Consider the following 115343-nt stretch of genomic DNA (forward strand, 5'->3'; position numbering starts at 1 on the left):
AGCTAATTATGAAAAAGATGGTTCAAGATTTAGCGATATGCATGTTGGCAATGAATACATTACAGTAGCCATTTGTCTAAATGTCAAATTAGGTATTACTAAACAAAATAAAAATTACGTTATATTGAGTTTTCAAGACTCAACGCAAACTGCAATTGCCTTTTTATGAAATACTACTAATGAAAAATATAATGAGCTAAAAAATCTAAAAGATCATTTAGTAGAAATTAAAGTCATAAAAGATAAAGGCGACAAAATAATTTTAAGAGATTGGAAAATTAGAAATGAATAATCAAAAACTATTAATTATTGACGGAACATATTTAGCTTACCGCTCATATTATGCAACAGCATATGGTCCAAATCCTAATATTTTAAAAACTGCGTCCGGAATACAAACCAATGCTATTGTTGGTTTTTTCAACACGGTTAATTTGCTAATAAAAAATTACTCACCAACTCATATTTATTTTGCTTTTGATTCAAAAATTAAAACTTTTCGTCACAACATTTATGAAGATTATAAAGCTGGTAGACAAAAAGCACCAATTGAATTTTACAATCAATTAGATACAATTCAAGAGATCCTGTCGGCAATAAACGTTCAAAATCAGTACTATGATGGTTATGAAGCTGATGATATTATTGCAAAAGCAGTTAATCATTTTAAAGGAGCAAGTATTCTAATTTTTTCTGGTGATCAAGACCTTAATCAATTAATTGATGAAAATGTCGCAATATTGAAAAAAATTAAAGGTGAAATGATTATTTTAAATCGCCACAATTTTAAAGAATATTATAATTTTTTACCAAACCAAGTAATTGATTATAAAGCCATGGTAGGCGATGCTAGCGATAATTTTAAAGGAATTTTAGGAATTGGAAATAAATCAGCAATAAATCTTTTAAATGAATATCAAAGTTTAGAGAATATCTATCACAACATTGACAGAATTAAACCATCTGTAGCAAAAAAACTTATTGATAACAAAGAAGCAGCCATGCGCGATAAATTTATGGCAACATTATGCACAGATTTTGATCTAAATTTACCAAACATTGATGATTTAGCTATTACGAAAATTCAATTAACCGATAACGCGTTGAAGCTTTTTGATGAATTAGAGCTAAATTCACTAAAAAGAAAATTCAGAGCTTTATCTGAATTTAACTAATTACTAATTTTTACTATTATCTAACTTTGTTTTATCATTATTTTCCATAGGGGTAGGATTTTTATCTAGAGCGTTTTTTGCTTTGTTAGTTGTTGCATAATTTACTGCAACTCCCATGCCAACCAAGGTGGGGACTGCTATCATTCCAAAAACAATGATTGATATTTTTATCCCTTTTTTTCTTTTATTTTCTATCATAATTACATTCCAATTTGTTATAAATTATAATGCTAATTATCGCTTTCGTTTTCGATCCGTTCAAAAAAATTGATTACATTATTCTCTCTTTGCTCTCTTTTTGAAGAAAAATAACTTTCAATTGCTTTCTTGCCATTTTCAAAATAAGTGGATTTTTCTAGTTTTTGCTCATAAGCTTTTCTTATGTAAGGATAAAAGCCAAAATTATTTTCATATTTTGACAAGGCATTATTTAATGAATCAGTATTTTTATCTAAATTCTTAAAATAATTAATTAAAATTTTTATCACATCATTGTCAATAACATCTGAACCTTTGAAAAATGTTGTATCCGCGCCAGAAATTGCGTATAAATATATGGCATTGGATTTAGGTAAATTTGAATTTCATACTGGTCGAGATGATAATTTTTTCGTATCATGCCCAGAGTGATTTTGTGAAAATTTAATTTCAATTGGAATGATATATTTTTTTGTAAAAACTAAAAAATCTGGAAAATTTTGTGAACCATAAGGTTGATAAATAAAATAGTCATTAAATTGTTTAAATGGATTTTGCACTAATTCAGTTGATGTTTTTGCCAAAATTTTATTTTTTATGTTTTTGAGAATATTTTGAAAATAAACTTCATCTTGAAAGATGGGGTTTTTTTCACATTTTTTGATTTCCTTTTTAGCTTCTTCAAAATTTTTACCTGCGTTAATGCGACTAAAACCACCATTGCGAAGTGATATTATAAACTTATTTTCAAAATCTTCTCCAGAACTTGAGGTTGCATAATAGCGTGCTGAATTTTTAATTTCTTTAAAAATAGCTGATAATCGCATTAAAATTTTTCTCCTTTAAGTCTTTTATACTCCTCAACAAAATCAGTTGTTGAAAAACCATAAACCTGAGTGTTTGATTTAGATAATTTTTTAAAATCAATTTTATTAATTATATCTCATGCTTGATCGTTAATTACTTTAACAAAGAAATATTGTCGATTCTTTATTAGCTTTTTAGGATTAGTTATTTTGAGATTATAATCATAATAGCCTTGTCGATGAACAGCAAAATCTCACTTATATTTAGATTTATCAAAATACTTTAAAGTGTTCTCTGTATTATTGTGAATAAAAGTCTTAAAATCCTGATGACGAATGGCAGGCGCTTCTTTTATGCGCATATCACTGTCAGAAGTATTTTCTATGGTTCAAATTTGAAAAACACATTTAACATCATATTTTCTATCATTTACGATAAATGAATCATCACCTAAAGTTTCAACATAAATTAGTTTAGCATTTTTATTTACTTGTTTTTGAATTGAATATCTTTGAAAAATATTAGGTAAAATCATAGCAACATAATTTGCCTCACTTAGCGCTTTATTTAAAAACTCTAAAGCAAGCTTGCCACGATAACCAAATGGGGGATTGCCTATAACAAAACGTTTATCACTAAAAATAATATTCTCTTTTAAATAGTCTTTTTTTTCAATATTATCGGCCTTTGGTTCAATATCATAAGCAATTATATGTCTTCTTTTAACTTTAGCGATGTCTATTAGCGCATCGATAAAATTTCCTGTGCCGGCTGATGGTTCTAAGATTTCATGATCTAGTTGATTAGGTATCAATTTTTTTACAACTTCCACAAGATGATTGCAAATTAAAGGGTTGGTATAAAATTGGTCAAGTTTATTGTTATTTTTTTTCATGAAATTCTCCATATATTGCTGCAATATTAATTTAGTTAATTAAAAAGTTAGATAATAAATAATACATTTATTTTATATTATTTAATTAATAAAGAATAGAAAATTATGAATTTCATACAATAAATTAAAATTAATAAAAACACAGCAATTTTGCTGTGCATAAACATTATTTTTTTAAGATAACATAAAAATTTATTGATTTTAATTCATTAATTGTTTTTGGTTATAAAAAGATTTTTGATAGTTTTTGCCACACCGCCATGTTTATATGAATAAGCAATCATATCGCCATGTTTTTTAATGTTGCGTGGAGCATTTTTCATAACAACAAATGCTCCAACATGAGATTTCACGGAAATATCATTACCTGAATCACCAAAATGAACCGCTTTTTTTGGATCAATATTTAGCAATTGACAAATATATGAGTTGGCAATTCCTTTAGTGGCATTCATGTCATTTATTTCAATACTTCAGCCTTTTGACACAACGTGAAATTTCAAATTAAAGAAATATGATTCTAGCCGATTTTTCAATTTCTTAATAGCAATAGTTGAAAGTTTACCAAAAGTTAAAATTTTAGTAACATCTGATATTTGTGGAATTTCATCATACTTCTTTATTTCCATTTTTTTCGTTCATGGCTTAGCCATAAAAACTTTTGTTGAGGCTCCGTAAATAACTGGAAGGCTATTAATCATGAAAAACATTTTTTCTTTTTTCAAAATTTCAATTACTTTCAGAGCAGTATCTCTTTTAATTTCACTTTTCTTTAAAATATTATTATGTTTATCGACAATCAAACCACCATTTTGACAAATAATGTATGGGGAGTTGATTTTATTTGCCAAATTAAGTACAAATTCTGAATTGCGACGGCCAGTTGAAATAATGACTGGAATTCCCTGGTCATTTAATTGTCTAGCGGTATTAATATTGTCTTCACTAACTTTGTTTTCAGTTTTAGGTAAATCTAAAAAGGTTCCATCTAAATCTAAAAAATATGCGCGTGGTTTTAAATCTAACATTGTAACTCGAAAATTAGAATGAATTTCTATTATTTAAATTTTTTAACAAGTTCGTCAGCAGGAATGTAACCAACTGTTCTATCAACAAGTTTACCATCTTGGTAGAAAAATAGTGAAGGAATCGATGAAACACCCATTTCATGAGCGAATTCTTGGTTTTGGTCTACATCTAGATCAAAAACATTAATATCAGCGTGATCTTTTGCTAACATTTCAAGTTCTGGTCCTAACATTTGGCATGGAGGACATCATGTAGCTCTAAATCCTACGATTGCTTTGCCTTCTAGGTGTTGGTCACCCAATTCTGCGTGAGTTAATTTTTTTAACATATATTTTCTCCTTTTTTATTATTTAATATGCTTTAGCAAATATAACACATTTTTTTGTTTTTTTATTACTAAAGAAACATTTATCATCTTTTAATTTAATTGGAAGCTTAAACGGCATACAACGTGTTGAAGCTCCCGTTAATTCCTTGATTTTTACTTCATCTTCGCCATTACCAGCGAAATTTGCAATAACCCAATGACCTTTTGAAATAGCTGTTTTGAAATCTTCAAAATTATTAACTTCAACAAGGTTTTTTATTAATCTTTCCTCTGCTTGTTTATATAAATTGTTCTGAATTTCTTCAAGCATTTCTTTGACTGTTTCTTTAATGTCATCAACTGAGACATGAAATTTCTCGAGTGTATCACGTCTCACTAATAAAATGCGATTTTCTGCTAAATCTCTGGGTCCAATTTCTATTCTAATTGGTGTCCCATGAATTTCAGAGTTTGATGCTTTAAATCCCGCACCCTTATCTGAATCATCAATTTTAGTAGTTATACCTATTTTATTTAAGGTTTTTTCTATTGAAACTGCTAAATTATGAACTTTAGGTTCTTTATTAACAAATAATTCAAGAATGTCAACTTGTATAGGAGCAATTTTTGGTGGAATTATAATTCCGCGATCATCTCCATGAGTCATGATTAGTGCGCCAATTAGTCGAGTTGAAACACCTCAACTTGTTCCGTAAGCGTATTCAAGTTTATTATCCTTGTTTTTGAAAGTAATATCAAAAGGCATACTAAAATTTTGTCCAAGGTAATGACTTGTACCAGCTTGAAGTGCTTTGCCATCTTTCATCATTGCCTCAATTGTGTAGGTAAAATCTGCCCCTGAAAATTTCTCATGTTCGGTTTTTTCGCCGTCAATCACTGGAATTGCTAAATAGTCATTAACAAATTTTTTATAGATTTTTAGCATTTTTAGTGTTAATGTTTTTGCTTCTTTGGGATCGGAGTGCATTGTATGGCCTTCCTGCCATAGAAATTCTCGAGTTCTTAAAAATGGATTAGTAGTTTTTTCTCATCTCAAAACATTAACTCATTGATTGTAAATTAATGGTAAATCATTATAAGAGTTGATTTCATTTTTAAAAAAATCTCCAAATAAAGTTTCACTAGTAGGACGAATGTAATATTTTTCGCTCAATTTTTTACCGCCAACTTCAGTAACGGTTGCGAGTTCAGGATTAAAACCTTCTAAGTGTTCTTTTTCCTTTGCTAATAAACTTTCCGGAATTAATAGCGGCAAATTAACATTTTGAACTCCCGCTTTTTTAAATTCTCTATCTAAAATTAGTCTAATATTATCTCAAATACCAAAAGATAATGGCTTAAAGATTATGGAACCCTTTGAAGCTCCATAGGCCATTAAATCACCATTCTTGATAACATCTGTATATCACCTAGCAAAATCTTCATTTTGCGGAGTTATTTTTTCTAGCTTTTTCATACTTATTATATTTTATATGTTTTTAATTTTTGCAAACGAAATTATCGATAAATTAAATAAAAAAAAATTTATAAAAATATTGCTAAATTTTAAGTATTCAATATTTTGAAATGTTTAATATTAAAATGTCAGAATGAATTTCCATTAAAATTTTGCATAATTTATAAATTTAGCAATATAAATTAAAAACATTAAGCCAACTTGCCGTTATGCTTAATGTTAGTATAGATAATTAGTGAAATATTAACTAAACTAAATCATCGAAAATATCTTCACCAGTCGAAACGGTTGGAACTTCAAAGTTTCTTGCCACAATATTTCCGGCAGTTCCTAATCCATTTACAACTCCAAGAATTTTTGGATTTTTAAATGATTTTGAAAAAATGGTTAGTGGAAGAGCTTCACGAGTATGATCAGATCCTTTAGTTGGATCATTTCCATGATCAGATGTAATTATTAATAAATCATCTGATTTCATAGCATTAATTAGCTTAGTTAACTTAATGTCAAATCTTGAAACATTTTCACTATAACCAATTGGATCTTCACGGTGACCATAGTGACTATCAAATTGAACCAAGTTAACAAAAACTAATTGGTTTGTTGAATCTGATGAAGCAATATCAATAGCGATATCCATATTTTCATCATCTGAAGCAGGTCCATAAACTTTGTCAATTCCGACATGAGTAAAAATATCGTTAATTTTTCCTATTGCAACAACTTCAATGCCTTTATTTTGTAAATCTTCTAAAATAATGTGTCCAGTTGGTTTATTAGCAAAGTCATGACGGTTGAATGTTCTTGTGAATTTCCCATTTTCAAAAACAAATGGCCGTGAAATAACTCTTGCTACATTTCATTCAGGTTTTGATGAACATATTGCCCGTGCACGTTTGGCATATTCTGTAAGTTTTTCTACACCAAGTGTTTTTTCATCTCCAATAATTTGAAGAGTTGAATCTGGCGATGTGTAAATAATCATATCGCCATTTTGAATGTGTTGATGTCCTAATTCTTGTAAAATAACTGTTCCTGACGCATTACGATTACCGATAATTTTACGGTTATCAAAAGCTTTTGAAAGTTCGGCTACTAAATCATCAGGGAATCCTTTTTCAGTAAATTGTGGATTAGGAACTTTTGTGTAAATTCCCATCATTTCTCAATGTCCAGTTAAGGTATCCTTACCATTTGACATCTCATGAACTCTTGCCATATAAGCTAGTGGATTTTTGTTTTTAGCATTGTGTCCAGCAATTTTTGCAATTTCAGTAATTCCTAATTTTTTTCATGTTGGAATTTCTAAGGGTAGAACTTCAGAAGCATGAAACAAACTATCTGCTCCAACATCATTGAATTCTTTTTGTCTTGGTTCAGAACCGACTCCAAGTCCATCAGTTACAATAAAAAATACTCTTTTAAATTTTGCCATAATTAAATATATGTTACCTCTCTATTTTATAACAATAATTTATTAAGTTTTTTGCTGTGTAAATTTATAAATTAATCATAAATATGAGTAAAAAAAATAATACTTTATATTAATTATTTTACTACAAAATAAAGCATTACATATTATCCGTGAATTTAATGATAAAATTAAGAAGTAAATAATATATTAAGGTTGGTAAAACAATGAATTTTAATGAACAAAAGACCAAAATTGTTGCAACAATTGGTCCAGCTTCTGAAAACTATGAAGTTATGAAAAAAATAATTGAGGCAGGAGTTAGCACAATCAGAGTTAACTTTTCACATGGAAGTCCCGAAACACATAAAAATAAATTTGAAACTGCAAGAGCAATTTCAAAAGAATTAGACATTCCTATCTCTTTGATGCTTGACACAAAAGGCCCAGAAATTAGAATTGGAAAAATGAAAAACGATTTATGCTATATTGCCCCTAAATCAATTCTTTCAATTAAAACTGATGAAGAATCATACAAGAATTTAATCGGTGATGAAAAAGCTATTTCAATCTCTTACCGAATGGATAAAGATGTGAAAGCGGGAAATCAAGTCTTATTAGATGATGGAAAATTAGTAACCGTTGTTAAAGAAGTTAAACCAATGGAAGTAATTGTGGAAACAGTTAATGGACATAATCTAAAAACTAATAAAAGAGTTAATATCCCAGGTGTTGATTTCTCTATTCCATTTTTAAGTGATAAAGATAAAGAAGATATTAAATGAGGAGCACACTATAAAGTTGACTATATTGCTGCATCATTTGTTAATTCAGCTAAAAATGTTATGGAAATCCGTAAAATTTTAGATGAGAACAATGGAAAACATATTCAAATCATTTCTAAAATTGAATCACAAAGAGCAATTAATAATATTGATGAAATCATTCAAGCTAGTGATGGAATTATGATTGCCAGAGGTGATTTAGGTTTAGAAATTCCTTATTATGATGTTCCTTATTATGAAAAAAGAATTATTCGCAAATGTCGTTTAGCAGGAAAAGAAGTAATTGTTGCTACACAAATGCTTGATTCAATGGAAAACGTTCCCCTACCTACAAGAGCGGAAGTAACTGATGTTTATTTTGCCGTTGAAATTGGAGCAGATGCAACAATGCTATCAGGCGAAACTGCTAGTGGAAAATATCCTTATGAAGCTGTTAGCACAATGTCAAAAATTGCTAAAAGAGCTGAAAAAGAATACTACACCGATCCATTTTATGCACACCAAATTGAAATAGTTGCTAATAATCCAAGCTCAAGAATGCTAATAGCATATGAAGTAGCAAAAATTTTAGAAAAAGGCGAATATAAATTTACCATTGTATTAAGCCACAGTGGAAAATTACTAAAAGAAATCTCTAAATATCGTCCTAACTCATATATCATTGGTGTTGTTAGTGATGACAAACTAGTATGAAGTTTTGGAGTTACTTCAAGTGTCTTCTGTGAAAGACATTCTGAAGCAGTAAGAGCACTTATTAAATATAATCACGATGCTGCTAATACCATTTTAGAAAAATATGGTGCGAAAAAAGGTGATAAATTTATTGTTGTGGATAGTTTAAATATTACAACACATGAATACTAAAAGTAGAAATTATTAGTTTACTTTAAAATTACTCACAGATATGCTGTGAGTTTTTTATTTCAATTTATTGCGTGAAAAATCTTCTTGATCTACAAATTGAAGCAATTTTGATTATATTCTTATAATTCATCAATCTCTATTGTTATCAAAATTTAGATTTACTTTCATTTTTATAATTTGAGTAATGGTAAGAGTAAAAATTGTATAAATAAAAAATGCTTCAATAGCAATTCACATACTGAAGCAAATAAGTAGTAATTAAAACACCATGGCGCTAATTTAGCAGAATATCTAAACTCATTAATTATTCATTTTAACAGTTTTAATATTTTTATCTTTAAGTAGCTTAATAAAATCTTTTTTAATATCTCCCGAAAATTGATCAGGTTTATATTTATTTGGAGATTTAAATAAAACTAGTGCATTTCCTTTTGAGTTAGGATTGTCAAGTTCTTCGACATTTAGAAAATTAATCCCTATTACATTAAATCTTGAATTGATAACCATAGAACCACTTGAACCTGAATCTAAAGCAAAATCATTTTTCATATACATTACTGGTAATTGATTCAATACACGCAATCTCATGCCGTGTTCTATACTTTTCACAAATGGTTTTTCATAATTTTTTCAATCTTCATTTAAAGGATTAAACTTTTTGTTTTTGTTTTTATCATATCTCACTCATAAATCAAGAAATTCCGAATCATCAACAATTCTTGGTTGAGTAACAATTGTTCCACCAGTTGATTTAGTTACTTTAAAACTAATTCGATCATCATTGCTCCTATTAATAGGATAACCACCAGCAAAATGGGTTTGTATTACTGATTCTAATTCTTTTGAATCCGAATCTTCATTTCCTAGTCCTATGTATCAATCCTTTTCTTCTTCTGTTTCAAGAAGTGGGAAAAGAGTTGGGAAAAGTTCTTTAATTTCATTCCGAGTTAGACGTCACTTCGTTAGGACAATATCACCGCCGCCATATGGAGTTGTGCCAATTCTTTTATTTTTATCATATCCAGGTTTAAAAAACAAATTAGCATTATCTTTTCTAGTTCTTATTGACTCTGAATCAAATTGCGGTGTGTATAGAATCATATCAAGATAAGAGCGTCAAATATTGGCATGTGCCAATCTTTGATTCACATCAACAAATTCATTTTTACTAAAATCGTAATCGGGAGAAAATAAATTTTTTGAATGTACCGGTCTAGAAAGATATTCATAATGAGTTTTGGGTAAATTTGTAATTCTTTCATAGGTTTTATTAAACTTACCACTTTGTTTTATTTCTTTATTAGAAGGTGAATATTCTTCAAAAGAAAATCCCCCAAATCAATCTTCTCTTTCTTGATCACTTTTGAAATAGTGATTAGATCTACTTCTATCAAAGGCACTTGCTCAATTTAAAACATGGGCATTTGTGGCAATAACAAATTCATAAGAACCTCTGGGCACATTCGGATTTTCTATTCTATCTAGCACTCAAGCTGTACCTGAAGATCCTTCTTCTCTTATTCTGCTAGATCCCCCAAATTGATCTTGTTTTGTTACCAAATACTGAAAACCTAAGCTAAATGTTCTTTCATGGATATATTTATAAAAGTCATTATCATTTTTTAATTCTGAATTTTCACGATTAAATTCATATTTATATTTATTATTAGGTGTAATAATTAGTAGATTAATTGAACCTACTTTATCATCATAATTAGCTTTGATATCCTGAATTTTTTCTGGAAAATCTAATAAGCCTTTAATTGTGTCTAATTGAATATAATAGAAAAATTGGCTTAAATTTGAAGGGAGAAAACCAAAGGGATTATCCTTAATTATTCCCTTAATTTTTTCAAATGTGCTGCCGTTAGTCATTGTAATAGAATTGCCTTCATCAATTTTTTCAAATCTATCAAGATATTTAGCTTCAGTCATTAAACTACGCCTATTGTATTCAGTATAATAATTAATTTTTTCTTCTGGAGTGCTGCCATAGTTACCATATGTGCCGATATTTTTGATTTTTTCTAAAAACTTTTTTGAATTAGTAAGAGTATTAGCGTCAAAATTGCTACCTTGTTCTTTTAAAAACTCGTCTAATTCAATTAGACTTTTCTTGTATAAATTAGTAGAAGTAAAAATCTTTTCAGGTGAGTAGTATTTCTTTTTTTCTGAATTATAAATTTGGCTTAAATCTAAACTAAACTTTTCAGATAAGTTTGTTTTTTTATTTATACTACTATCGTTTTTTTTCTCTTGCTCTTTGTTTTTAGATTCATCTGGTTGCTTAATCTCAGGCTTTTTGTCAATTTTATTACTATCCTTAAGTTGCTCTTTTTTACAACTAGCAACAATAAAAATAGGTGCTACCGTTAAAGCTCCAACTGATAACAATAATGAAAGTTTTTTATTGAATTTCATTTTGACTCCTTTTTATTTTTGTTCACTATCAAAACTATCACTTAACATAGTAATAAAAAATAATATACTTATAGATAACAAAACTTTAATTTATTCTAAAATTATATATTAATTTATAAATCACTTAAAAATAGCATAAATTAAGCCTACATAATATAAAAAAATAATCATTTAACTTGTATTTTATATTTATTTTCACTTTAATATTTTTTTATGTGTCATTCCATTTTGATTAAAACTAATTTAATAATTCTAAATTTTGAATAAAAAAATTGCCTAATTTTTGTTTCCAAAAGAGCAATTTTTAAAGATATATTTAACAAATTTAGATATTTAGTTCTCCATTTTATAAGTATAAGGTTTAGTAAAATTCAAATTCTTATAAACTAAATTTATGAATTATTCATTTTAACAGTTATGATTTTTTTCTCTTTAAGCGTTTTAATAAAATCTTTTTTAATATCTCCTGAAAATTGTTCGGGATTGTATTCATTTGAAGATTTAAATAAAACTAAAGCATTTCCTTTTGAATTAGCATCATCAAGTTCCTGAACATTTAGAAAATTAATCCCTATTACATTAAATCTTGAATTGATAACCATAGAACCACTTGAACCTGAATCTAAAGCAAAATCATTTTTCATATACATTCTTGGCAATTGATTTAATACACGCAATCTCATACCGTGTTCAACGTTTTCTAGAAATTGTTCCTCATAATTTTTTCAATCTTCATTTAAAGGATTAAACTTTTTGTTTTTGTCTTGGTCATATCTTACTCATAAATCAAGAAATTCTGAATCATCAACAATTCTTGGTTGAGTAACAATTGTTCCACCAGTTGATTTGGTTACTTTAAAACTAATATTATTATCAGTGCTACTATTAACGGGATAACCACCAGCAAAATGTGTTTGTATTACTGATTCTAATTCTTTTGAATCTGAATCTTCATTTCCTAATCCAATGTATCAATCCTTTTCTTTTTCTGTTTCAAGAAGTGGGAAAAGAGTTGGAAAAAGTTCTTCAACTTCGCTAGCAGTTAAACGTCATTTTGTCAGAACAATATCACCTCCACCATATGGGGTTTCGCCAATTCTTGTTCTTTGATCATATCCTGGTTTAAAGAATAAATTAGCATTATCTTTTCTTGTTTTTATTGACTTTGAATCAAATTGTGGTGTGTATAGAATCATGTCAAGATAAGCACGTCAAATATTTGTTTGTCCTTCTTTATCTTTCAAATCTACATCTAGAAATTCGTTTTTGCTAAAATCATAATTTGTAGGAGCCGAATTTTTTGAATAAAGTGGCCCGAAATAATATTTATAACGGTTAGCAGGTAAGTTCGTAATTTTATCATAGGTTTTATTATTTTTGCCATGCTTTTTCTCTGTTTCAAGGCGTCAATATCTATCAAAATAAAATCCTCCAAATCAAGCGTCTTCTTCTTCTTTACTTCTAAAATAGTGCTTAGATTTACTTTTATCAAATGCATCTGCCCAATTTAAAACATGAATATTTGTGGCAATAACAAATTCGTAAAAACCTTTTGGAGCATCTGAATTTTTTATTCTATCAAGCACTCAAGCTGTACCTGTAGAACCTTCTTGAATTATTTCGCTAGATCCACCAAATGGATTTTGTTTTGTCACCAAATATTTAAAGCCTAAGCTAAATGTTCTATCATGAATATATTTGTAAAAGTCATTATCATTTTTTAATTCTGAATTTTCACGATTAAATTCATATTTATATTTATTATTAGGTGTAATAATTAGCAGACTAATTGAACCTACTTTATCATCATAATTAGCTTTGATATCTTGAATTTTTTCTGGGAAATCTAGTAGATATTTAATCGTGTCTAATTGAATATAGTAGAAAAATTGACTTAAATTTGAAGGGAGAAAACCAAAAGGATTATCTTTAATTATTTTCTCAATTTTCTTAGATACATTATCATTAGTCATTGCGATAAACCTATTTTCGTCAATTGCATCAAATCTATCAAGATATTTAGCCTCGGTCATTAAATTACGTTTGTAATATTCAGTATAATAATTAATTTTTTCTTCTGGAGTACTGCCATAATTGCCATATGTACCGATATTTCTAATTTTTTCTAAAAACTTCTCTGAATTAGCAGAAGTATTAGCATCAAAATTACTGCCTTGCTCTTTTAAAAATTGTTTTAATTCCATTACACTACGTTTATATAAATTAGTAGAAGTAAAAATCTTTTCAGGTGAGTAGTATTTCTTATTTTCTGAATCATAAATTTGATTTAGATTTAAACTAAATTTTTCTAATAAATTTGTTTCTTTATATATATCACTATTATTTTTTTCTTCTTGCTTTTCGTTTTTAGATTGATCTGGCTGTTTAGCATCAGATTCTTTGTTAATTGAATCATTATCACTGGCGTTGTTCTTATCATTATTAGGATCTAGTATATTACTATCATCATTTTGCTTATCATTAGAAATTTCATTTTTATTTTTATCAGGTTTGCTATTTTCATTTTTCTTGGAATTGCTATTATCGCTGGCGTTGTTCTTATCATTATTAGGATCTAGTATATTACTATCATCATTTTGCTTATCATTAGAAATTTCATTTTTATTTTTATCAGGTTTGCTACTTTCATTTTTATTGGAATTGCTATTATCTCTGGAATCGCTTTTATCAACATTACCTTTTTCAATTTTAGAATTTTTTTCTTTGTCATCAATTTTGGGCTGTTCTATTTTACAGCTTGCAACAATAAAAATAGGAGAGATTGATAATGCTCCAACTGATAACAATAATGAAAGTTTTTTATTAAATTTCATTTTTACTCCTTTTTTGACTTTTTTTACTATCACAAGCGTAACCTAGCATAGTAATAAAAGTAATATACTTGTAGATAACAAAAATTCAATTTATTCTAAAATTATATATGAATTTTCTCATCATTTAAAAACGGACTAAATAAAACCTATAAAACATAATAAAAACAACTATTTAAATCAAATAATATTTAATTTAATCATTTCTATAACAATTTTAGAGTTTAATTTTTACAGAATTATGCGTGATAATGTTGAAAAATAATGTAAATTTCATCAACTAGCTTTTTAAAGATTATTAAAGTCATTTAAAAAATCCTTAAATTTTGAATAAAATAAAATTAACTAATTTTAGTGCTAAAAAAGAAAAATTTAAAAGAAATATTTGCCAAGTTTATGGCTAATTTTTTTTATATTAATAACATAAAAGGTTACATAATAGATATTTTTTAATTAGCTAAAATTATTTAAATTTTTTATTTTGTATGAAAAAAATCAAATTACACATATATTTTTTATTGTCTAATTTGAATTTTCATTAATTATTTCTCATTTATCGATAAATATTATTAGTAGTATTTAGATGGATCTGCATTTTTTCAAGGATTTAGAATTTCTTTTACCTTAGCGCCCTCTTCATTTTTAAATTCAAAGTCAGAAAAAAGCTCTTTATTTTCATATGATTGAATTGTGTAATCATGAACATAATATAATTTCTTCTTTGTCTCTGTTAAGAACTTTCAAAAATGTCAACGAATTTTAGGATCGTCTTTAATTGTCTTAAATTTAAACATTCCCTCATAAAGGATATAACGTGGATATTCTCTTAAATCTTTATCACTTCTTGGATATCAAATTGAATAAACCTCATCATCTTCATAACTTTTTAGAGTAATTGAATGACTATCAGCATTAAAGCCATTATCTTTCATTCCCGGCATTAATTTAGGTTTAAGATAAAGTTCATAAAAATTTGAACTATGAAAAGCATCAAAATCAGAAAGCCATTCTCATGATGATGGATTAAAGTCATTTTTATTCTTGTCATAAGATTGTTTTCAAAAATCAGAACTAAAAGTCAGCTTAGATCAATATCCGCGAGGATTTACTATATGTAAATGCCCATCTTGGATTATTTTAGCTTCAACAAAAGATTTTCTTGCCTTATCAAAATCCAACATATCAAGACCAGAAACGGCAATATTAGTGTTTAAATTTGGCAAATTAAGAATTTTAACCAACATGTCTATAAATCTATCTTTATTAATAACTCATTTTGCGACATCCTTATGTTCAAAAAGCGAATAGTTTCAATCGCCATCTTTAAAATCATGCGGATTTAAATTAATTTTTACTTCTTTAGTATAATGTACCTTCAACCTTTTAATTTCTTCTGGTCCATATTTTTTTATAACATCTCTGAAAATTTTAAATTTATAAGAAAAATCATCATATCACCTATTAAAATCATTATAAATATTTACAAAATTATCATCTGCGACATTGGTTTTTGGATATAAAACGTGAGCTTTATTAACGGTGAAATCTTCAAAATCATCAAAAACATAATTTTTGGCATTTATATATCTTCTTTTATATTCATTAAACTTCTTCTCTTCAGGAGTTAGTTCTTTAAAACATGAAACAGCAGCAATTGGCAGTGTGGCCGCTGCCGCTCCAATTCCTAAAATTAATTTTATTTTTAAGTTTTTCCTTTTCATTATTTTATTTCCTTTTTAAAAATATTGATGTATTTATAGACAAATTTGTTCAAATCTTCGAGAGTAGCAAAATGATATTTGCGCTTATTTATTTCAATTTCTCATAAATCAAAAAAGTTTAAATCAAGAAGATTTTTTTTATCCCCATCAACATAATATGCTTTTTGACGAGATGGAAGTATTAGACTATTTAGAAGTAAGCGATAATTTTGTAAAATGATTTCAGGATCATTAAATGATAATAAATAATCATTAACGTTTAGTCCATTTGATTTTAAGTAATTTTGAAGTTTTTCTATTTTAAACTTAACACGTGGAGTAACGCCAGTTTTTTCAAGTTGTTCTTTAAAATTTTTAAATTCTTTATCATTAAAAGTTAATTCTTCATTATATGGACTATTAAATATAAATTTGTCTTCATCTTTTGCGATAAATGTTTTTTTCATTATTAAACTAAGATTAATATCATCTTCAATATTTAAAAAAGCATGATTTTTTAAAGTGTCTAATAATGTGTTTCGCCGACTTTACTGCTAATTAGTTTTTTCTCATTTATTGATAAATAAAGAGCAAAAAACTAATATTTAGATGGGTCTACATTTTTTCACGGATTTAGAATTTCTTTTATTTTAGTGCCTTCTTTATTTTTAAATTCGAAGTCAGAGAAAAGCTCTTTATTTTCATATGATTGAATTTTATAATCATAAAAATAATATAAATCTTCGTTTAATCCGAATGAAGATAAATCTCAACGAATTTCAGGATCGTCATTAACTCTAATAAAGAAAAACATTCCCTCGTAAAGAATATGACGCGGATACTCCCTTAATCTTTTATCTCTTCTCGGATATCAAACTGAATCAACACCATCATATTCATAGCTTTTCAGAGTAACTGAATGACTACTATCATTAAAACCATTATCCTTCATTCCCGGCATTAATTTAGGTTTAACGTAAATACTAGACGGTTTTAAAGTGTTAAAGGCGTTAAAATTAGGATAAGCTCCATATCATGATGATGCCTTAAATTCATTTTTATCCCTATCATAAGATTGCCTTCAAAAATCAGAACTAAAAGTCAGCTTAGATCAATATCCAGGGGGATTTTCTTTAAATGAAGGAGCATCAGGATTTAATCTATACTCAACGAAAGATTTTCTTACTTTGAGATATTCATACATATCAAGACCAGAAACGGCAATATTGGTGTTTAAGTTTGGCAAATTAAGAATTTTAACCAACATCTCCACAAATCTATCTTTATTAATAAGCCATTTTGTAACATTTTTATTTTCAAAAAGCGAGTAGTTTCAATCGCCATCTTTAAAATCATGCGGATTTAAATTAATTTTTACTTCTTTAGTATAATGTACCTTCAACCTTTTAATTTCTTCTGGTCCATATTTTTTCATGACATCTCTGAAAATTTTATATTTGTAAGAAAAATCATCATATCACCTATTAAAATCGTTATAAATATTTACAAAATTATCATCTGCGACATTGGTTTTTGGATATAAAACGTGATCTTTGTTAACGGTGAAATCTTCAAAATCATCAAAAACATAATTTTTGGCGTTTATATATCTTCTTTTATATTCATTAAACTTCTTCTCTTCAGGAGTTAGTTCTTTAAAACAAGAAACAGCAGCAATTGGCACTGTGGCCGCTGCTACTCCAATTCCTAAAATTAAGTTTATTTTTAAGTTTTTTCTTTTCATTATTTTAGTTCCTTATTTCCTTTTTAAAATTATTAATATATTTATAAACAAAATTGTTCAAATCTTCGAGAGTAGCAAAATGATATTTGCGCTTATTTATTTCAATTTCTCATAAATCAAAAAAGTTTAAATCAAGAAGATTTTTTTTATCCCCATCAACATAATATGCTTTTTGACGAGATGGAAGTATTAGACTATTAAGAAGTAAGCGATAATTTTGTAAAATGATTTCCGGATCATTAAATGATAATAAATAATCATTAACGTTTAGTCCGTTTGATTTTAAGTAATTTTGAAGTTTTTCTATTTTAAACTTAACACGTGGAGTAACGCCAGTTTTTTCAAGTTGTTCTTTAAAGTTTTTAAATTCTTTATCATTAAAAGTTAATTCTTCATTATATGGACTATTAAATATAAATTTGTCTTCATCTTTTGCAATAAATGTTTTTTTCATTATTAAACTAAGATTAATATCATCTTCAATATTTAAAAAAGCATGATTTTTTAAAGTGTCTAGTAACTGTGTTTCACCGACTTTACTGCTAATTAGTTTTTTCTCATTTCTCGATAAATATTAAATAAGAAAATTAGTAGTATTTAGATGGGTCTGCATTTTTTCACGGATTTAGAATTTCTTTTAATTTAGTGCCTTCTTTATTTTTAAATTCGAAGTCAGAGAAAAGCTCTTTATTTTCATATGATTGAATTTTATAATCATAAAAATAATATAAATCTTTGTTTAATCCGAATGAAGATAAATCTCAACGAATTTCAGGCTCATCATTAACTCTAATAAAGAAAAACATTCCTTCGTAAAGAATATAGCGGGGATACTCCATTAATTTTTTATCTCTTCTTGGATATCAAACTGAATCAACACCATCATATTCATAGCTTTTCAGAGTAACTGAATGACTACTATCATTAAAACCATTATCCTTCATTCCGGGCATTAATTTAGGTTTGACATAAATACTAAAAGGGTCTAAAGTGTTAAAAGCTTCGAAATTAGTATAAGCTCCATATCATGATGATGCCTTAAATTCATTTTTATCCCTATCATAAGATTGCCTTCAAAAATCAGAACTAAAAGTCAGCTTAGATCAATATCCAGGAGGATTTTCTTTAAATGAAGGAGCATCAGGGTTTAATCTATACTCAACGAGAGATTTTCTTACTTTGAGATATTCATACATATCAAGACCAGAAACGGCAATATTGGTGTTTAAGTTTGGTAAATTAAGAATTTTAACCAACATCTCCACAAATCTATCTTTATTAATAAGCCATTTTGTAACATTTTTATTTTCAAAAAGCGAGTAGTTTCAATCGCCGTCTTTAAAATCATGCGGATTTAAATTAATTTTTACTTCTTTAGTATAATGTACCTTCAACCTTTTAATTTCTTCTGGCCCATATTTTTTTATAACATCTCTGAAAATTTTATATTTGTAAGAAAAATCATCATATCACCTATTAAAATCATTATAAATATTTACAAAATTATCATCTGCAACATTGGTTTTTGGATATAAAACGTGATCTTTTTTAACGGTGAAATCTTCAAAATCATCAAAAACATAATTTTTGGCATTTATATATCTTCTTTTATATTCATTAAACTTCTTCTCTTCAGGAGTTAGTTCTTTAAAACAAGAAACAGCAGCAATTGGCAGCGTGGCCGCTGCTGCTCCAATTCCTAAAATTAATTTTATTTTTAAGTTTTTCCTTTTCATTATTTTAGTTCCTTATTTCCTTTTTAAAATTATTAATATATTTATAAACAAAATTGTTCAAATCTTCGAGAGTAGCAAAATGATATTTGCACTTATTTATTTCAATTTCTCATAAATCAAAAAAGTTTAAATCAAGAAGATTTTTTTTATCCCCATCAACATAATATGCTTTTTGACGAGATGGAAGTATTAGACTATTTAGAAGTAAGCGATAATTTTGTAAAATGATTTCCGGATCATTAAATGATAATAAATAATCATTAACGTTTAGTCCATTTGATTTTAAGTAATTTTGAAGTTTTTCTATTTTAAACTTAACACGTGGAGTAACACCAGTTTTTTCAAGTTGTTCTTTAAAATTTTTAAATTCTTTATCATTAAAAGTTAATTCTTCATTATATGGACTATTAAATATAAATTTGTCTTCATCTTTTGCAATAAATGTTTTTTTCATTATTAAACTAAGATTAATATCATCTTCAATATTTAAAAAAGCATGATTTTTTAAAGTGTCTAATAATTGTGTTTCACCAACTTTACTGCTAATTAGTTTTTTCTCATTTATCGATAAATAAAGAGCAAAAAACTAATATTTAGATGGATCTACATTTTTTCACGGATTTAGAATTTCTTTTATTTTAGTGCCTTCTTTATTTTTAAATTCGAAGTCAGAAAAAAGCTCTTTATTTTCATATGATTGAATTTTATAATCATAAAAATAATATAAATCTTCGTTTAATCCAAATGAATATAAATCTCAACGAATTTCAGGATCGTCATTAACTCTAATAAAGAAAAACATTCCTCTGTAAAGAATATAACGTGGATACTCCCTTAATCTTTTATCTCTTCTTGGATATCAAACTGAATCAACACCATCATATTCATAGCTTTTCAGAGTAACTGAATGACTACTATCATTAAAACCATTATCTTTCATTCCCGGCATTAATTTAGGTTTGACGTAAATACTAGACGGTTTTAAAGTGTTGAAAGCATTAAAATTAGAATCATCTCCATATCATAATGATGTCTTAAATTCATTTTTATCCCTATCATAAGATTGCGTTCAAAAATCAGAACTAAAAGTCAGATTAGATCAATATCCGGGGGGATTTTCTTTAAATGAAGGAGCATCAGAGTTTAATCTATACTCAACGAGAGATTTTCTTACTTTGAGATATTCGGACATATCAAAACCAGAAACGGCAATATTAGTGTTTAAATTTGGCAAATTAAGAATTTTAACCAACATCTCTACAAATCTATCTTTATTAATAAGCCATTTTGTAACATTTTTATTTTCAAAAAGCGAGTAGTTTCAATCGCCATCTTTAAAATCATGCGGATTCAAATTAATTTTTACTTCTTTAGTATAATGTACCTTCAACCTTTTAATTTCTTCTGGCCCATATTTTTTCATAACATCTCTGAAAATTTTAAATTTATAAGAAAAATCATCATATCACCTATTAAAATCGTTATAAATATTTACAAAATTATCATCTGCAACATTGGTTTTCGGATATAAAACGTGATTTTTATTAACTGTGAAATCTTCAAAATCATCAAAAACATAATTCTTGGCGTTTATATATCTTCTTTTATATTCATTGAACTTCTTCTCTTCAGGAGTTAGTTCTTTAAAACAAGAAACAGCAGCAATTGGCAGCGTGGCCGCTGCTGCTCCAATTCCTAAAATTAATTTTATTTTTAAGTTTTTTCTTTTCATTATTTTATTTCCTTATTTTCTTTTTAAAATTATTAATATATTTATAAACAAAATTGTTTAAATCTTCGAGAGTAGCAAAATGATATTTGCGCTTATTTATTTCAATTTCTCATAAATCAAAAAAGTTTAAATCAAGAAGATTTTTTTTATCCCTATCAATATAATATGCTTTTTGACGAGATGGAAGTATTAGACTATTAAGAAGTAAGCGATAATTTTGTAAAATGATTTCAGGATCATTAAATGATAATAAATAATCATTAACGTTTAGTCCATTTGATTTTAAGTAATTTTGAAGTTTTTCTATTTTAAACTTAACACGTGGAGTAACACCAGTTTTTTCAAGTTGTTCTTTAAAATTTTTAAATTCTTTATCATTAAAAGTTAATTCTTCATTATATGGACTATTAAATATAAATTTGTCTTCATCTTTTGCGATAAATGTTTTTTTCATTATTAAACTAAGATTAATATCATCTTCAATATTTAAAAAAGCATGATTTTTTAAAGTGTCTAATAATGTGTTTCGCCGACTTTACTGCTAATTAGTTTTTTCTCATTTATCGATAAATAAAGAGCAAAAAACTAATATTTAGATGGATCTACATTTTTTCACGGATTTAGAATTTCTTTTATTTTAGTGCCCTTTTTATTTTTAAATTCGAAGTCAGAGAAAAGCTCTTTATTTTCATATGATTGAATTTTATAATCATAAAAATAATATAAATCTTCGTTTAATCCGAATGAAGATAAATCTCAACGAATTCCAGGATCGTCATTAACTCTAATAAAGAAAAAGATTCCTCTGTAAAGAATATGACGCGGATACTCTCTTAATTCTTTATCTCTTCTCGGATATCAAACTGAATCAACACCATCATATTCATAGCTTTTCAGAGTAACTGAATGACTACTATCATTAAAACCATTATCTTTCATTCCCGGCATTAATTTAGGTTTAACGTAAATACTAGACGGTTTTAAAGTGTTAAAGGCATTAAAATTAGTATAAGCTCCATATCATGATGATGCCTTAAATTCATTTTTATCCCTATCATAAGATTGTCTTCAAAAATCAGAACTAAAAGTCAGCTTAGATCAATATCCAGGAGGATTTTCTTTAAATGAAGGAGCATCAGGATTTAATCTATACTCAACGAGAGATTTTCTTACTTTGAGATATTCGGACATATCAAGACCAGAAACGGCAATATTGGTGTTTAAGTTTGGCAAATTAAGAATTTTAACCAACATCTCCACAAATCTATCTTTATTAATAAGCCATTTTGCAACATTTTTATTTTCAAAAAGTGAATAGTTTCAATCGCCATCTTTAAAATCATGCGGATTTAAATTAATTTTTACTTCTTTAGTATAAGTTACATCTATATTTTTAATTTCTTCTGGTCCATATTTTTTTATGACATCTCTGAAAATTTTATATTTGTAAGAAAAATCATCATATCACCTATTAAAATCGTTATAAATATTTACAAAATTATCATCTGCGACATTGGTTTTTGGATATAAAACGTGATCTTTTTTAACGGTGAAATCTTCAAAATCATCAAAAACATAATTTTTGGCGTTTATATATCTTCTTTTATATTCATTAAACTTCTTCTCTTCAGGAGTTAGTTCTTTAAAACAAGAAACAGCAGCAATTGGCAGCGCGGCCGCTGCTACTCCAATTCCCAAAATTAATTTTATTTTTAAGTTTTTTCTTTTCATTATTTTAGTTCCTTATTTCCTTTTTAAAATTATTAATATATTTATAAACAAAATTGTTCAAATCTTCGAGAGTAGCAAAATGATATTTGCGCTTATTTATTTCAATTTCTCATAAATCAAAAAAGTTTAAATCAAGAAGATTTTTTTTATCCCCATCAACATAATATGCTTTTTGACGAGATGGAAGTATTAGACTATTAAGAAGTAAGCGATAATTTTGTAAAATGATTTCAGGATCATTAAATGATAATAAATAATCATTAACGTTTAGTCCGTTTGATTTTAAGTAATTTTGAAGTTTTTCTATTTTAAACTTAACACGTGGAGTAACACCAGTTTTTTCAAGTTGTTCTTTAAAATTTTTAAATTCTTTATTATTAAAAGTTAATTCTTCATTATATGGACTATTAAATATAAATTTGTCTTCATCTTTTGCAATAAATGTTTTTTTCATTATTAGACTAAGATTAATATCATCTTCAATATTTAAAAAAGCATGATTTTTTAAAGTGTCTAATAATTGTGTTTCGCCGACTTTACTGCTAATATCGTCAGATAATAATATTTTTTTTGCTTTTGACAATTTAACTCAGTGATTTAGAATATATTCAATTTTTTCATCAAAACTATTAAGATTATTAAAATTTTCATTATATGAAATATCTTCTTTTCTTAAATTACTTTGAATAATATCAAAATAATTATTTTTATATTGATCTAATAAAACCATTAATAAATTATCGTTATTTTTAACAATTTTATAATTGGATATATTATCACCATTGTTTCAAATTGGGTTTTTGTTTAAATGAATAATTTCATTTTTAAATTTTTGCAGATAATTTTGCGAATACAAAGAAAAGTCATCTTTATTCAATCAATCATTAGCAAAAAGATTATCAAATATATTTTCTTTACTATTATTTACATAATTATCAGAACCTTTTTTACTAAAATAATTAATTTTTGAATATCCAAAATCCACTTGTGAACTCACTACTACATGGTCATCTACCGAATTTTTGAAATAATTTAAATGCGCATTGTAGAAAAAATTACTTAATTTTTTTAGCTCATTTTTAAATTCGATTTCTTTAAATGTCGTTTGATTTAAGGTTTCGTTAAATATAGATTGAAATTCAAGTTTGTCGATATTAAAAACTTCATTTCATAATTTTTCCTTATCAATATCGATAGAAATATTAAAACCAAAAATATCCTCAATTTTTAACGACTTAAAAAATTCTCCAAATTTTTTAAAGTTGTATCATTCAATAGAAGTATCAGCAAATCTCTTATATTTTAATTCGGGCATGAAAGCGTTAAAATTTAAATTCTCGAAATCTAAAAAACTATTCTTTTTGAATTTTCTCGTGAAAACAATATTATAAAAATCATCATCTATTTCTTTTTTAAGCGGATATAAATATGAAATCATACTTTTGAATATTTTGTGGTTTTCTGCATATTGTTGCTCTGATAAATATTTTTTTATTCACTTTTTACTTACATATTTTTCCAAACGATTATAGTTAAGATTTCCTTCATTATGTTTTTCATTTCATCCATTTTTTTTGCCGTTTATCAAAAATTTAAAATCTCATTTAGGAACTAATTTTGGATCACCATAATATTCTTCATTGATTGATGGAAATAATACTATCTTATAAATATTTGTTTCTTCTATTTTCCTTTTAAGGATAGAAACATATTTTCTAAAAATATCTAAAAATATCTCATTAAAAAATTTATTTTCGTAATCTACAAGTAAATTGTAATTCTCGTTATCGTCCTGAATTTTGTAACCATTAATAATATTTTTGTTATCAGTTCTTAATAAATTGAAAAACCTTCGTTGATCAAATTTTGAAAAAGGATTAAAATAGTGTGTTTTTTTATCAGGGGATTGATATTGATATAGCAAATTTTCTATAATATTTTTATTGTAACTATCAGATATGCTTTGAACAGCCTCATTGTAATATCTAAATTCATTACCAGAAATATCTAGATACCTTTTAATAATTTCTGCTTCATTCAAATACGAAGTTATTGAAAATTTTTGATCATCTGTATAGTTTTCATAAATAGTTTTATAAGCGGGTTTAATTTTTTTAGGGTCATATTCATTAATAATGGTTTCATCTAAATTAACAACCCTATCATCATTTTTAAGGGTTTTAGATCCGAGATATCTTTTAGTTTTAATTTTTCCATTTTCTTTGATAAACTTGAAGGCTTCATTATTTGAATTAAATTTTTTATTTTTTCCATCGATTTCTAAAGTAAATGTATTTCTAATTGCATTATCATTATTACCATTGCTAATGATACTGGTATTAATATTTTTGTTTTGTTTTAAATAACTACTAGAAGAAGTTGAAAGTGGAATAACACTAGAAAATGTTGCAATTGAAACAATTAATGGTGCTAAAATAATTTTTTTACGCATGTTGTGTTTTCCTTTCCATTAATTTTATTTTTTTATTACTTAAATCTTCACAATATGAAATTATTTCATCAATAGAATTAAATTTTTTATCTCCAAATAAATATATTTTTCCAACAACAGTTTCGATATTTTCATCATAAATGTCTAAAAATGAATCTTTTCTTAAAAAATTAATAGCATCATCGAATGAAATAAATGATTTAACATTACCACTATTGCTTGTTATTTCGTAAATATCATATTTATAGGGTTTTTTTAAATTTTTGAATTTTATTTTTTTCCAAAATTGTTCAGAAGATGAATTTTTTCAATTTACATTAAATTTGTTTCTAAATATTTCTAATTTTTTTTCTAAATCTAGTGAAGACGTTAAATAATAAAAATCTTCAGGAGTTTTTTGAAGGTTACCGTCAAATATTAATAAATCTTCTTCGATATTATTATCAGAATTTAATTTTTCCACTATTTTTTTATATTCATCAAACACATCAATACCAATATCGCTTTTTAATATATATTCTTGATCAATTGGAATATTATTTTTATCCAGTTTTGGTATTTGCATTACTAATGTAGGTCTCAATGTATTTCGAATAAAATCAATGCTATTGTCTTTTAAACCGCTATAGTTTTGAACTCAAGTAGGACTTTCTTCATCAAAATAAAGATATCCGCCACTAGTTCAATAGTTTTTAATATTTTTATTGTCTACTAAATCTCCAACCAAATCATTAACACTGTCAAAATATAAATTCTCATTAAGTTTGTTAGCAGAATTTTCAAATGAATATTGATATTTATATTCACTATATTCATCGCCAACATTAGATAAGATAACTTCTAACAAATCATTATTAAGTTCTTTATCATCTATTGACAAATATTCTTTGTTATCAAAATAATATAAATCTGAGGCAAATTCTGGAATTATTTCAATTGGTTTTAGTGGTTTAAAGTCCTTTTCAATTGATTGAACATCACTTTTTTTAAGGCCTCAAAACTGACTTTTAGAAATTCCTCCATCCCATATATATCTATCACTTTCATTTCCAGTATCAGCAAAAACATAGTCCTTAGGTTCTTTGACTCCAATTATTTGAATTGCTAATTCCATCACGATATTCAAAACAGCTCCAACAACTAAAGAAACAGGGTTGGGGGGTATAAATGATAAAATTCCATTAACAACATCCCTTACAGAGTGAGCAATTTTAGATTCATAATTCAAATCACCCTTATTTATAATATTGTTAAGCAATGAAAAGGATGAAGCGAAAAGACTTATAGCTTTTTGTGCAGTTTCAATACCGTTTTTAATGGATTCAGCTTTACTTTTTATGCTTTTTTCCGAAATAATAATTGTCTTGCTTTCTTTTAAAATTATTCTCTGTCTAGCACTAAATTTTGCTTTGTATTGGCTTTTATTTTTGTGCGATTTGTATTCTCGTACAATACTCTTAGCTCTATTCTTTTCATTATCACTTGTAACTTTATAAAATTTTTTTTCTAATTGTTTATCGGTTAATTTGCTACTAAAGGATAAATTTTGTTTTTCGATATTTTCTCATTCAGTTTTATTCTCAATAAATATTTCTTTAATTTTTTTATTATCATTTTTTTCTATATACTTTTCTAGTGATTTTACTAATCTTTCAACAAAAGATGTGGTTGATTGATTTATTGAATTAGCTCCTTGCGCTATAGTATTCATTAGTGATAATTTATGTTCATCATTTGTTGAATAATTGAAATTTTTTATATATTCGCCAGTTGAATCATCATATATAAATAATGAGTTTTCTTTTGATATTAATGAATATTGATTAAATAATTTTTGATATTCCAAAATTTCTTTATCATCAATATTGTTTTTATCAAATATAAAATCTTTATTAAATTTAATTAGTGAATTAGTTGAAGCAACATTATTCATAGCTAAAGATATTATTGACATGGCATTTAATACCTTACGACTATTAGATAAAATGCCAATAAAGAAATTTAAATCAACATTAAAATCGAAATTCGTATCAAGTGCACGATAATGTTTTACCAAATCTATTTCTTGATTACTATTATTTTTATATAAATCAGGTCCAATAACTTGTTTTAGTGAATCATTGATTTCATTAAAAATTTTTATAAAATAATTTTTAAATAACCTTACTGCCTTGGCTGAAGCATGATATTTAGCCATATAGGCAAGTCCAGATATATATGAAACACTAACATTATTAAAGAAATCACCATACTTACCATTTTTTATAAAATCGGCTATAGCTTCTAGTTTATCTAATAACGTTTGATTATCTTCAATTTTAATTTTTTTTAATTCTTCTTGTAAATGTTTGGATTCATTTCTAAATTTAAAATAATTTAATATAGAAAAATTATCGACATATTTTTTAATAATGTTTTTCTTTTCATCTTCTGTTAGAGAAGAATTTTTATTAAAGTAATCATTAATAACATTAGAATTTGTTGATCTTAATAGATTTGATGAAAACGCATTAACAATGTTTCTTGCCGATGAACTATGTTTCATATTATCTTTTGATGGTATTTGATCAACTTTTTGTCATTGGCTAAGATCGGTAAATCTTAAAATTTCATTTCCTGCGCTTTCATGCACGTAATTTCCATATAAATTTGCCGGATCATCCTTATGAATATCAACTAAAAATTTTTTTCTGCCTTTATTTGATGTAATTTTAATTATAGGCATACGCAATTTTTCAGATTTTTGCATAATATTTTTAATAAAATCTTCTTCAGCAAAAATATCGCCATTTTTTTTATTTTTTATATAGCGCTTGTAATTATTTCTAATAAAATTTTCTAATTTTTGTTTTTCATTAACTGAAGCATTATTGATTGGTTGTTTTAGATGCAAAATCTTCTTGTTGGGTGCTTTAAAAACGTTATTTGGTTTTTCAATGTTTAAATATTTAATTAGAGCATCAAGTCTATAGTTTTCGTCTTGACTAAGAGTTTCAATTTCAAGTGTTTTTTTCGCAATTTCTTGAATAATTTTTTCCTTAGAATCGTAATACTTATCTTTAAATTTATAAAATAAATTAATATTTGAGTATGAATTTTTTGCTTCAATTTCACTTTCATAAGCAAGACCATCTTTGCCCATATATACTTTAGTTTCAAAATCACCATTACTCAAATTAATTTTAGATAATTGATGTGATGATAAGGAGCTATCAATATTTTTGTTATCATTATTTTTAAAATATTCTATATCATCGTAAAAAATACCTTCTTTTTTTACAATATTTTTCGCAATATATCTTTTTAGATCCTCTAAAGTGTTAAATGATTTATTATGATTTTTTGAATAATAAATTTTTTTAGATTCAATAATATTTTGCTCATTTGTAAGTTTTACAATTTGGTCTTCTCATTCTTTTCTTGAGTTAAACGGTACATCGAATAAATAGTATTTAGGAGTTGACGCTTCAGGTTTTTTTAAAACGCTACTAAATTGGACAACTGGAACACCAATCGCAACAGCCGATAAAGCGATTAATGGTGCCGAACTTAATAAAATATTTTTTGTTTTCTTTTTCATAATTTATATCTCCTTTTGTTTACTTCTGATTGTCAAATATAATAGTAGTGAAATAGATAAAACAAATAATGACATTAGTAAAATTAAATTGTTTTTATCAATTGTTTTAATCCTAAATCTTAATGTATATTTGTAGGTATTGATTATTTGATCATTTGGAGATAATTTAAATCTAAATACTTGATTATCTGCCAAACTTAATGAATTTAGCTCTGCTATTAACCGTAGTGTATCAACAAGTTTATTTGATGATATTAGCACATAATTAGCTCATTCTTTTTGATTTGAGATATTTGCAAAAACGTTATTAAAGTTATCTAAACTAATTTCAAATCGCTTAAAATTTTCATTAAGAATAGCAACTTTATTATTTGATAGAAATACTACCATGTAGTTTATTAAAAAGTCTTTATCCTTATCTTCGATTTTCTTATCAATATTGTTAATCTTGTTTTTTGGAATTAAATCTTTGATATAAAAAGGTGAAGTTTGCGACTGAATATTTTGACTAATAACTAGTGGATTAACTCGGTACATAAAATCAATAAGTTCGTAAAAATTTTCTTCAAATTCTTTTAAAATAATATTTTTAAGCTCATTATTATCTTTAATTAACTTATCAAAATCACGTCTTAAATATTGAATGTTTTTATCATTAACACCTAATAAAGTTTTAATATCATTAACTTCATTGTTAGAAAACTCATTTAATATTCATATAGGATTTTTTATTTTTTCTAAAATACCTTTAATTAAATCTACATGAATTTTTTTATAGATATTTTCATTGATAAAATTAATTATTTCTTGGTTATTAAAATTAATAATTTTAGGACTATTAATTTCATAAATAAAGTACTCATTTTTTAAATTTCATGATGTTTCTTCTAAGCTAGATATAAAGTCAAGGTTATTGTATTTGCTTTTATAGCTATTTTTAATATAATCACCAAATAATAAATTTTTATCGAAGTTATTATTTAAAGTTAGAATTGGAAAAAGATAAGAACTATTTATTAAATCGGCATAATGATTATTAATATCTTGATTTGAAAATGTCGGATCAAGGTTTGATGATAAGCTATCAGTACTTAAAATATAATGCTCATTGACAATTTTGTTGTTACTTCTTTCAATTATTTTTTGGTAATTTTTAGAATTAACATTATCATGAATTTTATAAACAAATGTCCTTAATAATAATGGTGTTGAAACCATAGCCATTGTGCTTAAAAGATAAATAGTATTTTTCGCTGATACCTTTTTAAAAAAAGATATTATAAAAACTAGAAAAATAAAACTAAAAAATAATACTAGAAAATTTGATGTTAAAAATCCAAAGAAGAATAAAAACATTTGAGTAATATTAGCAAGTTTTTTAGCATATAAAATTGTTATTGCTACAGTTCAAATAAAATTAATTAAAATGAATCACAAAATTACAAACAATAATTTAGAAACGAAAATTTTCCTTTTATTTGAAAACACTGAATTTGAAATAATATCATATTGATTATTTTTGGAATTTATGAAAAACATCTGCAAAAATAAAGAACAGTAAAATAAATTAACACAAAAAACAATGAAAAATATTAATCAATTATAGTTATTAAAAAGATTTGGGATATTGACAATTGGTACAATTGCACCAAATGATAAAAACGACAATATTAATACAATAAAATAAAATTTATTTTTTATAAAATAAATAAAATGATTTCTTAGTAAAAACTGCATTATTTGTATTCCTTATCGTATAAAAGGTGTTGATTGTATATATAGGTTAAATCGTCTCTATTTACAATAGGACCGGTTCAAATAATCTTGCCTCTTTTTATAAATGTTGCATCATCAACATAATGTCTTATCTCGTCAATTAAATGTGAAGAAATAAAAATTGTAATTCCTGCTTTTGTAAATTCTCGTAATTTTAGATACAACATTTTTCGAGCAGTTGGATCTAGGTTAGAATCGGGCTCATCTAAAAATAGTAGTTGTGGTTTTGCTATTTCGGAAAATAACAAAATTAATTTCTTTTTTTCCCCACTTGAAAAAGTATTGGGATTATTTTTCATTTTTAATTCTAATCCATACTCTTTAAACTTCTTAATAACCAAATTCTTATTAATTTTTCGTCCGGTAAATAGTCTACAATACTCTCTAATGTAGTTAATTGCGGATAAATAATAAGGAAATTTTATATGGGTGTTAAAGAATAAAAATGATTTTGGTTTTTCGATACTATCGAGATTTTGTCCATCAAAGAAAAGCGTTCCTTCGAAATCTAAATCGCCTCCAGTACAAATTTTCATAAGGGTAGATTTGCCGGCTCCATTCTCTCCGACAAGGATGTGAATTCTGTTTTCTAAAATCGAAAAATTTGCGTTATCAATTAAAAAATGACCCTTGACACTTTTATAAATATTTTTCGCTTGAAATATAACTTTTTTATTAATCATCTAATTCAATTATATATACTTTAATAAAAAAAATCCTTAAATTTTGAATAAAATAAACTTGCTAATTTTTTTATAAACAAAAAAGAGTAATAATTTTTAAGGAAATATTAACCAAATTTAGACACTAAAATTTTTCCTTATATTATAAATATAAGATATGGCAAAATTTACCTTTTTTCTGACAAAAAATTAAAAGAAAATTGTTTACTTGTAAATTAAAAAAAATAACTAAAATTCACAATAAATTTGATTTTTTTATTTTTATAAGTCAAAAAACAAAATAAAAATTCATATCACTAATTTGGATATGAATTGTAATTAATTTGAAGTAATGTGACTAATTAAATTATTTAATAGTGGTTTTTCCCATATAAGGAACTAAAACCTTAGGAACGTCAATGCTACCGTCTGGATTTTGATAATTTTCTAGAATTGCGGCTACTACACGATCAATAGCTACACCAGAACCATTAATAGTATAAGCATATTTAGTTTTATTATCACTGCCACGATATCTAATTTTGGCACGTTTCGATTGAAAGTCATTATATATTGAAATTGAGCTAGTTTCACGATATCTTTGCTCTGATGGAATTCAAATTTCTAGATCAATTGTTTTAGCTGAACCAAAACCTAAATCACCAGTTGAAAGTAAGACCTCACGATATGGTATCTCAAGCAATTCTAAAATACTTTTAGCATCATTAACGGTTAGCTCTCATTGTTTAATACCATCTTCTTGAGCAACAAGTTTAACAAGCTCCACTTTATGAAATTCATGTTGTCTAATTAAACCTTTAGTATCCTTACCGCCACTTCCGGCTTCTGAGCGGAAGCATTTAGTATAAGCTACATATTTAATTGGTGAGCTAAGGTCAACAATTTCATCGTAGTGATAATTAGTTACTGGCACCTCAGCTGTTGGTATTAATCATAAATCATTTGCTTCGATTTTAAATAAGTCATTTGCAAACTTTGGCAATTGTCCAGTTCCATATAACATTGATGAGTTTACAAGATGTGCTGGTAGCATTTCTTTATAACCATTTTTAATATGCGTATCAAGCATAAAATTAGCAAGTGCTCTTACTAATTTCGCACCATCATTTTTATATAATACAAATCTAGTTTTAGCTAATTTAACAGCCCTTGAAAAATCTAGCATGTCATGTTTAAGAGCAATATCATAATGGGCTTCAACATTTTTAACTAATCCTCTTCCTAATTTAGCATGCTCTCTAATAACAACATTATCATCTTCACTTCTTCCCACAGGAACATCATCATATGGTAAGTTAGGAACTTGAAGCATTAAATCATGAACTTTTCTAATAAGATCATCTGCTTCTTTATCTTTTAAATCAATTTCTTCTTTAATTTTATTTACTTCTTTTAGTAAATCATCTGTTTTTTGATGATTTCTCATTTTTATTCCGATTTGTTGACTTAGCTCATTTCTTTTTGCTTGCAAAGTTTCAAGCTCGTGAATAAATTCATTTCTTTTATTACCTATTTTTATTATTTCTTCAATAATTGAAAGATCAAAATTTCTTGTTGAAAGTTTCTTGATCACCTCACTTTTATTGCTCAAAATATATTTTAAATCTAACATATTAATACCTCACTAAATAACATGACTATAACCATGTATATTTTAAACTTTTTTTTAGAAAAATACTAAAATTGCTACTTAAAGGCTACATGTAAAATTTAGTTATCATTATGTTAAAATTATATTAATATGATGCAAGAGTATTCGACAATACAAGGCTATTTTACAAAAATACTATGAATATCTGAAAAAGGTGATGTAGTAATTTGTAGTTTTAAAATCCAAAAAAATGATGTTCTTAACCATGTTATGACAAATAAATTTAATTCCATATCGGTTATTTTTAAAAATAATTTATTTAATTTACAAGAAATAATTTTAGATGAAAAAATTTATCAAATTCAAGTTCTAGCTAATAAATTTTCAAAATATCCAAATAGCTATACCGCCAAAAGTATCTCACATGTTAAAGAAAACGATAATTACAAAGTTAACTACATTGTAAAATTTCTTAAGAGCGCAAATTTTCGGGGTATTGGTGAAGAAAAATCATGGGCTATTGTTAATGACCTTGGAGTAGATGCTATATCAAAGATTATTAATGATGATTCAATTGATTATAAAAAATATAACATTTCTGAGGAGAACTGAAAACAGGCTAAAGAATTTTTAATTGAAAATCCACAATTAGTTGAAGATCAGCTGCTATTTCTTAAATTAAATTTAAGTCCTTCACTTTATGAAATAATTTTAAAACAGTTTTTAACTTTGAATATTTTCATTGAAAAATATAAAGAAAACTTCTATAAGTTTTTTTTGGAAAATAAAAAAGTTAAATTAGATGATATCGATAAACTAAGTACTCATTTTAATTATCCAAATCATCCTTTTAAAAAAGCAACACATGTTTATAAGGCGATTTCAGATTATTTTTTTAGTTCAGGAAATACAAGAATTAAAAAAAATGAAGTCCATGAAACACTTGCAAAAAATATTAGTTATGACCCTAATTGACCACGTGATAAAAAAGAATTTTCTGATTCAATTAATTTGCTAATTGAAGATTTCTATTTAATAGAATTAAATTATGATGGTGAAATATTCTTAACTACTAAAGAAATATATGAAATGGAAAAATATATTATTGAAAGGTTAGTTGCAATTAATCACAAAAGTAAATTAATTCCTATTCCATTTAAGGATAGTAGAAAATATCATGACCTACAATTAAAGGCAATCACATCAGCATTATCAGAAAAACTAGTTTTAATTACAGGAAGTCCCGGCACTGGTAAGACCTTAATAACTAATGAAATTATTAACCAACTACTAACAAAATACCATGAAAAAGATATTGCTGTTGTTACTCCAACCGGAAGAGCTACAATTAACATAAATAATCAACAGAGAAAACTAAAAGCATCTACAATTCACAGTTTTCTTGAATGAGATCCGGAAAATGACCGATTTAATGTAAATGAAAATTATCCAAAGAACATCGAATGTTTAATAATAGATGAATTTTCTATGGTAAGTGTTGATATATTTTTTTCACTTTTAAAAGGTCTTAATAAAAGATATTTAAAAAAAATTATTTTAGTAGGTGATAAAGATCAACTGCCAGCAATTGGACCAGGATATCTAATTAATGATTTCATTGAAAATAAGATTTTTAACACCATTTTTCTAAGTAAAATTTACCGCCAATCAGAAAATTACGAAATTATTAAAGACGCTATTAGTATTAATAGTGGCAAATGGCCTAAATTTGACGGTAAAAGTTCACAATTTATTGAAACCAAAAGAGAGAAATTAAAAGAAAAAATAAAGGAATATATTGAAAAATTGCTAGAAACGGGGTATACTAAGCGCGATATCGCAATTTTAAGTCCAATTTATAATTATGATACAGGAATAGATGAAATTAATGATTGTATTAGTGACTTTTATCGCAATTTAGAAAAACAAGAAATCATAAAATACCGTGAAAAAAATTATGCGATAGATGACAAAATTATTAATTTAACTAACGACCCAAAAGCAAAAATTTTTAACGGAGAAATTGGGTATATTTCTAAGTTTACTTTAGAGAATAAAAAAAATAGTTCTGAAAAATTACTAACTCATATCTCTGTAGATTTTGAAGATAGTGAAAAAACAGTTACTTTTAGTAGATCAGATTTCTTAGCAAACACTTATCCAGCTTACTGTACTAGTGTCCATAAATATCAAGGCAGTGAATGTAAAGCTGTTATTATTGTACTATTTTCTGAAGCAAAACGCTTACTAAGTAAAAAGTTAATTTATACTGCAATAACCCGGGCAAAAAATTATAGTGTTATATTGGGAGAAAAAGAAGCATTAATAGAAGGAATACAAAATGATGGTGATTCAAAAAGAATTACAAATATTTCAAAATTATGAAATGAGGTTAAATAATGAAACTTATTGTTGGACTAGGTAATCCTGGTAGCGAATATGCAAAAACTAGACATAATGTCGGATTTTTAACAATTGATAAAATTGCTGAAAAATTACAAATTCAACTTTCGGAAAAAAAATTTAATGGGATATTTTTTAAAGATAAGGAAGTTATAATTGCTAAACCACTAACCTTTATGAATAAAAGTGGAGAATTTGTTAAATCAATAATAGAATATTATGATATTGCTCTAAGTGATGTGTTAATTGTTTATGATGATTTAGATCTACCTCTAGGTCAAGCAGCTATTAAACAAAGCGGTTCATCTGGCGGCCATCGAGGAATGAAAGATATTATTGAAAAATTAAATACTCAAGATATCAAAAGAATTAAAATTGGAATTGGAAGAGGAGAAAACGTTATTGATTATGTGCTAGGCAAATTTAGTTTTGAAGATTATAACATCATTTCAAAATTAATTGACAAAGCGGCCGATGCCATTATCTCATTCATTTCTAATGATATTCGTTTTGTAATGAACAAATTTACAGGCAAATTATATGAATAAAAATTTCACTAATGTTGCACGAAATAAATTAATAGAAGAATTTAATAAATATAACATTGACATTTCAAAAAAAATATTAATTGGTGTTAGTGGCGGTCCTGATTCAATGTGGTTACTTAATTTAATTAAGGATTTTAATATTGTAGTTGCTCACGTAAATTACAATAAACGTTATGATTCACATTATGATCAAAAATTAGTAGAGTCATTTTGCCAAGAAAATGACATCAATTTAGAAGTTCTATCAATTAACCATAATAATAATCTTGGTAATTTTCAAGATGAAGCTCGCAAGGAAAGATATCAATTTTACAAAAAAATATACGAACAATATCAATGTTCTTATTTATTACTTGCACATCAAAAGGATGATTTTCTAGAAACCGCCATAATGCAAAAGCAAGCTAATCGCCATCCGCTGTATTTTGGCATTAAAATACAAAATCAACTGTATAACATGCAAATTTTTCGTCCTATGATTAATTTATGATGAAAAGACGAAATTAAAGAATTCTGCCAACAAAATAGTATTTTGTTTGCAACTGATTACACAAATGATCTACCGATTTATTCTCGCAATAAAATTCGTTTATCACTAAAATCACATGACAAACAAAGCAAAGAAAATTTATTTCATGAGTATTTAGATAAAAATCTGAAACTAACTAAAATTGCAAATCAGGTTCAAATAATTTATCAAAATTGAGAGCAAACCGGATTTTGTTGTGATTTTTTGAGAAATTTAGATTTTTCACTTAATTATTTAATTTATTATCTAATCCATAGAAAATATAAAAATATAAAATTAACTACAAATAAGATTAATTTAATTAATCAATTCTTACTTTCCGAAAATCGAAGCAAAGTTTTTAAATTGAATGAAAAAAATTATTTAATTAAGAAAAAAAATCATTTATTATTCAATTAGCGTTTCATCGTATAACTTTTTTTTATTATTTATTTTATAATTTATTAATTAAAAACAAAAAGAAAGGAAAAAAATGAACCCTAATACACCAAAAAAATCTCGTAAACCGCTTGGTTTTATGACGATATTTTTGATAATTGCTGCTATTGTTGCAGTTATCGTAATTGGTTTGATAATTAGTGATTTTGTTAGAAGTTCGTTAACTAACTATAAAGACATTAATTTTCTGAAGAAAGTTATCACTGAAACTTCAAAAAGTCAAATAGACAATACCTATATATCTTCATGGGTAGAGAATGCTTATAGCGGTACATTAACAATTACACTACAGTCCACGGATAGCGGCTTTTTAAGAGAGATTACCGGAAATCCCAACTTTAGAGGACAACAGTATGTATTTACTTATGCATTCGGAGATTTTTCTGGAATCACTGAATTACATAGATCAGTAGTGGTATGAGCGGGTGGAAGTCCCGACGTATTATCATATAATGATGCTGTTGCAAAATGTGTTGAGTTTGCCGGAAATAATGCTGGAAGAGTTCAATTTGCTCTACCTCCACAACAAGGAATCTTCCAAAGATATATCCTACCCGCGATCACAATCTTATTCTTAATAGCAATTATTTTGAATATTTTTTCATGACAAAGATCTATGCAAGGGAGGGACGGCATTGCCGGAACTTTCAATTCAAGATCAGTTGCCCAAAGAGTTTATACTAACAAAAAATTCTCTGATATTGCTGGAAATGAAGAAGTAAAAGAAGAAGTTGTTGAATTAGTAGATTATTTAAAAAACCCTAAAAAATATGATGCCGCCGGAGCAAGAATTCCAAAAGGAATTTTACTAGGTGGCCCCCCAGGAACAGGAAAAACTTTACTTGCAAAAGCAACCGCCGGAGAAGCAAATGTACCTTTCTATTTCATTTCTGCATCAAACTTTGTAGAAATGTTTGTGGGACTAGGAGCTAAGAGAGTCCGTGATATGTTTAAAGAAGCACGTGAAAATGCTCCAGCAATTATTTTTATTGATGAATTAGACGCCGTTGGACGTTCAAGAGGAGCTGGAATCGGTGGTGGTAATGATGAAAGAGAACAAACTCTAAATCAATTACTAGTTGAAATGGATGGTATTAAAGAAAATAGTGGAATTCTAATCATGGCAGCTACCAATAGAACCGATGTTTTAGACCCTGCCTTACTAAGACCTGGACGTTTCGATAGAACTATTACTGTTTCACTTCCTGACATCAAAGAAAGAGAAGCAATTCTTAAATTACACGCTCGTGGTAAAAGAATTGACTCATCAGTAAACTTTGCTCAAGTTGCAAGAAGAACACCAGGATTTTCAGGTGCACAACTTGAAAATGTTATTAACGAGGCATCACTTCTAAGTGTTAGAGAAAGAACCAATGTGATTACCATTGCTCAAATTGATGAGGCAATTGACCGGGTAATGGCAGGTCCTGCTAAAAAATCAAGAACAATTTCTGAAAAAGAAAATATTTCTGTGGCTTACCACGAAGCCGGACATGCTGTTGTTGGTTTAAAAATTAAAGGCGGAAATAAAGTTCAAAAAATTACCATTATTCCACGGGGAAGAGCTGGTGGATATAACCTTATGATGCCAGAAGAAGAAAAATACAATCATTCTAAATCTGAATTAATTTCAATTATTACTTCATTTATGGGTGGTAGAGTAGCGGAAGCTATTATCTATGGAGCCGATAATGTTTCAACCGGAGCTAGTGACGATATTGCTAAGGCAACTGGAATTGCTAGAAAAATGGTAACTGAATGAGGACTTTCTGATTTAGGCCCAATTCAATATGAAGAAGATAATTCAAATCCATTTTTAGGTCGTGATTATATGAAAAATGCTTCATTCTCAAATAAAGTTGGTCAAGAAATTGATGAAGAAATCAGAAAAATTATTCTAACTGCTGAGAAAAAAGCACATGAAATTATTTCGCAAAACCGTGAACTTTTAGAACTTATTAAAGACGCTTTAATTATTAATGAAACTATTGTTGCTGAAGAAATTGAATATATTGAAAAACATATGAAACTTCCACCAGCAATGACTAAATCAAAAGAAAGCTTACAAAAAGAATATTCTGAAAGTGATTTTAATGAACTTTTCAACGAAGTGGCTGGTAAGAAAAAAATTACCGATGACAAATATGAAAATAAGTTAAATCAAGAATTAGAAAAACATAACATTGCTGATGTAGCAGATGATGACACTAGAAAAGAAGATGAAAATTAAAACCTAAATTAGGTCACATAATTAGAGACACTCCAAGATAAGGAGTGTTTTTATGTTAAAACAATTTTTATTTAATAAAAAACTAAATTATTGCGAACTCACATATTACATATCAGCTTGGAGATGTCATGATTAAAATAGGTAAAAATTTTAAACACATTTTTAGATGATAATATTGCTTTTGCAAATCATTTGAAAATGCAGTTATATCATTATAAAATCATTCAATTTGATATAGATCTTATTACTTTTAAAATCTTTTTAGCGCGCATTTGTATTCCTAATAAACTACTTTACCAAGGGTTATATAAATTTGAAACTCTACTGTTTACCATTACTTTGAATAATTAACACTACAAAAAAATTATTCCTATAAATTTAACTACCAATTTTAACTTAATCAAACCATTAATAAATACAATCTTAGCATTAATAAATATGCAACAAAAATCAAATAGAAATTACCGCTAGTTAGTGAATGTATGGCAAATTGTTATACCACTTGATAATATAATTAATATTAATGACCTTATCAAAGACCAAAAAACTAATTTTGAATTAGAAAAAATTGATAAAAATGTTAATCGAGGAAATCTTAAATTTGATGCTAAATTAATAAAGATAATAAAAAAGTTTTAGTTAATTTTAGCTTTTCTAAAAAGTTTTGTCGCCAACTAATTCTAAATATAAAACAAATAAATTTATTTGATAAGTATTTAAAAATAATAAAATGGTACCTTTTAATTATTGAAATAACAGTATTTTGATTAATTATTATTCCATTTTTTTATCATAATAAGGAAAAAAATCTTAATAACAAACTATCAAATAAATAAATTGGCATAATAAAACAAATACTAAAAAAATCCTATAAATAAATATTTAAAAATATCTTCTATTCTTTTTAATTTTTGAATAAAAGATATTTTTTTCTCAATGAAAATTTAATTTATGATCTTAAATAAAATTGAATAAAAAGTTTTAAAATTAAAACAAATTAGGAAATAAAATATAACCAATTGGTTAGGTTAATAATTTACTTTAAAAAATACGATTAAATTTGCTAATAAATAAATGTTATGGTTTTTTATAGTTGTTATTTTGTATAAATAATGTTGATAAATTAAATTACTTTATTAATAATTATTAATAAAATTACTAAAATTGACAATTAAATGTTCAAAAAAGGATAAAAAATGATAAAAATTTCACTATATTTTCTCTTTTTTAATAATATTGATGTGGCTTATAATATAATTTCCTTCATAAATTGAAAGGAAAATACAATGACAAAGAAAAATTTTAAGTGATGAATTGCTTTACCAACAGTGGTAACAGTCATTCCTTTAATTGCAGCTGCATGTGACAAAAATAATAATAAAATGATTGATGATGGAAAAATATCTAGCCCAGATAGTGGTAGTCAAGATATAAATAAAATTCCTGATAATATGCCTAAAGGCAACGACCAAAATGATGGTAATAAAAACATGCAAAATGACCCTAAAAAACCAGATGGTATGAATGAAAATAATAATGGGCAATCAAATGGTAATGAAAAGATGGAAAATGATCCTAAGAAGCCAGATGTTATGGGTGATAATAAAAACATGCAAAATGATTCGATAAAACCAGATGGTATGAATGAAAATAATAATGGGCAATCAAATGGTAATGAAAAGATGGAAAATGATCCTAATAAGCCAGATGTTATGGGTGACAATAACGGGGAAAATAATGAGACCCTCACTCCTCCTAATAAAAACGGTATGAAAGACCAAGGCAAAAATGATGAAAGTATGAATGAACCCGATGAAAATCAAATAAAAGAGTATGAAAAAGAGAGTTTATATCTAAATTTATTCTTTCTAGATTATTATTTGCTTTCGGGGGAACAATTAAAAAAAGTTCTAATTAATGACTATTTTGATGAAATAGGAACTATTATAAAAAAATTAATTCAGTTGGATAATGATTCAAATATTTTGTTTGATTTCGGATTAAAATTTAATATGGAATTAAGAGAAATTGTTGACAAATTGAATAATGAAATTTCAGATAGCGAAACCAATAGATTGGTGAGCATTACAAATGAAAACGGAAAATATAAGAAATTTTTGGCACATATTAAAATGAAGAATTCTATGTTTTTAGAAAAATTTCAGAAACATGGAGGTCAAGAATACATAAAGGCCTTTACGGAATATTGAAAAAAATTAAAATATTTTTCAAAGAAAATTGAAAATTCTTATTTATTGTTATTTTATCCAGAATATTTAATTGCAAATTATCTTCTTACTGAAAAAGACAATAAATTTAAAGACTATGCTAGAGAAATTTCAAATATTTTTGGAAAATTAACAAACAAAAAAACAGAACTAACTGATAATGAAATAAAAAATATAGATTCATTTCTTGATAAAATTAAAAGATAATTTCTAATATTAATTTAACTTAGACAATAAGCTATATTGCATAATTTAGACACTCCGAGATAAGGAGTGTTTTTATGTTAAAACAATTTTTATTTAATAAAAAATAAAATAAATTAATTGCAAAAATTAAATTAGAAATTGCTTTAATGGTTTTAATTATTGATAATAAATATCGCTATGAAAAATAGAAGTATAATCTCACTAATATGTAAAATCAAATCTAAAAGTAAAAAACTTTCTATAAAAAACCAGCCAACAATTAATGTCAATTAGTGGATAATCATTAGAAAATAGCGACTCAAAATATTTACTTGTGAATCTGCGGCAGAAAATATTAATTTCATAAAATACAACAATTTAGAAATAATACAAAAAAATAGATTATAAAAATCCACACTGTGTTTTTACACAATGTGGAAGGCATTTAAATTATTTCACCTTGGTTAGTAAAATAAAAACCCTTTTATTTATATTTTTAAATATCGCCAGATTCAATTAACATTCTCGTAATATTATCAATTAGCTTCTTTGAAAAAATTCCGCTTTTAGCATAGTGTTGTTCCTGAAGAAAATCAAGTTCGTCATATATTCGATATATTAGTTTAAGTGGATATTTATACTCGGTAATGGATTTCTTAAAATCCTGTCAATCCACAACATTAAAATCTTTATCTACATAACTTTTAATATCAATATCAAAATCGATGTACTTAACAATTCCATCTTCAATATAAAAAGGACTTGCTAGATTAATATATATATAATTATCTTTTTTCTTATTTAAGGTGACAACGGCATTATAAAAGCGATTTTTAGCAAAGAAAAATAAAATCGGATCAGAAACAACTCAACTAATATTATCTTCTGCCACTTTGCTTTTAATTAACAAAATAACCACGAAGTCATCTAAATTAGCAACAATTTTTGCACCCTCATATTGACGGTATAATGTCCCGTCGTACTTAAATGCCTTTATCGAAGTAATTTGCCCCATTTCAAACAATTGACGTTTGCAAAATTCATTTTCTTTCTTTGATTGGGGCAAGTCTTTTAAAAGGTCATTAAAGCTAGTAATTTCATTTTCTTCCATAAAACTCCATCTTTATCCATAAATTCATTAACATTAGTAAAACATTAGTAATTAAATTATCAAAAAAATAACTTAACTATGATAAATAATATCAAAGAAAGCAATAAAAAATATATTATTATATATATGAGACTTAGATTTAATAAAAATGCTGAAGAAATTATTAAAAACAGCAAATTTTCAATACAAGAATTACCTTATACTATAAGCAATGAAACAGTTCTTGAAATTGGAATGGGAAAAGGCAGTATGCTATCAGAGCTTGCCAAAAATCATCCTAATATAACATATATTGGTTTAGAAAAATACTCAACTCCAGCTATGAGCGCAATAAAAAAAATTAATGAATTGCAACTAAATAATATGTACATTTTGGTAGCTGATGCTATCGAATTAGAGAAATATTTTAATGGTAAATTTAAAACAATATGATTAACATTTTCTGATCCTTGACCAAAGAAAAGACACTTTAAAAGAAGACTTGTATATCGTGATTTTTTAAAACAATATGAAAAACTTTTGGCAGAAGATGGTGTAATTTATTTCAAAAGTGATAACGAAGGATTATACAATTATGCTCTAGAAGAATTAGCTGAGTATCAAGCTAAAATTATCTACAAATCTGAAGATTTTCATAATTGTGATTTTAATATTGAAAATTGTTTTACTGATTATGAAAGAAAATTTTATAATGAAGGTAAGGCAATTAAATTTATTGCATTTAGTTTTCAAAAATAGAAATTTAGAGAAAACATTATCACTTAAAAGCAAAGTGTCAAAATGTTGGTTAAAAATAATGAATAATATTTTTGATATAATAGTAATTAAATAATGCTATTAACCAAAAAATGAAAGGCAACCTATGATTAACTCAAATGATGAAGAAGAAATGAAAAAAAATAATAATGGCGATGAGGATGATATTTATAGAGAATATTACAGTGATGACAATGAAGATAAAGTAAAAAAAGTGTTTCACGATAACATTGAAGAAGAGGATGATGAAGAAGAAGACATCCCACAAAATAAAGAAGGATACACCGTTAGTTCACAAATTTTAGATAATGAAAAAGATGGACTAAAGCCAGCAAATTTAGTTAAAGTTATGAAAAATTCATTCATCGAATATGCGATGAGTGTTATTGTTGCGCGAGCACTTCCTGATGCTCGTGATGGACTAAAACCAGTTCACCGTAGAATATTATATGGAATGAGTGAGCTTGGTATGTTTCATACAGCGCCACATAAAAAATCAGCGAGAATTGTCGGGGATGTTTTAGGTAAGTATCACCCACATGGTGATTCTTCAGTTTATGAAGCAATGGTTAGAATGGCACAAGAATTTTCACTTCGCTATCCACTAATTGATGGTCATGGTAACTTTGGATCAATTGATGGTGATGAAGCAGCTGCCATGCGTTATACTGAAGCTCGGATGAGTAAAATAGCTAGCGCAATGGTTGATGGACTTAAAAAAAATACTGTTGATTTCATTGATAACTATGATGGAACAGAAAAAGAGCCAACAGTACTACCGGCTAAATTTCCTAATCTGCTGATATCCGGAACAAGCGGAATTGCCGTGGGTATGGCAACAAATATTCCTCCACATAATTTAGGTGAAGTAATTGACGCAGTTTGTGCTTTGGCTAAAAATTCAGAAATAACTGTAGATGAATTAATGGAATATGTGCTTGCACCAGATTTTCCAACGGGTGGCTTAATTTTTAATCGACAAGGACTAATCGAAGCATATAAAACCGGCCGTGGCTCAATTACTATGAGAGCTAAAGCACATATTCAAGAACAAAATAATGGCAAAAGCAAAATTATTGTTAATGAAATTCCATATGAAGTTAAGAAAACTGAAATCATGGAAAAAATTGCTGAACTTGTTAAAGAGAAAAAAATTGAAGGTATTGGCGAATTTAGAGATGAATCTAACCGTGATGGAATTAGAATGGTAATTGAAGTTAAAAAAGGATTTGTTCCTGAGGTTATTTTAAACAAATTATTTAAACTAACTAGATTACAAACTAATTTTTCATTTAATATGATTGCCTTAGTTAGAAATGAACCTAAACTTCTTAATTTAAAAGAATGTTTAGAAATTTATTTACAACACCAAATAGAAGTAACTACTAGAAGATTAAACTTTGATTTAGAAAAAGATTTAGCAAGAGCTCACATTCTAGAAGGGTTAAAAATTTGTGTCGAAAATATTGATCGTGTTATTAAAATTATTAGATCTTCAAAAACAGATGCTGAAGCTCAAGCAACTCTTGGCAAAGAACTTAACCTAACTGAAATCCAAACAAAAGCAATTGTTGAAATGAGATTAGGTAGACTAACTGGATTAGCAATTGATAAAATGAATGAAGAATTAGCACAAGTTCAACAAAGAATTTTAGAATATCAAAGAATTTTAGCTAACTATGATTTATTAATCGAGTTAATAATAAAAGAATTACAAGATGTTAAAAATGCTTATGGAGATAAACGTAAGAGCGAAATTAATTGAAGTGAAATGAGTAATATTAATAACGAGGATTTAATTCCACAAAAAAATATTATTATTACCATATCAACTAATAACTATATTAAGAGATTAGATATTGATGAATATCGTGAACAAAAACGTGGTGGAATTGGCGTAACTACTGGTAAAACTTACCAAGATGATGATATCCGCGATATTATTTCAGCTAACACTCACGCCGATTTATTAATATTTACAAATAAAGCCAAAGTTTATAAAATTAGGGGTCATGAAATCCCGAGTGGATCAAAACAATCTAAGGGAACTCCAATTGTTAATATAATTCCTGCTATTCAAAAAGAAGAGCAAATTGTTAAAATTATTTCCATTAAAGAATACTTAGACAATGAATTTCTTGTTACTATTTCTAAACAAGGAACAATTAAAAAAACCAGTATTTTTGAATATAGAAATATCAACCGTAATGGAAAAATAGCTTTAAGAATTAATGAAGATGATGAACTAGTTGATACCATTATCGTTAATAGTGAAGAAGAAATATTTATCGCCGCTAATAATTCTCGGGTAAATCGTTTCAATTCTGAAGAGATAAGAAATATGGGAAGAACCGCTCATGGAGTTGGCGGAATTAAATTAGGAGACAACGAACGAGTTGTATCAATTTCAAGCTCTCTTGAAGGTAAATATGTTTTCAGTATGGGAGAAAATGGTTTTGGAAAATTAACCCTAGCTTCAAACTTTAGAAAAACTAGACGTAACTCACATGGGGTAATCGCCTTAAATGGAAACAAAGCTGGCAATTTAGTTTATGCAGCTTGTGTACACGGAAATGAAGATCTCATTATTATTACAAATGATGGAATATCAATACGCTTTTCACTAAAAGATGTTGCAATAGTTGGTAGAAATTCAAAAGGTGTAAAACTTGTAAATCTTAAAGGTAGAAATACAAGAATTGTCGGCATAGCGAAAATCTTTGATGAAGATGATATGACAGAAGACCGTGAATTAACTAATACTGAATTTTTAGAAATGACAAAAGAAATTAGTTTAGATGAAAATCTTAAATCAGAAGATAACAACATAGAATAATTTTAATTATACTAAGTTGATAAAACTAAATATAATGACGTTAAAATACAAGTAAAATCATGACTTGTATTTTTTAATAAACTTAATTAAATTTAATATTTATATTTTAAAACATCAATATTTAAAAAACTATTTTGAATAAATTTATCAATATATTTATTTAAATTTAATAATTAAAAGACAAATAATTTTAAAATGATTCTAATAAAAAATAAAAGTAAATGGTTTTGCATAATATAAAAAATTTTAATATCTTTCTTTAGATTACTTTTACTAATAAATATTAATCTCAAAGTACAAAAAAATCTCATAAAAAATCGTGTCACACTCCAAAATTTTATTTATAGTCATTAAAAAATAGTATAATTTTGATGTCTAATTATTTTAAAATAGGTCTTTTAGTACTATACTTTTTTTGAGCAAAGTAAAAAAATATGATAGGGAAGTTATCTATCATATTTTTAGTTTATTTTATTTTTTAAATTCACTACATACTGAAAAAATTATATATATTTGATCTTGGCAATTTCTCAAATTCCTAAAAAAATTTCTAAATTCTAAGTTAACTATTAAGTAAATCAATAAATTTTTCAATGAAACCATAGATTTTAAAAAACACCAAGTTTATTTATTAGCTTGATGTTTTTTAATTTTTAATTTAAGTAATTTAGATTTCTGTGGAAGTGGATTTTTTGTCTAATCATAACAATAATTGGATATATAGCAAAAATTATTAATGCATAAATTGGTATTTCAATAAAACTTTTTATAATAATTGGAATCATAATTAATAAATAATAATCCTCGTATTTCCAATTCCCATTTCTGAAACGATTATAGTAATTAATAAAGGCGAAAGGACCTCATAGTCAACGCGACATAATTAAAACAAAGGTAACAATTAATAAAATTGCAAATAATAAAGTAGTGTTTAATTTAGTTTTAAAATTTCTTGTTCTAGCATTCTTAACACCTAATAATATTGAGCCTATTAAAATAAATAAGAGGCCGCCACTACCGATCCCCAAGACAGTCTTAATTGGTCATAATCTTGTTATTCGTTTATCTGATTCATCTATTATAATATTTTGATAAAATGAAAAGATAGTAATAAATAAAATGATTGCCAGTGATATAAAAATAAAGCCAGATCATCAGGTATATTTATTATTCAAAAAAAACATTCGAGTAAATCATCCACTAATAAATGCGATTAATGGTGGAATAATTGCATATTCAATCATTCAAGTACCAATTCCATTAATGGATGCAGTTATTGTATTACATAAAATTCCAAGAAATGCCCCTCTTCATGGACCTAATGATAATCCAAATACAATAAAAATAGGATAAGTAACACTAATCCGAAATTTACCAATAAAAACGTATTGTTCAAGTAAAGTTCCCATAATAAATAACGCAAGCATTAAACCAAATAGTGCTACTTCGTAGATTGAAAATCGATATGATTTAGTCTTAAATTTTCTTATAATATTTTGAAATAATACGACCATCTTCATCCCCTTTCTACTATTAATATTTTTTACATAACAAATTTAAATTATATAATAAATATAATTAAAAAAATAAATTCAATCTATTGTAGTAAATTGAATTTATCTTAAATTATTTAAATTGCCAATTCGATTAAGGTTTTTACCATGGCAAACATTGGTTTTTCATCAATATCATTTGTGCCGGCAACATCTAAATGAATATACTCTAAATCTTTAGTAAATTCTTTCAAAAACATCGCAGCCGAACATGATCCAGCATTGCCTGAATAGTCAGTATTTTTTAAATCCGCAACAATTGAACCTTTCATGAATTGTTCATAGTCATCATCAAATGGCATTCTTCAAATTAATTCATGTTGCTTTTTAGCGGCAGCATCAATTTTTTCTCATGCCGAGTCAGATGTTGCCCAAACCCCAGTATAAGTTTCTCCCAATGCTGAAACCATTGCACCAGTTAATGTTGCTACATCAAGCAATTTAGTAGCATTAAGGTTATTAGCGGCATAGTATAAACCATCTGCCATAACTAAACGCCCCTCAGCGTCAGTGTTGTTAATTTCAACAGTTTTTCCACTCATTGAAGTTCAAACTGAATCAGGTAATGAAGCATCACCATTAACACGGTTATCAGTAATACACATTACGGCTGAAACATTAGTTTTAGGACCTAATTGTGCGATTGCTTTAAGTGCGCCAGCAACAATTGCAGAACCTGACATATCATATTTCATTCCTAACATATTACGTCCAGTTTTGATATTATATCCACCAGAGTCAAATGTGATTCCTTTACCAACATAAACAGTTTTTTCTTTACTTGAAGGATCACCGTTGTATTCAATTACGACCACTCTTGGTTCAAACATTGATCCGCGATTAACTGATAAAAGTAATCCCATACCCAATTTTTCAATTTCTTTTTTATTTAAAACTTTAATTGATAAGTTTTTATATTTTTTAAAATCATTAACAACAATTTCAGCTAGTTGTTCTGAATTTAGTTCATTTGGTGGAGTAACACCTAAGTTTCTTGCTCAATTTTGAGCATCAATTATAATAGCAGCTTTATTAAATGCTAAAAGCGCTGCATTGGTTGGTTGTTCAACAAATAAACTTATTTGATTATCATTAGGTTTTTTTGTAAATGTTTTTTTGTTATATAGCTTAGCGGCAGAAAAATTAATACCTTTTGTAAAAGCATCAATTATTGAAGTTAAATCCAGTTTGCCTTCAACAACAAATGAAGCCAAATCAATTTGATAACTTCTTGGAGTATCTAAACCTAACATCACTGCTAAATCATAAATTTTTTCATAATCAACATTTTCAGCGTCACCTAAATAAATATATGCGATTTTTTTTGAAATGAATTCAGTAATTTTATTTTCTTTTTCAACTAAATTTTCAATAATACTATTGCCCTTGTAAGCAGCTCTTAGTAAAAAGGCATCATTTCTTTTAGTTTCTAATTTTTTTATTAATTCCATACTATACTCCTATTTTTGACCTTCTGCTAATTCCACTAGAGTTGAGATTAAAACTCCCATTCCCATACCGTTACTATCAGCTGTTCCAGCAACATCACAATGAATAAAATCAACTTTATTAGTAAATTCTTTTAAAAACATTGCAGCAGTATTACAGTCTGATTTTTCAGCACTATTATAATTATTCAAATCTGCGACAAGCGATTTTTTATTTGGTTTATGAAAATCTTCATGTAATGGCATTCTTCATACTTTCTCATGAGCTTCATTTGCCGCTGAAAGAAATTGACTTCATCTTTTATCACATGTTGCATAAATTCCTGAAAAAGTTTTTCCCAGCGCTCTTAGCATAGTTCCAGTTAATGTTGCGACATCTACAAGAAGTGATGCACCTAATTTTTTAGCACCATAGTATAAACCATCAGCTAGCACTAATCTACCTTCAGCATCAGTATCAATAATTTCAACAGTTTTTCCACTCATTGATTTAACAACAGATTCTGGCATAGTTGGATGTGTGTCAATAGCATTATCTGTTAACATCATTACTGCTGCTACATTAGCTTTAATTTTAAGTTCAGCTGCTGCTTTAACTGCATAAGCACAAATTACTGATCCTGACATGTCAAATTTCATATTTTCCATGTGATATCCTTTGGTATTATATCCACCTGTATCAAAAGTAATTCCCTTACCAACATAAACAAATTTTTCTTTGCTTGATGGATTTCCGTTGTACTCAATTACGACCACTCTTGGTTGATGTGAACTACCGGCATTTACTGCAAGCATTAAGCCCATTCCTAATTTTTCAATTTCAGGTTTTCCTAATACTTTAATGCTAATTGAATCAACATTAGCAAAGTCTTTTTTGATAAACTGAGCAATGTATTGACTATTGGCAATATTTGGTGGTGTAATTTGTAGATCTCTCGCTTTATTTACAGCGGCAGCAATGACAGCTAAACGCTTAACAAATTTTGCGTGCGATTTATCTTCAAAATATAAAGAAATTTGTTCTTTTGCTTCTTTTTTCTTACTTGACTCTTTAGCAGAATAAAGTTCAGCTTCATTGAAAGAAATTCTCGATACAAAAGCTCGAAAAATTTCTTCAACACTCAAAAATCCTTCACGGTTAAATGATGCAATATCAATTTGATAATTTCTTCTTTTGGCCATTGAAATTGCGTCCACAACTTTTAAAAAGTCATAGTAATTTTTTACATCTTTTGAAATAAAAATATATGCAATATTTTCATCAAAATTTTCAGTAATATAATTTGCTTTTTTAGCAACGTAATCAGGCAATTTCATACCTTCATATGCTGCCTTTAGCAACATTGATTTATTACGTTTTGTTTCGTAATCTAAAATCATAAAATCCTTTCTTATGTATTCTATTTTTAGTTAATAAATAAACAATACATTAATTATAAACTTATAAATAATTTTAAAATATCAATTATCAAGATAATGCAAATGAAAAGTTTAATATTATATTAAACGCAGCCTAAAATCATTATATAATAATTTAATGAAACTTGAAATTCCCGAAAAAAATAAATTGTTGCCGTTTGTAAAATGAGCAGGCGGAAAAAAACAGTTACTAAATGAAATTAAAAAATATATGCCTGAAAAATTTAATAATTATTATGAACCATTTGTTGGTGGTGGCGCAGTTTTATTTAGCATCCAACCACATAAAGCTTATATAAATGATAATAATAAGGAATTAATTTACTTATATCAAGTAATTAGAAAAAAAGTTTACTAAATAAATTATTAGTTAAGGTGAAAGAACATCAAGAAAACCATAATTCAGATTATTATTATAAAGTTAGAAATATGGATAGAGATCCTAAATTTGATAATTTATCAATAGTCGAGCGAGCAGCAAGAATTTTGTATTTAAATAAAGCATGTTTTAATGGACTTTATCGAGTTAATTCAAGTGGTTATTTTAATGTTCCGGAAAACAAAAATCAAACTATTAGAATTATAGATTTAGACAATATTACAAATGTCCATAAATTTTTGAAAAAAAATAAAATTAGTATAACAAATAATGATTTTCAAAAAGCTGTTAGCAGAGTTAAAAAGGGAGATTTTGTGTATTTTGATCCACCATATGACTCATTTGAAAACCAAAAAAATTTTACTTCGTATTCACAAAATAATTTTGACCGACAAGAGCAAGAAAGATTATTTAAGACATATAAAAGGCTATCTAACAAAGGAGCTTATGTTATGCTAAGTAATCATAATACTAAATTCATAAGAGAATTATATAAAGATTTTAATATTTATGTTGTTAATGTAAAAAGATTAATAAGTTCAAATTCTAAAAATAGAGGAGAAGTAGAAGAGGTTATAATAACAAATTATTAAACCTAAAATATTATGAAAAGTGAAAAAAGAGATTTTAATAAGTGAATTTCAACATTTATGAACAATTTAACACCAATTTCAGAATTTTCTGATTTTAGAAAATCATTTGAAAACGTTAATAAATTTAAAGAAGAAATTTTAATTTTAAACAAACTAATTGGTGATAAAGATATTGAAAATTCTTTCAGAAAATTAATTAGTTATAACCCCAAAATTTTAAAAGTAATTCCTTTTCTTTTAGCAACAAGAATGAATCAAATTCAAAGCTATGAAAATAGTGAAAATATAGTATATGATTTTGATTCATTAACTAACAGTATTGATGAATATGTAAGATTTATGAAAATTTCCGGTTTATTTGATTTAATTCAAAATAAACTATTCAATAGCATATTTGACTATCTTTTAGGCGTCGAAGTTGGCCTTGACTCTAATGCTAGAAAAAATCGTAATGGAAAAATTGCAGAAGATTTTGTTGAGTCTTATTTGAATTCAATTGATTTAATTGAAAATGTAGATTATTTTAAACAGATGACAACTTCAGAAATTTAGGATAAATTTAAAATAAATCTAAGTCAAATATCAAATAACAATATTGCTAACAAAAAATTTGATTTTGTAGTTAAAAGAAACAACAACATTTTTGCCATTGAAGTGAATTTTTTTAGAGCGGGTGGCTCTAAATTAAACGAAATTGCACGAAGTTATAAACAATTAGCAATTGAAACTCAAAACATTCCTAATTTCAAATTTATTTGAATAACCGATGGTATGGGCTGAAAAACCGCTAGAAATAATTTAAGAGAAACTTATGACAGTTTAAATGATTTGGTTAATTTTATAGATCTTAAAAACGGGATATTTGATAAATATTTTAAAAAATAAAAATACTAAAATACTATTTAGAAATATAATTTACAATTACTTAATAAAAATCTATTAGCACAAATCTCATAATATATTCTTTTAATTCTTATATGCCATTAATTTAAAAAAATAGTATCAAAATACTATAAGTCTATTATTATAAAATTTAAGGTTAATTATTTTATATTTGTAAATTCCTTGAAAAATTCAAAGAATTTATTGAAATTTACATAAATTTATTTTACTAACTAGATTATATTTTTAATAAAAAAGTAACTTTTTTAATGCGAAGTTATTTTTTTTATTAAAATAAGGGGATTTTGATCCAAAAATATAAAATATTTTAAATTATTTATTATAATTTTTATTCGTAAAAATTATAATTCGAATTTACTCTTAAAATAAGAACAATATCAATTTTATTCCAATAAAATACTATTTAAATAATACAAATGAAAATTAAATTTACTTAATTTTTGAATAAAAATCATAATAAAAATAAGGAATAAATATGAAAATCAAAAGAAATAAATGACTAGCTATGTTGCCTTTAGCTACTTTTGCACTACCTTTAATAGCTGCATCATGTACTGATAATAAAGCAAAATCGACGGAATCTGCTCCTGAAACAAGACAAATTTTAGAAAATCCTGAATATTTTAACAAAAATAAGGAGTTAGTAAAATTAGCTCTAAATAACTTTATCAAGCCGCTAAAGGGTGAAAATGAAGAAAAATACAATGAATTTGTTGAATTAATTAAAAATATGAATGAAAATTCAGATGTTAAAAAGATTTTAAATTATTATTCTTCTGAATATGAAAATTTAATTTCAAGTCTTAACAAAAGTAATTTATCAAAAAAATTAAAAAGCGAAACAGAAGCTGTCACATCATTCGGAGATATGTACAAAATTAAGAAAGAAATTAAAGCATTTGATGACAAAATTGAAGAACTTAAGAAATACTTAGCAGATAATTATTCATTAAAGGACTATGAAAGTCAATTAAAAGAAGCTGATAATCAAGAAAAAATAAATAAAATTAAAGAAGATGCCAAAGAATCTATTACACTACAAAATATAAAAGTCAACGATAAAAAATTTATATTTAATTTTAAAAATAGGGAATTAATTGAAGGTGATGAAATACAAATTATTCTTTATATAGTTAACCAAAAGGAAAATAAAAGACTTATTAGTATTGGAAAAAAGGTAAAAATTACTGAAAATATGAAAACCTACACAGCTCCATTTCGTAAACTTGGAACAAACAAAGAATTAAAAATTCATTTTTTAGGAGCAAAAGTAACTAGTGCTAACGGAAAAAAATATTATTGAGTTCCGGGTTTTGATTTAGAAAAATATGTTTCCTATGCTAAGAATAAAGAAAACTTTAAAATAAACGAAGGCGATGAAAGTTTAAAATATCAGATAGATTTATAAATAAATAAAAATCATTCACACAACTTAAATGGTGAATTGATTTTTTTAATATTTAATTTTGCATAAATAACTTACTGAGTTGACCAATCGATTGGAATTTTATTAAGTTCTTGTAATTTTTTATTAATTTTCTCAAAAATTTTTGAACCACTGAAACCGGCATGTACACCAAGTGGTGAAGGATGAGAAGTGGAAAAAATAATTTGATTATTGAGATCAAGATTTTTAATAAAATTTTTAGCATAGTTTCCTAATACCAAATAAATTATTTGACTGTAGGTTTGATTAAGTTCTGATAGTAGATTTAAAGTAAATATCTCCCAACCAATATTTTTATGGGCTAATGTTTTACCGATTTCATTTGTTAAAATACTATTAAGTAATAATACTCCTTGATCTTTTCAATAATATAGATTATTAGATTTAAAACTACATTTTGGGTATGAATTTTTAATTTCCTTAAAAATATTCATCAAAGACGCAGGAGTTTTTTGTTCATTAGAAGAAAAGCAAAGTCCATCAGCAACATCTTTACCAGGATAAGGATCTTGACCAATAATAATTACCTTCAAATTATCAAAATCAAAATTCTTCATCGCAAAAAAAATATGCTTTTTTGCTGGGGTAATATTCTTGCTATTTGTTAAATGTTTAATTATTTTTTTAAAATAATCTTGGGTTTTTTGACGATTAAAAAAATCAACAAAGTTAAACTTCATGTGTGACTTTCTTTTTGCCTTCAAACTGATATTCTAATAAATATAATTTGCCATCTTGAAAGTCAATGGCAAGAGGTGTTTTAATTTTTTCTTTTGAAGCACGATAAATTTTTAGACGCTTGTTATTATACATAATGAAAGCACCAGGTTGATCATTAAATGCTCTAATTTTATTTAAAGCCTCTTGACGACTGTTATGGTTAAATAGTTCGGCGTCCTCGTTTTGAATTTTAGGAGCAAGTGTAACTTTTGTTTCATCTTGAATTTCTCTTGTAAAATTGCCATTAAAAATTTCAATTAATCACTGATCAATATTAGCAACAGTAATATCTGCTAATTTATCAAATAATTCTAAGGCAGTGTCAGTTTCTTTAATTTCAATCGATGCTTTTTTTAGCATATCACCAGCATCCATTTTAGACACCATTTCAATCAATGTTATTCCAGTAATTTTATCATCATTTAATAGTGCATATTGAATTGGTGATGCGCCACGATATTTTTCTAAAAGACTCCCATGAACATTTAGCGGCAAACATTTTGGTAAGCTTAAAATACTATCGGGAATAAATTGACCAAAAGCTGCGGTTATAAAGAAATCAAATTCCACTTGTTTAAGGTTGTCGAGAATTTCACCGATTTTATTAGGTTGATATAGAGTAATATTAAATTCTTGAGCTAATTTTGCAACTTCTGTAATAATTGGTTTTTTATTTCTATCTGTTTTTTTATTAGGTTGACTAATTAGACAAATTATTTCAAAGTTCTTATTATTAATTAAACTTCTAAAAACTTTGGTAGAAAACTTGCCCGTACCTGCTAAAACTAATCTTATTTTATTCATCATATTAAAATTATAACTTAAGTTTATTTTCTTTATGGTTGAATAATCTAATGTAATTAGGAATATGTTTAATTACAATAGCGATTGAAGCAATAATTAAAATTATCGTGTGGATTGGATAAATTGTATTTTCTTGCAAAAAAGATAGGGTCGAATTTGAATATATTGAAGGAACAAAACCTAAAAATGGAACAGTTGCTGATGTTATTGTAGATGCTAAAGAAACGTATTTTGAGACTAAAACAATAAAAACAAATACCATGGCATAGATTGTAAAAATCATAAAATCAAAGGCAAAAATCATGCCAATAAAACACGATACTCCCTTACCACCCTTAAGATTATGAAAAATTGGAAAAATATGACCAATAACTGCTCCAAGGCCAGCAATCATTGGAATAATATAAATATTTTTAGTCAATGCTTTGAGAGTAAATGCAAGCATAATTACAAGATAACTTTTTAAAAAATCTAAGATAAAAACTAAAGCCCCAAATTTTAATCCCATTACTCGCATAGCGTTTGTTGCACCCGCGTTATTTGATCCTTCTTTTCTTAAATCTTTCCCCTTTAATTTTGAAATTATAATTCCAAAACTAATCGATCCAACTAAATATCCAATTAATAAAAATGTCAGGTTTATTGAAATATAATTTATTTTAAACATAGAAAAAATCATATATTAAAAAATTGCTTTTTTCAAGAAAAGCAATTATTATTTTTATAAAATTCAAGGGTTTTGTCTATTTAATTAGCATTTCTGCTTGATTTTCAGCAAGAATTTCGCCGTTAGATAAAATATCATAAGAGAAACTAATTAAATTCGAAGAAATCTGAACATCCTTTAAATAAAAATCTAAATCCACTCCTTCATTTTCATTAAGCATGAGTTTATTTGGAATTCTTCGATGTTTTCTTAAATAAAGTTTTTGTGCTGCATATGCCAAGTGAATATTTGAATGAGAAATTTTAGCTTCACAACTAAAATTTTTTTCATCGGTAAAATTAATAACAATAAATTCGTCTTCAGTTTTTTCAGTATAGTCAACATATTCAGTTTCAAAAACATTTTCAATTTCATCATCGCCATTAAGAGATTTAGTCATTAATCTATATTTTAATTGCATCTTTTAATCTCTTCATTACTAATTCTTCACCAAATAAATATATTGCTTTAGCAAGTTCAGGGCCATGCTCTTCGAAAGTTGTTGCCTTTCGAATTGGCATAAACAAATCTTTACCTTTAACATTACAAATATCTTTTGTTTTATTAATAGCCATTTGGATGTTATCAATAGTAAATGATAATGAACTTAGTAAATTGTAAAAAACTTTTATAACTTCAAGCGACTGAATATTAATTTCATATGAATTTTTAGGTTCTAAATAAATTTTTAAATTATTTTTTAATTCTAAAAGTGTTGCCGCAGATTGTTTATATGTTTCTACAAAAATTTCATTTCAAGCTTTATCTTTTGGTGACTTAATAAGTGAAATTAGTTCCTCATTTGTCACATTTTTCATATATTGTTTTGAGAACCATTCCATTTTTACAATATCAAATTTTGAAGGACTTTTACTCAATCTAGTTGGATCAAATTTTTCAATAGCCTCAGTTTTATTCATTACTTCAGTTTTGTCAGCTGCTGTTCAACCAAGCAACATTAAAAAATTAAAGATAGCATCTGGACGATATCCTTCATTTTTATAATCTTCAATGAATTGTTTAACGCTATTGTCACGTTTTGATAATTTTTTACCTTCCATATTAGTAATAATTGTTAAGTGTCCAAATTGAGGCATCTCTCAATTAAAGGCCTGATAGATGGCGATTTGTTTTGGAGTATTAGTTATGTGCTCTTCGCCTCTTAAAACGTGTGAAATTTCCATTTGATGATCATCAATTACAACAGCGAAATTATAAGTGGGATAACCATCACTTTTAATAATAACAAAATCACCAATATCATCACTATTAACAGCAATTTCATCGCGAACTAAATCATTTCATTTATAAATAGTGTTTTTAGGAAGTCTTAAACGAATTGAGTATTCTTTATTAGCATCTCTTCGCACTTTTTCTTCATTAGAAATTTTTAATCAATTGGGATCGTAACGAAATGAAGCAATTTTAGCATCTTCTGATTCCTGACGTTGTTGTTGAAGCTCTTCAGCACTATCATAGGCTTTATAAGCGAGATTATTTTCAATTAATTGGTTGGCCATATTATGATAAATTGCTAGCTTTTCACTTTGACGATATGCTCCATATTTTGGATTTGGCTGAAGAGGGCTTTCATCTGGAATAATGCCGAGTCATGCTAAATTATTAAGTTGACTAGCCTCGCCACCTTCAACATTTCTAGAAACATCAGTATCTTCTAATCTAAAGACAAAATCACCACCAAAGTGTTTGGCAAATAAATAATTAAATAGTGCTGTTCTAGCACCACCTATATGTAAATATCCAGTTGGACTAGGTGCATATCTTGTTCTTATTCTATTATTTTTTTTCATAGGTACCTCATTTTATTAACTATCTTCAAAAATTACAACAATTGGATCAGTGGCATCTTTTCAAAAATAATTACTACGCCCAGAAATGATTCCGGGAAAATATGGCAATGGAGCTTCTTCGGGTGGATAATTAGAAGGATAACCACGACCATTTGATTGACGAATTAATCCTAAAGTTGACGGATCAGTTATTTCCTTTCTTGCATTTGGAGCAGCTTCATTAGTTTTTAAAATTCAATATAAAACTAAGAAAAGTGCCTTGGGATTATTGCTATGTTTACTGTAGCTGCGGTAAGAAGAAGCATATGGAAAAAAATGCTCGAATTCTGCTCACGTGAATGAAAATATACGATAATCATATCTTGTTGACAAATTATCTAATTCTAAAAAATTAAAGTTATCTTTGAGTTTATATTTGTGACCTTCTTCAAAACTATTATTAACATCAAAATCATGAATTGGTTTTCCCAATTTTTCATCTTCAGTTGGTATTGGAAGTCCTTTATTTGATAATTTGTATATAAAGCTACCATCAACTTCACGAATTGGTTCACTTTTACTATCTAATTCAATCTCATAAAGTTGTGGCTTGTCATCATTACGTTTTTTTCCTGGTTCATATCGATAAATTGGTTTTCCATCATTATCATACTTAAATTTTCTTAATTGATAGAATTTATCATCTTTATGAATGGGGTTACTGGTTCGATAGTTGAAAGAATTAAATGACGAAGCTGAACCTTTGACGTGATATCCTTGTTTTTCAAATAAATCAAGTGATTCTTGATTAAGTTTAATAGCAGGACGTCCAACTTCGCAGCTTGCTAAAATTAGAGGAATAGAAATAAACGCCGGTGTTAATGCAATCCCTAATTTAAATTTACGGTTTTTTTGTTTTTTATTCATATTATAGAATTATACCTAATTTTTTGTTGTTCACATGAAGCTACTTTTAAAGGTTTTCTTATTTTTTTATTAAATATGCAGAAAAAAAATCATTATCATAAAAAATTTAAGTATGTGAATCGGAAAACAAATTGATATAAAAGATTGTGGAATTTATGTGTTACAGGCCTTTTTCAAAAAATACTATGAAAAAACATGCGATATAAATTATTTAAAAGTTAATGCGAGATACAATGAAAATGGAATTTCATTATTTTCGTTTAAAGAATTAGGTCAAAAAATCGGACTTAAGGTAGACATTTTAGAAGGTGATTTTTGTTCATTACTTAAACTTAAAATGAATGAAGAATACGCCACTATTCTAAATTTAGAACAAGGGCAACATTATGTCATAATTGAGAATAAATCTAAAAAAGGATTTTGGATTAATGATTCAGTTAAGGGTAGATATTTCTTAGAAAATAATGAATTTGAGCAATACTATAATAATTTTATTATCATAATAAAAAGAAATGAAGATGATAGTTTATTTCAAAAAAAATTAATACCCAAACAAAGCTATTCATTACCAATCAAATATGAATATCAAAAATGAATTACTATTTTTTTACTATCAATATTAATTCAAATATTGGCCTTTATTGGAAGTTTTTATTCAAAATACATTTTCGAAGCTCTTTTTAGTGGAAAACAACAAAATAAATTTTTAATAATATTTATTATTTTTATTTGAATTCTAGTATTGCGGTTTCTACTAAGTTGAATGAATAGCATTATGAAATTCAGAATTAGTTCAACTTATGAAAAAAATATTTATGATAAATTACATCAACATATTAGTAAAGCATCACAAATACAACTAGATAAAATAAATCAAAACGAATTTTTATCCACCATTAATTTAATTCCGCAAATCGCGCAGTATAAAACAAATCTAATTATCTTTTCGCTAAACAATATTATTATTTTTGTATCATCAAGTATTATATTAGGAATTTTAAATCGAGTAATTTTATACATTTCACTTACATATTGTTTAATTACTTTTTTCATATCATTATTTTGCTTTCAAAAAATAAAAAATAATTACAGTAAATTATTAGTAAACAAAATTCAACAAATTCAAAATCTTAATAATGTGTTTCTTAACTGAAATAATCGAAATAATGAAAAATATATATTATGAAAATATCAAGAATTTAGAAAAATACTTAACAATTCCCAAGAACTGCAGTTATTAATTTTTAAAATTGATACAAATATTAATATTTTCAATGACTTTTTATTTAGTTTAATTCAAATGTTCATTCTTTACTATGGTGCCACACTGTTTATTAAACAAAGCATTAGCATAGCCAATTTATCATTAATATCAACAATATTTACTTTGCTTAACTCTCCAACTAAAAATATGTCAAATCTAATAAGTGGTGTTTCAATTAATAAAATTGGAATTCTAAAATTAAATTTTTTACTTGGTCTAAATTTGGAAATGAGAAACTTAGAAAATAAAGTTAGCTATTCAGAAATCAAAAATATTAAGTTTGAAAATTTATATTTTAGTTATGGGACTATTCCTATATTTGAAAATTGAAATTATGAAATTACTAACCATACTCATCTTATTGGTAGCAATGGATCGGGGAAATCAACATTACTAAAAATTCTTTGACAATTGTATGTTCCGGATTCTGGTGAAATAATGATAAATGGACTTAGCACCAAAAATATAAATATCAATCAATTAAGAAATGATATTTATTTAAATAATAATCTCGAATATTTTGATAATGATAATTTGTTAAATATAATCACCCAAAACGATGAAAATAAAGTAAAAATTTTTATTGAATCATATAAAAAATATAATCTTGAAGAAATATTTAGATTTTTTAAATTACATCTCGGATATAAAGTTGAAAACTATGGAACAAATTTGTCAAGTGGCCAAAGACAATTTATTTCAATTATGCGACTATTTTGTAATAAATATAAAATTATTTGCTTAGATGAAATATTTGAAAACTTTTCAGAAGAACATTTTTTAAAAATTAGCGATAAATTAAGACAATTTCAAAATAATTGTATATTTATAGAAATTAGCCATGTCAATCGATTTGTAATCAAAAACCTTTATAATAAATTAATTTTTTAGTAAAAAGATTTTCCTAATTTTTACAAATAAAAAAATATTATTTATAATATACAAATATGAATAAATTGATGTTTAAAAATAGGAGTTTTTACCGGTTCAATTTTCTTGAAGAATTTACTAAGATTTTAGAAGAAGCTAAACTCGAATTTTTATCCAAAAAAGATTTGCATGTAGACGTACTTTTTGTCACTCGATGAAAAATGAAAAAACTAAATAATCTATATCGACAAAAGAATTATACAACTGACATTTTAAGTTTTCCGTTTAATGAAAATAATGAATTAGATTTCTTAGAAGAAAAAGAATTGGGACAAATTATTATCTCCCCCTGAAAAATAAAAAAACAAGCCAAAAAATTCAATCACAGTTTAAAAAGAGAATTCTGCTATATATTTGCCCATGGTATTGCACACCTCTTTGGCTTCGATCATATAACTGAAGAAGAGGCAAAGATAATGAATTCACATGTTGATAGAATCATGGAAAAATTAAAAATAAATAGAATAAATAATAAAAGCGAGGAATAATTATGAAGAAAGTTTGTATTGTATCTTTAATTGGAAGACCAAATGTGGGTAAGAGCACTATTTTAAATACATTGCTCAACTATGATCTCTCAATTGTTAGCAAAATAGCACAAACAACAAGAGATCAAATTCGTGGAATATATAATGATGATGATTATCAATTAATCTTTATTGACACACCAGGAATTCACAAAGCAGAACATTTAATATCAGAAAAATTAAATAGTAAATCATATGCTAGTTTTAATGAAGCTGATTTACTACTATTTGTTACTCCGGCCAACGAAGAAATTGGAAAGGGTGACAAATTCATTATTGATAAAATAAATAATGAAAAAATCACAAATAAAATTGCCATTATATCAAAAATTGACTTAGAAAATAATATGGAAAAATTAGGTCAAAAAGCTATGCAACTTAAAGACTTAGGGTTTAATAAAATACTTGGAGTTGGTAAAACATACACCAACACTTATAATGATTTGATTAACGAAATTAAAAAATTTGCATATGACTCAGAGCCTTTGTATGATGAAGATCAATTAAGTGATTCATCACTTCGTTTTATGGCAAAAGAAATTATTCGTGAAAGTGCTATTAAAAATTTATATGAAGAACTGCCACACTCAATAGCTGTAGAAATTGATGAATTCAGAGAACCAAAAAATGAAAATGGTACATGTGTGATTAACGCCACCATTTATGTTAAAAAAGAATCACAAAAAGCAATCGTTGTTGGTAAGGGTGGATCACTTATCAAAAAAATATCAATGATTTCTAGAAAGAAAATGGAAGAACTTTTCGGCAACAAAATATATTTAGCAATACGAGTTAAATTAAATGAGAATTGGGTTGATAATGAAAATAAAATTACTAAATTAGGCTATTAATGAAAAAATATTCAGCAATAAATCATAAACTTAAAATAATATTGATTTCTATTTTATCAGTTATTATGTTTGTGATTTTTGTATCAATCTTATCAATTAAAGTTTTATCGCCTTTTAAAGTAAGTATCTACAATTATGAATCGTATCTAAATACTAAAACTATTACAAGCCTAAAACAAAAATATTCATACCATGCCTTTACCAATTTAGATGAACTAACAAGAGCAATTAATAATAAAAAAGCAGTTGCTGGAGTTGGCAGTGATTATCAAATAGCTCAATTAATAGTGGAAAAAAAATTAAGAAAAATTAATTTTTCAAAAGTCTTTGGGATAAATTTCAAAAACGATGAAGAAGTATTAGCTCGCTATCCACAAATTTTAAAAAATAATTTTAATATTTTCAACGATTGAATCATTGCGGAAATTAAGAAAAAAAATCCGGATAATATTATTCAAGAAAATTGGGATAAAATTTCATATTCAAGTTTTATACCTTTCATTTATTACAATGAAAAAAATGAAATAATTGGCTTTGAAATCGATGGAAAACCCGGGATTGACAATTATTTTCAATTTCTAATTCCTTATTTTATTTTGGATAAAATGATTGTTTATAACATTGACAAAGAAAAAAATGAAACTACTGATAGGACAAATGTCAAAGAAGGAGTTTCTTTTGACGATGTAAATAATCAAAGGACTTGATTTGATATTCTAAAAACTCTAACAAGTAAATATAAAACTCCGAGAGTTTATTGAACAAATTGATTTCAAGATAATGCGATGTTAGGTCAATTCTATGCCTATGAAAATGGCGACCTATCACAAAAAAATGGTGAATTGTGAAAAGATCTAGATAAAGATAATTATAAATATATTATGAACTCATTTTTAGACCTAGTTAAAAATGGAACAGGCCACAGTATAAAAAATTCTAATTACAATAAATTAGTAACTGATGGTCAAGAACTAGTGAGCACAATTATTGAACCAAAAAATGGAAAAGCTGATATTTCAATTATGTACAATGGTGATGCTCTTGACGCCTATTATGGCGAAGATAATTTTGAAAGATTAGGACCAAATCCACACGTTTCATTTATCAGACCACAAAATTCATACATGAACATTGACGCCTGAATTGTATCGCGCGACACTGATGATAATGAATTAGATGCCTTACTTGAAACATTAAATGAAATATTATTCAAAAATGCTGTGAGCACACAAGATGAAATAACACAGTTATATTTAGAAGAAGTTTATTCATTAATTAGTGAAAAAAAAGAAGATAGTCAAAACTATATAACTCAAAATTTATTTAAAGATAATGAAATGAAAATTGCAAAAAATGCTTCAGAAATTAGTGAAGAATTTTATAAAAAATATTATGACGAATTCAAGGAAGCATTTGCTAGTCAAAATTTACCATTTATTGAAAATTTTGATGTTATAAACTATACACCAGCTTATGAATACACAAATGCTTTTTTAAAGGAATGATATTTTCTTGATGAAAATAAAAAACCAAATTTAGAAGCAATTAAAATATTTAATGCTGGGCAAGACCCAGATACTAGTTATCGAACTTATCAACCAATTCATTTGGGATTAAGAACTAACATTATAGATTATTATTATGAAACAACAAAATCGTAGTTGTAGACAGGATTACACATGGAAAGTAAAATGAAAAAAAATAACAATTCTCAAGATATTCCCATCATTGAGCTTGTTAATATTGTAAAAGAATATGATGAAAAAACAGTTTTAGACAATGTTAATTTATCGATTAATAAAGGGGAATTTATTACCTTGTTAGGGCCTTCAGGTTCTGGAAAAACCACTATTTTAAGAATTATTGGTGGATTTGAATGAGTAACCAGAGGTGAAGTTAAATTTGATGGAAAAGATATTAAAGACTTAAGCCCACACAAAAGAGATGTTTCAACAATTTTTCAGGATTATGCACTTTTTCCGCATTTAAATGTTGAAAACAATATTAAATATGGTTTAAGATTGAAAAGAATTCCACGGGAAAATATTCCTAAATCATTTTCTAATAAATTAAAATTACAACAAAAGAAATGAGCTAAAAAAGCTCAAACCGAGATGAAAAACCTTGATAAAACTATGGAACAATATGAAGGTTTTCTTGAGAGCAATAAATTATCTGATAAAAAGAAAGATAAATATCAATCATGAATCGATGATATGGACTTCAAATATTCATATTGAGAAAATTTTGTTGATCTAAAAACTGAATCATTTGAAAAAAGGTATCTAACAAGACCAATCACTAATGAAGAGATGGATAAAGAAGTTAAACAAATTATGAAACTTGTAGGTCTTGAAGGAAATGAAAAGAAAAATGTTAATTTCTTGTCAGGTGGTATGAAACAAAGAGTAGCACTAGCTAGATCATTAGTTATTGAACCTAAAATTCTTTTATTAGATGAACCATTGAGTGCTCTTGATGCTAAAATTAGAGAAAAAATGCAAAGCTTATTACGAGATATTCAAAGAAAGCTAAAACTTACCTTTATTTTTGTAACTCACGATCGGAATGAAGCATTGGAGTTGAGTGATAGAATTGCCGTAATTAGAGACGGTAAAGTAGAACAATTCACAACACCGCACGAGCTATATGATTATCCTATTAATAAATGAGTTGCTAATTTTATTGGAAATTCAAACTTTTTTGATGGTCAATTTTTAAAAGCTAATAAAGTAAAATTTATGAATAAAACTTACGAAACTATTCATGATGAATTTCAAGAAAATGAAGATGTTGACGTATTAATAAGACCGGAAGATATTACAATAACAAGATCTAAAAACAATGCCAAATTGTCCGGAACCATTGTCAAATCAACATATGGTGGTAGTTACTATACCTATGAAATTAAAGTTAAGGATAAAGTGATTGTTGTTGAAACATCAACTAAACACGAAGTTGATAAAGATGTATATCTAAATTGAAGTGTTGATGCAATCCATTTAATGAAAAAAGATCTTAAGCTAAAAGCTGAAGAAGAATCGGATGGTATTACTGATGAAAATATCTAACTTAGCAAAAACAAAAAAAAGAAAATTTAATTTTCTAAATGGAATGAGTAAGTTTCAATTAACAGTATTAATTCCTTATTTAATTTTTGCAATTCTGTTTATTATTTTGCCGATGATTTTAATATTTATTTATGCTTTAAAGCCAATTGATGATCAAACAAAATTAGAAAATTGAGAAATTGTGGCTAAACCGTCAACTTGATTAATTATTCTCAGATCTTTATGAACTGGTTTAATTGCTGCAACATTATCATTAGCTATTGGTTTTCCATATGCATATATTGTTGCTAAATCAAGGTCAGTAATTTTCAAAACATTGGCACTAAGTTTAATTCTAAGTCCTCTTGCTATTTTTACAATTTCAAAAGCACTAGCTGTCAGAGGTTTATTTTCAGCAATATTTGATGAAAATCATTTAAACAATAATGCCTTCATCATTTTTGGAATGATTTACTTATTCCTACCATTTATGATTATGCCTTTATATCAAGTGTTAAAGGACATGCCAAAAAATATTTTAGAAGCCTCAGAAGATCTTGGATATTCTAAATTTAGAACCTTATTTAAAGTCATTTTGCCATACTGTTCTAGAGCAATTTTAAGTGGGTTTGGAATTGTGCTAATGATAGCGGCAACTTCAATTATTATTTCAGATAAACTTCTTCCAAATGGTAGTCAAAAACAACTTATTGGAAATCTTATAAATCAATTTGCTAATACAGCAAACCCATTTGATTTAGCTAATGCTTCATCACTAGTTATTATTACTCTTTTGGTACTACTAACAATTTATGGATTTATTTACGGAATCCCATACATTATTGCTAAAAGAAAACAAGGAGGGGTATATGAGTAAATTTAAAAGTTTTTTAAAACATTCATATATTATTGCAATTCTCGCATGTCTATATATCCCGATTATTTTTGGGACAATTTATAGCTTCAACGCCCCTTCTGATAAAGGGATATTCTCAGTAACAACTTGAAATAGATTCTCATATGCAGCCTATGTTGAACTATTTTCAAAATCACATGCGCTAGCTTTTATTAATTCATTTTTACTAGGACTTGCAACTTCAATTCTAGTAATTACACTTTCATTAATTACAGTGTTTTCCCTATGAAGACACAAAAACAAAACAGCGAGAACTTTTGTTCAATCAACATCGAACGTTCCATTAATTAACCCTGATGTTATTACCGGACTAACTCTTGCTATTGTTTTAAACCTAATTTTCTTAGGAACACTTAAAGCAACTAATGAAGGATTTTTTAGAGCAATTATTGGTCATACAGTTATGACATTACCTTATGGAATTTTGATTATGTTGCCAAAAAGTGACAAATTCTCAAAGAGCATTTTTGAATCAAGTCAAGACCTTGGGTATTCAAAAATTAAAACTTGATTTAAAACTTATTTTGTTTACATGTTAGGATCAATTGGTTTTACTTTCGTTATTACAATTGCTTTATCATTTGATGATTTTATTATAACTAGAATTGTTTCTAACACAGAGACTTTAGGAACACAATTGTATGAAGGTCAATTTCAAGCTTGATCACTTGGAATTGGCGCCATATCTCTTTTAGTGGTAATTTTGGCAAATACAATTTACATCGCCACAAAGGGATCAAGAATTGTTAAAATGAAAAAATTAACTCAACTAACATTGAAGGAAAATGCAAAAAAGCATTTAAATAGGTAATTGAAATTGAGAACACGTGTATGAAAAATTATTCTTTCTGGATTTTTTATAATTCTAACTTTTTTTGCTTTAATCGCAGCTATTGCAATTAAATTTGACAATCAATATCGCCCAAGCGTTTATAACTACGAATCTTATTTATCACCGAAAGTAATTGGTAAACTTAAAGAAAAATACAATTACAAAGTATTTAAGGAAATCAGTGAATTTACTCAAGCATTAACACAAGATAAAGCCATTGCTGGAGTAGGAAGTGATTTTCAAGCTGCTCAACTAATTATTGACCAAAAAATTAAAAAAATTAATTTTGAAAAAATTTACGGACCGGGAGCACAAAATTGAGAAACGCGAAAACAATACTATACTAAAAATGTTGTCGCCCATCTTGAAGCTTTTGACGCCATCATTTTAAACACACTAATAAATTTAGAATCCGAAAAAAAATTAGACCGCTACAAATACCACATTATTAGGGACCAAAATAACAAAGCTATTGGCTACAGCTCTGTGCCGGGTTCACAAACACCAGATCACTTTTATGAATATGTTTTACCATACTTCATTCAAGACAAAGGTATTGGATACAACATTAATAAAGAAACTCGACCAAATTTGGAAATTGACAAAGTTTTAAATGAATTGGATGACAAAAGCCAAAAATTAAGTTGAGAAGAAATTTTTGTTAGTTTGCAATCAGCAAATTACAAGCATTTCGGATGAACTAACGCCTTTGTTGATAATCTTATGATTGGAGCAATGACTTATGGCGATAATTGAATGGATGTATTCACCAAAGTTATTAACTCAAAAAGAGTATTTGATTTTAATGATGATAACTATCGCCTAGCCATTGACTCATTTATCAAATTTGTCGAAAAAGCAACTGGTAGCAGTATAAAAAATGCCAAATATAATTATTTAAGTGGTGATGGTCTTGAACTTCTAAATCATTTAATTGAACCTAAGGTTGGAAGATCAGATGCTGTTATTATCTACAACGGTGATGCTCTTGACGCCTATTATTCAAACGACAACTTTTCAAATGTTGAAGAAGGAAAAATAAAATTTATTCGCCCTAAAACTAACTATTTATTGATGGACAATTGAATTTTATCAAAGGCACTAACTGATAAAGAATCTGATGAATTTTTAGAAACCATCGGATCATTAATTTACAAACAAACACCTTCAAAAGAAAATAAAGATCAAAAAATTGAACCAATTAGCACTGATATAAAAATTCTTGAACAATCATTTTTTACCGAATTAAAAGATGAGTATTTAGGAGATGAAAATCTCATTAAAATTCAAAAAGCTAATTTAAGTAAAAAATTAGATGAACTTGAAGGGAAAGATCAAAAAGAATTATCACAAGCATTTCTTGAATCAGATAATGAAGAATTAAAATCAACCCTATTTCAACCAAATGCTAGTTGAGATCAAATTAAGCAATGAATTTTATCTAAATTTGATGAATTTATTCAAAACCCTGAACTAGAAAAAAATTATGAGTGATTGCTAGTTATTCGTAACTTTTTTGATGATTCGGATCTTGCTTTTTCCGAAACCTTAACTGAATTATTCACAGAAACAGCCATTGGGGATATTTCAAACTTCGATTATGTTTCTTACACACCAACTAACATCGCAACATATAACTTTATATTAAAATGATATTTTGCAAATGATGAAGAAGCTATTAAAATATACGAACAACCCGACTCAGATGATTCATATAGTTTATTTCCATATCCAATAATTGATAATAATTTAAGAACAAAGATTTCAAGTTATTACTTTGAAGCAACCAAATCATAAAAGACAAAAATATATTAATCATATATAATTAATAATTAAGGAGATAATATGACAATAAAACAGTTATTTTTAGAAAAAGAACAATTAAAAAATAATACTGATTATCAATTTGAAGGATGAGTAGTATCAAACCGTGGTAACGACAATATTCGTTTTATTACGCTAAATGATGGAAGTACTATTGACAATTTGCAACTAGTAATTAAGGGTAATATAATTAAGGAAAAATTAATTGATGAAATTTCACTTGGTTCTTCTTTAAGAGTTCAAGGAAAGCTAAACCTAACTCCGAAAGCTCAACAAGAATTTGAACTTGTGATTGAGACATTAGATGTAATTGGAAAAGTAGACGAAGATTTTCCAATTCAAAAAAAAGAAACTTCAATTGAATTTTTGAGAGAAATTCCTCACTTAAGAAATCGTACAAGATTATTTAAAGCTATTACCTTAATTAGAAACTCATTATTATTTGAAATCCATAAATATTTTCAAGAACATGATTTTATTAATTTTGCTGCACCAATTATTACATCAAATGATGGCGAAGGAGCCGGAGAAACATTGCTTGTTGATGATGAAAGTAAAAATTATTTTTTCAAACAAAAAGCATTTTTGGGCGTTACTGGACAACTTCATGGTGAATCATATGCTCAAGCATTTAAAAAAATCTACACTTTTGCCCCAACTTTTCGAGCAGAAAATTCCCATACATCACGTCATCTAGCAGAATTTTGAATGATTGAGCCGGAAATGGCGTTCTTTGATCTTAATCAAACAGTTTTATTTGCTGATGATCTACTAAAAACCGTAATTAAAAACACGCTTAAAAATTATCCAGCCGAAATGAAATTTTTAGATAATCTTCAAGATAATAATTTACTAAAAACTCTTGACAAATTTATTAGCACAAAACTTCAAATTATTGACTATGCTGATGCCATTAAAATTCTAGAAAAAAATAAAAATGTCTTTGAAGAAAAAGATTTATATTTCGGAGTTGATTTAGCATCTGAGCATGAAAAATTCTTATCATATGAAATTGCTAAAGGACCAGTAGCAATAATTAACTACCCTAAAGATATTAAAGCTTTTTATATGAAACAAAATGATGATAACAAAACCGTAGCGGCATTTGATTTGCTTGTTCCCGGCGTTGGTGAATTGATTGGTGGAAGTGAACGTGAAATTAATTATGACAAATTAGTCAAACGCTTGAAAGAGTTAAAAATTCCACAAGAATCATTACAATGATATTTAGATCTTAGAAGATTTGGTTATGCTCCTACAAGCGGATTTGGAATTGGATTTGAAAGACTTGTTATGTATGTAACAGGAACCGCAAATATTCGTGATGCAATTCCGTTTCCAAGAGTAGCCGGACAAATAAAGATGTAATATGAAAACTCCATTAACAATTATTGTTCCAATTTATAAACCAACTATTTCAATCGAAGATATCTTTCACCATCTAATCAAACAAAAAGACCAAAATTTTAAAATTGTAATTACTATCGATAACCCAACCGAATATGACTTAGATATTATTGCCAAACTCCAAGGCAAAATGAAGAATCGAATTAATCTAATAATTAACACGGCACATCAACATATAACTAGTGTATTAAAGCAAGCATTGGAATTTGTTAAAACTGAATATAGCTACATTTTGTATTCATACACCAAAATAAAAAGCGGATTTGTGAGAAATATTAATGAATTTATTAACTCAACCACTGAAAAACCTGACTTTATTGAAATTTTAAGTTCAGTTAAGGGAATAGCTGAACACAAATTATATCCTTCACATTTTCCCGCAAACAAAGTTATCAATTTAAATGAAAACTTTTCACCCTTTGCTTATGCAATTCCTTTTGCTTTTGCATCAATTATGAAAACTCAAATTCTTAGATCTATATGTGAAGATACTAAATTAAAAAATACTAATTTACAATATACTCCATATTACACTTTTAGCGGATTATTAGCGTCTAAAACTTTTGCTTTTATTAATACCACTTGAGTATCAGATTATAATAATGACATTCTACTTTTAAATCCTAAATCAATTGATAAAACTTGAACATTTATTAAAAGTTTTGCCGACGGATTAGATGAAAGAATTAAAATTAATTTAGAATTTGCTGAGTATCTTAACTTTAATTACTACATTGCGGGTTATTTAGGTTTGGCTAAATTTAAAAGAAAAAGTCGAAATGAAAAGTCCCTTAAAAATTTGAAAATATCTCTTTTTAACATTATTGAACAGAACAATAGCAAATGAAATGAAAAATTTAAAGATCTTAATCTTTTAAATAAAATTAATTTAAATTATTTGAAAAATTTAGTTAGTGATATTTCAACTTGAAATTTAATATTTAAAAAAATTGCATGAGATTAATCAATAGAAAAGCTAATTTTTGAATTAGATTATTATCTTCTATAATTGATCTATTAATCTTTATATCACTAGCTATCATTTCATCATTCTTGGTTTTTAACTATAAACAAGGTCAATATATTAACAAATGAAATTATTATGTATGACTTGCGCTGCTAATTTTTATGTTAAATATCTTTTGAATTATCATTCCAATTTTATTTAACGGCCAAAGCATAGGAATGATAATTTGTCGAATTAGGATTATCCCTCAAGAAAATAAAACTAAACTAAGCCGAGCTATTTTTGATAGACAAAGATTATTTGCTTTTACATGAATGATTATTTTTCTTCTATTTATTATTTTTGTTTCCCCGGAATTATTTATAAGGGCAGCCAAGATTAACAAAAATAGTGCTAAATTAGGTACACTGGAGCGAATATTCGTTCTAATTCCAACAGCACTTGCTTCCATTACCTCTTTTGCCGAAATTTTCTTAGTTATTAGTAATGTGAAAGAAAATCGAATTGGAATAAATGACAATTTTTCAAATACATTTACTGTTTGAAAAAATAGATTTGATAAAGTTGAAGAAAATGAAGAAATTAATACAATTATTAAACCAAAAATAAGAGAACTACCCAATCTTAAATATGAAAATTAAAAATGACACAAGTTTTTAATTTTTTTATTACCTTATTTACCTTTGATTACCTAGTTTTTTATTATGCAAATGTTATAATTAATGTTAGTGTTTATTTTTAGACATTATATCTCAGGAGGAAGTTATGATAAATTTAGACATTCTAAATGAACAGCAAAAGGGTGCGGTTATGTATAATGAGGGTCCGCTCAGGATTATAGCTGGAGCAGGTTCTGGAAAAACCAAGGTTTTAACTCATAAAATTGCTTATTTAATTGAAAACGAAAAAATAAAACCAAATAAAATATTAGCTCTAACCTTTTCTAACAAAGCTGCTAACGAAATGAAGCAAAGAGTATTTCAACTATTAGCTGATATGGATGTCGATGGTAATCCAACCATTTCTACATTTCATGCAATGTGTGCAAAAATTTTAAGAAGCGAAATTCACAACTTTGGTTATAACAACGATTTTCAAATTTTAGATGAGTTAGATCAAAAAGAAGTTTTAAAAATTGTATATAGTGAACTTAATATTTCAAGCACTGAATATACCTACTCTTCTATTATAAATTTCATCCAAAACAAAAAAAATGAAATTCAAAATTTTGAAGAAAAAAATAATGAAATTATTGAAGAAAATCATGATGAAATTTTTAAAACTAAAGAAATAATTTACAAACAATACCAAACCCATTTAGAGAGATCGCGTTCTCTTGATTTTGATGACCTACTTGTTTTTGTCTATAAGTTATTCTACGACCCTAAATTTAAAAAAATAGCTGCCAAATGAGGAAAAAGATTTGATTATGTTTTAATTGATGAATTTCAAGACACTAGTGTTTTACAGTATATGATTGTGAAAAAAATTGCCACAACTCCATATCTGACAATTGTTGGTGATCCCGATCAAACAATTTATTCATGAAGAAATGCAGACATAAACATCATTATGAATTTTAATAATGACTTTCCTAATGCTCTAACTATTAAACTAGAAGAAAACTATCGCTCAACAAAATCAGTTCTAAAAGCTGCTAATAATCTAATTTCTTACAATAAGCTAAGATTAGATAAAAAACTGTTTACGGAAAATGAAGAAGGTGAGGATATTGAGTTTTATTGCGGTTTTAGTGATGAAGCTGAAGCTAGATGAATTGCCAATAAAATATCAAGTTTAAAGAGAAATCGTGTTCAATTAAAGAATATTGCAATCTTGTATCGAATTAATAGTTACTCCAGAGCCATCGAAGAAGCATTAATAAGAGAAAATAGTATTTATAAAATTTTTGGATCTATTAAATTCTATCAACGCGAAGAAATTAAAGATGCTTTAGCTTATTTAAGAGTTATTCATGACGGAAGTGAAATATCATTACTTAGAATAATAAATAAGCCTTTTCGAAAAATCGGTAATGTTACCGTTGATAAACTTCTTTCATTTGCACGAAGTAAAAATATGGACTTATTTAATTGCCTTCAAAGTAATTTTGAGGAAATTCAAAGTCGATTAAAAATTTCTGTTGAAACTTTAAAAAATATTGCCGGTTTAATTAATGAAATAAGATGGGCAAAACGCGCAATTCAACAAAATTCAATTCATATTACTCTTAAAGAATTAATTTTCAATCGCATTAAATATTTTGAAGAAATTAAAAAATCAGAAGAAGAATATGAATCAAGAGTTGAAAACTTTATGAGTTTAATTGACGCAATTGAAAATTGAGAAATTAAAAATCCTAAAGGTACAATTGATGAATACTTACAGGAAATTACCTTAATTACTGATCGCGATGTTGAAGATGATGCTGTTAGCTTTGTATCATTAATGACAGTTCATAATGCAAAAGGTTTAGAGTTTGATTATGTCTTTATAGCTGGTTTAGCAGAAAATATTTTTCCACTAAGACGGGCAATTTTGCTTTCTCCACAAAAGGATTTTATATATTTAAGAAAAATAAATAAACAAGAGGAAAATCCTGAAAGTCTAGAAGAAGAAAGACGCCTTGCTTATGTTGCGATGACAAGGGCTAAAAAGAAATTGTTTCTCTCATTTTCTGTTGGTAGAAGTGGAATGATTCAAAAAAGTCGTTTCTTATCAGAAGCCGGAATTAATGAAAATAAATCAATTAAGATAGCTAATAATTTTTCAATTGCTCAAGAGAATGAAAATAATAATGATTTAATTATTGGTGATTATGTAACTCATAAGTCATACGGTAAAGGTTTAATTTTAAATATGGTAGATGATATTATCGAAGTTCAGTTTGAACTTGATAAAAAAATTAAAAAACTTGCCAAAAATCATCAAGCTATTAAAAAATGAGAAGAAGGCGAATAGTAGCAATATGCAAGAAGTTAAAATCCCTGAAAAATATGATGTTTCTTTCATTATTCTTTGGTTAATATCAATTATTTTAATTTTTGTAGCGGCGGTTTTTCTAATTTTTATTATTGCAAAAAAACGCTATGCTAAAATTCAAAACTCCGAAGGTTATATTTCATTAACTGTAGATCTCAAAAAAAGCAGAATAAAAATAAATAATGATACTGCAATAAAAAATGCTGATCCTTGATTTTTTAAAAAAACCAATTTATCAAGTGGGCAGTGAATTAAATTGTCTGATTTTTTAAATTGTTTACCGAAAGAAATAAAAGAGAAAATTGAGGGATTAATTCAAGCCAAAAAAACAGAAAAAATTCATTTTTCAATTGTGGATAATAAAATTTCGCAAATTGAATCATTTATTAAACTTCAAATTAATAATTTTGAAAATGATACTGCCAACTGTTTTTTAGAATGAAAAAATTTTAGTGTTAAGGATGAAAAAGTTTTTCAAGAAATAGCCGATGATACAGAATATCTTTTTAATAGTAAAAATAAATATTATGCGGTTGCTTTCATTTTAAACGTTGACAATATTTCAAGAGTAGAAAATTTTATGAATTTATTTAAAAAAATTTGTGCTTTCAATGAAATTTTCAACATTAAACCAATTCTCCAATGAAACAAACTCTTTTTTGTATTTCCTAGTGAAATCTTTTCCCCGAATGACGCAAGGATATCAATTGATCAAATTGTAGCTATTGCTAAACAATATGTTAAATGTTATTCACATATTGTTATATTAAACAATCAGATTCTAAATAATATTAATAACGAAAAACTAGAAATGCTATTTGACTATATCAAAATTAAATATATGGACGAAAAGCAAATTAAACTTATCGAAATTAATAATGAATTATGAGAAGAAGAGGAATTCAAAAGTTTTGAAAATGAATATAAAAATCTTGAAAATTCAATTAATGATTTATCGCTAATTGATAGTGAAGAAATTTGATTTAAAACCTTTAGCAATAAAAAAATTGTTAGCAAGAAATTAAGTTTTAGAAATAAATTTTTAAAATTAAATAACAATAATTTAAACACCACAAAAACTCTTGATATATATAAAAATTTTATTTTGAATTTTTATAGTGGTATTGATAAATATAAATCAAATAATACTCTCGTGTTTGTTGAAGATTTTATTTTGAGTTATATTGGAGCAGATAAAATTATTGCCACTAGCGAAAAGTGAAAGAATTTAATTCAAATTGTTGAATTTGGAAATTTAAATAGTAGCACTAAATTAAAAATTGCGTTGGAGAAAAAACTAAAAAATGAAAGAGTTAATCTAACATTAAAAATCAATAAAATTAATGAACCAATAATAAATCTAATTTCTCCGTGAATTAAATTCGTTTGAATTGGTAAAAATATTACCGCAAAATTAAGTGACCCAGCAACTTTACTACTACTTAATAGCTTATTCAAAAAAGCTGCTCAACACAATATTAAGATTGTATTAGAAAAACTAAATTACAAACTTTATAAAAAAGTATTGCACAAATACAAAGAAAATATTATTTATACAAATATAGATTAAGGACAAAGGACAAATATGAATAAAACATTATTAAGCGATGATTTCTATGAAGCAATCAATGGCGATTGAATTAGGGAGAATGAGATTCCAGAACATAAAAGCGTTATTGGATCATTTGAACAAATCGATGAAAAACTAAATAAACTAAAAAAATCTTTACTCACAAAATGACAAAAAGATGACTCTGAAATTGCTAATCAGCCACTACTAATTGAGATGGTAAAATTCTACAAATTATATAATGATTGAAATCAAAGAAAAATCAACGGTGTTAAACCATTAGAAAGAATTATCGACTGAATTAAAAACTTTGAATCATGAAAAGATATTGAAAGAAACTATAGTCAATTGACATACTGGGGATTTGCCACTCCCATACCGTTTGCGATTGGCACAGACTTTAAAAATAGTGAGCTTGAAATTTTATACATGTCAGATCCAATTTGCATTCTCCCTGAAAAAAGTTATTATACTGATTTAGCCAAAAAAAGCAAATTATATGAAATATGATCTAACATGGTTTTAAAACTTATGAAAAAAACCGTTGGAGCAAAAGAAGGTAGAAAACTAATTAAAGAAGCTTTAAAATGAGATGAAATGGCATCCGAATACATTTTATCAGCTGAAGAATCTGCAATTTATACTAATTTATATCACCCTAAAAAAGTTGAAGATATTGATAAAAATGTTAAAAATCTATCAGTTTCGAAAATTTTACACAAATTAGTAAATCAAGATGTTGAAACAATTATTGCTGTTAAGAACTCATTAATAAAAGATTATCAAAAACTTATTGTTGATAAAAACTTTAAACTATTTAAATCATTTTTATTAATTAACGCAATATTGCGTTTAGCTCCATATCTAGATTATAAATTTGATGAAATTGCCGGAGAATTTCAAAGATCATTAAGAGGACAAAAGAAAGCTCTAGATAAACAAAAGAAATCAATAAGTGTAGTTGTGGATTCGATTTTTGCTATGCCATTTGGAAAATATTATGGGGAAAAATACTTTGGTGAAAAAAATAAGAAAAATGTTGAATACATGGTTAAAAACATGATTCAAATTTACAAAAATAGATTAGAAAACAATGATTGATTAGGAACCCAAACCAAACATAAAGCAATTTATAAATTAAGTAAAATTGGGGTATACGTTGGATATCCTACAAAAATTGAAAGCTTTTACAATGATTTTAAAGTACTGGAATATGACGGATATAATGACCTTTTAGAAAATTATTTGAAATTTAAAGAATTATCAACAAGAAATGAATTTTCTAAATACATGAAAACTATCGATAAGGAACTTTGAGCTATGAGTCCAGCAATCGTTAACGCATATTACAGTCCAAACCAAAATAAAATTGTATTCCCTGCTGGAATTTTACAAGCTCCTTTCTACAGCGATAAACAAGGCACAAGTGCAAATTATGGTGGAATTGGAGCTGTTATTGCCCATGAAATATCACATGCATTTGATAATAATGGGGCTAACTTTGATGAAAACGGTAATATGCTAAACTGATGAACCGAATCAGATAAAAAAGAATTCCAAGAAAAAGCCAATAAAATGATTGAATTATTTGAAGGTAAAGAAATTGCTGTCGGACAATGTAATGGAAAACTTACAGTATCAGAAAATATTGCTGATGCCGGGGGATTAGCATGTGCTTTAGAAGCTGCTAAATTAGAAAAAGATTTCAATGCTAAAAAGTTTTATACAAACTTTGCTGTAATTTGAAAAATGAAATATCGCGAAGAGTTACAAAGGTTACTACTAGATATAGACGTTCACGCTCCTGCTAAACTAAGAGCTAATATTCAAATTCAAAATTCTGATGATTTCTATAAAGCTTTTGATATTACAGAAAAAGATAAAATGTATTTACCGCCAGAAAAAAGAGTAAAAATTTGATAGAAAGATGTCAACTAAAAGTTGATATTTTTTTATTTGGTAATTTAAAAATAAATATAAATTTTCAAAATGTCATTTAAAATTTTTCAAAAAATAATTTTTTTGTAGGTTATTTACATAAACAATATAATAGTTAAAGGAAGGAAATTAAATGAAAAAGAAAAATTTAAAGTGATTAATATCTTTACCTGTTGCTATTGCTGCAATACCGTTAGTAGCATTATCATGTAAAACTCGTAAGGAAAGATTGGAAGACAAAATTATAAGTGATCTTGAAAAATTAGCCAATTTAACATAATTGATTTTGTGTTAATAAAATAGCAAAAAAAATAATAAACAAAGAAATAAATAATTTAATATTTCTTAAGTTTATTATTTTTTATTAAAATTAAAAATCTTCAAATTTTCTTGTATTTATTAATGTGATAATTGACAAATATTTAGACATTACTAACTAAATTAATAGTAAATAATTTTTTTGGTTGCCATTATTAATTTTGTTTATAAACTAATGCAGTATTTCAAATATTTACAAACAAAAATATAAAAATACTATAATGTAATTACAGGTTATAAACGCTGTACACTATATTGCTAGAACACAAGTTTAAGTGCTATGTGTTAACACCAACAATGTAGGAGACTGCATTTAGCAGTATTTTTCTTTTCTTTGTTTTCAAAAAGGAGTTAATTTGAATATTTCTATTTTTTTTGATGAGTCAGGAGTTTTTGAGCCAAAAAATAATAATTTTTATATATTATCTGGATTTTTATTTTTAAACAATAATGATAAGCAATGTACAATTCGCAAATATCGAAGTGTTGAAAAAAATATTAGACATAAATTATATAGAAATAAAAGTCAAGGACTTAAAACCACATTTAAAAAGAAGGCTTCTTCATGTTACAAAAGAATGCTATAAATTTTCTATTAATATTAATCTATCCAAAATTTATAAAAGAATACTGTCACATAAACATCAGAAAGAAAGTTTTCAACATTATGCTTATTGTAGAGGTATAAAAAATTATTATTATGATTGGAAAATAAAACTAAAATATCATAGAATGATATTAAATCAATTAACTTTTGTGTAGACCAAAGACCTGAAGCAACAAGCAGAAGATACAATTTACAGACTTCGCTATTAAAGGAATTAAAAATAGAAAAATATACTGAAAATTTTGAAAATTTTTGCGAGAGTATATTTTCAAAATTAAAAACCTTAAATTTAAAATACGTAGATTCTAAATCATCAATTTTAGTTAGAGCTAGTGATATTTTAGCAAATCACATGTTTTATTATTGCAATAATAATTTAGAAGATAAAATTAAAAAACTAAGAGAAGAGCATAATTTATTTGATATTTCCTTACCTTAATTTTCATTAATAAGATCCATATTAAAATTAAATATATTAATACAATCCATTTTAAAAATTTTCTTATAATTTCAATCTAATTTTTTTATTAATAAAAATAATACTACAAATATTTTTAGTATATTTTCTTTAATTTTTTCAATAAATTCAAACAAATTAATAGTTTTTTATTAAAAATAACTTTAATAAGTTAAACACTAAAATTTAATTTATAGGTTATATATTTGAAACTCATAATAATGTTTAGTAACTAAATTTTTCAAATACATTTCTTATAGATTCTGATACATGTGTAACTTAATATTTTGCTAATCGAATTTCTAAAATCTTTTTTTAAATCCTTAGAACTTATTATTAAAATAATGGATCAATTTTTAAATATAGTTCTTTTAAAACATCACCTCATTTTTTTTACTATCTTTACAAACGAAATTACAAACACATATTTTTAAAATACATTTACTATGATTAATTTATTTAGAAAATCATTTTTTTATTAGAACATAAACTATAACTTTTTAAATAATTTGCATAAAAATTTAACACCTTAAAAGTGACTCGCTATTAGTTATGTTTTGCGAGCAATCAATTCATAAATTAAAATAAAAAACATTTTGTTAACAATTTTTAGAAGTTATTAGTTTTTTTATAAACACAAAAAATTATCTTAATTTAAACTTTTTAATAAAGTTATTAACAGTATTAACATATCTTATTATTATAATTACTTAAATTTAGTAAACACTAATATAGTAGTAATAGTTCTTTTACAATTATTTATTATTATCAACTCAAAAAGAAATATAACTAATTTTATTATTTAAAATAATTTTAAATAAAATATTTTTTTCTTAATTTATGAATTTTTTTAAAACGCGAAGACTATAATTCAATAAATAAATCTGAATTTAGGAGATGAATGAAAAAGAAAAATTTTAAATGATTAACCGCCTTATCTATAACAGCGGTTGCACTACCACTTGTGGCAGCTTCATGTGATAATATTTTTGGAAGTATTTTTGGTAATAAAGATAAAACAAGTGATTTTGAGAAGGAAAAATACCCAACTATATTTTATATTTATCTCTTAACTACTTTGCCAACGCGGAACCAATGTATTTGGGATTTGATGGAAATTTAAAGAGTTATTCTCATTTTAAAGAAACAAAAATGGTTATTAATAAATTAATTAAACAAGACTCGGAGAATAAAATTAATCTTGAAAATGGATTAGTGTTTTTAGATGATTTAGAAAATTATGTTAAAGAAAAACCTAATGCAATTGATTTTAGTCAATTTTTTACAAAATATTATGACCCAGCTCCAGGTATAAAGCATCCTTTACCGCCAACTGAAGAAGGCATAAAAATTATTGAAAAATATTCCGATTTTTTTAATTTAATAAATAATGAAACTAATAAATTATTTACTGAAAATATAGAAGATGATAGAACGGAATTAAGTAGACTTAAATTTGGTTGAAATATCTTCACAAAGGACAAGAGTATTAAATATTACAACTACTTAATTTTATTTCCCGCACAAAGTTTTTTTAATAACTTTATTAATTTCGCTATAGCGAGTCCTGAAAGCAAAAATAAGATTAAAGAAATTAAAAAGAACATAGATAAAGCTATTTTGGATAAAAGCGGACTAACAATAAAAGAAATTGAAGAAATTACCGAAAAGATTGATAATGAAATAGAAACCTTATTAAAAAATATGAATGCTAATTAAATGTTTTTAATAATGTAAATATAAAAAAAGAGAAAACTATAAACCTCTTTTTTTATTTATTTAATTTATTAAGAAGAGAGCTTTTTTAGTTTTCCCATGTATTTAAAGAAATTATTGTTTTTTTATACCTAATAGAATATAAAGAAAAACTCTTTTAATTCGACTTTTAGTATATCTCTTAGAAGAACATATACTTAAAAAATCATCATAATCTTTAGCGATTAAAATATTTTTTTTAAATAAATTTTCCATTCCTTCTGATACAAGCATAATTTGAGCTAATTGATCAGCAGGAGTTTCAATAACTATTTTTTTAAATTCTTCATATCTAGAACTGATTGTTGGGATTGGTAGATCAATTTTCATTGGTGAATATTTTGAAATATCTTCTCCTTTTTTTAACATCTCTCTTAGCAGGGTAGCAGACGCATATTTTTCATTAGCTTCTAGTGACAGATGTGAAGCTGTTCTTTTTATACAATTTAATTTAATTGGAAGTTTGCTATTAATAATATATTTAACATATTCAAAACCCAAAATATCTTTTGGAATTAAATCTTCGTCTCCAAAAATATCGATCATCGCTTGATATGTGCTTGCTACATAGGATTTACCTTGTTTTAAATAAAAACGAACTAGTTTGTTATATCTTTCACTTTCTAAATTTAATCAATTAGCTGCGTTAATATATTTGTTTATATCAGAGCTATCAGAAGTTCCAAAAATTAATAAATCAATTTTTTCATTTAATAAAATATCGACTGAACCTTTTGCAAAAATGTGAGCAGCTTGGGTTGATGTAAAAAAATCTAAAGGCACTACTTTTGTAGCTCCGTACTCTAGCGCGATTTCTGAACGTTTTGAAAAAGGAGAACACGCTATTTCTCCCCGTTGTACATAATCTGATGATAGGGCTATAATAATTTCACTATTAGGATACATTTCTTTAATTTTTTTTAGTAAATAAGCATGCCCATTGTGAAAGGGATTGAATTCAGCAATCACTCCAATTCTTAATTTTTCATTTGATATTAAACTTGTGGCAAAATCATTATCAACAAGATTATCTTCATTTTGATTATTTTTTATATTATTTTCTTTCATTTCATTTTTATTTTAAAGGAAAATTAAAAAAATAATAAAAACATTTTGTTAACAATTTTTAAAAGTTATTAGTTTTTTTATAAACGCAAAAAATTATCTTAATTTAAACTTTTTAATAAAGTTATTAACAGTATTAACATATCTTATTATTATAATTATTTAAATTTAGTAAACACTAGTATACTAGTAATAGTTCTTTTACAATTATTTATTATATCAACTTGTTACTTTAAGTAAATTTAACCTACATATTTTTAACAAGAAGAATTACTTAAAATTTATAAAAATATATAATAAAATTTAAAATTTCAATGTTTTAATTGTTTAAAAAAACAAAAATAAAAATTTCATAACATTAATTTCATTTTTATTTATTTATCGATATTTAAGTAAATTTGTAAAAATAAATATCAAAAACTTTTTGTCAATATAATTTCAACAAAATTTAAATATTAAGCATTGTTTATTAAAGAATTTAAATAAAAAGTGTAAACAGTAATTTTTTTAGTTATTCTATAAACTAATATCAATCCAAAAAAGTTGCAAAACTAATATATAATTGAGATATGAATTTAAATGATACTATTGCAGCTATTTCATCAGGTAATATTAATCAAGCTATTTCAATTATTAGAATATCAGGCCCTGACGCCGTTAACATTATTAAAAAAATTTTTAATGGGAAGATTGGTGAAGATAAAACAATAACGTATGGAAATATTATCGACAATAACACCAATAAAATTGTTGATGAAGTTTTGGTAAATTGATTTATTGGAACAAAAAATTATACTGGTGAAGATACGGTTGAAATTAATGCACATGGTGGGATTATTGTTACTAACAAAATCCTTAATTTAATTTTAGCGAATGGTGCGAGACTCGCAAATCGAGGCGAATTTACTAGAAGAGCATTTTTAAACGGAAAGATTAGTTTAGATAAAGCGGAAGCAATTAATAGTCTTATTCATGCCAAAACAAATACTCAAGCCGAAATTGCAATCTCTCAATTCAATTCAAAAGATAACGATTTAATTGAATCTCTTGAACAGGAGCTTTTAAGAATCATTTCAATTACTGAAATTAACATTGATTATTCTGATTATAATGACATTGAACAAATGGATAAAAATAAACTTTATCCACTTGTTAATAATCTTCTTAAAAAAATTGCCATTATTATTAATAAATCAGAAAATGCGTCTGATGTTTATAAAGGCGTTAATGTTGCTATTGTAGGAAAACCTAACTCAGGTAAATCTTCACTTCTAAATTGCCTTCTATCAAAAAATAAAGCAATTGTTACCAACATTCCAGGAACCACTAGAGATACAATTGAAGGAGAATTTGAAATAAATGGAGTTTTATTTAAGCTAGTTGACACCGCCGGAATACGTGAAACTAAAGATCAAATTGAGGCAATGGGAATCGAAAAATCACTTGCCGCAATTAAAGAAGCAAGAATTGTTATTCATATGCATGATGGTTTTAATTTTGATGAAGAAGAAGAAAAACTTATTAAGAAAATGTCACAAGGAAAACAATATATTTCTGTAATTAATAAAATTGATACATTAACAAAAAAACCAAATTTTTTAGATAAATCGTTTGTTTATATTTCAGCCAAGAATAATAATGTTTGAGATTTAAAATCTTCATTAATGCGAAACTATTTTAATATAAATTTTGATGATAGCGATATCTTATATAATACAAGAAAATTAAGTTTATTAAAACAGGCATCACTATCATTAAAAGAAGCTTTGAAAGGTTTGGAAGATGGTTTTGGTCCTGAAGTAGTAATTTTAGATTTAACCAAAACCTGAGAATCGCTGCGTGAAATTTTAAATAAAGGTCATGATAATGAGGCGCTTCTTGATAATATGTTTAGTAAATTTTGTTTAGGAAAATAATTTATGAAATTTAATCTTGGTCAAACATTAATAGTTAAGGCTCAAAAATTAACTTACGAAGGATACGGAGAATATAGAATTAATAATTTTCCGATATTTATTGAAAATTTGTTGCCAAATGAAGAAGCAAAAATTATTTTAAAACAAATTAATTCAAAATATGCTTTTGCTGAAGTGTTGGAAAGATATAGTGATTCTCCAATTAGAAATGTAAATATTTATAATGAAAATCTACTAAATTCTGGCTCCGCTATGCTTATGCATCTTAAATATGATGAACAAATAAAGTTCAAACAAAATATCGTAAACACTTTATTCTTAAGAGAATTGAATTACTTAGATGTTTTAGATATTATTCCATCACCAAAAATATGAAATTATCGAAATAAAATTTCGTTACAAATAGGTCAAACAAATGACAAAGAATTTCGCCATGGTTTTTATAAAAAAAGAAGTCATGATTTAGTAGACCAAAGTTCATATGATTTAGCCGATGAAAATCTTAATAAAATGATTCTAGATAGCATTCAAGCAATAAAAACAACTTTGAAAAATAACAATTGAATTAAAAGAAGTAAAGTATTTGAAATAACATTTAAATATTCTTCATTTTTGGGCGAAAGTCAAATAGTTCTTCATTCTCTAAATGAGGGAGAAATTAGTGATGAATTTATAAAGCTAATTCAAAGCAAATGAATGAAAATTTCAATTATTAGCAACGTTTATAACAAAAATTATAAATTTATAAAAACTAAAATTTTAGCAAATAATTTGGCAATTGATTTTAAAATGAATGATCTAGTTTTTAGCGTTAATTCTGATGCCTTTTATCAAATTAATGAATGGCAAACTCAAAAAATTTACTCTGATATTTTTTCATTAATATCTAACGATGAAATTGTTTTGGATGCTTTTTCAGGGGTATCTTCAATAGGAATTTTTATTTCCAAAAAAGCTAAAAAAGTAATTAGCGTAGAAATTAATAAAGCTTCAACTGAATCGGCTAAAATAAATCTCAAAATTAATGAAGTTAAAAATTTAGATATTGTTAACCAAGATGTTAAAAATTTTTTGTTAGAATCTAAAAACATTTTTAACACCGTTGTTGTTGATCCTCCTAGGTCGGGGCTTGATAAAGAGGTGATTAATTCTTTTATAAATAGTAATATTTCTAAAATTGTTTATCTAAGTTGTAATCCTAGAACCCTGGTTAGGGACATAAAGAATTTTACAGCGGCTGGTTATCATATTAAATATGTTAGACCTTATGACATGTTTCCGCAAACTCCACATATTGAGACTCTAGTACTTTTAGAAAAAAATATAATTTAATCACAATTAATAATTTGAATAAAATTTTCAATATAATTATTGAATTTTTTTATTTTTAACTAAATTAATATCTATTTTTAAATTAATTTTATTTAAATTTATTTTTTTAAAATAAATTGTTAACACTTAATATAAAATTAAAATTTGTATATTTCACTTTTTATTATATTTTTTTATAAGTTTATAAGGAGAATTATTATGAAAAATAAAAATTTTAAATTAGGAATTTTTCTACCAATAATTTTTATATCATTACCACTAATCGCAGCTTCTTGCAAAACCAATTGTGATAATTTAGTGAAACTTAAATTAAAAGAAAAAGATCAATTGGAAGAATTTCATAGTGCTAAATATCCAACTAATTTGTTGTATTTAAATTTATATGCAATAACTTTTGCCCAATTTATTGATTTATATGAAAATAATAGTATAAGAAATTATAAATATATTAGCGAATCCAAAACAATAATAAATAAATTACTGAAAGATGATCCAAAAGAACAAAATGGACTTCTAAATATTTTAAATTTAATAAACAGTTATGAAAATTATTTGAATAATAAGCAAGGTTCTTTAGATTTTGAAGAGATTATTAATAATATTTACTATCCTTCATTATCTAAAACTAATGATAAATATTCTGAAATATTAATTTTGTTAATTGAGAAATCTGGCAATTTTTTCAATAAATATAAATATGATCGTATTTCATGAACTCATTTTGATGTTTTTCGACTAATTTGAGATATTTTAATAAATCTAAAAGAAACAAAACATTACTATTACCTTGTTTTGTTCTATCCTCGATTAGTTTTAAAATGATATATGGAAAGTGATGATGGAGATAGTAGAATAAAAGAAGTCGCTAAATCAATTAAAGAAATTTTTGACAAAACAATAGTAAATAAAGGTGAATTAGAGATAAAAGATATCAATAAAATCAATGAAATTATCAAGCAAATAGATTAATTGCGATAATTATTTAATTAATTAATTCAATAGTTATAGTCTAAACAAAAAAACAAGTAGGAGTAAATTACTTGTTTTTTTGTTTAGTATGAAAATTTTAAAATTTAGCTTGTTGGCTTCATTGTGTTTGACATTTTTTTCTTTATTTCTTCTTCTAATTTATATAATTCATCAAATGTTTTTGCATTGATTATTTTTGTTTTGTCGTCGTTTTCTTTTGCAAAATCAAGAATTTTAAATTTTTCAGCTATAAAATATTGATAAATAGGGCTTAAATCGTTTTCATTTTTTGATTTATTGATTAAATTAACAAATTCATCGTATTTATTTTTATTTTTACTTTCTAATCCTTTTATTAAATCTAAAAGATTATATTTTATTCTTGAGTTAGTAATTTCTTCTCTTAGTTTTGCTAATTCTCGCAAAGATAATGCGGCATTAATTTTTTCTCTCAATTTGGCTTTTTCATCTTCTGGAGCACCACTAGAGTTTAGAATTCCTAATATCTCTCTTTTTTGAATATTGATACCTTTTATTCCATTGTCAAATTCTTGTGCTTGAACATTAATTGATTCAGGTTTATTTTTATTAAATTCTAGTTTTACATAATATTCAGCTTGAACATCTGAATTTTTTATAGTAACTTTAGCATATAAGAAGATTTCGGTTAAATAATATGTTGATTTAGTTTCGTCAATTGAAAAACCATCAATTCCAACAATAGTTAATTTTTTAAAATCAAACATTTTATTTTTTTCAATTTTTTCATCGTACTTAAATTTAACAGCTTTTATTTTGTCGTTTAATTCTTTTTGTTTATCAAATTCTTGTTTTGTTATTACTGTTCCCACAGTTTTATTAGTATTGCTTAACATAAATTTAATGTAAACCAAAAATTCACGGTTTTTATTTAAGGTGGTAAGTTGAACAAGAACGCCTTTGTCTTTGTAATTTATAAAATTTGATTTTGCGCTATCTTTTTGAATTGTAAAATCGGTTTCAGAAATTGAAATCTTGTCAATTGCAAAATTATTAACATTAGTAAATTCAGAGTTGTAGGTAAATGTTGCTTTATTTAGTTTTTCTTGTAATTCAGCAGTAGTAGGTCCCTTTTTATCCATATCAGGCTCCTTTTTATCTTTACCCTTATCTTTATCTTCTGTTTTTCCATCCATGTCTTTACCTTTGCTATTTCCGCAAGAAGCAGCAATTAATGGCAATGTAATAACACTTGCAAAAGTCCCTAATGAAATAAGTATTTTAATTGATTTTTTCATATTACTAGAATCCTTTCTTTTCACTTTTGTTTGTTTACAAAATTTACTTAAAATAAAGTCTTTTAAGTATATATCTTGTACTTTTATGATAACACAAAAATTAGGTCAACCATTTTTTTAGTAATTGGGGAAATATTTTATTTACGTTTTTTGTACTTTTTTATGAAAAAAATGCTTAAAAAAAGTAAATATTAGTTTTTTTTAGAGAAAACTGCAATGAAAAAAATGCTCAATATTATGCCCTAGTTGATTAACCATTTTAATGGACACATTATCTAGATAATGTTCTGTATATTAATAACAATAATCATAGTAAAATTGATTCAAATAAGAAATAAAAAAATAATAATTCATTTAATAATATAAAAAAATAACATCACATAAAGCATCACAAAATAATAAAAATAATTAAGAAAGTAAGCATTGTACTCAAAAATTTATTAAAAATAAGGCCTATTTTGATATACTTTAGCTGTGTACTAATTTTATATACACATTAACAAAAAAAATATGTAGTGTTCGTAATTGTTGTTATATTAATATAATTTATTTAGTATTTATGTTTTTATATATGTTATTTTATGTGTTGTTTATAAATTCAGAAATAATAACAAGAATATTTAAAATCGCCTTAGAGATAGGTGATTTTTTCTAACTTTTTTTAATATTATTTTAGGATTTAGAGTATTTAAATTTGCAGATAAATACTAAAATTGAAAATTCAAACTACAAAAATTAGCAAATTTAATTTGTTAGTTTTTTAGGTTTTATATTGATTATAAATTATTTAAAAATTCGTTATCCAAATCTTTAAAAAAATGTCAAATTCTTCTTTTTTTTAACTATTTTTTCCTATATATACGTATATATATTATAATTGTTCAATAAAATATGCAAAAGGAATAACTATGAAAAAGAAAAACTTCAAGTGATGAATTGCTCTACCATCAGTGGTTGCAATCCTTCCCTTAATCGCAGCTTCATGTGGAAAAAAAGATAATGGTAGTCAAGGTGGCAGCGATCAAGAAATGATGAAAAAACCTAATAAACCTGATGATAGCATGAATAATAATGATCAAGGTATGAATAAAAAACCTGATAATATGGACAAAGATAATGGTAAACAATCAGAAAAAAATCAAGATATGAAAAAACTTTTACCAGACGGCATGAATGAAAACAATAAAAAAGATATGAATAATGGTAATAAAAAACCTGACACTGACAAACAGGGAGATAACAGTAAACAGGAAATGAAACCATCCCCTGATGATATGGATAAAAATCAAAATGATAATAAGGAAATGAAGGATCCCAACAAAAAAGATCAAGATAATATGTCTAAAGATAAGATAGATGATGAAAAAACATTAGAATTCAAAAGAAAAATATGGTATTCAAATTTATATTTTTTAGCATATCAATCATTTGTTGATGTTTATGAAAAATCAGGCGGTTCGGATACTAAATATGAAACATATCAATTTGAGAATGAAGCTTTTTTTATTTTAAATGAAATAAAGGATGATAAAAATAAAGAATATATAGATAATGGTAAGAAGTTTATACAGGATTTTATTGAGTATAAAAGTAATCAAAATTCTGAATTCAAGAAAAATTTAGAAAATGTGATTGTAGCAGGGGCTCCCAGTGGCATTTATGCTAAATTTCTCGTTTTTATTGAAAATAAAAATCGGGAATTTTCTGAACTAAATAAAGCTAATCCAAACGATAATAACTATAGAATTTATTTTTTCATAGGAATATGAGATTTAATGAATGAAATAAAAGATGAAAAATTTTATAAGTACACAAATTTGTTTCAAGCAAAATATCAATTAGAACAATATTTGAAAAAAATGAGTGATCAGAATATCAAAAACAAATCGCAAAATATTTTGAATAAATTAAATGAAACAATAGGTAAAAAAGGTTCTCTTTCTAAACAAGACATAGAAGATATTAATAAAGAAGTTGATGAAATTAAGAAAATTCTTAATATTCAATAACGTATTGTTTTTAAACAAAAAAACAATAAATTAAAAATGGTAATCGCATGAAATTACCATTTTTTTATAATCTTTTTGCATATTTTTGTCATACGCGGCTATTTCATCTGAGATTGAATAAAGTGCTTCTTGCGATTGGATCTACCAAGGCAATTAATGAAATTATAATAATATATGTTTCAGCACTTAGTTTGGTTGATGCTTTTGATGTGTTTTGATAAATACCAACAAAATAAATTGTGCTAAGTTGTAGACCAATCATGGTAGTTAGTGCCACTAATATTGGCATTCATACATCATTGGCACCTCATAAACCTCTCAAAATTGTTAGATTACCAACATCAAAAATTGCTTTAACCATAAAAATTGCCATAATGCTATAACCTAAAGAATCTATCAGTTGCTTGTCAATTGAGTAAATTGCTAGCATTGGATATGTCATAGTTATTCCGAGTATAGAAAAAATTATTTGTGCGTATAGTCCTAATTTAAAAGCACTTCTTCCGAGTGAATGAGCTCTATTAAAATCTTGTTTACCAATTTCAACGGCCACTATTACACTAGTAACATATCCTAGTGCTAATGTAAATGAATTAAAGACATCATATCCATTATTTACTGCTCTTCATATTCCAATAAATTTATCTTGTGAAATGGCATATGGAATTGAGGCAGCAATAAAATATTGTGAAGTAAATCAAATTCCGGTTTCAATGGCAATTGGAGCTCCAATTTTTAATACTTCTTTAATGTATTTAGAATTTCAAGATAATTTAAATGGTATTTTGGGTTGTTTTTGAATTATTAGTTTATTTACAAAAATATATGCTACAAATAATTGGATTAAGCCCCCAATAATTGTTTCCAATGATATTAAAATCATAAGATCAATTTCTTTGGGAATTAGAAGAATTGAATATGTTCAAATTGTCCGAAAAAATATTGCAGCAATAACTCCAACAATAGCAAATTTATTTTTTTCAATAGATTGTAGTGCTGAAGTGAGAATATAGGCAATTGAAACTATAAATATATCTAGAGTGGATATTCTTAAAAATTTTTGTGCAAATTCTAATTCGTTGTTAACTAAAACAATAGGATGACTATTGGCAAAAATTTTATTGTCAAAAGTTCCGCCGTTTGTTAAAATGTGAATTGGTATTTGATTATTATTAGCAATCGATAAATTGCTTTTAAAAATTTCATAATTCTCTTTTGTTGTTCAACCATATATTGCAGATTCTCGTGCACCGGCCTTTGAAAGAATAATTGGCGAGATACCAAACATAATAAAGTAGCATATAAAATTCAAAATAAGTGAAATGTATATTGCAGATGAAATGACTTGTGGAATTTTATTAACTTTGTTCTGTCCATATAAATTTGAGGCAACAACTAAGACTCCAAGTTGATAAATAATTGGGATAAAAACCAAAATTTTATAAACAGTTATAATTTTAGAAATTGCATAAAAATAATATCCATTATAAGATCCGTCAATATGATAAACACGTTGGTAAAAACTTACTGCAAGAGATCCAATTAATGAAATTATTGAGAAAAATAATGTTTGAATAAATATTGGTAAAGTGAGTTTAAAAATAAATTTAAAATCTTTAACAGCAAAAAAAATTTTAGTTTTCTCTCTTAGCAGTCCATTTTTCATAATTGTTAATTTTACAAGAAAATAAAAAAATAATAAGTAAAAAAATATTGTATATTTTTCATTTTTTTTATAAAAAATTACCTAAAAATAACTAATAATTTGTCAATTTTTTTTAAATTTCCAATTTTAGAATAAAATTTATACAAACATGTTTAAAAAAAATATCCTTAAGGAGGAATCAAAAATAATGAAAAAAACCAGAAAATTTAAAATTTTGACATCAGTTTTAGTTCCATTAGGATTAGGTGCCATTGCCCCTATATCACTAGTTGCTGCAAGCTGTCAAAATGAAAAAAATAAAAATGATACAAATAGGGAAAAGGACAAAAATAATAAAAAGGATGTAAGAAATCAAAACGGAGAAGAAGGTGGTATTTCAAACATTACCATCGATCCAAAAAATGATGATGATCTTGCTGTTAGATCACAAAAATATGGATTCAAGAATTTCAACAACGAATATACAATTGCTGATAATGAATTAACTGCATATTTTAAAGCGGACAATGAAGTTGTTCCTTATGTAGATGTTGATGAAGCATTAAATGTACTTAGTGGATTTATTGACACTAGTGCTTTTAAATCATATGTAGATCCAACAAATAACCAAAAAGTATATCAAACATATTTTAAAAATCAATTATCTAACCAAGTTATTTTTAACTGAGGCAAAGACTTCATTCATGCTACAAGTACATCATTCTTCTATGAAATACTAAAGCCTGAAGAACAAACCAATAGTGCTCAATTTTTAAAAACCAATTACAGCAACCGTTTTGAAGACAATAAAGGTGTGCTATTTGATTTAAAAAAATATGGTATGGACATTATTTACAAGGAAGGAAAACTACTATTACCATTTCCAATATTTAACACTTTATTTATGAGTCAAGCATTCACTAACTTATATTTCAACGGTGAAAACTTTACTAATGTTTCAGCTGGTGTTAATGCCTTTGGCGAAACTCCAATTACAGCATTAGAAAGAATTAGAAAAAACAAGAAAAACAATCAAACTCCAACCAAAGAAGAAAGAGAAGCTACATATAAACACTTTTTATTTGTAATGGACCATTTCTATGGTTTAAAACAACATAAAAAAATAAAATCATTTGACTCATATATTAGTGATGATGATAAAGCAAAATTCTTATCAACAAACAAAGACGATTTTAACCAAGCTTATGTTAATATCTTCCAAAAGCAATTAAATGAATTACACACCAGAATGAATTCTCTTTCATACTATGAGGAAAGATGAGTAGCACCATGAACTGAAATTTTGGCTGGTAAAGATCTTAGCGGTGATTATTCTAAGAAATTTAATGCTAATCGTAAAAAATTAGTTGAAAACTTTGAAAAAGCATTTGACAAAAAAATTAAAGATTTCAATGCTGATGATTACATAAAATATGAAGGTAATACTGCTTTTGTTACATTACTAAGATTCGAAGATGGAACTAAAGAAGAATTAGCTAAACCAGACAGATGAAAATATGACACATACTTCTTAATGAGATATTTAATGGAAGAACAATTATCTAAAAAACCAGAAATTAAAAATATTGTTTTAAACTTAGCAATTAATGGTGGTGGAAGTGTTTCATCTATGGTTAGAACATTAGGATTCATGACTAACAAAGAAGTTTTAAACCGTGAATACGATGTACTAAATCGTCGTGCTGATTTAAGTAAATCACTAGTTGATACCAAAGGTAATAATGAATATGGTAAAAACGCATATGAACAATACAATTGAAATATTTTAGTTGGTATTAATACATTTAGTGCAGCTAACCAATTGACAAGTATTGTTAAAGAAATGGGAATTGCCAAAATCATTGGTCAAAGAACTGGTGGGGGTATGTCAGCTATTATGCCAATCACTCTTTTAGATGGTACAACTGTAACAATTAGTTCACCTAATAACGCTGTTTTCGGTGAAAAAAATGAATCAATAGAAGATGGAATTGTTCCAGATATGGAATTACCATACGAAAAATTCTATGACTACAAATACATTGACAGTATTCTTTCAAAAACAAATTAATAGAAGAAATAACACAAACATCAGAACATTTAGTTTTGATGTTTTTATTTATATTTTCTAAGGTAAAATGCCATAAAATCAATAGCATACTAAATTAATTATTTTAAATGATAGCTAATTAATTGCCACTAAAAATCGGAAATAAAAACGCAGCTATGACTAGCATAACTGCGAACAAAAGTTTTTGCTATTTTTTTACTTTATTAAAAAAGAAATTAACTAAATCGTTAAAGCGTTCTCAATGTTCAATTTTAAATTCCGGAACTACTAATTCAAACGCTTTTTCATATTCAGCATATTTATTTGTAGAAATGTTTTTATCTTCTTTTAGAGAAAGAATAAAATCTGGTTTTGTATTTTTAAAGGTATCTAAATTTATGTTAGTTGTGAAACTTGTAAATTGAACTTCAATTTTTGCATAATCATTAAGTTGGTAGAACATCTCATAATATTGAATCGCATTGAAATAGTCATTGCGGTTAAAAACACTAATAGAAAGATAACTATTGCCATTTATTTCAAAAGGAACAATGACAGAAGGAATAGTAGTTATTTCATTATGATTTTCAGTGTTTTTAAAAGAAATTAATCCAACTGGGTTATCAACATTTTCATAATAGGCTTTAATTTTTGGTTCCACTTTGTAAACAAAAAGAAAATCGTATAAATCGTATTTATTCATTTCATTTTGTATTGATAAAAAATTCATAAAGTTTTGAAAAAAAGAAATATTTTTTGGTGGCTCTTCATCACTTTTTGTGACAATTTTATATTCAGATGTTTCAATTTTAGAATATACATAAACATTCTCTAATATTTCGTTTTTTTCAATTAGTTGCACATTAACAAGAAATCGATCATAAATTGGCATTAGCTTTCATTTATCAGCTAAAAAAAGCTGCTCTTTACTAATTTCAAAAACCATTCCTTCTATAAAACTGTTTGTATCTTTTTTTATAAAGAAATTACCATCGCGATTCACACATTTTATGAATCCAGTTAGTCTTGCTTTTTCATGAGTTACATTTAACCCAAATAGTCTTGTAAAAAATTCAATATTTGCCATTTCATCATAAGCAAATAAATAAATTTTGTTTGTTTTATCATCTTTTTTCATTATTCTAAATTATATAGTATTTAATTTAGCTTTTAATAAATGCTTAAATGATTTGATTAAAAAAAGCAAATTGTTATAATAAGTTTTTTCTATTTAATTTTAAATAGTTGGTTATCTTAACTAAAAATAAGATTTATGCCATTTAGAATAAATAAATAATAAATTTAAAACAATGAGTTACTCTTCATAAGTAAAAGAAAACTACTTGGGTTAAAAATAATAGTTATTTTTGTTAACAAATTATAATTTACTTTTACAAATTAGTCCCATATAAAAAAATTTTGTCCCAAAAATGTATAATCTTTTTATAGAATAAAGGGGAAAAAATGAAGTAGAAAAATATATTAAATTTAATTAAATATCATTATGAAAAAGACGAAATTGCATTTAATGGCGAGGTAATTGAAATCGCTAGATATTTTAATAGTATTAATGAAAACGAGTTAGCTAATTATGCTCTTTCACTAAGATAATGTTAAATTTATTGCTGACAAAATTTCTAATCATAATAAGCCGCGGATTTGAAAAGAAAATATGTCTAAAAACTGGAGTTTAGAAATAAAAACAGTTAATAGATTAAATCCCTTAGACGATTTTGGACTTAAATTTGGATTGATAGTAACTCTTAGAGAAATTAATGGAAAAAACCGTATTAATGACTTTATTAAAAGTTATATTTTTGAACGTTGAATAGTCAATGAAATAGATGTTACAAATAGAATAAATGTATTTCAAAAATCTGAAGAAAAAATTAATCTTGAATAATCTACTTGGAAAACTATTTAAGATTAGTATAAAAAATAGGCATTGGCCTTTTTTATACTGTTAATTTTAGTTAGATAATAAAAAATTTTGGAGTTAAATTAAATCATAAATTTATTTTACACAGGTGAATTTACTATTTGGAATTGTTCTATTTATTAGAATATGTGTCTGATTGTTATATAAATCAAAATGTTATTGTAAAATAAATAAACAAATAATATAACTTATGGCAATATAGCAATATATAGTTTAAAATTTAATATAAATTAAGAGCGAAAGGATTATTATGGGATTTTGATCCAATTTAAAAGACAAACTATTTGGTACCAAAGAAGAAAGAATAGCTAAAAAACAAGCCAAAATTGAGGCGAAGGAACAAAAAAAACTTGATAAAGAACTAAAGAAAAGTAAAAAACTTGATACATACATTGCTGGACTTTCAAAATCAAATTCGTCATTTACAGAAAGTATTAAACAATTACAAAATAAATACAATGTAATCAATGAGGAATTTTTTGAAGAATTAGAAGAAATTTTAATTATGTCAGATATTTCAATCAAGTTAGTGCAAATTATTATTAATGAATGTAAAAAAGAAGTAAAGAATGAAAATATTAGTGACCCGAAATTAATTAGTGAAATTATTGCTGATAAATTATTTACTATCTATACTTCTAACTCAATTATTGACACTTCTTTAAATGTAGAAAAGGGTAGGCTTAATGTAATTTTAGTTGTTGGCGTGAATGGATCGGGAAAAACTACTTCAATATCTAAAATAGCAAATAAACTTATTCATGAAGAGAATAAAGTATTAATTGCTGCTGCTGATACTTTTAGGGCTGCTGCAGTTGAACAACTTGAGATTTGAGCTAATCGCGTTGGAGCTGACATTATTAAACCTAATGAAAATGAAAAAGACCCGGCTTCGGTTGTATATCGTGCAATTGAAAAGGCTCAAATTGAAAAATATGATGTTCTAATCATTGACACTGCCGGAAGATTACAAAACAAAGTTAATTTAATGTCAGAACTTGCTAAGTTAAATAAAGTTTTATCAAATAAAATTCCTGATGCTCCTCATGAAAGTTTATTGGTTTTAGATGCGACAACAGGGCAAAATGGAATTGTTCAAGCAAAGGTTTTTGGTGAAGCTACTCCACTAACAGGAATTATTTTAACCAAAATGGACGGTACATCAAAAGGTGGAATTATATTGACCATTAAAGATGAACTGAATTTAGCTGTTAAATATGTTGGATTGGGAGAACAAGTCAATGATTTAGCTGAATTTGATTTAGAGTCATATATTTATGGTTTAATGAAAGGGTTGATTGAATAATGGAAAATATTTCTGAGCGTACTACAATTATTGAATTGTATGAAAAATATCAAGATCTATTAACTCAAGCTCATAAACAAGCGTTGTATTTATATTATTTTGAAGATTTATCATATTCAGAAATTGCCAAAGAGCTTGCCATGACAAGAAGTGGAGCTTTTGATGCAGTAAAAAAAGCAAAGGAAAAACTATTAGATATTGATAAAAAAATTGCTAAGTAGTAAAAGTCCTATTATTAAAAAGTTAATAAAGAATTTAAATAATATATAATTAATTAGATAGTTTAAAAAGAGGTGTAAAAATGCCATATAAAAGAGTTTTGATTAAGCTTTCCGGGGAAGGTTTGGCAAATAAAGATAAAAAAAAGTTAGCAATTGACTATGAACTAGTTGATAAATTTGCGAAGCAATTAAAAGTTATTGTTGATAAAAAAATTGAAGTTGCAATTGTTGTCGGGGGTGGAAATTTCTGACGCGGTACAAGTGCGGCTAAAAATGGAATTCAGCGAGTAAGAGCTGATTATATTGGAATGTTGGCAACCACAATGAATGCTTTGGCGTTGCAATCAGGTTTTGAAAATAATAATCTAAATTGTCGGGTGCTATCAAGTTTAACAATGGACCCTAAAGTTTGCGAAGTTTACATTAATGAGAAGGCAAAAAAATATCTTAGAAATGGTGAAGTAGTTATATTTGCGGGTGGAACTGGAAGACCATTTTTCACCACCGATACCGCTTCAACTCTATTTGCAAGTGAAATTAAAGCCGACGCAATTTTAATGGGTAAAAATAATGTTGATGGAGTTTATGATTCCGATCCGCGTGTAAATACTATGGCAAAAAAATATGATAAAATATCATATGATGAATTACTTGAAAAAGATTTAAAGATTATTGATTCAACAGCGGCTTCGATGGCAAGAGATAATAATATTGATATTGTTATTTTTGACATTAACGAAAATGATGCTTTGCTTCGGGTAATCGAAAATAAAATACCTCATACAATAATTACAAGTAATGACAATTTAAAATAAGGAAAAAACATGGAATTAAACGAATATTTAATGGAACTAAATAAAGAAATTGAAAATAATATTAATAATTTTGAAACACAAATGACAAAAATTGCTGTTGGAAGAGCAAATCCTGCACTAATTAACAAAATTCAAATTAATTATTATGACTCAATGATTAGCTTAGAAGAAATTTCAGCTATTAGTATTGCTAGTCCACTTCAACTTTTAGTAAAACCATATGATGTTGCTGTACTTAAAACAATTGAAAAAACTCTTATTGATAGTAAACTTAATATATCAGTGGCAAATGAAGGCCATCAATTAAGATTAACATATCCACAAATGACAACCGAAAAAAGAGTTGAAATGACCAAACAATTAGGTTCAATCACCGAACATGCGCGTGTTGTGGTTAGAAAATTTCGTCAAGACATTAATAAGAGAATTAAAAATGATTCGGAACTTTCAGAAGATCTACAAAAACAATATTTAGACAATATTCAAAAAGAAATTGATAAATCAATTGAAAAAATTAATAAAATGTCTAAAGAAAAAGAAAAAGATTTACTTACCATTTAATTTTCACAAAACTAATTGAGCATAGATAGTTTATGCTTTTTTTTATTTAATTTCAGCTTTTAAAACTATTTAAAAAATTACATAATATAATAATATAATCATGAAAAATATAAAACTCCGTGCTACATCAGTAACAATTTTATTTATGGTAATTCTACCATTCTTTTTTATCACTTATTTTTTAAAAGTTCCTGGTAAATCAGTTGGAATCGTCTTTTATTTAGTTTTCAGTTTGTGAGCTGGATATGAAATTATTAAACACAATCAATTAGAGCGTTGGGCGAATATTCTATTAATTTCATTAGTGTCCATAGTTTGAATTTTTCCACTCGATTGATATCAAACATCCGCAACCAATCCAAATGCTTTTTGAGATACTTCTCAAACCGGGTTAAGTGTAGAATCTTTGGTTGACCAATTGAGAAAAGGTGTATTTTTTAAACGTGACAGTATTAGTAATATTGGCTTTCTATCACTTTCAATAACCTATATTTTTGTTACAATCATCTTTTTAGTTAATATTAAAAAATATGCGAGCTTAAAAACTTTTTTTAAAAGCTATTTTATTTCGCTTTTTACTTTAATATTTGTACCTTGATTTTTAAAAATTTTGTTTATTGTTAATGTTGCTAATTTATATATTTTATTCTGTATTTTTATTATTCCAATGGCATCAGATACTGCCGCTTACTTTGGTGGTAAATTTCTTGGGAAAAAGATTATTAAACGCTCATTAGCACCACGTATTAGCCCAAATAAATCTTGAGAAGGAGCAATTAGTGGCTATATTTTTGGAGCTTTATTTGTATTTATTGCAATGTATTTAGGCAAAATAACTAAAGACAGTCGCTTCTTAGTTTTGATTAATATTCGTCAATTAATCGCGGCGCTTATTATTCTACCGTTAGCTTCGCAAATTGGAGATTTAGCATTTTCTGGAATTAAAAGATTGCTAAATATTAAAGATTTTTCAAATTTAATTCCCGGTCATGGTGGACTTATGGATCGTTTTGATTCAGTGTCTTTTGTTGCCGTTTCCACAGCAATCATTATGTTAATTAAATAAGGATAATTATGAGAGAAGAAGATAAAACATTTATTAAATTATGTCGAGAAATTAATTTTGAAATTCCTAGTAGTTTTGAGCATGCCTGTGTTATTTCAGTTGTTAAAGAAAAAGATCTTTGAGATTTTACTGTTGCCTTAGAAACGCACATTCCAATAAATGATTATAAAGCATTTTTGGCCGCCCTTGAGAATAGATTTTCTAAAGTTAGATTGAAATTAATTTTTGATAATAGTATTCCTAATGCAAAAATTATTCAAGATTATTTAATGTATTTACACGAATCTTCAGCTCTAAAAGACTTAATGTGCTACTTTGTTGAAGAGAACATATCAATTATGAATAATGAACTTATCTTAAAATTACCTAGAAGAGACATATATAATAGCTTTTTAGAAAAAAAAGAGATTATAGTCTCTTCTTTAAAAGACATTGGTTTTGAATTTTCATTGGTTAGATTTGAAATTCTTGAAAATCAAAGAATGGACCGTACTAAAACGATTATGTATGATATTTCTAAAGGATTTGATAATTTAAAAGAAATCGAAAAAACTCAACCCTACAAAGAAAAAACCTATGATGGATATCAACGAAGGTCGACAAATAAAAAACCTATTTTAATTCAAATTGATGAAGCAATAGATAATCCTGATAATACCCTAGTTACTACAAAAGGTGAAATATTCTCACTTGAATCTCGTAATTTAAAAAATGATAAAGTTTTATATATAATTGGGATATCTGATTATAAAGAGGCAATCACTGTCAAAAAATTTTATGATAGTAGTGATGAAATGCCAAATCTAAAAATTGGTGATGCTATCATTGTTGTTGGTAATCTCGTCACTGACAATTATTCAAATTCAAAATGTATTATGGCTGCAAGCAAAAATTGATATACATTAACAGAAGGATATCAAAAATTAGAAAGTGATAATGAGATTGAAAAAAGAATTGAACTTGCCGCTCGTTCAACAATGAGCCCACAAGACGGAATTTCATCAACTGAAGATTATTTAGCGGCCGCAAGCTTTTATGGTCATGAAGCAATTGCGATTACTGATCTAGATGGAGTTCAAGGATTTCCTGAATTTTATAATGCTGCTAAAAAACAAAAAAATGTTAAACCAATCTATGGAACAACATTGAGTGCAATTAGTGCTGAACCTAATTTTTTCTATGGCTTTAAGGATTTTAATTTAAAAGATGAAGAGTATGTAGTTTTTGATATTGAAACCACTGGATTAAGTCCACGTTTTGACGAAATCATTGAGTTTGGTGGCACAATTATCAAAAACGGTATGCAAATTAATAATATTCAATTTTTTATTAAAGCAAACAAACCTCTTTCGCAATTCACAACCAATTTAACTAGAATTACTGACGAAGATTTAGCCAATGCCTGCGATGAAGAAGAAGGTATCAAAAAAATTTATGAAATTTTAGAAAATAAAATTTGTGTTGCTCATAATGCTAATTTTGATATTAATTTTTGTAAAGAAAAATTTGTTAAATATGGATTAGATATTTCCAAAATTAAAGGAATTGATACATTAGCTATTTCGCATTTTTTAGATCCGAAAGAAAAAAAACATACCCTTGGTAATCTTGCTAAAAGATATAATGTCTACTATAACAAAGATGATGCTCACCGTGGGGATTATGATGCTGAAATTTTATGTAAGGTTTGAATAAAAATAATTGACGTCCTTAAAAGCAAGTATAAAATTGAAACATCGCAACAGCTCCTTGATGCTTTCAATCCTGAAATGCTTGGAAGGCGCTTTTCATATGAGACAAGAGTACTTGCTAAAAATCAAGCAGGACTTAAGAAAATGTTTAAAATTGTTTCAAGATCGTTAACAGATCATTTTAATGAAGGCCCTAAACTTTATTTTAGTGAAATTAAAAGCGATCCGGATTTATTTTATGGAAGTGGCACTCATCAATCTTATTTGTGAGAGCAAGCCTTTAATGGTTCAACTGAGAATTTGATTAAAACAATTAAAATGTTTGATTACATTGAATTTCCACCAATTAGTACATTTAAATACCTTATTCGCGATGAAAATATGACCGAAGATAATTTGAAATTTATCTATAAGGATTTAATCAATAAAGCTAAATCACTAAATAAATTATGTGTTGCTGTTTCGGATTCACGTTTTATTTACAACTATCAAGAATTAATTCACAAAATATATGTCAATGCGCCATCACTAGGTGGGGGACTTCATTGATTAAATAAAAAAGAATCATATCCAGTTTTTCGATATTTAAATACTCGGGAAATGCTAAATGAGTTTAAGTTTTTAAACGATGCTAATTTAATTTATGAATTAGTTATTAAAAATCCGAAAATTATTGCTAGTCAAATTGAAAATAATATTCAAGTTATTAAAGATAAATTGTATGTTCCTGAATTTGATGATTCGGCTAATAATTTACGAAAAGTTGTTATGAAATCTCTTTATGAAAAATATGGCGACAATCCCGATGAGAGCATTATCACTCGGGTTAATAAAGAATTAAATCCGATTATTAAATATGGATATTCCGCTATTTATTGAATTAGTCATAAGCTTGTTAAAAAAAGTAATGAAGATGGATATATTGTTGGAAGTCGTGGTAGTGTTGGAAGTTCAATTGTTGCTAATCTAGCAGGGATTTCTGAAGTTAATCCGCTTGAACCACATTATTTATGTACTAAGTGCAAACATTTTGAATGAAGCAAGGAAAAGAATATCTTTTCAGGCTGAGATCTTCCAATAAAAAAATGTCCTAACTGTAATATTAATATGATAAATGATGGGCATAGCATTCCTTTTGAAACATTTTTAGGATTTGAAGCCAACAAAGTTCCTGACATTGACCTAAATTTTAGTGGTAACTACCAAACAACAATTCACAATTACGTTCGTGAATTATTTGGAGATTCTCATACTTTTCGAGCAGGAACAATTTCAACAATTGCTGACAAGACTGCTTTTGGTTTTTGTAAAAAATATGAAGATGAAAAACGAAAAGGTATGGTTCCATGAAGCAATCAATTTTTGGATTTTTTAAGTTCAAAAGCCAAAGATGTTAAACGAACTACAGGACAACATCCAGGTGGAATTATTATTATTCCAAAAGAGTATGATGTTGAAGACTTTACTCCAATAAACTATCCGGCCAATGATAGTTCATCATCATGAAAAACCACACATTTTGATTTTAGAAGTATTCATGATAATGTTTTAAAACTTGATCTCTTAGGTCACGATAACCCTACAATTATTAAGATGTTAGAAAATTTAACTAATACTAATGTTGAAGATATTCCTAAATTCGATGAAGAAGTTATGAAGTTGTTTTATACAACCGAATCACTTAAAATTAAACCATCTGATATTGAAGGGGAAACAACCGGTGCATATGGCTTACCGGAATTTGGAACTAATTTTGTGCGAAGAATGTTAAGTCAAACTAAACCAAAATCATTTAATGATTTAATTCTACTTTCAGGTCTTAGTCATGGAACTGATGTATGAGCTGGCAATGCTGATGAACTTGTTAAACAAGGAAAATCATTACATGATTGCGTTTGTTGTCGTGATGACATTATGCAAGAATTAGTAAAAAAAGATATTTCAGCTATTCAAGCATTTGACATAATGGAAAGGGTTCGTAAAGGTAAGGGATTAACTGATGAGCAAGAAAGTTTATTAATTTCTAAAAATATTCCAGATTGATATATTAATTCATTGAAAAAAATTAAATATATGTTTCCTAAGGCTCATGCTACGGCTTATGTTATTATGGCGTGAAGAATCGCTTGATATAAACTTTATCATCCATTACCATTTTATGCTTCATATTACACCAGCCGTCCTGATTCGCTTGATATTCTTGTTATGAGCTCTGGTTTGAAAAGTGTTTCTGATAAACTAAGAGAACTAAAAAGTCGAGCATCAGGGAATGGTCTTAAATTATCAGTGAAAGAAAATGCATTAATTCCAACATTAGAAATCACCAAAGAGCTATACGCTCGGGGCTTTAAAATTCAAAATGTTGATATTGAGCGTTCACTAGCTAGTGAATGGATTATCGACTATGAATCAAAATCGCTGATTCCTCCATTTGATGTTATTGAAGGCCTTGGAGCTGCCGTTTCTGAGACAATTATTCAAGCAAGAAATGACCATCCTTTTTTATCAATTGAAGATTTAAGAGAAAGAACTAAGGTTAACTCAAGAATTGAAAATGAATTAAGAAATTTAGGTGTATTAAAAAACTTAGATGAAACCAATCAAGTAATTTTATTCTAGATAAATATATCGAATGTTTTGTAAATAGTTAATTAATTTAAAAGAAAAATTGTAATCATATGAAATCTTAAAAGCTGATGCATAAATTAGCTTACATAATTTAAACACTCCAAGAAGATAAGGAGTGTTTTTATATTAAAACAATTTTCATTTGATAAAAATTAAAATAATTAAAATTAATTGTAAAAAGTTGATTTGAAATAGTTGTAATTTAGTCCATTCTCAATAATGAATATCGTTATGAAAATATAGATATCATTGTATCAATATGTAGGCTAGATATGAAAGTAAAAAATTTCAACTGTCAACAATCAATGTCAATTAGTGGATAACCATTAGAAAATAGCACTCAAAATATTTACTTGCAAATCTGTAGTGAGGAAATATTGCCCCTATAAAATACAACAATTTAGATTTTGGGATGGTAAATAACGAAATAATCAAATACATAAGGTACTATAAATTAGAAAGAGTACAAAAAAATTTAGATTATAAAAATCCGCATTATGTTTTTACACAATGTGGAATGAGCTTTTAAATTATTTTACCTAAGTTATACTATAGTAATATTCAAATTTTTAAGTTGTTCAATATTATCAAATTATAATAACCAAAATATATAAATAACATAAAAAATATGATTATGATGCGCACATCATCTTTTTTTAATAATTTTAGTTAATTTTGAAATTAAATTATTGTATAAAGATAATAATTATTAGATTTTTCTAAAGGAAATATTTTTTGAATATTTTACTGGTAAAAACTACGAAAAAATGCAAAAAAGTCTATTTACAGACGTTATTTCTCTACTTCTTTTCTCATATGCACTATAATTATTCAATTACACATATAGGAGTGAATAAATATGAAAAAGAAAAATTTTAAGTTATGAATTGTGTTACCAGTTGTAGTTGCAACAATGCCACTAATAGCAGCATCATGTGGTAAAACTGATAATATACAAACTCCTCCAAATCCATCAACACCAGCTCCAGACACTAAACCAAATCCTATTCCAACTCCACCAAAACAAGATCCTATTCCATCTCCAATCCCTCCAAAACCAAATCCTATTCCAACTCCACCAAAACAAGATCCTATTCCGTCTCCAACTCCGCCAACACCAATGCCAGATCCAAATAAAAAAGATATGAATAATAATAAAAGACCAGAAGATGACATAAAAAAGGAAGAAATGAAAAATTTGGAATTGCTAAAACTTAAAAGAGAAATACTTTATATCAATTTACACTATTTTACATATCAGAGGATTTTAGATTTATTTAAATCTGTCAATGACATTAGGGCATCTTATGACACTGAAGAAGAGCTAAAAATGGCTATAGATATTATTGATGACAAAGAAAATGAAAATAATCTTAAATTAGCAAGAGAATTCATTGATGATTTTATAGCATATAAAAACGGCACTAAAAATAATTTTGAAGATGATTTTTTGAATTTTATATTACCATCGACTCCTTCCATAAAATATTCAACTTTTCTTAATTATATTATCAATAGATTTGCTAAATTTGTAGATTCTGCTATAGTTAATCAGAAGCAGAACGATTATGGAATATATATATTTATAAAAATTTGAGACCAATTTGGAAAAATAAATGATGAATCATTTTATAGTTATTTAAATTTATATGAACCTAGATATCAATTGCAACAATATATATCAAAAGGTACTAATGAAGCAGTTAAGACTATAGCTAGAGATATTTTTCAACAATTAGGCAAAAATATAAAAGAAAAGGTTGGACTTTCTAAAAATCAAATAGGAGATATTGATAACCAAGTTGCAGAAATTAAAAAAATTCTTATAGTGAAATAGTTTTAAACTAGATCATACAAATTAACCTAAATTAAAAACAAAAATGGTAATCGCAGGTAATAATTTAGGTGACATATTTTAAACACTCCAAGAAAATAAGGAGTGTTTTTATGTTAAAACAATTTTCATTTAATAAAAAAATAAAATACTAAAAAAATGTGAAAATTAGATTAGTAATAGCTTTATCCCAGTTTATTATCGATAACGAATATCGGTATATAAGCGGATATGAAAAAAACATGAATGTTAACAATTAATGATAGCCAAAGGATACTCATTAAAAGAATAGACAATCAAATTTTTTTAGGGTCTGCAGCGATAAAATATCGATCTCATAAAATACAACAATTTAAATTTCGAGATAGTAAATAATGGAATCAGCAGATACATAAGATATTTTAATTCTAAAAGATTACAAAAATTTAGATTACAAAAAAACTTCACATTATGCTTTGCACAATGTATAGTGGGTTTTAAATTATTTCACCTAAGATATCATTAAGATTATAATTACCCGGTTTTTTATTATTCTATCTTATTATAAAGTTGTCATCAAATAGTTTTTTGATATAATGAGGCTAGCTATGGCAAACTAAAATACAATAGCCAAAGCGAGTCGAGGGGTTCAGACTATAAGAGTTGATATTTAAAAAAAATATCTTTTACGAAGGAAAAAAACCTAACGATGGGCCACATGATGACTCGGAAACAAAAATAGTAACCATTTCATTTTTTGTGAAGTGGTTTTTTATTTATAATCAAGTTATTGCGAATTGTTAATTGATGAAAGCAGAGACAAAAAGAATTATAAGGATATATAGTTATAGACCTAAACGTAAAGCAATATCTACTGAATATCCTAAATTTCGTCGTCTGTTTTTAATAATTTTGGAAATGAGTGGTAAATGGTTATTACCTTATTTTAAAAACTTTGAAAAAAACCAATAAAGAAAATGTAAAAAATTTAATAAAAGGTGAATCTATCCCAGGTCAATAATTAATGTTGTGGATAAGTCACTTTTTTACAGTTTATTTTTAAAAAATGATAAATATAATAATGTTTTTATTCTTAATAATACCTATACTGAGGTAATGAAAAGAATTTATATAAATATTAAAAAAAATGATTATTCATTTACTGAATTTGGTGAAATTGATGATAAAGAAAACCGAATTAGTTGAAAATTTTGAAATATAAAAAATAAAAAAAGTGAATATCATAAAATATTTATAGAAGTTGTTAGAAAATATAACTTTTTAAGTTCTGATGATAAAAAAATGTTTTAAGCAGGAAAATATAAATTGGAAATTAAATAATATATCTACAATTTTTCAATATAACGTTTGCAAATTAATAATTCTATAGTAGCAAAAAAGTTTAAGCAATAACTTTGCTTAGGTCTGAACCATTTTATAATTCGTTATGATTTTTTAGCTAATGCGTTAGCTATTAAAGTTTTATTTTACTAAATTGATTTTAATGATTAGATGATTTATTAAAATATAGAAATTTTTTATATGTCATTTGATATATTTTGTGAAATTATTTATATAAAACTAAAAATAAAATCAGGCAATACATTTAAATCGTATTTGCCTGAATTTTAAGAGATTAATTTAATATTTTTAGTTTGCTTTTGAAATATCATAAAAAATGCAAGGACTAGATAATTCTAATAATCAATTCTCTTCTATTTTAGTTTTTGTTTTAAAAGAATTGTTTATTTTAAATTTATATTTATTAAAAATTTTAATCATATCTTCATGGCTATAGAATCTATTTTTATTTTTTAGTCCATGTATTTCATAGTCTTGAATCTTTTTGTTTGAAAATGTTTTTAGTTCATAAATTTTAATTTTATTAATTCAAAAGTTTTTTTCTTCGTCGGTTGCAAAAATGTTATGGATTGTAAAAATGAAACGACTTTTTTTATCTTTTAATAAAATTCTAATTTTTTTAAACAAGTTTTTAACATCGAATTTACTAGTAATGTTTGATAGACCATTGGAACTAAAAATTATTAAATCATATTTACTTTTTTCGCTATATTCTAAAATATTGGCTAATTGAAAGTTAATATTTTTGTTTTCTGGAGCTGCTGATAATAGCTTTTTAGAGATATCAATAGCATCAATTTGAGCAGTTGGAAATAGATTTTTTAGTGCAATGGCAACGCGACCGGTGCCACACCCTATATCGAGAATATTGTTAATTTCCAATACACTTTTAATGACGTTATCAATTGCCGCTACTTCTGATTTTGAAAGTCCTCGATTAGTTACTTTTTTATATTCTTCTAAAATTTTTAAATTGTTGTAGAATCTCTTAGTTTTAATTTGTTTTCAATCATAAATTGTTAGTGCAATTCCCAAACATGAAACAACGACAATAATTGAGTAAAGAATAAAGCTGTATAAATAACTAAGTTTTGTTGTTAAAATTGTGAAAAATACTGTTAGTATTGAGGTTACAATTATTCTAAAGACAATTGATAAACCATTTTGTTTATGAAAACCCTTGTTATCAAATAACTGAAACGAAAGCGTGTAAAAAATTGAGATAAAGATTGAGAAAAGAAATTGTTGAATTGAAGTAATAATTACATAACTGATAAAATAGTCATTTTCATTTGATGAAGCAAATAATAGTCAAACAAAGTTCAATATTCCCATGATAATTGTTATAATCAAAATAAATAGTATTTGATTTTTAATGTATTTTTTAGCAATAAATGACGCAATCACCCCTAAAAGTGAAAATGTTGTAAAAATTATCGATAAATAAAATCCTCAAGTGTCAATTTTAAAGCTATTTATATTTGAAAAGAACTGTGAAAGTCCCGATGTTCTTGGATATAAAAATATGCCAATTATTAGTGATCCTGATAAAATAAAAATTCATGATTTTCATACACTGCGTTTTGTAATAATTTTCTTGCTTTGGTCATTGTTTTGAAAATTAGTAGCTACTTTATTTACTTTTAAAGTGAAATATAAAATTCCGGAAATTAAATACGATATCATATTCATAACTACAAGTCAGTAGAATTGAATATTTTTGAAAAGGAAAAATGATAATATTGCCGAGAGCAGAAAACCAAATGACGTAGCAAAAGAGTTAGCAATATTAATAGTTTTTAGTTCTTCATTGTTGTTAGTTATAAAGTAAACAATATTTTTCAAAAATACAAATCTAAAGGCATTAATAAATCCCAATATTGAACTACAAATAATTAAAATTAATGAAAGAATGGATTTATTGTCAGTGAAGAAAAATATAACAAGACTAGGAATGAGTAGTATAACACTTGTTAAATCCGATAGAAGCAATACTAATTTATTATTTTTTATTCTTTGGACAATTTTGCTACTAAAAATATAAACTAAAATTGAAGGTAATTGAATGAATAGATATAAAAGTGTTACTAGTCATAAATTACCAGTAAATTTATAGATAAAAATCGATGAGCCAAGTTTGAAGGCTTCAGATCCTATTAAAGAAAGCGCAAGCGAAGTGGTGTAATTGATACTATTTTTTTTAAAAATTGTCATGTTGTGAAACTCATACACATTAAATAATTTAATGTTCTTTCTACTACCGAGTATCTGCACAAATTAAATTAAAGTAAAAATAGATAAATATTCATCAGTTATTCATACTTTAATTTTTTTGTAATTTACATATAAAATTTTGGGAAAAACCAAAGTTTGAATAATCTGGTAGTAGATAATTATACATTAAATTAAAATTACTAAATTAAAAAATATAACGATTATATTTTCAAAAAAATTCTCAAATAATTATTTTTATGGCTATCAATATATTCAATTATTTTTAATTTATATTTTTATATTTTTGTCAAGGAGTTTATATTTATAATTAGTTAATTGTCTTTTATTATAAAAATTGATAAATATAATGCTTTATTTTTCTAAGAAATGAATTGTTATGCTCCTAATTTACAAAAACAAATAACTAATTTTTGATAAAATTAAAATGTTTTATGTAAAAAGGAGATATTCATGTCAAATAATAAAAAGTGAAAAAACAAAAAAATCAACATAAAAAATTATCAAGTAGTTGAAAAAAAACCGAGAAAACAATTATCTAATTCTTGAAGAATAGCATTAACTGGACTACTATTGATTGCGATCCCTTCATTTTTGTTATTTATATTTGTTGGTCGGGACGGATGAATATTTCCCCAAACAAAATCAATTGATAGATGATATGGCGAACTTCTAATCGGGTTAGCAATGGCATCAATTCAAGTTGCAATTGTATGTCTAATGATTTGAAAATTTAAATTCTTGCGACCTGAATCATTACACTTTTTAATCCCAATTTCTTTAGCGATGAATTCATTTTTAGTTTCTAGTGGCGTTGATCTATGATTTATTAGAGTTATACCAGCAGTAGGTTTAGCGTTTATGGCAATTCCAATTTTGTTACTAACCAAATATATAATAAGAAAACAAAATCAAAAGAAATTTGCGATGATTCAAGAAGAAGAATTAAAAAACAAATCATTGCTAGATTAGAAACGGCTAAACTTAGTTAATGAGTTTAGTCTTTATTGTTATTTTTAAGGAGAATAATATGTATAAAAAAATTAGTTTATTTGACAAAGACATTGAAGAATTAATAAATTTAGAAAATAAACGTCAAAGCGATAACATCGAATTAATAGCATCAGAAAATTATGTATCTGAAGATGTTTTAAAAGCCGCTGGTTCATGTTTAACAAATAAATATGGTGAAGGTTATCCTGGTAGAAGATATTATGGTGGCTGTGAATATATGGATCAAATAGAAACTATTGCTCAAGAAAGAGCAAAAAAATTATTTAACGTAAATTATGTTAATGTTCAACCATATTCAGGTAGTGTGGCCAACGCCGCTGTTTATATGTCACTTTTGGCACCGGGTGATAAAGTTTTAGGATTATCACTTGATTCAGGTGGACATCTAACACATGGTTATCGTATTTCATTTAGTGGATTATTCTATGAATCATATACATACACTGTTAATGATGACGGGGTTCTAGATTATGATGAGATTTTAAAAATTGCTAAAGAGGTAAAACCAAAAATGATAATTTGTGGTTATTCAGCTTATTCACAAATTGTTCACTTTGATAAATTTAGAAAAATATGTGACGAAGTTGGTGCTTATTTATTTGCTGATATTTCTCACATCTCTGGACTTGTTATTGCCGGAAAACATCCATCACCTTCTCCCTATGCTGATATTATAATGACAACAACTCATAAAACTTTGAGGGGAACAAGGGGTGCGATTATAATGACTAATGATGAAGAGATTTATAAAAAAATAAATCGTTCTGTTTTCCCAGGATACCAAGGGGGTCCACTATTCCACCAAATAGCAGCCAAGGCAGTTAGTTTTTATGAAGCGCTGCAACCAGAATTTAAGTTATATCAAGAACAACTATTAGTAAATTCGCAGGTTTTTTGTCAAACATTTATCAAAAAGGGTGCTAAGGTTATTTCAGGTTTAACCCAAAATCATTTATTTATGATTGATGTCAAAGCAACATACAACATTACTGGTAAAGATGCAGTTGAAATCCTTTCAAAAGTTAACATTACCGTTAATAAAAATACTATTCCTAATGATGCAGAATCTCCAATGATATCTAGTGGTATAAGACTCGGAACTGCTGCGATGACTTCGCGGGGATTTAAAGAAGAGGAATTTATTATTGTTGCCAACTTAATTGATAAAATTTTAAGAGAACCAAATAATGAAGCTCTTATAAAAATTATTAAAAAAGAAGTGGCAAAATTAACATCTTCCTTTCCTATAAAAAAATCGTATATTACAAGGTAAATTATGGAAATAATTAAAAATATCCAAAAAATCGTATCAAATGCCATCATAACCATTGCAGGAATTTCAAAGATCGAAAAATTAAATGACCATGAATCTAACGGTCAAGAAAATCAAGGAATGATAATTGAACTTTCAGAAAATAATCAAACAGTCAACATTACTGTTGGATTAATTTTGATTTCACATATTAGCGCAAAAAACATTGTTGAAGAAATGTATCAAAATATTTCGCATGTTTTCAAAAAGGAAAAATTAAATTTAGGAAGTTTAACAATTTATATTAAAGGAACTAAATAATGATAAAAATTACAGGAAAAATTTGAAAAGAAGCTTTAATTTCTGCTTCTAATAATTTACAGAATAAGAAAAATGCTATTAATGCTTTAAATGTCTTTCCGGTTCCCGATGGTGATACCGGTAGTAATATGGCTTCTACAATAGCGTCAATTAATGAAATAAAAGAAGAGACTTCTAAGATTTCAGACATATCAAAAGTAATATCACAAAACATGCTAATGTCGGCTAGAGGAAATTCAGGCGTTATTTTAAGTCAAATATTTAAAGGTTTTTCTATTGGTTTTAAAAATAAGAATGAAGCGACAGCATTTGATGTTATTAAGGCTTTTGAAGAAGCTTCTAAATCAGCTTATACAGCAGTTCTTAAACCAATTGAAGGTACTATTTTAACTGTTATTAGAGAAGTAGCTGAAGGGCTTCAAGAGCAAGTTACCATGGATGCGGGAATTGATGATATTTTTAAAATTGCTGTCAAAATAGCGCGAAAAAGTTGTGATAATACTCCAAAATTATTGGCCGTGTTGCAAGAAGTTGGAGTAACTGATTCTGGTGGTGAAGGATTATATGCCATCCTTGAAGGAATTGCTTCTTATTTTGATAATAAACCAATTACATTATTACATGATGAAAATGAAAAAATTACTAATTTTATTGGCAATAAAGAAGTATATGATGGTAAATTTGGTTATTGTACCGAATTTATTATGGAATTATATAAAGATTTTGTTTTAAATATGAACGCTTTAACTAAGAAATTGGAAAAAAACGGTGATTCGATTGTTGTTACTTCTGATGAAAATTTAATTAAGGTACATATTCATACAAGAAGACCTGGCAATATTCTAAATTTAGTTAATTCATGAGGCGAGTTTATCAAAATTAAAATTGAAAATATGACAATTCAAGCTAATCAAAGTAAGGAAAATGCCGAAAAATATAGTGCGAAAAAAGATAATGAAGTTGTTAGCATCAAAAAAAATTCTTGCGCTTTAATTTCATGTAACACCGGACAAGGAATGATTGATTTAGCTAAAGATAGTGGAGTTTCATATGTTGTTGAAGGTGGACAAACTAATAATCCTTCAATTCAAGATATTGTTGATGCAATTAATAAAGTTGATGCCGGAACAGTCTTTATTCTTCCAAATAACTCTAACATTACACTTTCAGCTCAACAAGCAGCAACAATTGTTAGAAATAAAAAAGTTATTATTATTCCAACTAAATCACAAGCTCAAACCTTAGGAGTTGCTGTTCGCTTTAGTGAGGATAATCCTGCTAATACTAACTTAAGTGAAATGACTAAAGCAGTCCAAAAAATTAGATATGGTGAAATTGCTCCATCAATTAAAGATACCAAATTAAATGGTATAAAAATTAAAGATGGTGATTATATGGTTATTGTCAATAATGAGCTTTATGATACAGCTAAAACTGGAAATGAAGCAGCAATTAAGCTTATCGATAATTTAATTGAAAAAAATTCAGAATTAATCACAATTATTTATGGACAAGATGTATCAGAAACCGACGCAAAAGAAATTCAAGATTACATTGAAATTAATTTTGATATTTCAGTAGATATCCAAGCTGGTGGACAAAGTATTTACCCATATTTAATTTCAGTTGAATAGAGGTCTATTATGAAAAAAATTGTTTTTGATTTATTAAATAACGATAATGGTCAACATTTTGCAATTGAGGGTGCTAAGCGATTTTTGAAAGAAAACCCAAATTATAAATTAATCTTAGTTGGTAATCGGGAAATGATTGAAAAAGAATTTTCAGAAATTAATAAAAATCAATATGAAATTTTTGAAAATAATGAAATTGCTAAAAAAATCGAAAGTCCAAGAGATGCTTTAAAATCAAATAGTTCAATGTTTGAGGCATTTGAACTTGTTTCATCAGAGAACGCCGACGGAATTTTAAGCAGTGGCGATAGTGCTTCTTTTATAATCTTATCGGCACTTAAAATTAAACGATTACCAAAAGTTTCACGCCCAGCATTCATGCCAATTATCCCAACATCTAAGGATAAAGACATTTTAGTTTTAGATGTTGGTGCTAATATTAATGTTAAGGCTGAATATTTTTTAGAGTGAGCTAAACTCGCAGTTCAATACTATGAAGCTATATATAATATTCAAAATCCAACGATTGGACAATTAAATATTGGAACTGAACATTATAAGGGAAGTGAAATTGCTAAAGAAGCTTATGAACTTTTAAAAAATAATCAAGACAATTTTAAATTTGCAGGATTTGTTGAACCAGGATCAGCAATTAATGGCGAAGTTGATATTTTAGTAGCTGACGGCTATGGTGGGAATATATTTCTAAAAACATTAGAAAGTTCGTTTTTAGCATTTTCAAAAATGTTAAAAGGTATTTTTCTAAAAAATTTCTTAACTAAAATTAGCGCACTTTTAGTAAAAAAACATTTTAAAAAAATGAAAAATCGCTTTGATTATCGAAACACTGGCGGGGCTTTTATTGTTGGATTGGAAAAAATTGTTGTTAAGGCCCATGGTGGTAGTGATGATTTAGCTTTTTATAATGCATTAAATCAAATAAAACTCGCAATTGATAAAAATTTAGTTGAAAAGTTAAAAGCAATTAACGAGGAAAAAAATGAAGAACTATAATTCTACTTTTGAGATCAAAATTAAAGAAGCTTTAAAAAAATGGAAATTTGATAATAACAATTCTTTAGAAGAGAAAGACTATGAAATTTTTTATCGAGCTTTTACTCACAAAACATATTCTAATGAACACAAAAATATCAAAAATTATCAATACTTAGAATTTTTAGGTGATACAGTTTTACAATTTACTGTTAGCGACATTATTTTTAGAAATTTTCCTAATTTTAATGAGGGTGATGCTACAGCTTTAAGATCTTCAATCGTGGACAAAAAAAATTTAGGGCAATGATCTGCAAAAATGGGACTTCCCCTTCTAATAAGAGCTTCAAGAAATGCTTTCATAAATGGCAAAAATATTAAAACTGATTCAGATATTTTTGAATCTTTAATTGCCGCTATATATCTTGTTTTTGGTTTTGAAAAAACATATGATTTTATTTCTAATTTGCTAAAATCGGAAATTAAAACTTTTTCTAAGAAATCATTAAAAGATTCAAAGTCAAAATTTCAGGAATTAATTCAGGGATCAGGAAATAACCGCATTGAATATGAAACATATGCAATTGAAAATTCATTATTCCGAAGTAATGTTTTTGTCAATGAAATGAAATACGGTTCTGGTGTTGGAAAATCCAAAAAAGAAGCCGAAAAAAATGCGGCACTTGATGCCTTAACGAAGGTTTAAATAACATTATTTAATTAGTATAATAAATGGTGCTTAAGATTGTAAAAAGCATCATTTTTATTTTATTTATTGTACAAATTAATAATTTTTAATTGACTATTTTTTACATAATTTAAGAAATTGATAACAAAATTATTATAATTATGTCATCAATTAGTATCTTTAAATATAGATATTTTAATAAATTGAAAGGACAAATATGAAATTAATCCAAGTTGAAGCCCATGGATTTAAGTCATTTGCTGATAAAGTTACATTAAAATTTGACGGTGGTGTTGTAGCCATTATTGGACCCAATGGTTCAGGAAAATCAAATATCAATGATGCAATAAGATGAGTACTAGGGGAAACTAGTTCAAAGGTTTTACGGGGAGATAATATGGAAGATGTTATCTTTGCTGGTTCTAAAACAGAAAAAGAAATGAACCGAGCAGAAGTAATACTTACCTTTG

At 26.3% G+C, this 115343-nt stretch carries 92 protein-coding genes and 1 pseudogene (2 of these 93 cut by a window edge); 55 read left to right on the forward strand and 38 right to left on the reverse strand.

Going from position 1 to position 115343, the window contains the following annotated elements; translation table 4 throughout:
* On the forward strand, positions 1-292 hold the end of the coding sequence (gene dnaE / locus DA803_RS02585) for a DNA polymerase III subunit alpha (RefSeq protein WP_114191056.1). Its footprint begins 2711 nt before the window's first position; only the last 292 of its 3003 coding nucleotides appear in the window; the start codon falls outside the window, past its left edge; the stop codon is at positions 290-292.
* Positions 285-1175 (forward strand): 5'-3' exonuclease, encoded by an 891-nt coding sequence (locus tag DA803_RS02590; protein ID WP_241854600.1) that lies wholly within the window; start codon positions 285-287, stop codon positions 1173-1175. Before dnaE ends, DA803_RS02590 begins: the two co-directional genes overlap by 8 nt.
* 3 nt (positions 1176-1178) lie before the next feature.
* On the opposite strand, the gene DA803_RS02595 is transcribed toward DA803_RS02590, so the two are convergent.
* The 7 genes from DA803_RS02595 to DA803_RS02625 all read right to left on the reverse strand — a co-directional run bounded on the left by DA803_RS02595 (position 1179) and on the right by DA803_RS02625 (position 7323).
* Positions 1179-1373 carry a hypothetical protein gene (locus tag DA803_RS02595; RefSeq protein ID WP_114191058.1) on the reverse strand — a complete coding sequence of 65 codons (195 nt, stop codon included), beginning with the start codon at positions 1371-1373 and terminating at the stop codon, positions 1179-1181.
* 32 nt (positions 1374-1405) lie between these two features.
* A complete protein-coding gene (locus DA803_RS06515; RefSeq protein WP_211305578.1) occupies positions 1406-2200 on the reverse strand; it encodes a hypothetical protein in 795 nt (264 codons plus the stop codon).
* Positions 2200-3075, reverse strand: a complete 876-nt coding sequence (locus DA803_RS06520) for an SAM-dependent methyltransferase (protein ID WP_114191059.1) — start codon at positions 3073-3075, stop codon at positions 2200-2202. The genes DA803_RS06515 and DA803_RS06520 overlap by 1 nt, the downstream gene beginning before the upstream one ends.
* A 209-nt stretch (positions 3076-3284) precedes the next feature.
* On the reverse strand, positions 3285-4103 hold the full coding sequence (locus tag DA803_RS02610; protein ID WP_114191060.1) for a Cof-type HAD-IIB family hydrolase: 819 nt from the start codon (positions 4101-4103) through the stop codon (positions 3285-3287).
* 29 nt (positions 4104-4132) lie between these two features.
* Entirely contained in the window at positions 4133-4432 is a 300-nt protein-coding gene (locus DA803_RS02615) for a thioredoxin family protein (RefSeq protein WP_114191061.1), read from the reverse strand.
* A gap of 22 nt (positions 4433-4454) precedes the next feature.
* A complete protein-coding gene (gene proS / locus DA803_RS02620) occupies positions 4455-5888 on the reverse strand; it encodes a proline--tRNA ligase (RefSeq protein WP_114191062.1) in 1434 nt (477 codons plus the stop codon).
* A 247-nt stretch (positions 5889-6135) separates the two neighbouring features.
* The gene (locus DA803_RS02625) at positions 6136-7323 is read right to left on the reverse strand and encodes a phosphopentomutase (RefSeq protein WP_170120271.1); all 1188 of its coding nucleotides are present in this window, start codon (positions 7321-7323) and stop codon (positions 6136-6138) included.
* Between the two features lie 203 nt (positions 7324-7526).
* Between DA803_RS02625 and pyk the strand changes: the two genes are divergently transcribed.
* Complete coding sequence (gene pyk, locus DA803_RS02630; protein ID WP_114191064.1) at positions 7527-8948, forward strand: pyruvate kinase; 1422 nt, start codon at positions 7527-7529, stop codon at positions 8946-8948.
* A gap of 300 nt (positions 8949-9248) precedes the next feature.
* On the opposite strand, the gene DA803_RS06525 is transcribed toward pyk, so the two are convergent.
* The 16 genes from DA803_RS06525 to serS all read right to left on the reverse strand — a co-directional run bounded on the left by DA803_RS06525 (position 9249) and on the right by serS (position 32946).
* Positions 9249-11369 carry an MAG2960 family serine endopeptidase lipoprotein gene (locus tag DA803_RS06525; RefSeq protein ID WP_114191065.1) on the reverse strand — a complete coding sequence of 707 codons (2121 nt, stop codon included), beginning with the start codon at positions 11367-11369 and terminating at the stop codon, positions 9249-9251.
* Positions 11370-11761: 392 nt separating this feature from the next.
* A complete protein-coding gene (locus DA803_RS06530) occupies positions 11762-14203 on the reverse strand; it encodes an MAG2960 family serine endopeptidase lipoprotein (protein ID WP_114191066.1) in 2442 nt (813 codons plus the stop codon).
* Positions 14204-14769: 566 nt separating this feature from the next.
* Positions 14770-15921: a hypothetical protein gene (locus DA803_RS06535; protein ID WP_114191067.1), complete on the reverse strand. Its 1152-nt coding sequence runs from the start codon at positions 15919-15921 to the stop codon at positions 14770-14772.
* Positions 15921-16367 (reverse strand): hypothetical protein, encoded by a 447-nt coding sequence (locus DA803_RS02650; RefSeq protein ID WP_114191068.1) that lies wholly within the window; start codon positions 16365-16367, stop codon positions 15921-15923. Before DA803_RS02650 ends, DA803_RS06535 begins: the two co-directional genes overlap by 1 nt.
* Positions 16368-16498: 131 nt before the next feature.
* Entirely contained in the window at positions 16499-17644 is a 1146-nt protein-coding gene (locus tag DA803_RS06540; protein ID WP_114191069.1) for a hypothetical protein, read from the reverse strand.
* A gap of 4 nt (positions 17645-17648) precedes the next feature.
* On the reverse strand, positions 17649-18098 hold the full coding sequence (locus DA803_RS02660; RefSeq protein WP_114191070.1) for a hypothetical protein: 450 nt from the start codon (positions 18096-18098) through the stop codon (positions 17649-17651).
* A 133-nt stretch (positions 18099-18231) separates the two neighbouring features.
* Positions 18232-19380: a hypothetical protein gene (locus DA803_RS06545; RefSeq protein WP_114191071.1), complete on the reverse strand. Its 1149-nt coding sequence runs from the start codon at positions 19378-19380 to the stop codon at positions 18232-18234.
* Between the two features lie 4 nt (positions 19381-19384).
* Positions 19385-19834 (reverse strand): hypothetical protein, encoded by a 450-nt coding sequence (locus tag DA803_RS02670; protein ID WP_114191072.1) that lies wholly within the window; start codon positions 19832-19834, stop codon positions 19385-19387.
* Positions 19835-19966: 132 nt separating this feature from the next.
* Positions 19967-21112 carry a hypothetical protein gene (locus DA803_RS06550; protein ID WP_114191073.1) on the reverse strand — a complete coding sequence of 382 codons (1146 nt, stop codon included), beginning with the start codon at positions 21110-21112 and terminating at the stop codon, positions 19967-19969.
* Positions 21113-21116: 4 nt separating this feature from the next.
* Entirely contained in the window at positions 21117-21566 is a 450-nt protein-coding gene (locus DA803_RS02680) for a hypothetical protein (protein ID WP_114191074.1), read from the reverse strand.
* A gap of 131 nt (positions 21567-21697) precedes the next feature.
* The gene (locus tag DA803_RS06555; RefSeq protein WP_114191075.1) at positions 21698-22843 is read right to left on the reverse strand and encodes a hypothetical protein; all 1146 of its coding nucleotides are present in this window, start codon (positions 22841-22843) and stop codon (positions 21698-21700) included.
* 4 nt (positions 22844-22847) lie between these two features.
* Positions 22848-25295 (reverse strand): hypothetical protein, encoded by a 2448-nt coding sequence (locus DA803_RS06560; protein ID WP_114191076.1) that lies wholly within the window; start codon positions 25293-25295, stop codon positions 22848-22850.
* A complete protein-coding gene (locus DA803_RS06565) occupies positions 25288-28875 on the reverse strand; it encodes a hypothetical protein (protein WP_114191077.1) in 3588 nt (1195 codons plus the stop codon). The genes DA803_RS06560 and DA803_RS06565 overlap by 8 nt, the downstream gene beginning before the upstream one ends.
* 3 nt (positions 28876-28878) lie before the next feature.
* Positions 28879-30312, reverse strand: coding sequence for a hypothetical protein (locus DA803_RS06570; RefSeq protein WP_145960825.1), 1434 nt, complete (start codon positions 30310-30312; stop codon positions 28879-28881).
* A gap of 299 nt (positions 30313-30611) precedes the next feature.
* On the reverse strand, positions 30612-31334 hold the full coding sequence (locus DA803_RS02705) for an ATP-binding cassette domain-containing protein (protein WP_114191079.1): 723 nt from the start codon (positions 31332-31334) through the stop codon (positions 30612-30614).
* Between the two features lie 346 nt (positions 31335-31680).
* Positions 31681-32946 (reverse strand): serine--tRNA ligase, encoded by a 1266-nt coding sequence (gene serS, locus DA803_RS02710; RefSeq protein ID WP_114191080.1) that lies wholly within the window; start codon positions 32944-32946, stop codon positions 31681-31683.
* Between the two features lie 129 nt (positions 32947-33075).
* On the opposite strand from serS, the gene DA803_RS06575 reads away from it, so the two are divergent.
* The 6 genes from DA803_RS06575 to DA803_RS02735 all read left to right on the forward strand — a co-directional run bounded on the left by DA803_RS06575 (position 33076) and on the right by DA803_RS02735 (position 41508).
* Complete coding sequence (locus DA803_RS06575) at positions 33076-35325, forward strand: AAA family ATPase (RefSeq protein WP_170120272.1); 2250 nt, start codon at positions 33076-33078, stop codon at positions 35323-35325.
* Positions 35325-35876, forward strand: coding sequence for an aminoacyl-tRNA hydrolase (gene pth, locus DA803_RS02720; RefSeq protein WP_114191081.1), 552 nt, complete (start codon positions 35325-35327; stop codon positions 35874-35876). Before DA803_RS06575 ends, pth begins: the two co-directional genes overlap by 1 nt.
* A complete protein-coding gene (gene tilS / locus DA803_RS02725) occupies positions 35869-36804 on the forward strand; it encodes a tRNA lysidine(34) synthetase TilS (protein WP_114191082.1) in 936 nt (311 codons plus the stop codon). Before pth ends, tilS begins: the two co-directional genes overlap by 8 nt.
* Positions 36805-36877: 73 nt before the next feature.
* Positions 36878-39073, forward strand: coding sequence for an ATP-dependent zinc metalloprotease FtsH (gene ftsH, locus DA803_RS02730; RefSeq protein WP_114191083.1), 2196 nt, complete (start codon positions 36878-36880; stop codon positions 39071-39073).
* A gap of 474 nt (positions 39074-39547) precedes the next feature.
* The gene (locus DA803_RS03345; protein ID WP_170120273.1) at positions 39548-39712 is read left to right on the forward strand and encodes a hypothetical protein; all 165 of its coding nucleotides are present in this window, start codon (positions 39548-39550) and stop codon (positions 39710-39712) included.
* 647 nt (positions 39713-40359) lie between these two features.
* Positions 40360-41508 (forward strand): hypothetical protein, encoded by a 1149-nt coding sequence (locus DA803_RS02735; protein WP_114191084.1) that lies wholly within the window; start codon positions 40360-40362, stop codon positions 41506-41508.
* Positions 41509-41983: 475 nt separating this feature from the next.
* Here DA803_RS02735 and DA803_RS06580 read toward each other — a convergent pair whose 3' ends face one another.
* Positions 41984-42598 carry a DUF402 domain-containing protein gene (locus tag DA803_RS06580; RefSeq protein WP_170120274.1) on the reverse strand — a complete coding sequence of 205 codons (615 nt, stop codon included), beginning with the start codon at positions 42596-42598 and terminating at the stop codon, positions 41984-41986.
* A 126-nt stretch (positions 42599-42724) separates the two neighbouring features.
* On the opposite strand from DA803_RS06580, the gene trmB reads away from it, so the two are divergent.
* The gene (gene trmB, locus DA803_RS02745; RefSeq protein ID WP_114191085.1) at positions 42725-43336 is read left to right on the forward strand and encodes a tRNA (guanosine(46)-N7)-methyltransferase TrmB; all 612 of its coding nucleotides are present in this window, start codon (positions 42725-42727) and stop codon (positions 43334-43336) included.
* Between the two features lie 124 nt (positions 43337-43460).
* Positions 43461-46190, forward strand: coding sequence for a DNA gyrase subunit A (gene gyrA, locus DA803_RS06585; protein WP_114191086.1), 2730 nt, complete (start codon positions 43461-43463; stop codon positions 46188-46190).
* A 653-nt stretch (positions 46191-46843) separates the two neighbouring features.
* Here the strand turns inward: gyrA and DA803_RS06590 are convergent.
* The 3 genes from DA803_RS06590 to DA803_RS02765 form a co-directional block, all read right to left on the reverse strand.
* Positions 46844-47704: an ECF transporter S component gene (locus DA803_RS06590; RefSeq protein WP_114191087.1), complete on the reverse strand. Its 861-nt coding sequence runs from the start codon at positions 47702-47704 to the stop codon at positions 46844-46846.
* Between the two features lie 116 nt (positions 47705-47820).
* Complete coding sequence (locus tag DA803_RS02760; RefSeq protein WP_114191088.1) at positions 47821-49194, reverse strand: M17 family metallopeptidase; 1374 nt, start codon at positions 49192-49194, stop codon at positions 47821-47823.
* 9 nt (positions 49195-49203) lie between these two features.
* Entirely contained in the window at positions 49204-50571 is a 1368-nt protein-coding gene (locus DA803_RS02765; RefSeq protein WP_114191089.1) for a M17 family metallopeptidase, read from the reverse strand.
* A gap of 157 nt (positions 50572-50728) precedes the next feature.
* Between DA803_RS02765 and DA803_RS06595 the strand changes: the two genes are divergently transcribed.
* The 4 genes and pseudogenes from DA803_RS06595 (at position 50729) to DA803_RS02780 (ending at position 53893) form a co-directional block, all read left to right on the forward strand.
* Positions 50729-50968, forward strand: coding sequence for a DNA adenine methylase (locus DA803_RS06595; RefSeq protein ID WP_277869726.1), 240 nt, complete (start codon positions 50729-50731; stop codon positions 50966-50968).
* Positions 50969-50985: 17 nt separating this feature from the next.
* On the forward strand, positions 50986-51582 hold the full coding sequence (locus DA803_RS02770) for a DNA adenine methylase (protein ID WP_277869727.1): 597 nt from the start codon (positions 50986-50988) through the stop codon (positions 51580-51582).
* A gap of 57 nt (positions 51583-51639) precedes the next feature.
* Positions 51640-52467, forward strand: a pseudogene (locus tag DA803_RS05350) (type II restriction endonuclease).
* 493 nt (positions 52468-52960) lie between these two features.
* A complete protein-coding gene (locus tag DA803_RS02780) occupies positions 52961-53893 on the forward strand; it encodes a hypothetical protein (RefSeq protein WP_114191090.1) in 933 nt (310 codons plus the stop codon).
* A 71-nt stretch (positions 53894-53964) separates the two neighbouring features.
* Here DA803_RS02780 and DA803_RS02785 read toward each other — a convergent pair whose 3' ends face one another.
* The 6 genes from DA803_RS02785 to DA803_RS06605 form a co-directional block, all read right to left on the reverse strand.
* Entirely contained in the window at positions 53965-54612 is a 648-nt protein-coding gene (locus DA803_RS02785; protein ID WP_114191091.1) for a uracil-DNA glycosylase, read from the reverse strand.
* The gene (locus DA803_RS02790) at positions 54602-55459 is read right to left on the reverse strand and encodes a methionyl-tRNA formyltransferase (RefSeq protein WP_277869728.1); all 858 of its coding nucleotides are present in this window, start codon (positions 55457-55459) and stop codon (positions 54602-54604) included. Before DA803_RS02790 ends, DA803_RS02785 begins: the two co-directional genes overlap by 11 nt.
* A gap of 7 nt (positions 55460-55466) precedes the next feature.
* Entirely contained in the window at positions 55467-56123 is a 657-nt protein-coding gene (gene plsY / locus DA803_RS02795) for a glycerol-3-phosphate 1-O-acyltransferase PlsY (protein WP_114191208.1), read from the reverse strand.
* 76 nt (positions 56124-56199) lie between these two features.
* Positions 56200-56562: a hypothetical protein gene (locus DA803_RS02800; RefSeq protein ID WP_145960826.1), complete on the reverse strand. Its 363-nt coding sequence runs from the start codon at positions 56560-56562 to the stop codon at positions 56200-56202.
* Between the two features lie 4 nt (positions 56563-56566).
* Positions 56567-57973 carry a glutamate--tRNA ligase gene (gene gltX, locus DA803_RS06600; protein WP_114191094.1) on the reverse strand — a complete coding sequence of 469 codons (1407 nt, stop codon included), beginning with the start codon at positions 57971-57973 and terminating at the stop codon, positions 56567-56569.
* 15 nt (positions 57974-57988) lie between these two features.
* Positions 57989-58879, reverse strand: coding sequence for a hypothetical protein (locus DA803_RS06605; RefSeq protein WP_114191095.1), 891 nt, complete (start codon positions 58877-58879; stop codon positions 57989-57991).
* A gap of 112 nt (positions 58880-58991) precedes the next feature.
* Here DA803_RS06605 and DA803_RS06610 point away from each other — a divergent pair, with 112 nt between their 5' ends.
* The 19 genes from DA803_RS06610 (at position 58992) to DA803_RS06655 (ending at position 81038) form a co-directional block, all read left to right on the forward strand.
* On the forward strand, positions 58992-61034 hold the full coding sequence (locus DA803_RS06610; RefSeq protein WP_114191096.1) for an Mbov_0121 family peptidase domain-containing ABC transporter: 2043 nt from the start codon (positions 58992-58994) through the stop codon (positions 61032-61034).
* A gap of 56 nt (positions 61035-61090) precedes the next feature.
* Positions 61091-61561, forward strand: a complete 471-nt coding sequence (ybeY, locus tag DA803_RS02820; protein ID WP_114191097.1) for an rRNA maturation RNase YbeY — start codon at positions 61091-61093, stop codon at positions 61559-61561.
* Positions 61562-61563: 2 nt separating this feature from the next.
* Positions 61564-62451, forward strand: coding sequence for a GTPase Era (era, locus tag DA803_RS02825; RefSeq protein ID WP_114191098.1), 888 nt, complete (start codon positions 61564-61566; stop codon positions 62449-62451).
* Entirely contained in the window at positions 62451-64112 is a 1662-nt protein-coding gene (locus DA803_RS02830; protein ID WP_114191099.1) for a type 2 periplasmic-binding domain-containing protein, read from the forward strand. The genes era and DA803_RS02830 overlap by 1 nt, the downstream gene beginning before the upstream one ends.
* Before the next feature lie 18 nt (positions 64113-64130).
* The gene (locus DA803_RS06615; protein ID WP_114191100.1) at positions 64131-65522 is read left to right on the forward strand and encodes an ABC transporter ATP-binding protein; all 1392 of its coding nucleotides are present in this window, start codon (positions 64131-64133) and stop codon (positions 65520-65522) included.
* Complete coding sequence (locus DA803_RS06620) at positions 65509-66378, forward strand: ABC transporter permease (RefSeq protein WP_114191101.1); 870 nt, start codon at positions 65509-65511, stop codon at positions 66376-66378. Before DA803_RS06615 ends, DA803_RS06620 begins: the two co-directional genes overlap by 14 nt.
* Positions 66371-67228: an ABC transporter permease gene (locus DA803_RS06625; RefSeq protein ID WP_114191102.1), complete on the forward strand. Its 858-nt coding sequence runs from the start codon at positions 66371-66373 to the stop codon at positions 67226-67228. The genes DA803_RS06620 and DA803_RS06625 overlap by 8 nt, the downstream gene beginning before the upstream one ends.
* The gene (locus tag DA803_RS06630) at positions 67229-69046 is read left to right on the forward strand and encodes a hypothetical protein (protein ID WP_277869730.1); all 1818 of its coding nucleotides are present in this window, start codon (positions 67229-67231) and stop codon (positions 69044-69046) included.
* A 48-nt stretch (positions 69047-69094) separates the two neighbouring features.
* Positions 69095-70441 carry an asparagine--tRNA ligase gene (gene asnS / locus DA803_RS02855; protein ID WP_114191103.1) on the forward strand — a complete coding sequence of 449 codons (1347 nt, stop codon included), beginning with the start codon at positions 69095-69097 and terminating at the stop codon, positions 70439-70441.
* 1 nt (position 70442) lies between these two features.
* Entirely contained in the window at positions 70443-71444 is a 1002-nt protein-coding gene (locus DA803_RS02860) for a glycosyltransferase (protein WP_114191104.1), read from the forward strand.
* The gene (locus DA803_RS06635; protein ID WP_114191105.1) at positions 71435-72088 is read left to right on the forward strand and encodes an RDD family protein; all 654 of its coding nucleotides are present in this window, start codon (positions 71435-71437) and stop codon (positions 72086-72088) included. Before DA803_RS02860 ends, DA803_RS06635 begins: the two co-directional genes overlap by 10 nt.
* Positions 72089-72212: 124 nt before the next feature.
* Positions 72213-74408, forward strand: coding sequence for an ATP-dependent helicase (locus DA803_RS02870; RefSeq protein WP_114191106.1), 2196 nt, complete (start codon positions 72213-72215; stop codon positions 74406-74408).
* A 7-nt stretch (positions 74409-74415) separates the two neighbouring features.
* A complete protein-coding gene (locus DA803_RS06640) occupies positions 74416-75999 on the forward strand; it encodes an MHO_4530 family protein (RefSeq protein ID WP_145960827.1) in 1584 nt (527 codons plus the stop codon).
* Positions 76000-76014: 15 nt separating this feature from the next.
* Positions 76015-77922, forward strand: coding sequence for a M13 family metallopeptidase (locus DA803_RS02880; protein ID WP_114191108.1), 1908 nt, complete (start codon positions 76015-76017; stop codon positions 77920-77922).
* A gap of 148 nt (positions 77923-78070) precedes the next feature.
* Entirely contained in the window at positions 78071-78217 is a 147-nt protein-coding gene (locus tag DA803_RS06645; RefSeq protein WP_170120275.1) for a hypothetical protein, read from the forward strand.
* Between the two features lie 394 nt (positions 78218-78611).
* Positions 78612-78842 (forward strand): DUF3800 domain-containing protein, encoded by a 231-nt coding sequence (locus DA803_RS02885; RefSeq protein WP_114191109.1) that lies wholly within the window; start codon positions 78612-78614, stop codon positions 78840-78842.
* Between the two features lie 210 nt (positions 78843-79052).
* Entirely contained in the window at positions 79053-79301 is a 249-nt protein-coding gene (locus DA803_RS06790; RefSeq protein ID WP_371845399.1) for a hypothetical protein, read from the forward strand.
* Positions 79302-80220: 919 nt separating this feature from the next.
* A complete protein-coding gene (locus tag DA803_RS06650) occupies positions 80221-80442 on the forward strand; it encodes a variable surface lipoprotein (RefSeq protein WP_114191110.1) in 222 nt (73 codons plus the stop codon).
* Positions 80415-81038, forward strand: a complete 624-nt coding sequence (locus DA803_RS06655) for a hypothetical protein (protein ID WP_114191111.1) — start codon at positions 80415-80417, stop codon at positions 81036-81038. The genes DA803_RS06650 and DA803_RS06655 overlap by 28 nt, the downstream gene beginning before the upstream one ends.
* A 111-nt stretch (positions 81039-81149) precedes the next feature.
* On the opposite strand, the gene DA803_RS02900 is transcribed toward DA803_RS06655, so the two are convergent.
* Positions 81150-82142 (reverse strand): nucleotidyltransferase, encoded by a 993-nt coding sequence (locus tag DA803_RS02900; protein WP_277869731.1) that lies wholly within the window; start codon positions 82140-82142, stop codon positions 81150-81152.
* Between the two features lie 566 nt (positions 82143-82708).
* Between DA803_RS02900 and mnmE the strand changes: the two genes are divergently transcribed.
* From mnmE to DA803_RS02915, 3 genes are all read left to right on the forward strand, one after another.
* Complete coding sequence (gene mnmE, locus DA803_RS02905) at positions 82709-84055, forward strand: tRNA uridine-5-carboxymethylaminomethyl(34) synthesis GTPase MnmE (protein ID WP_114191112.1); 1347 nt, start codon at positions 82709-82711, stop codon at positions 84053-84055.
* A 3-nt stretch (positions 84056-84058) separates the two neighbouring features.
* Positions 84059-85387, forward strand: a complete 1329-nt coding sequence (gene rlmD / locus DA803_RS06660; RefSeq protein WP_114191113.1) for a 23S rRNA (uracil(1939)-C(5))-methyltransferase RlmD — start codon at positions 84059-84061, stop codon at positions 85385-85387.
* Positions 85388-85585: 198 nt separating this feature from the next.
* Positions 85586-86356, forward strand: a complete 771-nt coding sequence (locus DA803_RS02915; protein WP_114191114.1) for a hypothetical protein — start codon at positions 85586-85588, stop codon at positions 86354-86356.
* A 104-nt stretch (positions 86357-86460) separates the two neighbouring features.
* Here DA803_RS02915 and DA803_RS02920 read toward each other — a convergent pair whose 3' ends face one another.
* Complete coding sequence (locus DA803_RS02920) at positions 86461-87633, reverse strand: variable surface lipoprotein (RefSeq protein WP_114191115.1); 1173 nt, start codon at positions 87631-87633, stop codon at positions 86461-86463.
* A 908-nt stretch (positions 87634-88541) separates the two neighbouring features.
* Here DA803_RS02920 and DA803_RS02925 point away from each other — a divergent pair.
* Positions 88542-89642 carry a hypothetical protein gene (locus DA803_RS02925; protein ID WP_114191116.1) on the forward strand — a complete coding sequence of 367 codons (1101 nt, stop codon included), beginning with the start codon at positions 88542-88544 and terminating at the stop codon, positions 89640-89642.
* Positions 89643-89706: 64 nt separating this feature from the next.
* Here DA803_RS02925 and DA803_RS02930 read toward each other — a convergent pair whose 3' ends face one another.
* Positions 89707-91308, reverse strand: a complete 1602-nt coding sequence (locus tag DA803_RS02930; protein ID WP_114191117.1) for an MATE family efflux transporter — start codon at positions 91306-91308, stop codon at positions 89707-89709.
* 187 nt (positions 91309-91495) lie between these two features.
* Between DA803_RS02930 and DA803_RS06665 the strand changes: the two genes are divergently transcribed.
* Entirely contained in the window at positions 91496-93358 is a 1863-nt protein-coding gene (locus DA803_RS06665) for a S41 family peptidase (RefSeq protein ID WP_114191118.1), read from the forward strand.
* A 187-nt stretch (positions 93359-93545) separates the two neighbouring features.
* On the opposite strand, the gene DA803_RS02940 is transcribed toward DA803_RS06665, so the two are convergent.
* Positions 93546-94475 (reverse strand): gamma-glutamylcyclotransferase family protein, encoded by a 930-nt coding sequence (locus DA803_RS02940; protein WP_114191119.1) that lies wholly within the window; start codon positions 94473-94475, stop codon positions 93546-93548.
* A gap of 534 nt (positions 94476-95009) precedes the next feature.
* On the opposite strand from DA803_RS02940, the gene DA803_RS02945 reads away from it, so the two are divergent.
* The 9 genes from DA803_RS02945 to DA803_RS06680 all read left to right on the forward strand — a co-directional run bounded on the left by DA803_RS02945 (position 95010) and on the right by DA803_RS06680 (position 106688).
* Positions 95010-95240 carry a hypothetical protein gene (locus DA803_RS02945; protein WP_114191120.1) on the forward strand — a complete coding sequence of 77 codons (231 nt, stop codon included), beginning with the start codon at positions 95010-95012 and terminating at the stop codon, positions 95238-95240.
* A gap of 286 nt (positions 95241-95526) precedes the next feature.
* Positions 95527-96582 carry a signal recognition particle-docking protein FtsY gene (ftsY, locus tag DA803_RS02950; protein ID WP_114191121.1) on the forward strand — a complete coding sequence of 352 codons (1056 nt, stop codon included), beginning with the start codon at positions 95527-95529 and terminating at the stop codon, positions 96580-96582.
* Positions 96582-96803 (forward strand): sigma factor-like helix-turn-helix DNA-binding protein, encoded by a 222-nt coding sequence (locus DA803_RS02955; RefSeq protein WP_114191122.1) that lies wholly within the window; start codon positions 96582-96584, stop codon positions 96801-96803. Before ftsY ends, DA803_RS02955 begins: the two co-directional genes overlap by 1 nt.
* An 80-nt stretch (positions 96804-96883) precedes the next feature.
* On the forward strand, positions 96884-97618 hold the full coding sequence (gene pyrH / locus DA803_RS02960) for a UMP kinase (protein ID WP_114191123.1): 735 nt from the start codon (positions 96884-96886) through the stop codon (positions 97616-97618).
* Between the two features lie 9 nt (positions 97619-97627).
* Positions 97628-98179 carry a ribosome-recycling factor gene (locus DA803_RS02965; RefSeq protein ID WP_114191124.1) on the forward strand — a complete coding sequence of 184 codons (552 nt, stop codon included), beginning with the start codon at positions 97628-97630 and terminating at the stop codon, positions 98177-98179.
* Positions 98180-98279: 100 nt separating this feature from the next.
* Positions 98280-99245: a phosphatidate cytidylyltransferase gene (locus tag DA803_RS06670; protein ID WP_114191125.1), complete on the forward strand. Its 966-nt coding sequence runs from the start codon at positions 98280-98282 to the stop codon at positions 99243-99245.
* Positions 99246-99253: 8 nt separating this feature from the next.
* Positions 99254-103555, forward strand: coding sequence for a PolC-type DNA polymerase III (locus tag DA803_RS06675; RefSeq protein WP_114191126.1), 4302 nt, complete (start codon positions 99254-99256; stop codon positions 103553-103555).
* An 868-nt stretch (positions 103556-104423) separates the two neighbouring features.
* A complete protein-coding gene (locus DA803_RS02980) occupies positions 104424-105401 on the forward strand; it encodes a variable surface lipoprotein (RefSeq protein WP_114191127.1) in 978 nt (325 codons plus the stop codon).
* A gap of 1092 nt (positions 105402-106493) precedes the next feature.
* Complete coding sequence (locus tag DA803_RS06680; RefSeq protein ID WP_145960828.1) at positions 106494-106688, forward strand: hypothetical protein; 195 nt, start codon at positions 106494-106496, stop codon at positions 106686-106688.
* 339 nt (positions 106689-107027) lie between these two features.
* On the opposite strand, the gene DA803_RS06685 is transcribed toward DA803_RS06680, so the two are convergent.
* On the reverse strand, positions 107028-108953 hold the full coding sequence (locus DA803_RS06685) for an MFS transporter (protein WP_114191129.1): 1926 nt from the start codon (positions 108951-108953) through the stop codon (positions 107028-107030).
* Positions 108954-109424: 471 nt separating this feature from the next.
* Between DA803_RS06685 and DA803_RS06690 the strand changes: the two genes are divergently transcribed.
* From DA803_RS06690 to DA803_RS03025, 7 genes are all read left to right on the forward strand, one after another.
* Positions 109425-109943, forward strand: coding sequence for a hypothetical protein (locus DA803_RS06690; protein WP_114191130.1), 519 nt, complete (start codon positions 109425-109427; stop codon positions 109941-109943).
* A gap of 58 nt (positions 109944-110001) precedes the next feature.
* Entirely contained in the window at positions 110002-111258 is a 1257-nt protein-coding gene (glyA, locus tag DA803_RS03000; protein ID WP_114191131.1) for a serine hydroxymethyltransferase, read from the forward strand.
* Between the two features lie 3 nt (positions 111259-111261).
* On the forward strand, positions 111262-111558 hold the full coding sequence (locus DA803_RS03005) for a hypothetical protein (protein WP_114191132.1): 297 nt from the start codon (positions 111262-111264) through the stop codon (positions 111556-111558).
* Positions 111558-113192, forward strand: a complete 1635-nt coding sequence (locus DA803_RS03010) for a DAK2 domain-containing protein (RefSeq protein ID WP_114191133.1) — start codon at positions 111558-111560, stop codon at positions 113190-113192. Before DA803_RS03005 ends, DA803_RS03010 begins: the two co-directional genes overlap by 1 nt.
* A 9-nt stretch (positions 113193-113201) precedes the next feature.
* Positions 113202-114206, forward strand: a complete 1005-nt coding sequence (gene plsX / locus DA803_RS03015; RefSeq protein WP_114191134.1) for a phosphate acyltransferase PlsX — start codon at positions 113202-113204, stop codon at positions 114204-114206.
* Positions 114193-114891 carry a ribonuclease III gene (gene rnc, locus DA803_RS06695; protein ID WP_114191135.1) on the forward strand — a complete coding sequence of 233 codons (699 nt, stop codon included), beginning with the start codon at positions 114193-114195 and terminating at the stop codon, positions 114889-114891. Before plsX ends, rnc begins: the two co-directional genes overlap by 14 nt.
* 199 nt (positions 114892-115090) lie before the next feature.
* Positions 115091-115343, forward strand: the 5' portion of a protein-coding gene (locus tag DA803_RS03025) for an SMC hinge domain-related protein (RefSeq protein ID WP_114191136.1). 2681 nt of this gene lie beyond the right edge of the window; 253 of the gene's 2934 nt are visible here — the first part of the coding sequence; its start codon is at positions 115091-115093; its stop codon lies beyond the right edge, outside the window.

The organism is [Mycoplasma] phocae, assembly GCF_003332325.1.
In the GTDB taxonomy this organism is placed as follows: domain Bacteria; phylum Bacillota_I; class Bacilli_A; order Mycoplasmatales; family Metamycoplasmataceae; genus Metamycoplasma; species Metamycoplasma phocae.